At 66.0% G+C, this 112,329-nt stretch carries 116 protein-coding genes, 1 tRNA gene and 3 pseudogenes (2 of these 120 running past the window's edge); 64 read left to right on the forward strand and 56 right to left on the reverse strand.

Annotation, left to right across the window (positions count from 1 at the left end; genetic code table 11):
* From OIE68_RS26520 to OIE68_RS26535, 4 genes are all read right to left on the reverse strand, one after another.
* A protein-coding gene (locus OIE68_RS26520) for an Rv1355c family protein (protein ID WP_327093797.1) crosses the window boundary here: on the reverse strand, window positions 1–374 show its start. 1,774 nt of this gene lie to the left of the window's left edge; 374 of the gene's 2,148 nt are visible here — the first part of the coding sequence; it begins with the start codon at window positions 372–374; its stop codon lies beyond the left edge, outside the window.
* Complete coding sequence (locus OIE68_RS26525; RefSeq protein ID WP_327093798.1) at window positions 371–1,129, reverse strand: hypothetical protein; 759 nt, start codon at window positions 1,127–1,129, stop codon at window positions 371–373. Before OIE68_RS26525 ends, OIE68_RS26520 begins: the two co-directional genes overlap by 4 nt.
* Window positions 1,130–1,385: 256 nt before the next feature.
* Entirely contained in the window at window positions 1,386–1,820 is a 435-nt protein-coding gene (locus tag OIE68_RS26530) for an effector binding domain-containing protein (RefSeq protein WP_327093799.1), read from the reverse strand.
* Window positions 1,817–2,260, reverse strand: coding sequence for a GyrI-like domain-containing protein (locus OIE68_RS26535; protein WP_327093800.1), 444 nt, complete (start codon window positions 2,258–2,260; stop codon window positions 1,817–1,819). The genes OIE68_RS26530 and OIE68_RS26535 overlap by 4 nt, the downstream gene beginning before the upstream one ends.
* 241 nt (window positions 2,261–2,501) lie before the next feature.
* Here OIE68_RS26535 and OIE68_RS26540 point away from each other — a divergent pair, with 241 nt between their 5' ends.
* The 3 genes from OIE68_RS26540 to OIE68_RS26550 are packed head-to-tail and all read left to right on the forward strand — an operon-like array spanning window position 2,502 to window position 3,758.
* Window positions 2,502–2,870 carry a hypothetical protein gene (locus OIE68_RS26540; RefSeq protein ID WP_327093801.1) on the forward strand — a complete coding sequence of 123 codons (369 nt, stop codon included), beginning with the start codon at window positions 2,502–2,504 and terminating at the stop codon, window positions 2,868–2,870.
* On the forward strand, window positions 2,864–3,016 hold the full coding sequence (locus OIE68_RS26545) for a hypothetical protein (RefSeq protein ID WP_327093802.1): 153 nt from the start codon (window positions 2,864–2,866) through the stop codon (window positions 3,014–3,016). The genes OIE68_RS26540 and OIE68_RS26545 overlap by 7 nt, the downstream gene beginning before the upstream one ends.
* A gap of 19 nt (window positions 3,017–3,035) precedes the next feature.
* A complete protein-coding gene (locus OIE68_RS26550; RefSeq protein ID WP_327093803.1) occupies window positions 3,036–3,758 on the forward strand; it encodes a uracil-DNA glycosylase in 723 nt (240 codons plus the stop codon).
* Window positions 3,759–3,767: 9 nt separating this feature from the next.
* Here the strand turns inward: OIE68_RS26550 and OIE68_RS26555 are convergent, their stop codons facing one another.
* Window positions 3,768–4,475 (reverse strand): hypothetical protein, encoded by a 708-nt coding sequence (locus OIE68_RS26555; RefSeq protein WP_327093804.1) that lies wholly within the window; start codon window positions 4,473–4,475, stop codon window positions 3,768–3,770.
* Between the two features lie 453 nt (window positions 4,476–4,928).
* Here OIE68_RS26555 and OIE68_RS26560 point away from each other — a divergent pair, with 453 nt between their 5' ends.
* Window positions 4,929–6,179: a KasA/KasB family beta-ketoacyl-ACP synthase gene (locus OIE68_RS26560; protein ID WP_327093805.1), complete on the forward strand. Its 1,251-nt coding sequence runs from the start codon at window positions 4,929–4,931 to the stop codon at window positions 6,177–6,179.
* Here OIE68_RS26560 and OIE68_RS26565 read toward each other — a convergent pair.
* The gene (locus OIE68_RS26565) at window positions 6,176–7,027 is read right to left on the reverse strand and encodes a GNAT family N-acetyltransferase (protein WP_327093806.1); all 852 of its coding nucleotides are present in this window, start codon (window positions 7,025–7,027) and stop codon (window positions 6,176–6,178) included. The genes OIE68_RS26560 and OIE68_RS26565 overlap by 4 nt on opposite strands.
* A 91-nt stretch (window positions 7,028–7,118) precedes the next feature.
* A complete protein-coding gene (locus OIE68_RS26570) occupies window positions 7,119–7,553 on the reverse strand; it encodes a universal stress protein (protein WP_327093807.1) in 435 nt (144 codons plus the stop codon).
* 110 nt (window positions 7,554–7,663) lie between these two features.
* Between OIE68_RS26570 and OIE68_RS26575 the strand changes: the two genes are divergently transcribed.
* Window positions 7,664–8,554, forward strand: a complete 891-nt coding sequence (locus OIE68_RS26575) for an alpha/beta hydrolase (protein WP_327093808.1) — start codon at window positions 7,664–7,666, stop codon at window positions 8,552–8,554.
* Window positions 8,555–8,694: 140 nt separating this feature from the next.
* Window positions 8,695–9,498, forward strand: a complete 804-nt coding sequence (locus tag OIE68_RS26580; protein WP_327093809.1) for an SDR family oxidoreductase — start codon at window positions 8,695–8,697, stop codon at window positions 9,496–9,498.
* Window positions 9,499–9,732: 234 nt separating this feature from the next.
* Here the strand turns inward: OIE68_RS26580 and OIE68_RS26585 are convergent, their stop codons facing one another.
* Window positions 9,733–10,050, reverse strand: coding sequence for a hypothetical protein (locus OIE68_RS26585; protein WP_327093810.1), 318 nt, complete (start codon window positions 10,048–10,050; stop codon window positions 9,733–9,735).
* A 245-nt stretch (window positions 10,051–10,295) separates the two neighbouring features.
* On the opposite strand from OIE68_RS26585, the gene OIE68_RS26590 reads away from it, so the two are divergent.
* On the forward strand, window positions 10,296–10,919 hold the full coding sequence (locus tag OIE68_RS26590) for an antibiotic biosynthesis monooxygenase (protein ID WP_327093811.1): 624 nt from the start codon (window positions 10,296–10,298) through the stop codon (window positions 10,917–10,919).
* Window positions 10,920–11,020: 101 nt separating this feature from the next.
* On the opposite strand, the gene OIE68_RS26595 is transcribed toward OIE68_RS26590, so the two are convergent.
* Window positions 11,021–12,523: an AMP-binding protein gene (locus tag OIE68_RS26595; RefSeq protein ID WP_327093812.1), complete on the reverse strand. Its 1,503-nt coding sequence runs from the start codon at window positions 12,521–12,523 to the stop codon at window positions 11,021–11,023.
* A 202-nt stretch (window positions 12,524–12,725) separates the two neighbouring features.
* On the opposite strand from OIE68_RS26595, the gene OIE68_RS26600 reads away from it, so the two are divergent.
* From OIE68_RS26600 to OIE68_RS26610, 3 genes are all read left to right on the forward strand, one after another.
* Window positions 12,726–13,430 (forward strand): class I SAM-dependent methyltransferase, encoded by a 705-nt coding sequence (locus OIE68_RS26600; protein WP_327093813.1) that lies wholly within the window; start codon window positions 12,726–12,728, stop codon window positions 13,428–13,430.
* A 113-nt stretch (window positions 13,431–13,543) separates the two neighbouring features.
* Entirely contained in the window at window positions 13,544–13,840 is a 297-nt protein-coding gene (locus OIE68_RS26605; protein ID WP_327093814.1) for a hypothetical protein, read from the forward strand.
* A gap of 372 nt (window positions 13,841–14,212) precedes the next feature.
* A complete protein-coding gene (locus OIE68_RS26610) occupies window positions 14,213–15,232 on the forward strand; it encodes a DUF6492 family protein (RefSeq protein ID WP_327093815.1) in 1,020 nt (339 codons plus the stop codon).
* Between the two features lie 992 nt (window positions 15,233–16,224).
* On the opposite strand, the gene OIE68_RS26615 is transcribed toward OIE68_RS26610, so the two are convergent.
* Window positions 16,225–16,617: a DoxX family protein gene (locus tag OIE68_RS26615; protein ID WP_327093816.1), complete on the reverse strand. Its 393-nt coding sequence runs from the start codon at window positions 16,615–16,617 to the stop codon at window positions 16,225–16,227.
* Window positions 16,618–16,630: 13 nt separating this feature from the next.
* Window positions 16,631–17,479: an SDR family NAD(P)-dependent oxidoreductase gene (locus tag OIE68_RS26620; RefSeq protein WP_327093817.1), complete on the reverse strand. Its 849-nt coding sequence runs from the start codon at window positions 17,477–17,479 to the stop codon at window positions 16,631–16,633.
* Window positions 17,480–17,741: 262 nt separating this feature from the next.
* Between OIE68_RS26620 and OIE68_RS26625 the strand changes: the two genes are divergently transcribed.
* Entirely contained in the window at window positions 17,742–18,674 is a 933-nt protein-coding gene (locus OIE68_RS26625) for an RNA polymerase sigma-70 factor (RefSeq protein WP_327093818.1), read from the forward strand.
* A 39-nt stretch (window positions 18,675–18,713) separates the two neighbouring features.
* Here OIE68_RS26625 and OIE68_RS26630 read toward each other — a convergent pair whose 3' ends face one another.
* A complete protein-coding gene (locus tag OIE68_RS26630) occupies window positions 18,714–19,577 on the reverse strand; it encodes a sigma-70 family RNA polymerase sigma factor (RefSeq protein ID WP_327093819.1) in 864 nt (287 codons plus the stop codon).
* 75 nt (window positions 19,578–19,652) lie between these two features.
* Between OIE68_RS26630 and OIE68_RS26635 the strand changes: the two genes are divergently transcribed.
* The 6 genes from OIE68_RS26635 to OIE68_RS26660 all read left to right on the forward strand — a co-directional run bounded on the left by OIE68_RS26635 (window position 19,653) and on the right by OIE68_RS26660 (window position 25,536).
* Complete coding sequence (locus OIE68_RS26635) at window positions 19,653–20,033, forward strand: DoxX family protein (protein WP_327093820.1); 381 nt, start codon at window positions 19,653–19,655, stop codon at window positions 20,031–20,033.
* A 72-nt stretch (window positions 20,034–20,105) separates the two neighbouring features.
* Entirely contained in the window at window positions 20,106–20,852 is a 747-nt protein-coding gene (locus OIE68_RS26640; protein WP_327093821.1) for an SDR family NAD(P)-dependent oxidoreductase, read from the forward strand.
* A gap of 426 nt (window positions 20,853–21,278) precedes the next feature.
* Entirely contained in the window at window positions 21,279–22,463 is a 1,185-nt protein-coding gene (locus OIE68_RS26645; protein WP_327093822.1) for an NAD(P)/FAD-dependent oxidoreductase, read from the forward strand.
* Window positions 22,464–22,677: 214 nt separating this feature from the next.
* Window positions 22,678–23,676 (forward strand): hypothetical protein, encoded by a 999-nt coding sequence (locus OIE68_RS26650; protein WP_327093823.1) that lies wholly within the window; start codon window positions 22,678–22,680, stop codon window positions 23,674–23,676.
* A 10-nt stretch (window positions 23,677–23,686) separates the two neighbouring features.
* Complete coding sequence (locus tag OIE68_RS26655; protein WP_327093824.1) at window positions 23,687–24,637, forward strand: sigma-70 family RNA polymerase sigma factor; 951 nt, start codon at window positions 23,687–23,689, stop codon at window positions 24,635–24,637.
* 362 nt (window positions 24,638–24,999) lie between these two features.
* Window positions 25,000–25,536, forward strand: coding sequence for a hypothetical protein (locus OIE68_RS26660; RefSeq protein ID WP_327093825.1), 537 nt, complete (start codon window positions 25,000–25,002; stop codon window positions 25,534–25,536).
* A gap of 226 nt (window positions 25,537–25,762) precedes the next feature.
* Here the strand turns inward: OIE68_RS26660 and OIE68_RS26665 are convergent.
* From OIE68_RS26665 to OIE68_RS26685, 5 genes are all read right to left on the reverse strand, one after another.
* Window positions 25,763–25,835: transfer RNA gene (locus OIE68_RS26665), tRNA-Ala, on the reverse strand.
* Window positions 25,836–25,920: 85 nt separating this feature from the next.
* Window positions 25,921–27,003: a gephyrin-like molybdotransferase receptor GlpR gene (gene glpR, locus OIE68_RS26670; RefSeq protein WP_327093826.1), complete on the reverse strand. Its 1,083-nt coding sequence runs from the start codon at window positions 27,001–27,003 to the stop codon at window positions 25,921–25,923.
* 327 nt (window positions 27,004–27,330) lie between these two features.
* Window positions 27,331–27,981, reverse strand: coding sequence for a GNAT family protein (locus tag OIE68_RS26675; protein WP_327093827.1), 651 nt, complete (start codon window positions 27,979–27,981; stop codon window positions 27,331–27,333).
* Window positions 27,982–27,993: 12 nt separating this feature from the next.
* The gene (glp, locus tag OIE68_RS26680; protein WP_327093828.1) at window positions 27,994–29,253 is read right to left on the reverse strand and encodes a gephyrin-like molybdotransferase Glp; all 1,260 of its coding nucleotides are present in this window, start codon (window positions 29,251–29,253) and stop codon (window positions 27,994–27,996) included.
* A gap of 126 nt (window positions 29,254–29,379) precedes the next feature.
* On the reverse strand, window positions 29,380–30,336 hold the full coding sequence (locus OIE68_RS26685; protein ID WP_327093829.1) for a UTP--glucose-1-phosphate uridylyltransferase: 957 nt from the start codon (window positions 30,334–30,336) through the stop codon (window positions 29,380–29,382).
* Between the two features lie 86 nt (window positions 30,337–30,422).
* Between OIE68_RS26685 and OIE68_RS26690 the strand changes: the two genes are divergently transcribed.
* The 4 genes from OIE68_RS26690 (at window position 30,423) to mscL (ending at window position 32,718) form a co-directional block, all read left to right on the forward strand.
* Window positions 30,423–31,010, forward strand: a complete 588-nt coding sequence (locus tag OIE68_RS26690) for a 5-formyltetrahydrofolate cyclo-ligase (RefSeq protein WP_327101817.1) — start codon at window positions 30,423–30,425, stop codon at window positions 31,008–31,010.
* Window positions 31,011–31,079: 69 nt separating this feature from the next.
* Complete coding sequence (locus OIE68_RS26695) at window positions 31,080–31,376, forward strand: FmdB family zinc ribbon protein (RefSeq protein ID WP_327093830.1); 297 nt, start codon at window positions 31,080–31,082, stop codon at window positions 31,374–31,376.
* Window positions 31,377–31,486: 110 nt separating this feature from the next.
* Window positions 31,487–32,200: an SAF domain-containing protein gene (locus tag OIE68_RS26700; RefSeq protein ID WP_327093831.1), complete on the forward strand. Its 714-nt coding sequence runs from the start codon at window positions 31,487–31,489 to the stop codon at window positions 32,198–32,200.
* A 110-nt stretch (window positions 32,201–32,310) separates the two neighbouring features.
* A complete protein-coding gene (gene mscL / locus OIE68_RS26705; RefSeq protein WP_327093832.1) occupies window positions 32,311–32,718 on the forward strand; it encodes a large conductance mechanosensitive channel protein MscL in 408 nt (135 codons plus the stop codon).
* A gap of 134 nt (window positions 32,719–32,852) precedes the next feature.
* Here the strand turns inward: mscL and OIE68_RS26710 are convergent, their stop codons facing one another.
* From OIE68_RS26710 to OIE68_RS26750, 9 genes are all read right to left on the reverse strand, one after another.
* A complete protein-coding gene (locus OIE68_RS26710) occupies window positions 32,853–33,524 on the reverse strand; it encodes an MspA family porin (RefSeq protein ID WP_327093833.1) in 672 nt (223 codons plus the stop codon).
* Between the two features lie 75 nt (window positions 33,525–33,599).
* Window positions 33,600–34,274, reverse strand: coding sequence for an MspA family porin (locus tag OIE68_RS26715; RefSeq protein WP_327093834.1), 675 nt, complete (start codon window positions 34,272–34,274; stop codon window positions 33,600–33,602).
* Window positions 34,275–34,583: 309 nt separating this feature from the next.
* Window positions 34,584–35,252, reverse strand: a complete 669-nt coding sequence (locus OIE68_RS26720; RefSeq protein WP_327093835.1) for an MspA family porin — start codon at window positions 35,250–35,252, stop codon at window positions 34,584–34,586.
* A 62-nt stretch (window positions 35,253–35,314) separates the two neighbouring features.
* A complete protein-coding gene (locus OIE68_RS26725; protein WP_327093836.1) occupies window positions 35,315–35,989 on the reverse strand; it encodes an MspA family porin in 675 nt (224 codons plus the stop codon).
* Between the two features lie 505 nt (window positions 35,990–36,494).
* Window positions 36,495–36,680, reverse strand: coding sequence for a hypothetical protein (locus OIE68_RS26730; RefSeq protein ID WP_083898204.1), 186 nt, complete (start codon window positions 36,678–36,680; stop codon window positions 36,495–36,497).
* Window positions 36,681–37,175, reverse strand: coding sequence for a MogA/MoaB family molybdenum cofactor biosynthesis protein (locus OIE68_RS26735; protein ID WP_157187336.1), 495 nt, complete (start codon window positions 37,173–37,175; stop codon window positions 36,681–36,683).
* An 80-nt stretch (window positions 37,176–37,255) separates the two neighbouring features.
* Entirely contained in the window at window positions 37,256–38,719 is a 1,464-nt protein-coding gene (locus OIE68_RS26740) for a S1C family serine protease (protein WP_327093837.1), read from the reverse strand.
* A gap of 127 nt (window positions 38,720–38,846) precedes the next feature.
* Window positions 38,847–40,319: an ATP-binding protein gene (locus OIE68_RS26745; protein WP_419150567.1), complete on the reverse strand. Its 1,473-nt coding sequence runs from the start codon at window positions 40,317–40,319 to the stop codon at window positions 38,847–38,849.
* Window positions 40,320–40,334: 15 nt separating this feature from the next.
* Window positions 40,335–41,021: a response regulator transcription factor gene (locus OIE68_RS26750; RefSeq protein WP_327093838.1), complete on the reverse strand. Its 687-nt coding sequence runs from the start codon at window positions 41,019–41,021 to the stop codon at window positions 40,335–40,337.
* A 427-nt stretch (window positions 41,022–41,448) separates the two neighbouring features.
* Here OIE68_RS26750 and OIE68_RS26755 point away from each other — a divergent pair, with 427 nt between their 5' ends.
* From OIE68_RS26755 to OIE68_RS26775, 5 genes are all read left to right on the forward strand, one after another.
* Window positions 41,449–44,157: a sensor histidine kinase gene (locus OIE68_RS26755; protein WP_327093839.1), complete on the forward strand. Its 2,709-nt coding sequence runs from the start codon at window positions 41,449–41,451 to the stop codon at window positions 44,155–44,157.
* Entirely contained in the window at window positions 44,154–44,561 is a 408-nt protein-coding gene (locus OIE68_RS26760; protein ID WP_062986522.1) for a roadblock/LC7 domain-containing protein, read from the forward strand. Before OIE68_RS26755 ends, OIE68_RS26760 begins: the two co-directional genes overlap by 4 nt.
* 7 nt (window positions 44,562–44,568) lie before the next feature.
* Entirely contained in the window at window positions 44,569–44,943 is a 375-nt protein-coding gene (locus OIE68_RS26765) for a DUF742 domain-containing protein (RefSeq protein WP_040695427.1), read from the forward strand.
* An 88-nt stretch (window positions 44,944–45,031) separates the two neighbouring features.
* Window positions 45,032–45,589 (forward strand): GTP-binding protein, encoded by a 558-nt coding sequence (locus tag OIE68_RS26770; RefSeq protein WP_040695543.1) that lies wholly within the window; start codon window positions 45,032–45,034, stop codon window positions 45,587–45,589.
* Entirely contained in the window at window positions 45,582–46,418 is an 837-nt protein-coding gene (locus OIE68_RS26775; RefSeq protein ID WP_327093840.1) for a hypothetical protein, read from the forward strand. The genes OIE68_RS26770 and OIE68_RS26775 overlap by 8 nt, the downstream gene beginning before the upstream one ends.
* Before the next feature lie 38 nt (window positions 46,419–46,456).
* Here the strand turns inward: OIE68_RS26775 and OIE68_RS26780 are convergent, their stop codons facing one another.
* Window positions 46,457–47,287, reverse strand: coding sequence for a VOC family protein (locus OIE68_RS26780; protein ID WP_327093841.1), 831 nt, complete (start codon window positions 47,285–47,287; stop codon window positions 46,457–46,459).
* A gap of 125 nt (window positions 47,288–47,412) precedes the next feature.
* On the opposite strand from OIE68_RS26780, the gene OIE68_RS26785 reads away from it, so the two are divergent.
* Both OIE68_RS26785 and OIE68_RS26790 read left to right on the forward strand, forming a co-directional pair.
* Complete coding sequence (locus tag OIE68_RS26785; RefSeq protein ID WP_327093842.1) at window positions 47,413–48,438, forward strand: glycoside hydrolase domain-containing protein; 1,026 nt, start codon at window positions 47,413–47,415, stop codon at window positions 48,436–48,438.
* A 359-nt stretch (window positions 48,439–48,797) separates the two neighbouring features.
* Window positions 48,798–49,022 carry a hypothetical protein gene (locus OIE68_RS26790; RefSeq protein ID WP_327093843.1) on the forward strand — a complete coding sequence of 75 codons (225 nt, stop codon included), beginning with the start codon at window positions 48,798–48,800 and terminating at the stop codon, window positions 49,020–49,022.
* 69 nt (window positions 49,023–49,091) lie between these two features.
* Here OIE68_RS26790 and rpmF read toward each other — a convergent pair whose 3' ends face one another.
* The 3 genes from rpmF to mrf are packed head-to-tail and all read right to left on the reverse strand — an operon-like array spanning window position 49,092 to window position 50,879.
* Entirely contained in the window at window positions 49,092–49,265 is a 174-nt protein-coding gene (gene rpmF / locus OIE68_RS26795; protein WP_327093844.1) for a 50S ribosomal protein L32, read from the reverse strand.
* Between the two features lies 1 nt (window position 49,266).
* Window positions 49,267–49,563 carry a type B 50S ribosomal protein L31 gene (locus OIE68_RS26800; protein WP_327093845.1) on the reverse strand — a complete coding sequence of 99 codons (297 nt, stop codon included), beginning with the start codon at window positions 49,561–49,563 and terminating at the stop codon, window positions 49,267–49,269.
* Window positions 49,560–50,879 (reverse strand): ribosome hibernation factor-recruiting GTPase MRF, encoded by a 1,320-nt coding sequence (mrf, locus tag OIE68_RS26805; protein WP_327093846.1) that lies wholly within the window; start codon window positions 50,877–50,879, stop codon window positions 49,560–49,562. The genes OIE68_RS26800 and mrf overlap by 4 nt, the downstream gene beginning before the upstream one ends.
* Window positions 50,880–51,057: 178 nt before the next feature.
* Here mrf and rpmB point away from each other — a divergent pair, with 178 nt between their 5' ends.
* The 4 genes from rpmB to rpsR are packed head-to-tail and all read left to right on the forward strand — an operon-like array spanning window position 51,058 to window position 52,103.
* Window positions 51,058–51,330 (forward strand): 50S ribosomal protein L28, encoded by a 273-nt coding sequence (gene rpmB / locus OIE68_RS26810; RefSeq protein ID WP_327093847.1) that lies wholly within the window; start codon window positions 51,058–51,060, stop codon window positions 51,328–51,330.
* A gap of 10 nt (window positions 51,331–51,340) precedes the next feature.
* Window positions 51,341–51,511, forward strand: coding sequence for a 50S ribosomal protein L33 (gene rpmG / locus OIE68_RS26815; protein WP_040695436.1), 171 nt, complete (start codon window positions 51,341–51,343; stop codon window positions 51,509–51,511).
* Window positions 51,511–51,816, forward strand: coding sequence for a 30S ribosomal protein S14 (gene rpsN / locus OIE68_RS26820; RefSeq protein ID WP_327093848.1), 306 nt, complete (start codon window positions 51,511–51,513; stop codon window positions 51,814–51,816). Before rpmG ends, rpsN begins: the two co-directional genes overlap by 1 nt.
* A gap of 32 nt (window positions 51,817–51,848) precedes the next feature.
* Window positions 51,849–52,103 carry a 30S ribosomal protein S18 gene (gene rpsR, locus OIE68_RS26825; RefSeq protein ID WP_040695439.1) on the forward strand — a complete coding sequence of 85 codons (255 nt, stop codon included), beginning with the start codon at window positions 51,849–51,851 and terminating at the stop codon, window positions 52,101–52,103.
* 72 nt (window positions 52,104–52,175) lie between these two features.
* Here the strand turns inward: rpsR and OIE68_RS26830 are convergent, their stop codons facing one another.
* Window positions 52,176–52,760 carry a LysM peptidoglycan-binding domain-containing protein gene (locus OIE68_RS26830; RefSeq protein WP_327093849.1) on the reverse strand — a complete coding sequence of 195 codons (585 nt, stop codon included), beginning with the start codon at window positions 52,758–52,760 and terminating at the stop codon, window positions 52,176–52,178.
* A 255-nt stretch (window positions 52,761–53,015) separates the two neighbouring features.
* Between OIE68_RS26830 and OIE68_RS26835 the strand changes: the two genes are divergently transcribed.
* Window positions 53,016–53,465 (forward strand): hypothetical protein, encoded by a 450-nt coding sequence (locus OIE68_RS26835; RefSeq protein ID WP_327101819.1) that lies wholly within the window; start codon window positions 53,016–53,018, stop codon window positions 53,463–53,465.
* Here the strand turns inward: OIE68_RS26835 and OIE68_RS26840 are convergent.
* The 7 genes and pseudogenes from OIE68_RS26840 to OIE68_RS47180 all read right to left on the reverse strand — a co-directional run.
* A complete protein-coding gene (locus tag OIE68_RS26840; protein WP_327093850.1) occupies window positions 53,462–54,187 on the reverse strand; it encodes a hypothetical protein in 726 nt (241 codons plus the stop codon). The genes OIE68_RS26835 and OIE68_RS26840 overlap by 4 nt on opposite strands.
* A 434-nt stretch (window positions 54,188–54,621) precedes the next feature.
* The gene (purH, locus tag OIE68_RS26845; protein WP_327093851.1) at window positions 54,622–56,196 is read right to left on the reverse strand and encodes a bifunctional phosphoribosylaminoimidazolecarboxamide formyltransferase/IMP cyclohydrolase; all 1,575 of its coding nucleotides are present in this window, start codon (window positions 56,194–56,196) and stop codon (window positions 54,622–54,624) included.
* On the reverse strand, window positions 56,193–56,825 hold the full coding sequence (gene purN, locus OIE68_RS26850; protein WP_327093852.1) for a phosphoribosylglycinamide formyltransferase: 633 nt from the start codon (window positions 56,823–56,825) through the stop codon (window positions 56,193–56,195). Before purN ends, purH begins: the two co-directional genes overlap by 4 nt.
* 125 nt (window positions 56,826–56,950) lie before the next feature.
* Window positions 56,951–58,495 carry a DUF6350 family protein gene (locus OIE68_RS26855; RefSeq protein WP_327093853.1) on the reverse strand — a complete coding sequence of 515 codons (1,545 nt, stop codon included), beginning with the start codon at window positions 58,493–58,495 and terminating at the stop codon, window positions 56,951–56,953.
* Between the two features lie 80 nt (window positions 58,496–58,575).
* Window positions 58,576–59,634: a DUF5336 domain-containing protein gene (locus tag OIE68_RS26860; RefSeq protein WP_327093854.1), complete on the reverse strand. Its 1,059-nt coding sequence runs from the start codon at window positions 59,632–59,634 to the stop codon at window positions 58,576–58,578.
* A gap of 587 nt (window positions 59,635–60,221) precedes the next feature.
* Window positions 60,222–60,590 (reverse strand): tetratricopeptide repeat protein, encoded by a 369-nt coding sequence (locus OIE68_RS47175; protein WP_419150804.1) that lies wholly within the window; start codon window positions 60,588–60,590, stop codon window positions 60,222–60,224.
* A pseudogene (locus tag OIE68_RS47180) lies at window positions 60,530–60,922 on the reverse strand (AAA family ATPase); the annotation flags it as partial. The pseudogene OIE68_RS47180 and the gene OIE68_RS47175, both read right to left, overlap by 61 nt.
* A 358-nt stretch (window positions 60,923–61,280) precedes the next feature.
* Between OIE68_RS47180 and OIE68_RS26870 the strand changes: the two are divergent.
* A complete protein-coding gene (locus tag OIE68_RS26870) occupies window positions 61,281–62,222 on the forward strand; it encodes an undecaprenyl-diphosphate phosphatase (protein ID WP_327093856.1) in 942 nt (313 codons plus the stop codon).
* A gap of 57 nt (window positions 62,223–62,279) precedes the next feature.
* Here OIE68_RS26870 and sucD read toward each other — a convergent pair whose 3' ends face one another.
* Window positions 62,280–63,194, reverse strand: a complete 915-nt coding sequence (gene sucD, locus OIE68_RS26875; RefSeq protein WP_040695450.1) for a succinate--CoA ligase subunit alpha — start codon at window positions 63,192–63,194, stop codon at window positions 62,280–62,282.
* Between the two features lie 12 nt (window positions 63,195–63,206).
* Window positions 63,207–64,373, reverse strand: coding sequence for an ADP-forming succinate--CoA ligase subunit beta (gene sucC, locus OIE68_RS26880; protein ID WP_327093857.1), 1,167 nt, complete (start codon window positions 64,371–64,373; stop codon window positions 63,207–63,209).
* Between the two features lie 702 nt (window positions 64,374–65,075).
* Between sucC and OIE68_RS26885 the strand changes: the two genes are divergently transcribed.
* Window positions 65,076–66,185, forward strand: a complete 1,110-nt coding sequence (locus OIE68_RS26885) for a M23 family metallopeptidase (protein ID WP_327093858.1) — start codon at window positions 65,076–65,078, stop codon at window positions 66,183–66,185.
* A gap of 1,448 nt (window positions 66,186–67,633) precedes the next feature.
* The gene (locus tag OIE68_RS26890) at window positions 67,634–68,650 is read left to right on the forward strand and encodes a M23 family metallopeptidase (protein ID WP_419150805.1); all 1,017 of its coding nucleotides are present in this window, start codon (window positions 67,634–67,636) and stop codon (window positions 68,648–68,650) included.
* 110 nt (window positions 68,651–68,760) lie between these two features.
* Here the strand turns inward: OIE68_RS26890 and OIE68_RS26895 are convergent, their stop codons facing one another.
* Both OIE68_RS26895 and pcrA read right to left on the reverse strand, forming a co-directional pair.
* Complete coding sequence (locus OIE68_RS26895) at window positions 68,761–69,186, reverse strand: hypothetical protein (protein WP_327093859.1); 426 nt, start codon at window positions 69,184–69,186, stop codon at window positions 68,761–68,763.
* A gap of 52 nt (window positions 69,187–69,238) precedes the next feature.
* Window positions 69,239–71,866 carry a DNA helicase PcrA gene (pcrA, locus tag OIE68_RS26900; RefSeq protein WP_327093860.1) on the reverse strand — a complete coding sequence of 876 codons (2,628 nt, stop codon included), beginning with the start codon at window positions 71,864–71,866 and terminating at the stop codon, window positions 69,239–69,241.
* 414 nt (window positions 71,867–72,280) lie between these two features.
* Here pcrA and OIE68_RS26905 point away from each other — a divergent pair, with 414 nt between their 5' ends.
* A complete protein-coding gene (locus OIE68_RS26905) occupies window positions 72,281–72,574 on the forward strand; it encodes a chorismate mutase (protein ID WP_327093861.1) in 294 nt (97 codons plus the stop codon).
* A 118-nt stretch (window positions 72,575–72,692) separates the two neighbouring features.
* Here OIE68_RS26905 and OIE68_RS26910 read toward each other — a convergent pair whose 3' ends face one another.
* Window positions 72,693–74,147, reverse strand: a complete 1,455-nt coding sequence (locus OIE68_RS26910; protein ID WP_327093862.1) for an NAD-dependent succinate-semialdehyde dehydrogenase — start codon at window positions 74,145–74,147, stop codon at window positions 72,693–72,695.
* A gap of 196 nt (window positions 74,148–74,343) precedes the next feature.
* On the opposite strand from OIE68_RS26910, the gene pgi reads away from it, so the two are divergent.
* The gene (gene pgi / locus OIE68_RS26915) at window positions 74,344–75,981 is read left to right on the forward strand and encodes a glucose-6-phosphate isomerase (protein ID WP_327093863.1); all 1,638 of its coding nucleotides are present in this window, start codon (window positions 74,344–74,346) and stop codon (window positions 75,979–75,981) included.
* A gap of 3 nt (window positions 75,982–75,984) precedes the next feature.
* On the opposite strand, the gene OIE68_RS26920 is transcribed toward pgi, so the two are convergent.
* The 3 genes from OIE68_RS26920 to OIE68_RS26930 all read right to left on the reverse strand — a co-directional run bounded on the left by OIE68_RS26920 (window position 75,985) and on the right by OIE68_RS26930 (window position 78,139).
* Window positions 75,985–76,407: an SRPBCC family protein gene (locus OIE68_RS26920; RefSeq protein ID WP_327093864.1), complete on the reverse strand. Its 423-nt coding sequence runs from the start codon at window positions 76,405–76,407 to the stop codon at window positions 75,985–75,987.
* A gap of 82 nt (window positions 76,408–76,489) precedes the next feature.
* A complete protein-coding gene (locus OIE68_RS26925; RefSeq protein WP_327093865.1) occupies window positions 76,490–77,170 on the reverse strand; it encodes a nucleoside/nucleotide kinase family protein in 681 nt (226 codons plus the stop codon).
* Between the two features lie 66 nt (window positions 77,171–77,236).
* Window positions 77,237–78,139: a LysR family transcriptional regulator gene (locus OIE68_RS26930; protein ID WP_327093866.1), complete on the reverse strand. Its 903-nt coding sequence runs from the start codon at window positions 78,137–78,139 to the stop codon at window positions 77,237–77,239.
* A 71-nt stretch (window positions 78,140–78,210) separates the two neighbouring features.
* On the opposite strand from OIE68_RS26930, the gene OIE68_RS26935 reads away from it, so the two are divergent.
* Window positions 78,211–78,612 carry a nuclear transport factor 2 family protein gene (locus tag OIE68_RS26935; RefSeq protein ID WP_327093867.1) on the forward strand — a complete coding sequence of 134 codons (402 nt, stop codon included), beginning with the start codon at window positions 78,211–78,213 and terminating at the stop codon, window positions 78,610–78,612.
* On the opposite strand, the gene OIE68_RS26940 is transcribed toward OIE68_RS26935, so the two are convergent.
* Window positions 78,609–79,286, reverse strand: coding sequence for a class I SAM-dependent methyltransferase (locus OIE68_RS26940; protein WP_327093868.1), 678 nt, complete (start codon window positions 79,284–79,286; stop codon window positions 78,609–78,611). The two genes, OIE68_RS26935 and OIE68_RS26940, sit on opposite strands and share 4 nt — an antisense overlap.
* A gap of 74 nt (window positions 79,287–79,360) precedes the next feature.
* On the opposite strand from OIE68_RS26940, the gene OIE68_RS26945 reads away from it, so the two are divergent.
* Entirely contained in the window at window positions 79,361–80,227 is an 867-nt protein-coding gene (locus OIE68_RS26945; protein ID WP_327093869.1) for a helix-turn-helix transcriptional regulator, read from the forward strand.
* Window positions 80,228–80,505: 278 nt separating this feature from the next.
* Here OIE68_RS26945 and OIE68_RS26950 read toward each other — a convergent pair whose 3' ends face one another.
* Both OIE68_RS26950 and OIE68_RS26955 read right to left on the reverse strand, forming a co-directional pair.
* The gene (locus OIE68_RS26950) at window positions 80,506–82,125 is read right to left on the reverse strand and encodes an acyl-CoA dehydrogenase family protein (protein ID WP_327093870.1); all 1,620 of its coding nucleotides are present in this window, start codon (window positions 82,123–82,125) and stop codon (window positions 80,506–80,508) included.
* Window positions 82,112–82,741, reverse strand: a complete 630-nt coding sequence (locus OIE68_RS26955; protein WP_327093871.1) for a TetR/AcrR family transcriptional regulator — start codon at window positions 82,739–82,741, stop codon at window positions 82,112–82,114. The genes OIE68_RS26950 and OIE68_RS26955 overlap by 14 nt, the downstream gene beginning before the upstream one ends.
* Window positions 82,742–82,807: 66 nt before the next feature.
* On the opposite strand from OIE68_RS26955, the gene OIE68_RS26960 reads away from it, so the two are divergent.
* The 5 genes and pseudogenes from OIE68_RS26960 to OIE68_RS26980 all read left to right on the forward strand — a co-directional run bounded on the left by OIE68_RS26960 (window position 82,808) and on the right by OIE68_RS26980 (window position 88,125).
* Window positions 82,808–83,569 (forward strand): crotonase/enoyl-CoA hydratase family protein, encoded by a 762-nt coding sequence (locus OIE68_RS26960; protein ID WP_327093872.1) that lies wholly within the window; start codon window positions 82,808–82,810, stop codon window positions 83,567–83,569.
* A gap of 2 nt (window positions 83,570–83,571) precedes the next feature.
* A complete protein-coding gene (locus OIE68_RS26965; RefSeq protein WP_327093873.1) occupies window positions 83,572–85,365 on the forward strand; it encodes a hypothetical protein in 1,794 nt (597 codons plus the stop codon).
* An 83-nt stretch (window positions 85,366–85,448) separates the two neighbouring features.
* Window positions 85,449–85,766, forward strand: a pseudogene (locus tag OIE68_RS26970) (TetR/AcrR family transcriptional regulator); the annotation flags it as partial.
* A gap of 216 nt (window positions 85,767–85,982) precedes the next feature.
* Window positions 85,983–87,173 carry an NAD(P)/FAD-dependent oxidoreductase gene (locus OIE68_RS26975; RefSeq protein WP_327093874.1) on the forward strand — a complete coding sequence of 397 codons (1,191 nt, stop codon included), beginning with the start codon at window positions 85,983–85,985 and terminating at the stop codon, window positions 87,171–87,173.
* Window positions 87,174–87,183: 10 nt separating this feature from the next.
* A complete protein-coding gene (locus OIE68_RS26980; protein WP_327093875.1) occupies window positions 87,184–88,125 on the forward strand; it encodes a sigma-70 family RNA polymerase sigma factor in 942 nt (313 codons plus the stop codon).
* Between the two features lie 92 nt (window positions 88,126–88,217).
* Here the strand turns inward: OIE68_RS26980 and OIE68_RS26985 are convergent, their stop codons facing one another.
* Window positions 88,218–88,901, reverse strand: a complete 684-nt coding sequence (locus OIE68_RS26985; RefSeq protein WP_327093876.1) for a pyridoxamine 5'-phosphate oxidase family protein — start codon at window positions 88,899–88,901, stop codon at window positions 88,218–88,220.
* Between the two features lie 81 nt (window positions 88,902–88,982).
* On the opposite strand from OIE68_RS26985, the gene OIE68_RS26990 reads away from it, so the two are divergent.
* The 5 genes and pseudogenes from OIE68_RS26990 (at window position 88,983) to OIE68_RS27010 (ending at window position 94,253) form a co-directional block, all read left to right on the forward strand.
* Window positions 88,983–90,380, forward strand: a complete 1,398-nt coding sequence (locus tag OIE68_RS26990; protein ID WP_327093877.1) for a PLP-dependent aminotransferase family protein — start codon at window positions 88,983–88,985, stop codon at window positions 90,378–90,380.
* A 324-nt stretch (window positions 90,381–90,704) separates the two neighbouring features.
* Window positions 90,705–90,905: pseudogene (locus tag OIE68_RS26995) on the forward strand (DUF397 domain-containing protein); the annotation flags it as partial.
* Window positions 90,906–91,060: 155 nt separating this feature from the next.
* Window positions 91,061–91,306: a DUF2630 family protein gene (locus OIE68_RS27000; RefSeq protein WP_327093878.1), complete on the forward strand. Its 246-nt coding sequence runs from the start codon at window positions 91,061–91,063 to the stop codon at window positions 91,304–91,306.
* Window positions 91,303–92,733: an NAD(P)/FAD-dependent oxidoreductase gene (locus tag OIE68_RS27005; protein WP_327093879.1), complete on the forward strand. Its 1,431-nt coding sequence runs from the start codon at window positions 91,303–91,305 to the stop codon at window positions 92,731–92,733. The genes OIE68_RS27000 and OIE68_RS27005 overlap by 4 nt, the downstream gene beginning before the upstream one ends.
* 14 nt (window positions 92,734–92,747) lie before the next feature.
* The gene (locus OIE68_RS27010) at window positions 92,748–94,253 is read left to right on the forward strand and encodes a carboxylesterase/lipase family protein (RefSeq protein ID WP_327093880.1); all 1,506 of its coding nucleotides are present in this window, start codon (window positions 92,748–92,750) and stop codon (window positions 94,251–94,253) included.
* Between the two features lies 1 nt (window position 94,254).
* Here the strand turns inward: OIE68_RS27010 and OIE68_RS27015 are convergent, their stop codons facing one another.
* On the reverse strand, window positions 94,255–95,124 hold the full coding sequence (locus tag OIE68_RS27015; RefSeq protein WP_327093881.1) for an Fpg/Nei family DNA glycosylase: 870 nt from the start codon (window positions 95,122–95,124) through the stop codon (window positions 94,255–94,257).
* Window positions 95,125–95,434: 310 nt separating this feature from the next.
* A complete protein-coding gene (locus tag OIE68_RS27020; protein ID WP_327093882.1) occupies window positions 95,435–96,298 on the reverse strand; it encodes an NAD(P)H-binding protein in 864 nt (287 codons plus the stop codon).
* A 140-nt stretch (window positions 96,299–96,438) separates the two neighbouring features.
* Here OIE68_RS27020 and OIE68_RS27025 point away from each other — a divergent pair, with 140 nt between their 5' ends.
* The gene (locus OIE68_RS27025) at window positions 96,439–97,407 is read left to right on the forward strand and encodes an Lrp/AsnC family transcriptional regulator (RefSeq protein WP_327093883.1); all 969 of its coding nucleotides are present in this window, start codon (window positions 96,439–96,441) and stop codon (window positions 97,405–97,407) included.
* Here the strand turns inward: OIE68_RS27025 and cobF are convergent.
* The gene (gene cobF / locus OIE68_RS27030; RefSeq protein WP_327093884.1) at window positions 97,383–98,123 is read right to left on the reverse strand and encodes a precorrin-6A synthase (deacetylating); all 741 of its coding nucleotides are present in this window, start codon (window positions 98,121–98,123) and stop codon (window positions 97,383–97,385) included. The two genes, OIE68_RS27025 and cobF, sit on opposite strands and share 25 nt — an antisense overlap.
* Before the next feature lie 42 nt (window positions 98,124–98,165).
* On the opposite strand from cobF, the gene OIE68_RS27035 reads away from it, so the two are divergent.
* From OIE68_RS27035 to OIE68_RS27070, 8 genes are all read left to right on the forward strand, one after another.
* Window positions 98,166–98,972, forward strand: a complete 807-nt coding sequence (locus OIE68_RS27035) for a thymidylate synthase (RefSeq protein ID WP_327093885.1) — start codon at window positions 98,166–98,168, stop codon at window positions 98,970–98,972.
* Entirely contained in the window at window positions 98,969–99,517 is a 549-nt protein-coding gene (locus OIE68_RS27040) for a dihydrofolate reductase (protein ID WP_327093886.1), read from the forward strand. The genes OIE68_RS27035 and OIE68_RS27040 overlap by 4 nt, the downstream gene beginning before the upstream one ends.
* 199 nt (window positions 99,518–99,716) lie before the next feature.
* A complete protein-coding gene (locus OIE68_RS27045) occupies window positions 99,717–100,043 on the forward strand; it encodes a cupin domain-containing protein (RefSeq protein WP_040695490.1) in 327 nt (108 codons plus the stop codon).
* A gap of 60 nt (window positions 100,044–100,103) precedes the next feature.
* Entirely contained in the window at window positions 100,104–101,132 is a 1,029-nt protein-coding gene (locus OIE68_RS27050) for a Dyp-type peroxidase (RefSeq protein ID WP_327093887.1), read from the forward strand.
* Entirely contained in the window at window positions 101,129–101,929 is an 801-nt protein-coding gene (locus OIE68_RS27055; RefSeq protein ID WP_327093888.1) for a family 1 encapsulin nanocompartment shell protein, read from the forward strand. Before OIE68_RS27050 ends, OIE68_RS27055 begins: the two co-directional genes overlap by 4 nt.
* Before the next feature lie 76 nt (window positions 101,930–102,005).
* The gene (locus tag OIE68_RS27060) at window positions 102,006–102,536 is read left to right on the forward strand and encodes a hypothetical protein (protein ID WP_327093889.1); all 531 of its coding nucleotides are present in this window, start codon (window positions 102,006–102,008) and stop codon (window positions 102,534–102,536) included.
* Window positions 102,537–102,600: 64 nt separating this feature from the next.
* Window positions 102,601–104,151 (forward strand): TerD family protein, encoded by a 1,551-nt coding sequence (locus OIE68_RS27065; protein ID WP_327101820.1) that lies wholly within the window; start codon window positions 102,601–102,603, stop codon window positions 104,149–104,151.
* Window positions 104,152–104,180: 29 nt separating this feature from the next.
* Window positions 104,181–104,492, forward strand: coding sequence for a hypothetical protein (locus OIE68_RS27070; RefSeq protein ID WP_327093890.1), 312 nt, complete (start codon window positions 104,181–104,183; stop codon window positions 104,490–104,492).
* Between the two features lie 12 nt (window positions 104,493–104,504).
* Here the strand turns inward: OIE68_RS27070 and OIE68_RS27075 are convergent, their stop codons facing one another.
* Window positions 104,505–105,158 (reverse strand): helix-turn-helix domain-containing protein, encoded by a 654-nt coding sequence (locus tag OIE68_RS27075; RefSeq protein ID WP_327093891.1) that lies wholly within the window; start codon window positions 105,156–105,158, stop codon window positions 104,505–104,507.
* 232 nt (window positions 105,159–105,390) lie between these two features.
* On the opposite strand from OIE68_RS27075, the gene OIE68_RS27080 reads away from it, so the two are divergent.
* From OIE68_RS27080 to OIE68_RS27095, 4 genes are all read left to right on the forward strand, one after another.
* Window positions 105,391–106,926 carry an amino acid permease gene (locus tag OIE68_RS27080; protein ID WP_327093892.1) on the forward strand — a complete coding sequence of 512 codons (1,536 nt, stop codon included), beginning with the start codon at window positions 105,391–105,393 and terminating at the stop codon, window positions 106,924–106,926.
* 188 nt (window positions 106,927–107,114) lie between these two features.
* Entirely contained in the window at window positions 107,115–107,864 is a 750-nt protein-coding gene (locus OIE68_RS27085) for a DUF1989 domain-containing protein (protein ID WP_327093893.1), read from the forward strand.
* On the forward strand, window positions 107,861–108,481 hold the full coding sequence (locus OIE68_RS27090) for an urea amidolyase associated protein UAAP2 (protein WP_327093894.1): 621 nt from the start codon (window positions 107,861–107,863) through the stop codon (window positions 108,479–108,481). Before OIE68_RS27085 ends, OIE68_RS27090 begins: the two co-directional genes overlap by 4 nt.
* The gene (locus OIE68_RS27095; RefSeq protein WP_327093895.1) at window positions 108,478–110,697 is read left to right on the forward strand and encodes a 5-oxoprolinase/urea amidolyase family protein; all 2,220 of its coding nucleotides are present in this window, start codon (window positions 108,478–108,480) and stop codon (window positions 110,695–110,697) included. The genes OIE68_RS27090 and OIE68_RS27095 overlap by 4 nt, the downstream gene beginning before the upstream one ends.
* 7 nt (window positions 110,698–110,704) lie before the next feature.
* On the opposite strand, the gene OIE68_RS27100 is transcribed toward OIE68_RS27095, so the two are convergent.
* The gene (locus tag OIE68_RS27100; RefSeq protein ID WP_327093896.1) at window positions 110,705–110,857 is read right to left on the reverse strand and encodes a hypothetical protein; all 153 of its coding nucleotides are present in this window, start codon (window positions 110,855–110,857) and stop codon (window positions 110,705–110,707) included.
* Between the two features lie 86 nt (window positions 110,858–110,943).
* The gene (locus OIE68_RS27105) at window positions 110,944–112,101 is read right to left on the reverse strand and encodes an epoxide hydrolase family protein (RefSeq protein ID WP_327093897.1); all 1,158 of its coding nucleotides are present in this window, start codon (window positions 112,099–112,101) and stop codon (window positions 110,944–110,946) included.
* A gap of 63 nt (window positions 112,102–112,164) precedes the next feature.
* On the opposite strand from OIE68_RS27105, the gene OIE68_RS27110 reads away from it, so the two are divergent.
* Window positions 112,165–112,329: the 5' portion of a YafY family protein gene (locus tag OIE68_RS27110; RefSeq protein WP_327093898.1), read on the forward strand. The gene runs 786 nt beyond the window's last position; the window shows 165 of its 951 coding nt (coding positions 1–165); the start codon lies at window positions 112,165–112,167; its stop codon lies off the right edge, out of view.

The following is a 112,329-nucleotide window of genomic DNA, read 5'->3' on the forward strand; positions in this document are numbered from 1 at the left end:
AGGGCCAATGTGTAAGCGACAGCGTGCCCGACGCTCTGTCCGACCACCCCGATCGCGAGACCGGCGCAACGCTCCTGTTCGGCGCGGGTGAGCTTGTTCTGGTTGCGGTCCAATCGAATTGCCCGAAATGTCTTTTCACCGGGCAAACCGACGAGCGTGCGCCGCCACGGGTAATAGACCCAACGGTCCGTTTCCGGCCCACCGAGATCCGCCGGCGGCCGACGCACCTTGGCGAGTTCGGCGCGCAGCACATCACGCAGGTCGAGAATGCGGACCTGCGGCGATTTCCGTAATTGCACGAGGATCCGTGCGTCGTCGGTGGCATTTTCATCGAGAATCAGCGGGCGGTGGTCCGCGGTGAGCTCACCGTTCATGCCTGCGCCAATCCTCCGATCCCTGATCCAGGCGCTCGACCATGCGGCGACAGCCAGGCATCGAGTGCCGCACGCTCCAGCGCAGTCAACGAACTCTGCAATTTGGTGGCTAATGACCGATATGTCCGGTCATCCCACCACATCGGAATGGTCCGATAGCGGTCGTCAGGATAGGGCACCGCCAGTATCCGATCGGCGACATACCCACCGCTCGAGCGGTACAGACCGATATTTCGCGTGGCAGTGGTGACGAAACCGAACCTGGCATCGAGCAGCCGGGCGGCGTGCACGACACAGCGAGAGACCGCTGCGGCAAGCGCGGCACGATGCTCGGCCGCTCGGGAGACCCAGACCGCTTTCACCTCGACCACACCTTCCGGTATCCGGTCGGCAACCATCGCGCGCAACTCGGCGGCACCGGGTCGACCAGCCCAGGCGCGTAATGCGTGCACTTCGTCGGCCACGCCATAGGGCCCCTGCGCCCGCAATCCCGCGACGACCACGCCGGACGGATCCACGGCCGCGAAGAACAACGACGTCGAACGGCCGTCGACAACGCTGTCGTATTCCAAAGCGTGATCAACACCGTAATGCCGGTAAACCTGCAGCGCACCGCGCAGATATCGGCGCCACAGATCGGGATGAGCCTGCGGAGTGGCGACATGAAAGACATATCCGGAATGCATGTCGCGAAACCGCAACACCTCGGCATCGCGTGTGCCCCCCGGGCCGACTGCGATTGTTTCGACAGTCATGGTGTTCCTACTCCGTTTGCTACCGCACATCTGCACGGTCATCGAGCCGGCCTGACCGACTCGCCAGACGGCTCGCCGATCGGTTGAGTTTGCCTAGGGCAGTATCCGTCATACGACAAGAATTGACCAGATATCTGGTTAATCTTCCGAAAACTAATAGTCGGTAGCCAAATTACCGCAGGTCAGACCCCTCGAACATGCCGTCGAATAGATCGTGGAGACCAGTCGGTACTGACGCAGCTAATATGCCGCAATCTCAGACCAGGATGGAGATGAACAGTTCGACCGACTCCGGCCCACGCCAGATCTCGATTTCCTCCCGGTACGCACGGGTGATCTCAGCGGATGCCGTCGCATCGTCGACCTGGGCCCACACATCCTCGACCGGATCGTGGTAATCCCCGTTCGGCTCGAACCGGGCGTAGACCCCCTTGGGCACCTTGACCAGTACGTCACCGACCGGAACCGCACCCGGATCGGAGTACTCGAAGCACACGACGGCGTTGTAGTTCCCGGCCGGATCCGGCACGTACACCGTGTACATCGGCTGGTCCGCGCCCGCGCGGTCACGCAGCCGATCCTTGAGGAATTCGATCAGGTCGCTATTGCTGACCTTGAAGCTCGGACGTACCCGCGGCACCACCAGACCGCCATAGATGGCCTCGCGGCGCACCACGATCGCGTATGTCATCGCGCCTCGACCGCCAGGTAGAGATCGATCTTGTAGGCGTGCGGATAACACTCGAAATCGCCGGTGTAGGTGCGTCTTATCTGGCTGTGTTCCTCGGCATAGGCGATCTGCGTCCACAGGTCCGTCATCACCTGCGGGAAGTTACCGACCGAGGAGAACCTGGCATAGGTGCCGCGCGGTAGCCGCGCCACCAGGTGGCCGCGGGTGACCTCGCCGAAGGATACGCACTCATAGCCGACGATCTGCGTGTTGTAGGTGCCGAGTTCACCGGAGTAGTCGGTGTAGGCGCTGGCCAGTTGACCGCCGAGTTCCTGATGCAGTACTGCCGCCCACGCGGCCTCGAGGTCGTGGTCACGCAGTTCCCCGAGCGCACGTTTCGGGCTGCGCACCGGGAGCCCGGCAACCCACGTTTCGTCTCGCTCGACGATTTCAAACTGCATGGAAAGACTCTTTCGAGGTGAACCCGGGGGCGGTGCCCGCATCCGGTCGGTCAGAAAGGCCATGCTATCAACTCGACCGCGTGGTCCGGCTCACATGTCCGCGTCGTTATGCACACCCCACCGCCGCGCTGAACTGGTCGTGCGACCTGTACGCAAACCAGTGGCTATCGATGCATAGTGGACATGATCGTCTCGTCTATCGCTGATCATGCGGCATCCCGACACAACGAACGGAGTTCAGATGACTGCAGGCGCGATCTATGACGAATTGGACAGGCGCGCGGCACAAGTGGCCGATCAGGTCATCACGTGGCGGCACCATCTGCATCGGGATCCCGAGCTGTCAAACCGGGAGTCGAATACCGCCGCGCTCATCGCCGATCATCTGCGCTCGCTGAAGCTGGACGAGGTGCGCACCGGCATCGCCGGCGTGCTACGCGGCGGCATGGACGGCGACCGGACGATCGCGCTGCGCGCCGATATCGACGCACTGCCGGTACCCGACCTGTGCGGTGTCGATTTCGTATCGAAGGTCGTGGACAACGACTATCCGGCGGACCGTTCCCGGTCTCGCACGCCTGCGGCCACGACTGCCACACCTCGATGCTGATGGGTGCCGCCTCGGTGCTGACCGGCGTGCGCGATCGGCTGCCGGGAACGGTGCTCTATGCCGACGACGGCCCGCTGGTCACCGGTGTGCGGCTGCACGCGCACGTCGCCCATGACCACCTGACCGGCCTGCTCGCGCCGATATGACCTGCGGCACCATGTGATCGTGTGCGAGACCATCGCCGAACTCGACGCCGCGGTCGCGGATTGCTTCGCCTGCCCGCGACTGGTCGCCTGGCGGGAACGGGCGGCCAGGGAGAAGCGCGCGGCGTACCGTGACGAAACCTATTGGGGCAGGGCGGTTCCCGGTTACGGCCCGGATGACGCTCAGCTGCTGATCGTCGGGCTCGCCCCGGCCGCCCACGGCGGCAACAGAACCGGGCGAATGTTCACCGGCGACCGCAGTGGGGATTTCCTCTACGCCGCCATGTACAACGTCGGGCTGACCAATCAACCTACGGCGGTGCACCGCGATGACGGACTGCGGCTGATCGGTGCTCGGGTCACCGCACCGGTGCACTGCGCGCCGCCCGACAATAAGCCGACACCTGACGAGCGAGACCGCTGCAGTCACTGGTTGAAGACCGAATTGGGCCTGCTCACACCGACATTGCGGGCGGTGGTCGTACTCGGCGCATTCGGCTGGCAGGCACTGCTTCCGGTACTTGCCGCATCGGGCTGGACCGTGCCGCGTCCGCGTCCCAAATTCGGGCACGGCGCTCACGTTGTGCTGCCGCCGACCGTCGATGATCGTGCGCCGCTGCACCTGTTCGGCTGCTACCACGTCAGCCAGCAGAACACCTTCACCGGTCGGCTCACCCCCGAAATGCTCGAAACAGTGCTGGCCGCCGCGGCGACCGCTGCGGGTCTTCCTGGCCGCCGGAGCTGAGCGGAAGACTCAGGACGGCGCGGTGATCTTGGTAATGACGGTGATGCCCTCGTGGGGCGCGACGGTGACGAACTGTCGATAGGTGCGCACCGTCGCATCTAGTCGGAACTCGGTGATGACGACGTCGAAGCGACCGTCGGGCATCGGGGTGATCATTACGCAGTGCTGGGTGCCGGGCGGAATCGATTTGATGCCCGCATCGATCAACGCGACCGCGGACACCGCCGCATCCGCCGTGGTCAGCGCGCGGGCATCCGCGCCCGAGCGGGTCACATAGTAGGCATATTGGAAGGCCAGGATCACATCCGGCCCGGATTCGGTCGACCCGGTTCCGTTGCCGCGCACCAGCTGTTCGGTGCGCGTCGGCTCGCAGTTCGGTCCGCCGCCGAGCACCCGATCGGTGATCGTGGCCGTCGACTGCCGGGTATTGCTCGCCTCGGCCGTGTACACGAGCACCAATGCCACCGCCGCCAGCGTCCCGAAGACCGCGGCACTGCCGACCAACCAGGGCCGACGCGGCGGACGCCGCTTCCGACGGTGCGGGCGCGTCGGGGGGAGGACACGTGGCGCGGGGCCGGGCGGGAGCATGCCCGGCCACAGCGGATCGACCGAGCGACTCCCCCGCGTGCCGACGTGCCGGGGGATGGCAGCCGGCGGGGTGGGTGAACTCTGCGCGGCGGTATTGCCGCCGGACTCGGCTGTGTTCGACGACACCATGCTCTCGCCACACCCCTTCACCGGTGCCGCTGGGGCGACCCTTTCAATGCCGTTGTGCAATAACAAGATTGCATAGATGCGTCGGTAAGGCGACAGAATGGGCCGGAGAGAACCGGTCAATGGACCAGCACGCTACGCCCGAACCGCCCGCGGATGAGCGCGGTTCCTGCGACTTTGGAGGTTTCCCACAAGCGCCGGGCCGAAGGTTCGTAATGACGGGCATACCATGAGGAATCCGCGCCGGTATGCTCTTCCGGGAACGATGTCCAGCGAAAATACCAGCTCAGCAGCGCATTTCGGTGCATGCGGCGGCATAGTAGAACGCCTGCGACGATGCCGCACGACAACGATGTCCGGCCGCCGTAGTCCGTCGAACGCCTGTCCAATTCAGATAAGGCACTCGCCAGGACACCGAAAACCGCGTTATCGGAAGAGAAACCAGGAGCGACTCTCGTGCGAAACCTCTTTGCTGCCGACGGGCGATTCCCGAATGTCGTCGTGACGAGTCTCGCGGCGACCACCTCCATCGCGGGTGATGTCGACGCGACTTGGAAGGGACTCCTCAACGGCGAAAGCGGAATCGACGTGCTGGAGGATCCCTTCGTCGAGGAGTACGACCTGCCCGTCCGCATCGGCGGTCACTTGAAGGTTCGCCCCGAAACCCTGCTGACGCGGGTCGAACAGCGTCGGATGGCCTACGTCGAGCAGCTCGCGACGGTGCTCGGGCGCGAGGTGTGGCGCAATGCGGGCAGTCCGGAGGTGGATCCCGAGCGGCTCGGTGTGGCGATCGGCACCGGGCTCGGCGGCGCGGATGCGATCACCGATGCGAACACCAAGCTGAAAAACGGTGGCTACCGCAAGATTTCGCCCTTGGCCGTGCAGATGATCATGCCGAATGGTCCCTCGGCGGTCGTGGGTCTGGAATTGAAGGCGAAGGCAGGCGTGATCACGCCGGTCTCGGCGTGCTCGTCCGGGTCGGAAGCGATTGTCAACGCCTGGCGCATGATTGCGATGGGTGACGCCGATATGGTCGTCACCGGCGGCGTCGAGGGATACATCGATGTACTCCCGATCGCGGCGTTCACCATGATGCGCGCGATGAGCACCCGCAACGACGACCCGAAGGGCGCCTCGCGTCCCTTCGACAAGGATCGCGACGGTTTCGTCTTCGGCGAGGCCGGTGCACTGATGGTCATCGAGACCGAGGAGCATGCCAAGGCCCGTGGCGCGACGATCCACGCGCGCCTGCTCGGTGCCGGCATCACTTCCGACGGTTACCATTTGGTCGCTCCGGCCCCTGATGGCGATGGCGCGGCACGTGCGATGACCCGGGCCATGCAGATCGCAGGTCTCACCCCGAAGGACATCACCCACATCAACGCCCACGCGACCGCTACCCCCATCGGTGACACCGCCGAGGCGAACGCGATCAACAAAGCCGTGGGTAACCACGCTTCGGTCTATGCGCCGAAATCCGCACTGGGACATTCGATCGGCGCGGTGGGCGCACTGGAATCGATTCTGACCGTGCTCAGCATCCGCGACGGCGTCGTGCCGCCGACCCTGAACCTGGACAACCTCGATCCCGAAATCGATCTGGATGTCGTGCACGGCGAGGCGCGCAACCAGGAGATCGAGTACGCGATCAACAACTCGTTCGGCTTCGGCGGGCACAATGTCGCACTCGCCTTCGGCCGGTACTAGCGAACGAGAATGGCACGCGGGTAGAGCAGCTGGAATCCGAGCTTCTGCACGTTCTGCTGCGACTTCGAACCCGGCAGTGTCGTAACCACCGCGAGGTCACAACCGGCGGCCGCCGCGGCGGCGAGGCGCATCGACAGCAGTGCGCCCTGCACACCGCGGCGGCGGAATTCGGGAAGGGTTGCCGCACCGCATAATTGGGCTACGCCGTCGCTGAGGCGCAGGCTCGCGCCGCCGACGGGCTTACCGTCGATCATGGCGAGCGAGCCGACGAAACCGCTCGTCGCGGTGAGGTCCCGCTCGGCCTGTTCGACGGCCTCGCGCGGGAATTCCTCGTGCGAGGCGACGCCCTGGGTATCCGGGGCGGCGAAGCCGTCGACGACGACGTTCACCCAGGTCTCGAATTCGTCGTGCCCGACATCGCGGATCTCGATGTCCTCGGCCGGCTGCGCCTGCCGCCCAGGCTCGAGCCGCAAGCCCAACACGTTCTCGAATCCGAACAGCACGTAGCCGCGGCGCGTCAGGCGTTCGACAACGGCCGGATCGGCCAGCGTGGAGACCTCGACCTGGACCGGCGCCTCCCGCTCGGCGAAGGCTTGTTCGACCGCGTCCAGCTCGGCGTCATCGAAGGCAGCGCCGTTCATACCGACGCCGACTACCTTGTCGAGCGGTGAACCCGGGCCCGCCCACACCGCGAGGCCGCCGCCGATGGGGCGCACCAGCACTCGCTGCTGCGGGTCCCGGCGGGCGGCCGCGCGAGCGCCCTCCTCGATCAGCGTCCGTTCGGCGTGCTCGACCCGCGCGGCGAGGTCCTGTCCGGCGAACAAACCAGGGGCGAATTCAGTCAGCATGAGGCATTCCTACCTTGTCGGTAGCACTGGATTCACCTGGTTTTACCGCCGGGCGGTTCGGCGTGTCGCTCGTTCTGGTTCGGTCATCGATTCACTTGTGGCCGTCCTGAGCGATAAGGACCGAGCAGTCGGCGTGGCGGGCGGCCTTCTCGGCGGTCGCACCGATGAATCGACCCCAGATCGCCGAATGACCACTGCGGCCGAGGACCAGCAGATCCGCCTCGTGGTGTGCGGCGGCGACGGCGAGTTCATGCGCGGGGTGCCCGGCTCGGATTTCGGCTTCGATGGCTATGCCGCGCTCGGCAGCCGTCTCGGCAGCCGCGGCGAGCCAGCGGCGGCTGGCCACCTCCTCGACCGAGAACTCCTCCTCGATCTCCCCTATCACCGGCCCATAGTGCGGACGATGCTCCTCCACCGCGACCACGGTGAGCACGGACTTATTCGCGGCGGCCAACTCGAGTGCCATCCGCAGAGCTTCCCTGGCGCCGGGTGAGCCGTCGTATCCCACCACGATCCGCTGGAACACACCTCCAGTCTGATCCTCGCTCCGGCGACGCGCTATCCGACCACGGGTGGTGGTCCGAATCCGACTCCAGAAGGTGGTTCGGCAGACGGGCGGCGAACTATCGTGAGCGTATGCCTGTTACCGACGGTACCGAACCGCCAGTCATCTCCGGTGTGCGCCGGTCGTTCGTGACAGCCCGCGATGTCCGGTTCCACGTCACCGAATCCGGACCCGAGGACGGCCGCCCGGTCGTGCTGCTGCACGGCTGGCCACAGCACCACTACGCCTATCGGGATCTCCTCGCCGACCCGCCCGAGGGACTCCGGATCATCGCCCCTGACCTGCCCGGATACGGCTGGTCGGGTCCCGCGCCGCATCGGTGGTCGAAGGAGGAGGTCGCCTCCGATGTGTTTGCGCTGCTCGATGCGCTCGGCCTGGAGCGAGTGCTGCTCGTCGGCCACGACTGGGGCGGCTACATCGGTTATCGCATGGTGCTGCGCGAACCCGACCGCTTCGATGGCTACCTGGTGCTGAATATGGCCCATCCGTGGGTAAAGCCGACGACGGTCATGCGACAGATCTGGCGCTTCCTCACCTACCAGCCGCTGGTCGCCACGGTGGGCGTACCGCTGCAGCAGCGCACCCGCTTCCTCGAATGGCTCATCAGCGGGGCGATCACCGACCGCAGCAAGGTCAGTCCCGAAGTGATCCGCATCTTCGCCGACCGCTTCCGCGATCCGGTCTGCGCCCGCGCCGCCACCGACACCTACCGCACCTTCTGGCTGCGTGAAATCCCGGATGCCGCACGTCATCCCGAACGCCGCCGCGTCACCATCCCGATCCGCGTCCTCTTCGGCGTCGACGACCCCGCCGTCCACCGCTCCCTCGCCGCCGCCGAAACCGCCCGCGGCGCCGACGACTACACCTTCGAACCGGTAACCGGCTGTGGACATTTCGTCGCCGACGAACGCCCCGAACTCGTCCGCGCCCGCTTGATCGAACTCGCGGCAGACACGAAGTAGCCCATGCCACTCCGGCTTTCGCGCCCATGCCTGGATAATGCGACCGTTGGCCGAACTGAGGAGAGACACCCGTGAGCGAGCGAATCAACAGCACAGCGCCCCTCGGGCATGGCCGTGCCGAGCGCTAGCGAGGCGCGGTCATGAGTCGACTGGCAGTCGTGACCGGTGCGTCGTCCGGCATCGGAAAGGCAACGGCCGCGGCCCTGGTGGCGCGCGGCTTCCAAGTGATCGGGACGAGCCGGAATCCGGAGTCGATCCCGGCCGCCGACCGAGTGGCGGATGTCGACTATCGCGCGCTCGATCTGACCGATGCCGAGTCGATCCGCGAATTCGTCGACGGGCTGGATGGTGTCGATGTGTTGATCAACAATGCCGGCGAAAGCCAGGCCGGACCGCTGGCCGAACTACCGACCACGGCGGTCGAACGGCTGTTCCAGCTCAATGTGCTCGGGCCGGTCGCGCTCACCCAGGCGGTGCTTCCCGGAATGCGGAGCCGTGGATATGGGCGGGTGGTCATGGTCGGCTCGATGCTCGCCAGTTTTCCGATGCCGTACCGGTCCTCTTATGTCGCAACCAAGGCAGCCGTGCGGGGATTCGCCACGGCGGCTCGATTCGAGGAGTCGCCGTTCGGCGTGTGGATCACCGCCGTCGAACCGGGCCAGATCGATACCGGGCTGCGTGAGCGGCGCACCAAGTACATCGACGAGAACTCCCCGCACACCGCGGATTTCACCCGCTTCATGACCGCTCTCGATCAGCAGCAGGCCAAAGGCATTACGCCACAACGGGTTGCCGCCACCATCGTCGCCGCCGTCGAGGTCCGGCGGCCGCGGCCGCTGTATGCGGTCGGCAGCAATGCACCCGCCATGTTCGCGCTGCGTCGCCTGTTGCCGCGCACGGTCATCGAGAAGGTCATCGCCAGGGCCTACGGGTTGTCCCGGTGATCGCTTGCGGCTCGGATCGGTGATCATCGGCGGCATATACGGCACCGGCTGCAGCTGATAGGTCCACGGCAGATACGCCCGTTCGCCTCGAACAACTGCCGGGCGATTTCCGCCGATGCCGACAAGGTTCGCGACGCAGCGCAGCCGCGAGGCAAATGAGTCGTCTACCTGCTGCGGCGGTGAGGCCGGAACGGCAATACGCCGTCGAATACCAGCCGAGTGTCGCCGCCTTGTTCATCTGTACCGCGATATACCCGACTCTGTCCTCGGCAGCGTCGAAGTCACCGCGATAACCGCCCGACCGGCATCGCGGATTATGCGGTCGAGGTCGTCGATGATGTCGCTGATCGCATCTCGGGTCCGATCCGCCTGCGCGGATGCGGCTGGCTCCCTGTCGAATTCGATACCGATCTTGTTGAGCTGCAGTCCGGTATCGAGCAGACTTCGAACCAGGTTATCCGCAATTTCAGCGAAAGCGACTGCGTCACTGTCCCATTCGCCGCTCTCGGGCTGTCGATGCGTGGCGATATGGTCTAACTGCTTGTCCCACATAATAATTCCTCTTGCCGGACAGATTCACTGACTGCCACGGCCGCCGTTGCCTGGAATTCGTTCAGCGCCGGAAGTACCCCGCATCCAGCTACCGCAAACTCCTCGAGCCGCAGCGGTGGTCTCCGGCCACGAACATATGTTGCGCGAAGTATGCTGAGCCTATTGCCATGAGTGCCGCAGCGGAGCAGTGTGAATATGTCGGTGGCGCCACCGGGGTGCTGCCCTGAACACCGAGGGAGTCGCTCGTGTACGCACGTTCTACCACTATTCAGGCGCAACCCTCCGCTATCGATGCCGGGATTGCGCACGTACGTGACGAAGTAATGCCGGCTGTTGAAGACATACCCGGCTGTGTCGGACTATCGTTGCTGGTCGATCGCCAGTCCGGCCGGTGCATCGTTACTACCTCATGGGAAACCGAGGATGCGATGAACCGCAGCGCTGACCGGGTTCGCCCCATTCGAGATCGTGCGGCCGCGGCATTCGGCGGCGGCGGCACCCAAATCGAGCAGTGGGAAATCGCCGTCCTACATCGTGACCACCGCGTCCAGCAGGGTGCCTGCGCCCGCGCAGTCTGGATGAGGACAAACCCGGATCGACAGGACGCGGGAATCGAGACCTACAAATCCCAAGCCCTGCCCGGCATGGAATCTCTCGAGGGTTTCTGCAGCGCGAGCCTCCTGGTCGAGCGCGGATCCGGCCGTGGCGTCTCCTGCGTCACCTTCGACACCGCCGACGCGATGGAACACAATCGCGAAGAGGCAAACGCTCTGCGCGAGCGAATCACCCGTCAAGCCGGCATGGAGGTGGTCGACATGTGCGAATTCGAGTTGGCCATCGCCCACCTCCGCGTCCCCGAATTGGTGTAGATCGCACGGCTGCGACTCCCGACCGGTTGACCGGTCGGGAGTCGTCGGCGTCATTATCTTGTCGTACTGCGACATCGGAGCCACAAGCTAGCCCCTGGGAATCAAGCTCCGTAGAGCGCCCGGAGTTCGCGTTTGTACACTTTGCCCGATTCGTCCCGTGGCAAGGCCGTGACCACGCGCACGTGCGCCGGAATCTTGTAGCGAGCAATGCGGTCGGCGAGACCCGCACGAATCACACTCTCGGTGAGCGTTGCCCCGGATCGCGCAACGACATGTGCGGCGACCGCTTCCCCCAAATCGCCCGCATGTGGGACGCCGAATACGGCAACGTCCTCTACCCCATCGAGAGAAGCAATAGCGGCCTCGATTTCGGCAGGGTAGATATTGACGCCTCCCGAGATAATGATCTCGCTGGAGCGCCCCGTGAGGTAGAGATAGCCGTCGTCGTCGAGGTACCCGGTGTCACCCACGTCGAGGAAGCCGGGAACCGGACTGGCCGCCCCGGCATCGCGGTTTAGGTACCGAAATTCGGGCCAGTAGTCGGCACCACGAACGAACACATTCCCGATCTCGTTCGGCAGCAACGGTTTTCCGTCTTCGGTAGCGACAACGACATCGGAACCGTCTGTACCACGGCCGACGCTCCCCGGATGTGCGAGCCATTCCGTGGCACTGATCCACGTAACAGTGCCCGCCTCGGTACAGCCATAGAACTCGATCACCGCATCACCGAACCACTCGATCGCCGCGCGTTTGACAGCGGGCGGGCACGGCGCCGCGGAATGGATGAGGTGCGTCAGACTGGAAACGTCATAACGACAAGCGATTTCGGCAGGCAACGACAACAGCCGCGACAGCATCGTGGGCACCACCTTGGCCTGCGTAATCCGACGCTCCGCTACAAGCTGCAGAAATCGCTCCGCATCCCAACGCGGCATGATCGTAATATTGGTCCCCATCCGCAGCGCCAACACCGCCACCGCATTGGGACTGGTGTGATACAGCGGCCCAGCCACCAACATCTGCCCACCCGGAGCCAATCCCATCCGTTTCGCCGTACCACCCGCGATGGACAACAGCTGATGCGGCGTCATACGTTCGCGGAGAACACCTTTCGGCGTTCCCGTAGTGCCCGATGTGTAGATAAGCCCCATCGAATCCGCAATCGCACCATCGAGATAACCGAGCGGGTCAGGACGATCTCGGATCCACTGCTCAACAGTGCTGTGCTGACCAGTGGGCTGCGCCAACGCCACATCGAGCCCCGCCTCCTCGAGCAGTTCAGTCGGCATAGCGACCTCGATAATCATCGGCCCCACCCCGGCTGTCTCACAAGCCTTCTCGATGGTGTCGATGAACTCTGTATGCGCGAGAACGACGCGAGCGCTGCAGTCTTCGAGGACATGCGCAACCTCGGCGGCCCGCCAGCCCGTATTGATAGGAACGGGATTGGCCCCACAGGCAGCAATCGCAAGGGAGACCTCGAGAAACTCGATGTCGTTCCGCAACATCACCGCGACACGATCACCACGAGCAATCCCATTCGCGACGAACGCCGAAGCGAGACATCCAGCACGGTGATGCGCCTCGGACTGGGCGCGCATCCGTCCGCCGCAGGCGATCGTCGGAGCAGCCGAGGACGCATCGTTCATGAGCGCATTCTGTCAGGTACGAAGTTGGTGAGCGGTGCTCATGCGCTGGTATGCCGATGCACGCAGCGGCGCAGGTGCTGGACGACCTTGCTCAGAAACGTACTCAGCCATCTACGACGTTGACAGACACCAAGGTCACTGATACTCATATGCTATGACTGGGCCGGATGATTTCGAGTTCGAAGCCGTCTACCAAGGCACGGGTGGCCCGTTCGGGCCGGGCGTCAAACCGCCGTGGAGTATCGGGGAACCCCAGCCGGAACTCGCCGCACTGATCGAGCAGGGCAAATTCCATGGCGATGTCCTCGATGTCGGATGCGGGGAGGCGGCGATCTCGCTATATCTGGCCGAGCGGGGCTACACCACCGTGGGGCTGGATCTGTCGCCGACCGCGATCGAGCTGGCCCGCGCCGAGGCAACCAGGCGCGGCCTGGCCAACGCCTCCTTCGAGGTCGCCGACATCACCACCTTCACCGGCTACGACGGTCGCTTCGACACGATCGTCGACAGCACGCTGTTCCATTCGATCCCGGTCGAGTCGCGGGTGGGCTACCAGCAGTCGATCGTGCGCGCCGCGGCGCCGGGCGCGTCGTATTTCGCGCTGGTATTCGACCGGACCGCCCTGCCCGAAGTACCCGTACCGGGACCGGCGCCGGTCACCGCTGACGAGCTTCGCGAGGCAGTGGAGAAGTACTGGGTGATCGATGAGATCAGGCCGGCGCGAATCCATGGCAACCTGCCTGTCGGCGACTTCGGGCCGACTGCCGACGGCCCGAGATTCCGGTTCGAGGGCATCCGCGACGAACCCAGTGGCCGCAAGTCGGTTCCCGCCTGGCTGCTGTGCGCCCGGCTGGGCTGATCCGCCACAAAGCCAGTCCACAGGCTGCAGGGAACTTACTCGAACGGTATGAACATTTCGTCTCGCCATCGGCCGCGCTCGTCGAGCAGATTCGGGCGTGCCAAGCTGGCGAGGTGAAGTTGGAGGCGGCGGAGATACTCGACATCCTCGATCAGGTGATGGCGATCGTGCAGGCCGGGCCGCAGGACATGAGCTGGCAATCTCGGTATGCGGATGCGGCGGAGCTCGTGGGCGATCTCACCGACCATTCCGAGCTGATTCGGCGAGGTGATATGAGCCGATTGCCCGATCTGAAATTTCTGTTCGTCGCGACCGGCCCGCTGTGTGAAATCGCGGCCAGCAGTGGGTGGTTGCAGACTTACACGGTGCTGGGCAACCAGTTCGATCGGTTGTATGAGCGGTCGCGGTAGCGCGCTGCCGGCCTCAGTCCGGTGAACGGGCCATCCTTGCGACCACGTCCGACAAAGCACTCTGCTGTCGCGGCCGCGCGTTCGACCGGGCGGGTCGCAGGTACACAGCGCCCGTAACGGCTGCGCCCTGATCGCTTGCCGGGCAAGACTTCCTGCGCCTCGGCAATGCGCCGAATGGCAGATGTCCGGTCGATCAAAGGGCCGGTCGTTGAGGGCACCGGCGTTTTTCAGGGGTGTGCCGAACCAGTCGGAGAGTGCTTCGCGCAGCGCGGTCGCGAAGGTGTCGGTGACGAAATGCTGAGGGCCCAACGCTTTTCGAGGCACGAGGCTGGCTATGGTTAGCGGCGACGATCAGCCTACGGGGAGCGTGAAGTGACCGAAACTGCGCGCCTACCGCCGATCGAGGTCATGATCCCGGTGGCAGCCAAGGATCTGCCCGGCCTCGACGCCTGTATCACCGGACTGAGTGCACACTGCCGCAATCCGATCCGATCGGTGAATATCGTCGGGTCCGCGCGCCTGCACGCACAGGTACGGACCGAACATATGGTGCAGTGGATCGATGAGGAAGCGGTCTCACCGACACCGGCCTCCATCGAGGCGGCCCTGCGCACAGCGGGCGGCGATCACCACAATTCGTCCTGGTATTTCCAGCAGCTGATCAAACTGAACTGCTTCCGTATCCTGGCGAGCACGGTCCAGCACATCCTGGTGCTCGACGCGGACTACGCGCTCGTCGACGATGTCGTGTTCGTCGAAAACGATGGCAGATCTTATCTGGCACTCGGCTATCCGCTGCAATGGCGCCTCGACACCCGCCAGCACGCGATCCCCGACCGCCACTCCGCGATCACCGCAGCGACCCGGCTGCTCGCCGAGTGGCGGCCGGTCGACCCCTACAGCGGGATGCAGCATCACATGGTGTTCGACAGACAAATCCTCGCGGACCTGATGCGGCGAGTCGAAGACCAGCACCGGCGACCGTTCTGGGAGGCATTCCTGGCGACGATTGAACACGCCAAATGGACCGGCGCTTCGGAGTATGTGCTCTACCGCCACTTCGCAGCGAAGTTCTTCCCGGAACATATCCGGTCACGACACCTCGACGCCATAGACATCATCCAGCCCGCCGAAAACGCTTTGTGGACATTGACCGACGCTGTCACCAGGCTCCGCCGGGCGGGAGTCAGGGCGATCGGATGCCACAGTTTCCTCAGCTACCGCAACCGAATCGCCACGATGGACTACATACCCGACCAGTTACGCAGCCAACTGCAAACAACACCCGGGGCACTGATGCTCGACCTCAACCAAGGTGCCCTCCACATCACCCCGGCAACGCCACCCCTGGGTCGCGCCGAGCGTCTGCGTCGAACCCCAGGTCGTGGGTGAAGACTCGAACCACGACCACCGAACGCAACCGCAGGCTCCGGGGGTCCGGGCGCGAAGCCCGCCGGGTGGGTGTGGGGCTTCGCCCCCACAAAATACGCGGAACGCAAAAGGCTCATGCTCTCCAAGAGCATGAGCCTGCGATGTGTGGACCTTGGGGGAATCTACTACAACACGAAACGCCAGGTAGAAGCGTTGCAGTCGCTGGTTCGGAAGCTTCCGGATCCCAGTGCGCCCATGCCGTCGACTGCTGCCCGGTCCAAACCCAAGCGGGCACGCCAGCTCGACGCTGCTCAGATTCGGGAGTTGATCGCTGGCTATGAGGGTGGAGCGACGGTGTATGAGTTGGCTGCCCGGTTCGGTATCGAGCGGCGGACGGTCGGCGAGATCCTTCATCGGCATCACGTACCGATGCGCCGCCGTGGCCTGACGCCCGACCAAATTGATGACGCCATCCATCTCTACGGTCAGGGTTGGTCGCTCGCCCGAGTTGGTCGGCACCTGGGTGTAGACGGCATGACCGTTCTGAACAGGCTCCGCGAACGTGGGATCTCTACGAGAGATACCCAAGGACGACCGCGGGCGTAAGTCGACCGTCACAGGTACGCACCCTCGGCGGGTCACACAAAACATGGGCTACTGAAAAACGCCTGGTCATCGTGGGTGTGTATCCCATGTAAAGGAATCGCGATGGCCTGCGGGCATCGGTCAATCGGCCCCGACGCTAATAGTGCGCCAGTGCCCGCAAAATCTGCGCGGCGGGGGTGGTCAGCGGGCACGTCGCCGCGACCAGTTCACGTGCTCGCGGTAGCGGACTCCGGCCTGTCCTTGACTCACGTCTTCCGGGGCAATCGATACCCTACCGACTCAGCAGACGTCCGATAATGCCGAATTGAGTGTTTCCGGGTCAGCCAGCATAGCCGGAAACAGATTGATGACGCCCCTCGGAGAATTAGTCCAGGTCGTGTGGCGGTCGACCTGGCGATGTACCCGAATCAGCCGGTGAAGGACTCGGGGCCGAAGCGGCCCCAAGCGACGAAGGCGGCTGCGGCGAGGTAGACGAAGTTCAGCGCGACGTATTTGTACTGGCCGTAGCGGGCGTGGGTGATCATCGCGCCGATCATCAACAGGATCCAGCACACGGCGGTTACCGGCACCAGCACCGGTGCGATGTCGAGTACGACGGGCAGGACGAGACCGGCTGCGGCTGAGATCTCAACTGCCCCCAGGGTTCTGACGAAACCGGCGCTGGCGTGCTCGGTCCAGCCCCCACCGGACTTTCTGCCCAGTTCGTCCAGCTTGTCCTTGGGCATGAAGGCTTTGGTGAGACCGCCGAACAGGGCGAGGGCAGCAAGCAGCCCGGCAATGATCCAGAGTGCGAGGTTCATGAGCTCTTCTCCTTCAGGGGGCAAGCGGGGCGGAGGTGTTGGCAAGGGCGGCAACGCGGTCGGCGCTGGTTGGGTGATCTACGGAATCGTCATGGAGGTCGATGCCACCGGCCAGCCAGCCGCCATCGATGGTGAACACGCCGCCGGTGATGAACGACGCGCTGTCACTGGCCAGGAACGCGACCAGGTTGGCGACCTCCTCGCTGCGCCCCGGTCGGCGTAGTGGGAATCGGCTAGCGATGTCGAGTTCCTCGCCCATCTTCCGCATGAGATCGTTGCTGGCGATGTAGCCCGGGCAGATGGTGTTGACCCGGATCCCGACTGGACCCAGTTCCAGGGCAGCCGACTTCACCAAACCGATCACACCGTGTTTCGACGCCGAGTACGCCGCTGCCCCCCGATTACCGGTGAGCCCGGCCGCCGAGGAGGTGACCACAACCGAGCCACCACCCACCTCGCGCATCGCCCGACCCGCCGACTGCAAGCCGAGCAGCACACCGCGCAGGTTCACCGCCATCGTGCGGTCCCACTCCTGCAACGGGTAGTCCAGAACACCGGCCCAGTGCCCCGTTCCAGCGTTGAGATGGGCGATATCGACGGCGCCGTAACGGGCAACCGTCTCCCGGACCATCGCATCGTTGTCCTGCGGCGATGCCACGTCGACTCGCAGCCCGAATGCTTCGCCACCAGCAGCAGTGATCTCCTCGGCCGTCCGCTCGACACACTCGATGTTTCGTCCGGCGCAGCACACCCGCGCTCCCAGCCCAGCCAGCGTTGCCGCGGTCGCCGCGCCGATGCCGGACCCGGCCCCGGTCACAACCGCTACCTTCCCGGCCAGTGAAGCCGTTCCTTGCTCCGTCATCAATTGCATCCTTTCCCTGATCCGAGGTCGAGTCCTCGGTCCACCATGAGACGTCGGCGACTCGATCCTCTGTGACACCGCAGCTACGTGACGCGCGCCACAAGCAACTGATCGGCATCAGCCCATTTCCTGGGCGGCTGCCACGACGGCCAGACAGAACCGCGCGCAACGCCGCTCCTGCTTGTCGTTGTGGTGTCACAAAAAACGGTGGGCCGGTGTCGTATGGATGACCTAGTCGAGAGTCGAGAGACAGGAGCTGCCCATGGTCGGCACGTTGCGGACCGCGCCGGAGATCGCGGCGAGGCATGAACCACGACAGCCGCCCAGCCCCGCTACCGAGGTGTTCCTCGCCCACCGCAACCTGCTCTTCACCGTCGCCTACCAGATACTCGGCTCGGTTGCCGACGCCGAGGACGTTGTGCAGGAAACCTGGCTGCGGTGGGTGAGCGTCGATCTCGCCATGGTGCGGGATCAGCGCGCCTACCTGGTCGGGATCATCACCCGCCAGGCGCTCGACCGACTGCGTACTCTCAACCGGCGCAAGGAGTCCTACATCGGCACCTGGTTGCCCGAACCGGTGCTGACCGCGCCCGACGTGGCCGAGGACGTCGAGCTGGCCGACAGCATCTCGATGGCGATGCTGCTGGTGCTGGAGACCCTCACACCCACCGAGCGGGCGGTGTTCGTGCTGCGCGAGGTCTTCGAGACGCCCTACGACGAGATCGCCGAGGCCGTCGGAAAGTCCGCGGCCACGGTTCGCCAGATCGCTCGGCGAGCACGCGAACATGTGGCGGCTCGGCGCCCGCGGGTGCAGGTGAGTCGATCCGAGCAGCAGGCCGTGGTGGAGCGGTTCCTGCTCGCGTTGCGAACCGGGCAGTTGCGGGACCTGATGGACATCATGGCGCCGGAGGTGGTCCTGATCGCCGACGGTGGCGGGCTGGTGACCGCGAGTCAGGCCCCCATCCACGGGGTCGAACTGGTGGCGAAGTTGCTCGCGCGCCTGAACCGGGTGGTGGCCACGTTCGAGACGACGACCGTGTGGCTCAACGGTGCGCCAGCGGGCCAGATCGAGATCGACGGTGAACCGGCCGCGCTGAGCCTCGTCGTGGAGAACGGGCGGATCATCCAGATCTACGCGATAGCAAACCCGCGGAAGCTGACGCGGCTGGATCAACCGGCCGAACTCGCCCGGTAGACCCGACAGTGAGCACTCGCGGTCAGGTTCGAGCTCAGGCTATGGCACCGTGAGTTCCATTCTTGACAATCGGTCCTCGTCGGCGACTGCGTTGATCCCGGCGATGTGCTCGCCCGCGAATCGGATGGTCATCACCAGCATCAGCGTGCCGCTCGGGGCCAGTACCAGGCCTGGCTCGCCGTCGAGCATGATCGCGCGGGCAACCTGCGCCTTTCCGCAGAACGCTTCGGCGAGGACTCGGCCACCATCGAAGTCGGTCCCCGCTCCCAGCAGGCGTGCGGCCTCGTCAGTGCGATAGCTGACGTCCGGGTCGAGCATCGCCAGCAGCGCCTCGAAATCGCCGTTCTGCGCGGCCCGCAGGAACACCTCGACAGCGCGGTATTGCCGCATCCGGTCCTCGCTGCCCGCCCCGGAGTCGCCTCGAACCCGTCGACGCGCCCGGCTGGCGATCCGCTGCGTCGTCTCGGGGCTGCGGTCCACGATCGGGGCGATGTCGGCGAACGATACGGCGAACAGGTCGTGCAGGACGAAGGCGATCCGTTCGGTCGGCGAGAGCTTGTCCAAGACCACCAGCAGCGCCAAGCCGACAGAGTCCGCCAGCAAGGCCTCCTGCTCAGGGTCGGTCCCAACTCGCGTCCCGAGGCTTGCGCCGTGTTCGTCGAGGGAGTCCTCGCGACGCGATTCGCGGGATCGGAGCATGTCCAGGCAGACCCGGCCCACCACGGTCGTCAGCCATCCGGCCAGATTCTCGACGCCACCGGTGTCGGCACCGGCAGCCTTGAGCCAGGTCATTTGGACGGCGTCGTCGGCCTCGCTGAGCGACCCCAGCATCCTGTAGGCCACCGCCCGCAAGTGGCTCCGATGCTCCTCGAAGCGCGCCGCGAGCAGTTCTTTTCCGTTCATGTGTCTGGTTTCCTCGCCGTCACCCGTCAGAGAAGCAGCAAGCCATTCCGACACCAATATTGGAGGCAGTCAATCATGAACGTCGCTCTGTGGATCGTCGCCGGGGTGCTGGCAGCCGTGCTCCTTGCCAGCAGCGCCAAGATCGTGATCCCCAAAGAGAAGATTCTGGCCGCCGGCGGGTACGCCGCATGGGCCGAAGCTTTCAGCCCGACCGCCCTGAAAGCCCTTGGGGTGGTGGACCTCCTGGGCGCGGCCGGGTTGATCCTGCCCGCCGTGCTCGGCATCGCACCGATCCTGGTGCCGGTGGCAGCGACCGGCACGGCCCTGCTGTTCACCGGGGCGATCATCGTGCGGGTCCGGCGCGGCCTGTGGGCAACAGCCGTCGCCGAGGTGCTCTACCTGGCCATGGCCGTCTTCGTGGCCTGGGGCCGCTTCAGCCTCGAACCCTTCGCATGACTCAGCTTTTGACCCGAACCGGCCGCACGCCTTGGTGTGACGGCGCCGGAACCATCACAAAGGAGAAATCGAATGACCACGCCCCCGCAACCGACCTCGGCGCTGATCACCGGCGGCAACAAAGGACTCGGCCTCGAGACTGCCCGACGACTCGGCGAACGAGGCTGGACGATCTTCCTCGGCTCACGTGACCCCGGACGAGGACACGCAGCCGCCGACCAACTGACCGCACGCGGCGTCAACGTGACCATGATCCCGCTGGACGTGACCTCGGACCAGTCCGTGGCAGACGCCGTCGGCCTCGTCCGCCAGCACACCGACCGGCTGGACGTACTCGTCAACAACGCCGGTGCCGCAGGCAACATCGTCACCCCCGCAGAGGTAACGGTCGCCGAAGTTCACTCCGTCTACAACACCAACGTCTATGGCCCCATCAGGGTCACCAACGCGTTCCTGCCCCTGCTACGAGTGACCGACAACCCACGAGTTGTGATGGTGTCCAGCGCCATTGGATCCATGACGATCGCGACCGACCTCACACAGCCCCCCACCAGATTCCACGAGCTCGCCTACAGCTCCTCCAAAGCAGCCCTGAACATGATCACCATCAGATACGCCAAAGCCCTCCCGGAGATCAAATTCAACCTCCTCACCCCCGGAGAGATCGCCAACGGCAAATACACCGCCACCGACATCAACAATCACACCGGCCAACTGACCGTCACCGAAGGCACCGACCCGATCATCGAACTCGCGACTATCGACGCCGACGGACCGACCGCGACCTTCATCGACCGCCTCGGCCCCATTCCCTGGTAACCGGTCCCTCACCCGCACTGTGCGCACCCCGCATCGACGGAGTGCGCACAGCGAACCATCCACTGCCAGTGGCTATCCAAACGGTCTTTGCAGTTCGTCCGTCCGGAACCCTCGTCATTCGAGGCCCTGATCGAATGAACCGACAAGCACGGCCCTGCCGATCGCAATCGGGCTGAGACGCTCTCGTGCAACGCACGCACATGCCGCGTGTCGCGCTGACCGAACCGGCCAGTGCGCCACCTCGAAAGACCAACGGGGCCAAGTCACCTGGTGCTGGCCGAACGCGCCATCATGCCGATTGCGGTCGTTTTCGGTGCAGCACTCGAACGGTGACCATGGAGGGGTGATCCGCATCACTGGCTGGTGCTGTCAGGAATTCGGGAGCTGTCTCGTTCAAGGAGCACGCGAACCAGACAGGAGCGAATCATGAAGCACCGCATCGTCGTCCTCGGGGCCGGATACGCCGGAGCCTTCTCCGCCGCATTCCTGGCACGCCAGCTCCACGCCGACGACTTCGAGATCACCGTCGTCAACGCCGAACCCGATTTCGTCGAGCGGCTGCGCAACCATCAACTCGCCGCCGGGCAGGATCTTCGCCACCTGCCACTGACGGAGGTGTTCGCGGGCACCGGGATTCAGCTTCGGCTGGCTCGGGTCATCAATGTCGATCCCGAGCACCGGACGGTCGAGGTCGCCGACGGCGAGGGCATCGGCCAGATGGCCTACGACACGCTCGTCTACGCGCTCGGCAGCACCGTCGCCGATCACGGCGTCGCGGGCGTCGCCGAGCATGCCTTCCACGTGGCCGCCCGGCCGGATGCGCTGCGCCTGCGTGCCCGTCTGGATGAGCTGGGCGAGAACGGGAAGGTGCTGGTGATCGGCGGCCACCTGACCGCTATCGAGGCCGTCACCGAACTCGCCGAATCCCGTCCGGGACTTCGGATCAGCCTCGTCACCCGGGGTGAACTGGGCGCGTCACTGGGCCCCAAGGCCCGCCGTCACCTGCTGCGCACCTTCGAGCGGTTGGGCATCACGGTTCACGAGCACACCGCAATCGAGCGCGTCGAGCAGTCGGGCGCGGTCGCCACCGACGGCACCGTTTTCACCTCCGACGCGACGGTGTGGGCCGCCGGTTTCGCCGTCCATCCGATCGCCGCCGCCAGCGGCCTCACGGTGGAACCCAATGGCCAGATCACGGTAGACCAGCACATGCGATCGGTCTCGCACCCGGATGTCTACGTTGCCGGTGACAGCGCCTACGTCATCGGCGACAACGGCCTGCCGATGCTGATGTCGTGCGCTACCGCGGGAACGACCAGCAGGCAGGCGGCCGCCGCGATCGTCGGGCACCTGACCGGCCGCAAGATCGCAATTTCCGCGCAGGCGTATCACGGCAACCACATCAGCCTCGGCCGCAAGGACGGGCTCTTCCAGTTGGTAGATGGTGAGGCGCAACCGAAGTCGGGCGCTATGACCGGTGGGATGGCCGCGCGGGTCAAGTCGGCAATCCTCTGGGGATCCGTCTGGGGCCTGACGCACCCGAACTTCGGAAGGCCGGACCACAAATACCGCTTGGCCACCACCCGAGAGCGCGGCGTGGTTCCCGCATAGAGCCCTGCCGATCGGCACTGCCACCGTGATGCGTTTCGAGGCCAGCCGGAATCGGCTGGCCTCGCTCGCCTACCGTCTGCTCGGCTCGGCCGCCGACGCCGAGGACACCGGCCTCTTATCGTCCGCAACCCAGAGAAGCTCACGCCCATCGAATCCGGGACCCCTACTCACTGCGTTGAATACCGGTCACGGCCCCACCGTTCGAGGAGTAGACATGACCACGCTGACGCCGCTCATCACCGACGCGCTTCCCACACGATGGCCGACGGTGGCCCGAGCAGTCGTCCTGCTCACGGCGATCACCGGCGTACTACTCGTCGCCTTCGCCTGGCCGTCGGTGCGGGCGTCGGTGCACGATGTGCCGATCGCCGTCGCCGGGCCCGCTCCCGCGGTCGCGCAGATCCGCACCGCACTCGAGCAGCGTCTGCCGGGCGGGTTCGCGATCAGCGAAGTCGCCGACACCGCCGCCGCCGAAAAACTCATCCGCGACCGGCAGGTGTACGGGGCGATCGACCTCAGCACCGGCACGCCGAATGTCATTCTCGCCTCCGCCGCCAGCACCGCGGTCGCCCAGACCTTGCAGAGCATGGCCACCGGCCTCGGCCGAGCGGGCAGCACCGGCACCCCGGTCGCTGTGCGCGACCTCGCCGCCCTGCCCGCCGAGGACCCCCGCGGCGCGGGCCTGGCCGCAGGCGCACTGCCGCTGGTCATGGGCGGTCTGCTGGCCGCAGTGCTGCTGATCAGGCTCGTCCACGGCACCGGCCGCCGAATCGCCGGGGCACTCGCCTTCGCGGCCACCGGCGGCCTGACCGTGGCAGCGATCCTGCAATTCTGGTTCGGCTCGCTGAGCGGGTCCTACCCGGGCAACGTCGGCGCTGTCGCCCTGACTATCGCGGCCACCTCCCTGACCGTTCTCGGGCTCGAATCCCTGCTCGGCATCGCCGGAATCGGGATCGGCGCCGTCGCCATGATGCTCATCGGCAACCCACTCTCGGGCACCGCGACCGCACCCGAAATGCTGCCCGGCTGGTCCGGCACACTCGGCCAGCTACTACCCCCCGGCGCCGGTGGCCGACTGCTGCGCTCGACCGCCTTCTTCGACGGCCGCGGCGCCACCCAAGCCATCACCGTCCTGGTCGCCTGGATCGCGCTCGGTGCAGCGCTCTGCCTGGCTGGTGGCCTGCGCGCAAGCCGGGCCGCCAACTCTGCATAAAGTCATGCCTATGCTCATGGACACCGCCACCGTGGCGCGTTTCGAAGCCAGCCGGAATCGACTGGCCGCGATCGCCTACCGTCTACTCGGCTCAGCCGCCGACGCCGAAGACACGGTGCAGGACGCGTTCCTGCGATGGCAGGACGCCGACCGCGAGTACATCGAGGTGCCCGAAGCCTGGCTGACCAAAGTCGTCACCAATCTTGCCCTGGACCGGCTCCGGTCGGCGAAGACGCGACGCGAACGCGCAGTCGGCGCCTGGATGCCCGAACCACTGCTCGACGGCGACCCGATGCTGGGCCCGGCAGATACCGTCGAGCAGCGCGAATCGGTGACCCTGGCGGTACTGACGCTCATGGAGCGACTCTCGCCCGTCGAACGAGCCGCCTACGTACTACGCGAGGCCTTCGCCTACAGCCACGCCGAGATAGCCGCGATTCTCGGTATCACCGAGTCCGCGAGTCAGCAACACACCCACCGAGCCCGCCGTCGAATCGCCGTCGCTCGCAACAGCACTGACATCGACCCCGTCTCCGCGCGTCGAATCGTCGAGGCGTTCGTCGATGCCGCCTCCTCGGGCCGGACCGAACGACTGCTCGCGCTGCTGACCGACGACGCGACCGGCATCTCCGACGGCGCCGGCCTCGGGCTGGGACTGGCCGAGACGCTGGTCCGGTACTCCACCCCGCAGCGGCTCGCCGACGCGATGCGGGCCTTCAAACCGTCTCCGGCCAAACGCAAACTCGTCGGCGGCTCGCCTTCGATCCACGCCACCGTGGTCAACGGCTGCCCGGCCATGCTCGTCACGCTCGACGACCGGGTCGTGGGCGTCACGATCCTGGAGATCCGAGACGACAAGATCGCAGGCGTGCGCGGCATGACCGACCCGGACCGGCTCGCTCGCCTCACCGAGCAATGGCAGCGGCGCGAGCACGAGGTCCCGCTGATCGAATCGTGGTAGCGCCGTTCGGCATTCGATCTTGTGTTCGTTCGTCTGTTCCTGTCGAACGATTCGGCGAGCGCCGCGGCCAGTCGGCAATGGGTTCGAACGCACCATAGTGCCGCATATCGGTTGTTCGGCAGCCCGAAAAGTGCTGTACAGCAGCTTATCTCACGCCGCCACAGTCAAAGGGGTGCGGTATCGTTCGTTGCCGCCTTTGACGCCATCGAGAACGGTGGCTGTTCGAACATCAACGTGTCGCCTGTTGCGGCGGTCATGCCAGGCTGGTGACCGTATTCGTGGTCAGCCGCAAGGCGACCTGCACGGTACGACCCATACCGGAAGCTTGACGCGAACTTGCCTTCAAGTAGGACAGTGGACGCATGACAACTCCGATCAACACCGTTACCCGGTGGGGCGAACTTGCGGTTCGTGGCGTCCGTCATGATCCGCCTGATGCCGACAAGATCGCGAAGGTGCTCGTCGAACTGGCGCGAGAACAGATGGCCGACAAGCCACGTCGTCGTGACGACCGCACCGCGATCGGTAGCGGGAGTTCACCTTCGCCGCCCCGCCGGTCCACGCCGAGGCGGGCACGACAACTCGATCAGGACCACATCCAGATGCTGATACACGACTATGTCGCTGGCGCAACGACCTACGAACTGAGCAACCGATTCGGTGTCGACCGCCGCACCATCAGCGCCATCCTGCATCGGCACGACGTGCCGATTCGCCGACGCGGCCTGTCCCCCGACCAGACCGACGAGGCGATCCGCCTCTACCGTCTCGGTTGGTCCCTGGCACGAGTCGGGAAACACTTCACCGTCGATCCGGCCACCGTGTTGAATCGTCTGCGCGAGCGTGGCGTCCGCACCCGCGACACACACGGGCGGCTCGGTCCTGACATCAATCCATGATGACCAGGTGAGACCGCACTTGCGACGAGCATGGCTCGCGGTCGCGGTAATGAAAGAGTGCCTTCCGACTTAATCAACACCGCGCCGGAACGAAAACACACCTTGGGGGCCAACTAGAACAAGAAAACAGGCGCTGACCAGGAGATATGTGACACCCAACCGAAGCTGGTCTCAAGGCTGAAAGACAGCAAAACCCCTGATCAACAGCACTATTCATGTCAATTTGTGGAGCTAAGGGGAATCGAACCCCTGACCTTCTCGATGCGAACGAGACGCGCTACCAACTGCGCTATAGCCCCGTGCGGCTCCGGGGAACCGCGCTGTGACACTGTATCAGGCGGGGTGGGCAGACTCCGAATCGCGTGGGTGACCTGGGCGGATGGGTCAGGCGCCTGCGGCGCGGCGCATGTCGCCGGTGCCGCGGCGGAGGGCGCGGGCGGTGGCGGGGTCGAAGGTTTCCAGGTGGTCGAACATGGGGTCTTCGTCGTCCGCCTCGATGAGGGCAGAGCGGCGGCGCAGGGCGCGGGCGGTGTCACGGTCCATGACGCGCTGTTGGGCGCGCTGCTCGGCCTCGCGTTCGGCCTCGACGTGCTCGCCGCGACTGCGGGCCAGGCGAGCGAGGCGACGGCGGCGGATTTCCTCCTCCATGCGGACCTGCTTGCGTAGGTACGCCAGGTAGGTCACCAGGACGAGCGCGGAGCCACCGCACCCCCACCAGAACATGGGGCTCAGCGCCACCGAGAGTCCACCGGAGGCGAGGGCGGCCAGGACGAGGCCGAGCACCGCGCGCTGGCGGAAGGTGTAGCGGGCCGCGCGCGCGATGGCGTCGGCCTCCGGGTCGAAGCCGCCGCGGCCGCGCCGGGTCGGCACGAAATCCAAGTCGTCGGAGTCGGATTCGTCGAATCGGGCGGGCGTCGCCGTCCGGGCCGGGGGGATTCGGGCACCGGTCGATTCGGTGTGCTCTAAAGCCACCCGGTCATCATCGGCGGTCGCCCGTTGCTTCGCAGCCGTTCGGGCCGTTGCGATTTCGGCATCATCGGAATCGGCGGCGTCGAGTTCTTCGGCTTCGTTGTCGAATTCACCGTCCGCACCGTCGAATTCGTCGTCCGTGTCGTCGATTTCGGCATCGGATACCGTGGATACCGCCGACTCGGCTTCGGGCGGGTTGTCCGCGGGATTGTCGTCCTCGGTGACCTGCTCGTCGGCCGGTGGGGTCATCCGGTCCTCCGCATCATCGCTGTGGGAAAGCTTTCTCTGCACTCGGGTCGGCCGGTAATCCGGATCGCTGTCGTGTCCGGCGGCCGGGCCACTCTTGGTGCGCCGCTTGGAACCTCCGCGGTGCAATACGCGGGTCGCCAACGCCGCGTCGGTCGTCTGCCTGATCCTGGGGTGCCGGTCGGCGAGGATCGGGAACAGCACGAAGACCCAGAGCACGACCAGGCCGATCCATAGGATCGAATTCGGCATCTCGCCTCTGCACCTCCGTCCCCGCCGCATCGTCCGCTCGGCCTTTCGACCGGGTCGCACCGCGCCCCGTCGCGGTGCGTTCGCTCGCCGCAAAACGCCTCGGACGGACGGAACGTCCGGCCGCCGTGAGGTGTATTCGGCACTGCCTCACAGGCTGATTGCCGGTGGCGCGGGACGCACCTCCGACGTCCGTAGGTTAATTCCGTGGCGCACCAAGTTCGGTCAGGCGCGCCGTGCACATACGCCACACCTGTCACAGTTCCACCATTTTCGCCGCGCGCCGAAGCCATCCGGGCGCGTCGAAAACAGTACGACCGTACAGGTATTTCAGGGCAGCGTGGCCCGACCATCGCGCACCAGTCGATCGATGACGGTCCCCGCCACCTCCTCGACGGTGATGCCGACCAGCAGGTGATCGCGCCAGGCCCCGTCCACGTCGAGGTACCGCTTCAGCAGCCCCTCCTCGCGGAACCCCACATTGCGCAGAACCGCTTGACTGGCCAGGTTTTCCGGCCGCACGGTCGCTTCGACCCGATGTAATCCGACCGGCCCGAAGCAATGGTCCAGCCCGAGCGCCAATGCGGCCGTCGCCACGCCCTGACCGCCCAAATCCTTGGCGACCCAATAGCCGATCCACGCCGAACGCAGTGCGCCGCGCACGATATTGCCGACGGTCAGCTGCCCGCTGAACGCGCCGTCGACCTCGATCACGAGCGGAATCATCGCACCGCGCCTGGCCTCGGCCTTCAGACTCGACCACAGCGACGGCCAGTTCGACACGTGGTTGCGCGCCTCCCAGGCACCGCGCCCGGTCGGCTCCCACGGCTCCAGATGCGCCCTGTCGCGCAACCGGATCCGGCTCCATACCGCCGCATCGCGCAACCGCACCGGACGCAATGTCACCTCCCCGGCAGCGACGCGCACCGGTCCCAGATGCGCGGGCCAACCGGGATGCTGCGTGACCCGGAACACGTTCATCGTCTCCACGTCTCAGCCACGCTGTGCGAGAAATGCGACCCGGACCTCGTCACCGGTCCTGATCTCGGTGTCGTCCGGGTCGATCACGATCAGACTGTTCGCCTCGGCCAGCGTGGCGAGCAGATGCGACGAACCCCCCGCGCCGCCGCCCAGCGGCTGCACCAGGTAGTCGCCGGTGGCCTCATCGCGCATGAGTTGCGCGCGCAGGTAACCCTTGCGTCCGGCCATGGAGGTGATCGGGGTGATCGTTCTGGCACGGATGATCCGGCGCATGGGATGTCTGCGCCCCAACGCGATTCGAATCAACGGCCGCACCATGACCTCGAAAACCACCAGAGCGCCAACGGGATTCGACGGTAGGAGAAAAGTCGGCACCTCATCGCGCCCGAGCCGCCCGAAACCCTGCACGGAGCCGGGATGCATGGCGACCCTGGTGATTTCGAGCTCACCGAGACCTTCGAGTGCCTCGCGCACCTGCTCGGAGGCCCACCCGCCGATGGCGCCCGCGATCACCACGACCTCGGAGCGAACCAGCTGCCCCTCCACCACATCGCGCAGCCGCCGCGGATCCGAACTCACGATGCCGACCCGGTTCACATCCGCGCCCGCGTCGCGCGCGGCGGCGGCCAGCGCATAGGAATTCACGTCGTAGACCTGTCCCGGTCCCGGCGTGCGATCGATATCGATCAACTCGCCACCCACCGAGATCACCGACAGCCGTGGGCGCGGATGCACCAGCACCTTGTCCTGACCGACCGCTGCGAGCAGACCGACCTGCGGCGCACCGATGATGGTGCCGGCGCGCACCGCGACGTCGCCGGGCTGCACATCGTCACCGATGCGCCGGACATAGTCACCGGATCGCACCGGCTCGTACACCTTGATCCTGGCCCGGCCGCCATCGGTGAAATCCAAGGGCAGCACGGCATCGGCCAGCGTCGGCAGCGGCGCACCGGTATCGACCCGCACCGTCTGGCGCGGCTGCAGTCGGATCGGCTGCTTGGAACCGGCGACCACCTCGCCGACCACCGGCAGCGTCAAATCGACGAGTTCGCCGTTCTCATTGCGAATATCGGTGCCCGCGGCGGACACATCGACGCTGCGCACCGCGTAACCGTCGATCGCGGCCTGATCGAAGCCGGGCAGCGGCCGCTCGGTGACCACATCCTCGGCACACAGCAGGCCTTGCGCCTCGGAGATCGCGACCCGGACCGGCCGGGGCGCGACCGCCGCGGCCGTCACCTTGATCTGCTGATCCTCAACCGAGCGCATCCAGCCCTTCCTGATCTCTGTCGCACCGACCGATTCCGCGACCGCGCAACCGAACCCGCGCGACGAAGATGAACCATCATTCGTACCCGACGGTCCACTATCGGCGAAACCCGACGCCCGCGCCTATCAGTCGTAGGTCGTCAGCTGTGGGTCCCAGTCCGCACTGAGCCGATACTGCAGCCACTCCCGCAGGGCGGGGCCGTATTCGTCTCGTTCCAAAGCGAAATCGACCGCAGCACGAAGATAACCGCCCGGGTTGCCCAAATCGTGGCGCGACCCACGGTGGACCACCACATGGACCGGATGGCCCTCCTCGATGAGCAGTGCGATCGCGTCGGTGAGTTGCAGCTCGCCACCCGTGCCCGGTTCGATCCGGCGCAGCGCGTCGAAGATGGCGCGGTCCAACAGGTATCGGCCCGCGGCCGCATAGGTCGACGGTGCGTCCGCGAGCGCGGGCTTCTCCACCATCCCGTTGACCCGCAGCACATTCGGGTTCACCGCATCGGGCACCGGCGCGACGTCGAAGACACCGTAGGCGCTGACCTGTTCCTTGGGAACGTCGATGGCGCACAACACAGTTCCGCCGCGCTTGCGCCGGACCCGGCTCATCACATCGAGCACGCCGCACGGCAACACCAGGTCGTCGGGCAGCAGTACGGCGATGGCGTCCTCGTCGTCATCGAGGGCGCCCTCGGCTTGGGCGACGGCGTGGCCGAGGCCGAGCGGCTCGTCCTGGACCACCGAGGTGACATCCAGCAGCGCGGGCGCCTTGCGCACCTTCTCCAACAGGTGGAACTTGCCGCGCTCGGCGAGCGTGCCCTCCAGCACCAAGTCCTCGACGAAGTGTGCGACCACACCGTCTTTACCCGGCGAGGTCACGATGACCAGCCGCTCCGCACCGGAATCGGCGGCTTCCGTCGCGACCAGTTCGATGCCAGGAGTGTCCACCACCGGCAGCAACTCCTTGGGCACGGTCTTGGTCGCGGGCAGGAACCGCGTCCCGAGTCCGGCCGCGGGCACGACGGCCGTGCGGAAACACGACACGACCGCGCCATTCGCGGATTGTCCGGCCTTTGCTGTCATACGCCTACCCTATCCATCCGTCACCGGCCCGAAGCGGCCATCACGCCGACTCGGGTCCCGGTGAGCTTAAGGTGATCACCGTGGAGATGCCCGGCGAGCGTGACAAACATGCCTGGCGGGCGGAAATAGGTGCTCGACGGGCCGCGATCACCAGCGTCGACCAGGAAAACGAGGCGCGTGAGCTGGCCCACAGTGTCGCCGAGCTGGACGTCCCCGAATGGGTGTGCGCGTATGTGCCGATGCGCGGTGAACCCGGATCGACGGCGATGCTGACGGCTCTACGAGCGGCAGGCGCCCGGGTGCTGCTGCCGGTCACCGGACCGCCGGGACCGCTGCAATGGGCCGAGTTCACCGGCATCGATGACCTGCGGCGCGCCAGATTCGGACTGCTGGAACCCGTTGGCGAAGTGCTGGCCGATGCGATCGCACTGGCGGAGCTGATCCTGGTCCCCGCGCTGGCAGTGGATCGCCGCGGTGTTCGGCTCGGCCGCGGCGCCGGGTACTACGACCGGACGTTGCCCGCAGCCCGACCGACAGCGCGGCTGATCGCGGTGGTCCGCGATGACGAACTGCTCGACCGGCTCCCCGAGGAACCACACGATCTGCGCATGGGCTGGGCCCTCACACCGCGCGGCGGACTGCATCGATTGGGTGGCGATGAGCATGCGGAATGAAATGCCGATTAGCGGTGTTGGCACTGTCGGCTGTAGAGTGCCAGATTGACGAACCATGCGGAGGATCCAGTGCCAACTTATTCATATGCGTGCACCCAGTGTGACAACCGCTTCGACATCGTTCAGTCCTTCACCGATGAGGCGCTGAGCGTCTGCTCGGAGTGCTCGGGCAAGCTGCGCAAGCTCTTCAACTCGGTCGGCATCGTGTTCAAGGGCAGCGGTTTCTACCGCACCGACAGCCGCGGTGGCTCCTCGACCGCCAGCGAGCCCGCGAAGTCGGACAGCGGTGCCGGCAGCTCCGCGTCGAGTTCGGATTCCGGTTCGGCCAGCAGCTCCAGCACTACCAGCACGGCCGTCGCCAGCTGAGTTTCCCCTGATAGAAGCAGCCCTGTGGGAGTTATCCCCAGGGCTGTCGTTATCCACAGGGCACGGCTTTCTCGGGCGAGTCGCGGTGCCGATGACCATACGCTCCGAGCATGGCTCCCCTGGGCATCATTCCATCGGGCAAGGCCCGATCCTTCGCCGATCTCGGTCGCAGCGACTCGCTGTGCTCGGCGATCTGGAATAGGGCAAGTTGGAATAGACCGCCCTGGGCGAATGCGCTACTCGCCCGCCGCCTGCTCGCAGCGGCACTCACTGCACTCGCGATCGTCCTTTTCCTGCGCGGCGATCCCGGCAGTGCACGCACCGAGGTCGTGGTCGCCGGACGCGATCTACCGCCGGGCCATCTGCTCGAGGCGACCGATCTACGCTCGACACCTCGGGAATCCGGCACACTGCCCGCGGGCGCGGTCGCCGATATCGCCGTCCTGGTCGGCGCGACCCTGACCGGCGGGATGCGCACCGGCGAGGTATTCACCGATCTGCGCATCGTCGGACCGCGACTTGCGGCGGTCGCCACCGGCGCGGGCGATGCCCGCATCGTGCCCATCCGGCTGGCCGATTCCGCGGTCGCGGAGATCCTGCGGGCTGGTGACCGGGTGGATGTCATCGGGGCCGAGGAACAGAGCGGTCCCAGCACCCGGCCGGTCAGGCTGCTGGCGATCGACGCCGCGGTCGTACTGGTATCCGGCCCCGGTGACCGGCGCGGCGCGCCCGAGCGCGTGGTACTGGTCGCGATGGACGCCGAACACGCCACCACGGTTGCCGCCGCCTCGCTGCGCACCGCGCTTACCGTTGTCTTTCATTGACCGGAGTTCGCCGAGAATTTGCCATCAAGGTCAACTAGCATCGGTCGATACGGCAGCCCGAACCGCCGAGCACAACGAGTCAGCTCCCACCCGAAGAGGAGATATCGGCAATGCTCAAGGGTTTCAAGGATTTCCTACTCCGCGGAAACGTCGTCGACCTCGCAGTAGCCGTGGTGATCGGTACCGCGTTCGTCGCGGTCGTCACCGCGTTCACCAATGGCATCATCAACCCGCTTCTCGCCGTCTTCGGCGAACGGGATGACCTCGGCCTCGGTTTCCAGTTGATTGCTGATAGACCGGCAACCTTCGTGCAGGTGGGTCCGATCATCACCGCGGCCATCAACTTCGTGGTCATCGCGGCGGTGCTGTACTTCGTGCTGGTGCTGCCCGCACTGCACGCGAAGAAGCGGTTCGGCACCACCCCGGACACCAAACTCAGCGATTCCGAGGTGCTGATCCAGATCCGCGACCTGCTCTCCGACAGCCAGCGCAGCGCGGGCGGACGTCACGAATTTTGAATCGAATTCCCTGCCCGACAAAAGAAACAGGAATTCTGCTGCGCCACAATCACATACGGTAATTCCCTGCGCCACAAGGCAAACGGGCCCGTCGCATGCGCGACGGGCCCGTTCACATAATTCGAGCGAAAGACTCAGCTGAGACTGAACGGCTGGCCCCACAACGTCGTCCAGGTGATGACATTGTCCGTCTCCACCTCAACGCTGACGAAGGCACGAGCCTGCGCGTAGCCACCACAGCCGCTGAGACCGATCGTCTCGTCGGCCCAGGTGACCGAGCCACTGCCGCCCTTGAACTTATTGCGCTTCTTGTGCGCCTCATTGCCGAAGTCGTCGGCCTGCTCGAGATCGAGCACATAGAACGACTGCGCCTGGCCCGGACCGAGACTGAGATTGGCGCCGCTGGTGGCGCCAACACTCGGCTTGACGTTCTGGCTGTCGCTCCAGTCCAGACCACCGGTGACGCCGCCTTCGGCACCGCCGCCGTCGATATTCACTTGGCAGGCAACGACATAACCTGGGAAGATCGCGCCGTTCCAGCCGTCGGTCACATCGACCTGTGCACTACCGGACACCCACGCATTGCGGTGCACGGGTGTTGCGCCCATGGACGGATTGATATTGGCCGATTCGCCGACCAGCCGAATGGTGAGAACCGTTCCGTCGGAAAGCGTTTTGACGATTTGACCGCCCGGCAGTGGAATGAAGGTGTCGGCATTCGCCGCACCGGTGGACAACAGGCCGAGTGCCAGCGCGGCGGCGCCGCCGAGCCCGGCAACGCGCGCCACAAACTTACGATCGATCATGATTGGTACTACCCCTAGCGATTGAGTTCGATGAATTCGATTCGGCGAGTAGAGATTCGACAGATCCCACCGCGGTCAGCCGATGCTGAACGGCGCTCCGTACAGGGTGACCTTGGAGTAGTTGTCGCCGATGATCTCGACAACGGTGTAGGCACGCGCCTGGGCGTAGCCCGCGCAGCCCTGGATCTCGATCTCCGCATCCTGATACTCAACCGAGTAGCGACCCGGCTTCAGAATGTCCTTGTAATCGATCTGAACGAACTTGACATCGCCCGGGCCGAGATTGAGGCCGATCGAACCGCCGAGCGAACCGCCCGAGAGGTTGATGCCGCCGGAAACCCCGGCCGAGATCGCGTTATCGGCGATGCTGACCTGGCAGCCGACGATATAGCCGGTGCTCAGCTGCGAAGCGCCGTGCGTCGAGGAGTTATTGGTACCCGGCGCACCGGAGGCGCCGTTGTTCGGGCCGATGGTGCCCTCAGGAGTGACGGACACATCGGCACTGGCGTTACCCGAGACCCACACGACTCGGCCCGCGCCATTCGCGGCCAAAGATGGTGAAATCAAGGCGCGTTCACCCGTCCGGCTGACGGTCACGCCCGGGCCCAGCTTCTGGCCGTCCGGCAACGGCACAAAAACATCGGCGTTGGCAGCGCCGGTCGAAAGCAGGCCCATCCCAGCAGCGGCGGCGACAACGGCACCCGCGATGCGGACACCTCGACGCAGACCGCTGGTGCGGTTCTTGCTCATACTTCCCCTCATCGGATTCTAGCGGTCGCCCTCGGGGTACCGAGGCCGAAAACCCTTTCATGCCGACACCGCTTGCTGGAAAGACATTGGACATCAAGCGGTTTGCCGACAATCTCGTCGGTGGACGATCTTGGGTGCGCCCAATATTAGTGGTTTGCGCCGAATTCCTGTGAGATTTCGCACATGTTACCGCTCGATCCGCTACGATCTGCGAATTTGGCTGGGCGCCAGGGGGTTTCACAACGAAAACGGGCCCGCCGCGAATGCGACGAGCCCGCTTGCGTTTTCAGGGTGCGCAGCCCCTGTCGATCAGCCGAGGCTGAACGGCTGGCCCCACAGCGTGGTCCAGGTGACGACGTTGTCGGTCTCCACCTCGACGCTGATGAAGGCACGAGCCTGGGCGTAGCCACCACAGCCGCTGAGACCGATCGTCTCGTCGGCCCAGGTGACCGAGCCACTGCCGTTCTTGAACTTATTGCGCTTCTTGTGCGCCTCGTTGCCGAAGTCGTCGGCCTGCTCGAGATCGAGCACGTAGAACGACTGCGCCTGGCCGGGGCCAAGGGTGAGGTTGGCGCCGCTGGTCGCGCCGGCACCACCGGTAACGGTGTCACCGCTCCAGTCCGCGGTGCCCTCGACACCACCTTCGGCACCACCACCGGAGATGTTGACCTGGCAGCCGACGGTGTATCCCGGGAAGATCGAGCCGCCGCCGTCACCGGATACCGAGACCTGGGCGCTACCCGACACCCACGCGTTGCGGTGCAGCGGGGTGGAGCCCATGGACGGGTTGATGTTGGCGGATTCGCCGGTCAGGCTGATGGTAACGACGGTGCCGTCGGACAGCGTCTTGGTGATCGAGCCACCCGGCAGCGGCACAAAGGTATCGGCGTTCGCGGCGCCGGTGGAGAACAGGCCAAGGGCGAGAGTGGCAGCGGCGCCTACACCGGCCACCCGTGCCACGTTCTTACGGTTGATCATGCTGATAGTCCCTCGAGGGTTGAATCGCTTGAGCGAGAAGAATATTCGTGGATTGACCGACGTCAGCCGATGCTGAACGGCTGCCCGTAGAGGGTGGTCTTCGAGTAGTGGTCACCGATGATCTCGACGACGGTGTAGGAACGCGCCTGGGCGTAGCCCGCGCAGCCCTGGATCTCGATCTCGGCATCCTGGTACTCGACCGAGTAACGACCTGGCTTCAGAATGTCCTTGTAGTCGATCTGCACGAACTTGACATCGCCCGGGCCGAGGTTCAGGCCGACCGACCCGCCGAGCGAACCGCCCGAGAGGTTGATGCCGCCGGAAATACCGGCGGAGATGGCGTCGCTGGCGATGCTGACCTGGCAGCCGACGATGTAGCCGGTGCTCAGCTGGGATGCGCCGTGCGTCGAGGAGTTGTTGGTGCCGGGAGCTCCGGAGGCGCCGTTGTTGGGGCCGACCTCACCCTCCGGCGTAACGTTCACATCGGCGATGGCATTGCCCGAAACCCAGACCACACGGCCGGCACCGTTGGCCGCCAGCGACGGCGAAATCAGGGCGTGCTCACCGGTACGGGTGAGCGTGACATCGGGACCGTTCTTCTGGCCGTCCGGCAACGGCACGAAGGTATCGGCATTGGCAGCACCGGTCGAAAGCAGGCCCATGGCCACGGCCGCGGCAGCGCCGACTCCCGCGATCCGGGCACCGCGGCGCAGACCGTTGGTGCGGTTCTCGCTCATACTTCCCCTCATCAGGTTCTAACAGTCAACCTCGACCATCGAGGCTGGACGTTGGTCCTCTCAGGCCCAGCTCAGTTTGTGCCCCGATTGTTGCCGATACGTAACCGGCTGTTATTTCGGCGCAACGGTCAGTGCTGGCATCGGAACCGAGCCAGGTTCCGCCGAGTCGACAAACGTACGTGCCGCACCCGGGCCCGCGAGGTCCAGCAGCGTGGGTGGCTCGTGGCGAGATTAAACCGACCAGTAACGGTCTGGCAACGTAAGTTTTCGTTAAGATCAATGTGATCTAGATCACATAGCCTCAATTGCTCATATTGCTTGACGTGCATAAACAGGAAATAAGCGCCACCCGAAAGACCGCAATAGGCGGCTGCAGTCGCAACGATGCCGATGGTAACTACGGGACAGCACCGTACTTGAAGCTCTAGCAAACTTCAGCGTGAGGAATTCGCAATGCGTGAAGGCGCAATCGCGAACGATGGTACGTGGCTGGACCGTAGATGAGTCACGAGCCGTGATGGGGTGGCACCTGCGACCTGAGCCAGTCGTCGGATAACGATTCGGTCTCGTCGCCGCGCTCGTCGCCGGTTGTCTCCGGGAGGACCTCACCGAAAATTTTTGCCAGACGCGCCGCGTCCCTCGCCCGGCGTGTCGCCGGACGAGGGTCGTCGGAGGAGTCCGCGGCGGTAATTTATTCCGCCAATCCGGACAGCTCGCCGATCACTCGGCTGGCGAGCGGACCGAGCGTTGCCATGCCGTCGCGGACCGCGGCCCGGCTGCCCGGCAGGTTTACCACCAATGTGCTGCCGGAGATTCCGGCCAGACCGCGCGAGAGACCGGCGTCGAGCGAACCGGCTACGCGACCGGAGGAACGCAGCGCCTCGCTGATCCCCGGCAGTTCCCGGTCGAGCACCTGCGAGGTGGCCTCGGGCGTGACATCGCGCGGGGACATACCGGTGCCGCCGACGGAGATGACCAGGTCGACACCGCCGATCACCGCAGTGTTGAGCGCATTGCGGATCTCCACCTCATCGGCCTGCACCGATACCGAAGCGTCCACCAGGAAACCCGCCTCGGTGAGCAGCTCGGTGACCAGCGGCCCGAGCGAATCCACACCTCCATGCGCCGTTCGATCGTCGACGACCACCACCAGAGCACGCCCCGCCACAGGAGCATCGATTTCCATGTTGGTAACCGTAGCGTCCAGATCGACGAGGTGGGCGTCGGCTCCCGGTCGTGCCGACAATCCGCCGGGCAGGACCCGCATCATCGGCCACCGTCCGCGGCCGCACCGGAGAGCGTCACGTCGACTGTCTTGGGGTTGTTGCCTTGTTCATCGGTGTAGGTGACCTTCACCTTGTCTCCTGGCTGATGGGAACGGATGGCGGCGATGAGTGCGTCGCCCGAGTCGATGGTGCGGCTGTCCACCTTGGTGATGATGGCACCGGCCGGAATGCCCGCCTTGGCGGCCGGGCCGTCTGCGGTCGCCTCGAGCACCCGTGCGGCGGCGTCCTGCGGGCGCAGTTTGATGCCGATCTGGGCGTAGGTGGCGTGACCGGTCTTGATGAGTTCGTCGGCGACCCGGCGGGCCTGATCGACCGGGATGGCGAAGCCGAGGCCGATGGAACCGCTCTGCTGACCGGTCGCCTCGCTGCCGCCGAGGCTGGCGATGGCGGTATTGATGCCGATGAGCTTGCCGTTGGCGTCCACCAGTGCGCCACCGGAGTTGCCCGGGTTGATCGCGGCGTCGGTCTGGATCGCGTCGATGACCGGTTGCACCTGGCTCGGGGTGCCCTCACCGTTGGTGGAGACCGGACGGTTGAGTGCCGAGACGATGCCCGTGGTCACCGTGCCCGCCAGCCCGAGCGGCGAGCCGATGGCGATGACCGGCTGGCCGACCGCGAGAGCCGACGAGCTGCCCAGTTCGATCGGGGTCAGTCCGTCCTTGCCCTGCACCTTGATCACGGCCAGATCGGAAACCGGATCGGCCCCGACCAGCGTGGCCGGAGCGGTGGTGCCGTCGGCGAAGGCGACCTCCATCTTGGCGTTGGCGCCACCGCCGGAGGCGACATGGTTATTGGTGAGGATCAGACCGTCGGAGGACAGCACCACACCGGAGCCCTCACCCTGTGCGCGATTGCTGGCGACCTTGATCATCACCACGCTCGGCAGCACCTTCTGCGCGACCGCCTGGGTGGAGCCGGCCGGTGCGTTGGCGACATTACTGACATTGGGCTTGGGTGCGTCCAGGGCATTGGTCACCGTGGTGTGGCCGTTATCGGAGCGGGTGACCAGCGAGCCGACCGCGCCACCGACACCACCGCTGACGAGTGCGAGCGCGACTGCTCCGACGACGAGACCGGTGCGGACCGGGCGGCGTGCGGGTTCGGGCTGCGGCTCGGCGGCGAATACGGCGCCGGGATACGGCCCCCCGGGTGGGATCGGCGGGGTGTAGGACGGCTGGGAGTACTCCGGGCCCGCCTCGGGACCCGGGAATTGCTGAGCATATTCCGGGCCCGCCTCGGGACCGGGGAATTGCTGAGTCGGGTTGGGCGGCGTGCGTTGCTGCCAGATCGTTGGACGCGGTGTCGGTACCTGAGGCCTGTATCCGGATTGCGCGTAGGTCTGGCCCGGTGTTGCGACCGGGATCTCCTGGGTCGGATGCGGACCGGGCGCGGCGTTGGCGTTATCCGGCTGCGGCGTCAAGCCTTCCTTGGAATCCTCGGTCATTTTTCTCCTTACGTCTTCGACCAGTTTGGCGACGACGACTGAGAGCGGACTGAGACGCTGCTTTCAGTTTTCCGAGTATTGCGGACGGACCGAGTACGGCCCGCCATCACCTTAGTCTCGAACGGCGTCAATCGGTTACGGAGTCGACCACACCGTCGAGCATGCTCGCGGCACCCGGCAGCACGATCCGGATCAAGGCGCCGCCACGCTCGGAGGTCTCGATGGTGATCGTGCCGCCGTGCTTGGTCACCACCTGTTTGACGATCGCCAGGCCGAGGCCCGAGCCCGGCATGGAACGCGACGCCGTGGTCCGATAGAAACGGTCGAACACCAGCTCGCGCTCGGGGACGGGGATGCCCGGTCCGGCGTCGTCGACGTCGAGCTCGAGCAAGCCGCGACCGGTTTCCCGCATGGTGACCTTCACCTGCACGCCCGCCGGACTCCACTTCGCGGCATTGTCGAGGACATTCAGAATCGCCCGCTCCAGGCCCGCCTCATGGCCGTATACGAACCAGGGCTGCAGCTGCGCGGCGAACTCGATGGAACCGCGGCGGCGCCGAGCCCGCTCGAGCGCGCGCTCGGCCACCTCGCCGAGATCCACTCGCTCGTAAACGGTTTCGGGTGCGTCCTCCCGGGCCAGATCCACGAGATCGCCGACCAGGGTCGACAATTCCTCGATCTGAGCCATCACATCCGCGCGCAGCTCGGCCATGTCCTGTTCCGGAATCTGCGGTGCGCCAGGGCGACTGGAGGCGATCAGCAATTCCATATTGGTGCGCAGCGAAGTCAGCGGCGTGCGCAATTCATGTCCGGCGTCGGCGACCAATCGACGTTGCCTATCGCGCGATTCGGCGAGTGCGCGCAACATTGTGTTGAAGCTCTCTGTGAGCCTTGCAAGTTCATCGTCACCCGTTACCGGAATCGGCGTCAGATCATCGGTGCGGGCGACCCGTTCGGTCGCCGCGGTGAGCCTTCCGATCGGGCGCAGCCCGGTGCGACCGACCGCGGTACCCGCTGCCGCTGCCAGTACCACACCACAACCGCCCACGACGAACAGCAACCAAGCGAGCCTGTCCAGTACCTCGCGGGTCGGTTGCAGCCGCTGCGAGATGACAAGCGTCGCGCCGGAATGCGTCGGCATGGCGAGCACCCGCTGATTACTCACGGTGCGCAGTGACGAGGGCAGCTCACCGTTCGCGACCGCGAGTTCCTGGGTACCGACCGGCGGAATCGTTTGCTGCGGCGGCATATACGCCTTGTCTTTCGCGTATATCAACGCCACTCCGACATCATTGGAGTACAGGCCGGCCAACACGATCGACTGGAAACCCAAACTGTCGAAATTATTGTTGATCATGGTGTTCGCGCGCGCCTCGAGCTGTGCGTCCACATCGGCGTTAAGCGCGCGGGCCACCATGGCATAGGCGGCGATGGAGGTGACGGCCACGGCGATGGCGACCACCGATGCGGCGAGCAGGGTGACCCGCCAGCGCAGGGAGACCGACCTGGTCAGGGGCATGGGCGGGCGCATATCCGTCGGTTCCGAGGGATATGCGCCGAGGGCGGCGACCACTTGTCGCTTGGGATTGGTTCTGGCCATGGCGTGTCGACTCGCCTACGGGGGTGTTTCGCGCAGCACGTAGCCCACACCGCGCACGGTGTGGATGAGCCGGGCCTCGGCCTCGGCCTCGGTCTTGCGGCGCAGGTAGCCGATATAGACCTCGAGCGCATTGCCGGAGGTCGGGAAGTCGTAGCCCCAGACCTCCTCGAGAATGCGGCTGCGAGTCAGCACCCGGCGCGGATTGGCCATCAGCATTTCCAGCAGCGAGAACTCGGTGCGGGTCAGGCTGATCGAGCGGTCACCTCGCGTCACCTCGCGGGTCACCGGATCCAGCGACAGATCGGCGAACGTCATGGCCTCGGAAACCTCGCCGGGATCGGTGGCCCGGCGACGCAACAACGCGCGCAATCGGGCCAGCAATTCCTCCAACGCGAATGGTTTCGGCAAATAGTCATCGGCACCGGCATCGAGTCCGGCTACCCGTTCGGAAACCGAATCCCGTGCCGTCAAAACCAGAATCGGCAGATCGTCTCCGGTGCTGCGCAAGCGTCGGCAAACTTCGAGCCCATCCATCCGGGGCATCATCACATCGAGCACGAGTGCGTCCGGACGCTGAACGGTTGCTTTCTCCAGTGCGTCGACTCCGTCGACCGCGAGATCGACGGAGTAGCCGTTGAAGGTCAGCGACCGGCGCAGCGATTCCCGGACGGCACGATCGTCGTCGACTACCAGAATGCGCATGCCCCCAGTTTGACCGCATCGACTGAGAGTCGACTGAGAGGGCGCCGCCCGACACGCCGCGCCAGCATCGATCCCGCCCACTAGGGGCTGGACGAGCGACCAGCAGGTTTGTGATCACGTACAGATCTCGACGGAAACCGGCAACCGTTTTGGGCGACGAAACCCGTTCTGAGTAGCCATATTCGAGTGAATTACAGAGCGACTGCCCCAGATTGCCGTTAGTCACTTTGCGCGGTATGTTCCCTGCGGTAAAAAGAAGACCTCTAGTTGGTTCTCAGCGGGTTGAATCAAAACCGAACAGCCACGCGCCATCCGGGGGCACACGTGCAAGCTCGTGAAGCGGAGGCAACGGAAGCGGATGGAAGCTGCACCGCGGTCCTGGCAATTCAGTCTGTCCAACTGGTCGGTCACTCGCAAGGTTGGCATCGTGCTGGTCCTGCCTGTGCTGCTGGCCACCGTCTTCGCCGTGCTCCGCATCAACAACGAACTGCGCACCATGTCCCAGTTGGATGCGGCGACCGAACAGGTCATCATCATTCGCCCGATCGTCAAGTTCGGAACGGCCACCGAACAACTCGCGGTCGCGGCGACCGCCTCCTGGGGTAACACCGCGGATCCGGCGACAGACGCGGCAATGACGAAATTCGATCAGGCGCTCGCCGATCTCGAGGCCGGAATGCGCACCACCAAGGTGAGCACCCGGGTCACCTCCGAATTGGCCTCGGCCGTCGCCACCGGCACCACCATGCGCAATAGCCTGCGCAACGGATCGCCGATGATGGTCGGTGAACAGGCCGATGAGATCGCGGTTCGCATCGGCAACGCGTATGCGCTCTCGCCCTCGGTCGAGGACCTCGTCATCCAGCGCTACTTCCTGCAGATCGGCGCGATCCAGAACGCCCGGCGGGTACTCACCCAGCAGCGCATGATGATCGGCTCCCCCGATGCCGGCCGCAATCCGAGCGTGCGCGCGAAGGTGCTCACCTCCGCCGGTGCCGAGATGACCATGATCAATACCTACGGCATCATCCTTCCGGACAATGCGCCGAACATGCGGCCACTGCTGGACGCGGTCGGCATCCGCCTCGGCGCATTCAGTCAGAACGGTGGGGATCCGACATCGAATCCGGCCGTACTGGATTCACTGCAGGTCAGCTCGGACACCTACGAGAAGACGACCAATTCCCTCGCCGACACCATCGATAAGGCGCTGGCGCATCGGACCACCGAGGCGCAGACCGGTGCGCTGCGCGAGACCACGATCGTCATCGGCATGCTGCTGGCCGGTCTTGCGCTGGCCCTCGCCGTCGCGCGCACGCTGGTCGTGCCGGTGCGCAGGCTACGCCGCGACGCGCTCGAGGTCGCGCACGTCAAGCTGCCCGACGAACTCGCGGTGGTGCGCAGCGGTGGCGCCACCCCGGAGATCACCCCGGTCGGTGTGCACACCACCGACGAGGTCGGCCAGCTGGCCCGCGCCGTCGACGAAATCCACGAGCAGGCGCTGAACCTCGCCGCCGATCAGGCCCGACTGCGACTGCAGATCGGGAATATGTTCGAAACCCTTTCCCGCCGTAGCCAATCCCTGGTCGAACAGCAGCTGTCGCTGATCGAGGATCTCGAACACGACGAGGACAATGCCGAGCGGCTGCAGAGCCTGTTCCGCCTCGACCACCTCGCCACCCGCATGCGCCGCAACGGCGACAACCTGCTGGTGCTCGCCGGTACCGCGCTGCGCCGCGGTCAACTACATCCGGTGCCGCTATCGGACATGCTCTGGAGTGCGGTCTCCCAGGTGGAGGACTACCAGCGGGTCGAGATCGGCGCGGTGCCCGACGGTATCGTCGCAGGTGAGCCCGCGGTCGATATCGAACATCTGCTGGCCGAACTGATCGATAACGCGCTGCGCTACTCCCCGCCGACCACACCGGTCGCGGTGATGGTGGCGCGCGCGGTCGACGGCGGCTACCTGATCGAGATCACCGACCGCGGCCTCGGCATGTCACTCGAGGACCTGCAGCTCACCAACGACCGGCTGGCCTCCGGTGGTGAGGTGACCGTCGAAACTGCCCGCCGCATGGGCCTTTTCGTCGTCGGCCGCCTCGCCAAGCGGCATACCATCACGGTGAGCCTGCGCCGCACCTCGACCATGGCGCAGCAGCCCGGCATCACCGCGAGCGTGCACCTGCCCGGCGCGTTGGTCGCGCCGCCGCTCGATGCGACCGATCCGAACCAGCGGGCCATCGAAGCGCAGGTCATAGCCGCGTTGCCCGGCCCCTCCCAACAACAGCCGCCGCGCACGCTGGTGCCGGTGCCGAGCCTGCCACAGCGTGAACCGTCGCGGTTCGCGGTCACCAGTTCCGGTCTGCCACAACGTCGTCCGACCATGCGCGTCGCCGACGCGCCTGAGATACCGATACCCGGCGATGATCACACCGAAACCTCGGTCGACGTATTCGCGGAGAATCCGAGCAGCCGCCGCGGCGAGGACGACCGGTCCCGCATCGCGCCGTTCGGGCCGCCGACCCCGACGGATGAGCCTGCCACCGGACCGAATTCGGTCATCGACGTGGAACCGCAAGTCACCGATCTGTGGGCCGAACAGCCCGACGAACCGGTGGACACCGGATCGAACCCGATCGTCTCCCGCGAGCCCGCCGAGCCGCATCCGACCGCCGCCCTGCGGCCGCCGCTGCCGACCAGAAGGCCCGCCGCAGCAACGGAACCCGACCCGACCTCGACCCGACTACAGCCGGTCTCGGCCGACGCCGCGACCAATACCTCGACCCGACTACAGCCCGTGCAGGGCGAATCGCCCACCCCGATCTATCAGCGGATGGTCTCGGAGTGGTTGGTCGAGCCCGCGACGGCACAACCATCGTCCTCGGCATGGACCTCCCCCGCCGACGCGGGCTGGACGGCCGCCGAGCAGGCCAGCCATCCGACCGCCGACGCGCGCACCGTCGGCGGACTGCCGATCCGCAGGCCCGGAGCGCAATTGGTGCCCGGCGGCCTCGCGCCGGTGGAGGAACCCGGCGTACGCGATCCGGAGGAGATCCGGAACAACTTGACCAGGCATCTCAGTGGGGTCCGCAGCGGGCGGGCCGAAGCGCAGTACAACGACGGAGGGCTTGTATGACCAACCCGAACAGCACCACGGACGAGAACCTCAACTGGCTGGTTGCCCGCTTCACCAAGGATGTGCCCGGAGTGTCGCACGCGGTGCTGGTGACGGCGGACGGTCTGCTGCAGGCGACCAGCCCGAATCTACCCTCGGACCGCGCCGAACAGCTTTCCGCGGTCACCGCGGGTCTGGCCAGCCTCGCCACCGGCGCGGCATCGCTGTTCGACGGCGGCAAGGTGATGCAGTCGATCGTGGAGATGCAGCGCGGCTACCTGTTGGTGATGAGCGTCGGCAACGGGTCGCACCTGGCCGTGCTCGCCAACAAGTCGCACGACATCGGTCGGATCGGCTACGAAATGGCCCTGCTCGTCGACCGTGTGGGCACGGTGGTCACGGCCACCGCCCGGACAGCCGTCTGATCCAACGATGTCGAGTCCATTCGGCCACGGACCGAACCGGCCGACCACCCGCGTCAGACCGTATGCCCTGACCTCCGGGCGTACCGAACCCGCGGTCGACCTACCGCTCGAAGCGGTTATCGAAACCCTGTCGTACACTGCGCATCTCGACTGGCCGGCGGGCGATCTGCGCACCGAGATCCTGCGGCTGGGCACGCACCGGCTGTCGGTCGCCGAGATCGCCGCCCACCTGGATCGACCGCTCGGCATGGTCCGGGTCATGGTCGGTGACCTCGTCGTCGACGGCGCGCTGCGCGTGCATTCGACACTGACCGACGAGGCGAGCTTCGACGAGCGCCGTTCCCTTATGGAGAGGACTTTGCGTGGACTCCGTGCCCTATAGGCAAGGCGGAAATTACGGGCAGCCCGGCAACTCCGGATCCGGCAATACCGGACCCGCCGAGGCCGACACTCGGGTCGCCTCGACCAAGATCGTGGTCGCGGGCGGCTTCGGCGCGGGCAAGACGACCTTCGTCGGCGCGGTATCGGAGATCGTTCCCCTACGCACCGAGGCCATGGTGACCCGCTTTTCCGACGGCATCGACGATCTCGCCGATACCCCGGACAAGGAAACCACCACGGTCGCAATGGATTTCGGCCGCATCATCCTGCCCGGCAACCTGGTGCTGTACCTGTTCGGCACGCCCGGCCAGCGCCGCTTCTGGTTCATGTGGGACGACCTGATCCGCGGCGCCATCGGCGCGGTGGTGCTCATCGACACCCGACGGCTCGAGGACAGCTTCGCGGCCGTCGACTTCTTCGAGGCGCGCAAGCTGCCGTTCCTGATCGCGGTCAACCGCTTCCCGGACGCGCCCCGCTTCCCGATCGCCGAACTGCGCGAGGCGCTTTCGGTGCGTGAAGGGGTGCCCATCGTGGATATCGACGCGCGCAATGCCATGGAGGTCCGCCAGGCGCTGGCGGCCGTCACCGAATACGCGATCGCCCAACTGAAGGCGCTCGAATTGGAAGGAACCGCCCGACATGCATGACGTCCGGTTGTTCGCTGCGGCGGACAACGGCGCAATGGTGGACCAGTTCTCGATGGGGTACTGGGTCGCCGCACTCTCCTTCGGTGTTTCGGTGCTCGGCGCCGTGGTCGGGCTGGCCTGCGTACTACACGCGGCGCGATCGTCGCGGTTCCGGTTGGTGTGGGTGACCTCGGCCGCGGTGGCGCTCGGCGACGTCGGGGCCTGGCTGTCGACCTCGGTCGCGCTGCTCGGCCTCGATATTTCGGGTACCGCGGCGCGCTTCGACGGCGGCAAGATGATCGCGGCCATGGTGACCTCGTTCGTCGCGGTATTCGTCGCGCTGATCATCATCGGCCGTCGGCTGCAACTGGCCCGGCTCATCCCCGGCGGACTGGTCATGGGATTCGGCATCGGCCTCACCCTGTATCTGGGGCTCGGATCCATCCGCATCCAGGGGTCGATCGATATCTCCCCGTGGCTCGCGGCGGTGGCGATGGTGGTCGCGCTGCTCACCGGTGTCGGCACGCTGTGGTCGTTCCAGGCGCTGCACGGTCTGCTCGCGCGAGCGGCCACGGTGCTGCTGTTCGCCGTCGGTGTGGGAGGCATGTATTACGCCGGGGTCGCGGCCCTCGACCCGAACGTCGATACCGCCGCGAAGGCACCGGACGGACTCACGCTGTTCGAATTCGTCTTCCCGATGTTCGTCATCGGATCGCTCGCGCTGACGGTCCCGATCAGCGCGGTGCTCATCGCACCGGACCGCCGCGAGACGGCGGCGGCGCTCGAGGCCAAGCGCCGGTCCGAGCTGCGGTCGGACCGGCTCCGGTCCGAGCTCCAGTCGGCGCGCTGAGCCGACTGGAGCCTCGCTGCCGATCAGATCCGAGGGGCTCAGGCCTTGGGTGCAGGCATCGTCCCGACGGTCTTGCTCGGATCGATGATGCCGATCGCCTCGCCCTGCGGACCGGCGATGACAGCCGAGCGTCCGGCGGGTGAATCCGCGATCGCCTGCAGCACCCGGCCGCCCAATTCCGTTGTCTTGGCGACGCCGGCGTCCACATCGTCGTGCTGGAACCACACCCGCCAATATGACGGCATACCGTCGGCAGCCCCGCCCTCAGATACTTTCAGCCCGGACTCGTCGGCTATGCCACCGACGCCCTCGGTTCTGGTCGGCGGGGTGAACACCACGTACTCGGCGTCGCCGAAGTCGAATTCGGTGTAGCTGAAGCCGAATACGTCGCCGTAGAACTTCTTGGCCGCCTCGATATCGCGAGTGTGCAGTTCGTTCCAGCCGTAGGCGCCGTGCTCGTTGTAGACGGCCGCGCCGTTGTGTCCCGTCGCCTGCCATACCGCGAAGACCGCGCCGACCGGATCGGTCGCGACGAACATCCGGCCGAACTCCATGACATCGAAGGGCGGCACGATCAGCTCACCGCCCGCCTGCTGCACCTTCGCCGCGGCGGCATCGGCGTCGGTGACCGCGAAGTAGGTGGTCCAGACCGATGGCATACCCGGCATCGATGGCGGTTTCGGACCGATTCCGGCCACCGGCGCGCCGGCCTTCATCGCCATCAAATAGCCGCCCGAATCCGGGCCGCCGTCCTGGATCTCCCAGCCGAACAAACCCGCGTAGAACTGCGCGGCCTTACCCGGATCCTCGACCTGACAGTCGATCCAGGCCGGTGTTCCCTCGGGCCATGCGTCGTTGCGTATGGGCATCGGTCATCTCCGTTTCTAGTGAATAGGCACCTCCAGGGACCTAGTCAACCACCGGGCGCCGACGGTTTCGGTGGGTTCGGCAATGCCGCCGATTTCGGCCCACGACACCCCCTACAGTGAGAGATATGCGTTTGGGGTTGGACTACGCAGGGGGCCGTCCCGGCGGCGCGGCCATTCGAGAATCCGGTTTCGATTTCGTCGTGCGCTACCTCTCCGAGGGTGGTCCGACCCTGCCCGGCAAACAGTTGACTCCGGCCGAGGCCGACGACCTGCGGGCGAACGGCATCTCCATCGTGTCGAACTGGGAGACCACTGCGGCCAGGATGCTGGACGGCTACGGCGCCGGAATCGTCGATGCCCGTGCGGGTTTGGCGCAGGTGCTGCACTGTGGCGGTCGGTCGGATCGGCCGATCTACTTCTCCGCGGATTTCGACTCGACACCGCAGGATCAGGTGGCGATCAACGCCTATCTCGAAGGCGCGGCCACCGTGCTCGGCGCCGCGAATGTGGGTATCTACGGCGGGTTCTGGTCGATCAGCCGGGCGTTGGACGCGGGCGTCGCGGCCTGGTCGTGGCAGACCGATGCCTGGTCGGGCACCAATGTGGAGACCAGGCGCAACATCCATCAGACATTGCGGCAGGTGGTCGTCGGGGGCGTGCTCTGCGATGTAAACGAAGCCGAGACAATCGATTTCGGTCAGTGGGACTTCGTACAGGAGGAACCGGACGTGACGCCGGAACAAGAGGCAGTGCTGCGCGATATCCAGATCCAGCTGCGTGGTCCGGAGCTGTCCGGTTGGCCGCAACTCGGCACCGATGCGGAGGGCCGCTATCGCACGCTGGTGGACGGTGTAGCGGCGGCGCTGCAGCGGATCAAGGAGCTGGAGGACGAATCTGCCGATTTGCGTACGCAAGTCGGCGAATTGCGTACGGAGATCAGCGAACTCGAAGCCACCACCGCAGATCTGGTGGAAGAGGTGAAGCGGTTGGACGGGCCGCATTGGCCGTGGCCGCTCTCACTGATCGAGGGTCCGGCCGACTTCGTGGGTGAGCAACTGGCTCGGCTGGAGTCCCTGTTGCCGGACTTGCCAGGTCTGTCCAGTGGCCGGGAAGTGGGGAAATCGGCAGAGAGGCCGGAAGTTTGGCGATGAGCGGGTTCCCGGAGATCCGGTGAACCGGGGTTCCGAGAACCCGCCCTCCCGGATGAGGGTACCGGCGCGAGAGCACGAAATCATCACTGCGCCAGGACTTTTACGGACACGAAAAACCAACTCACAGTACGTAATTGATCGATGAGCTATCGCATCGCAATCGTGGAACCAGAAAATTGCCACGTGACATGATCCACTTGGATAGCTATCAGATTGCCACACTCTCGAGTGGTTCCGATCCGAGACCGGCATCGAGCCATTCCGGTCGATCGACCATCGACCCTGCGCGTTCCGTCCCATGCCAGCAGCGCGCGAGTTATCGTCAGCTCGCACATACCGGTTCGTACGAAGGAGTTCGCATGACCGTAAACGTGGTGCTCGACAAGGCTCTCGACAAGGAATTCGAGAACAAGTCGCTGAAGGACATCCTCTCCGCCCCGCCGTCGGCGCTGGCGGGCCTCACCCCGGCGCACGATAAGCAGTTGCTGGAAGCTCTGAAAATCAAGACCATCGCCGACCTCGGCAACAACAAGTTCTTCCAGCTCGCCGCCACCTTGGTGCAGCTCGCCGAAAACGAGGGTTGAGCGCCCCCTCGGCAGTACACGGCGGCCCGGCAGAACCATCTGCCGGGCCGCCATTCGTTCCAGCGCGGGTCAGATCCGTTCCGGATCGACGAGCCCGCGCCGCACCGCCTGCACCAACCGACGCGGCACCTTGTGTACGACCCCACCGACACTGACCGGCACCAGGTCCGGTGGGGTCGCCTTCCACTGCGAGCGGCGGCTGCGCGTATTGGACCGCGACATCCTGCGCTTGGGCACCGCCATGTCAGCCCTCCCCTCGTGAAGGCTGGGACGCGGCCCGCACCCGCTTGCCGTATTTGCGCTCGAACTTCTCCACCCGGCCCTGGGTATCCAGCACGCGGTGCGCGCCGGTCCAGAACGGGTGCGAATCGGAGGTGACGTCCACGACCAGCAGCGGGTAGGTATTACCGTCTTCCCACTCGACAGTGCGTGCGCTGGTGGCGGTGGACCGGGTCAGGAACCGCGTTCCGGTACTCGAATCCTCGAACACCACGGGATGGTAGTCCGGATGGCTTGTGACTCTTTTTTGGCAAGTCTTCATTTCGCTTCTCCTCTAGGGCTTTTCGCCTGACCGTCGATCGGCAGGCCGGTCGGTTCGCCCGACTCACAGGGGTCGGCATGCCATTCGCCGAAGGGGTCCTCCCACTGCCCGACCCGCTCGGGTGCGCGTTCCACCAGTCGCAGTTCGTCGTCCTCGACCAGCGCCCAGTGCAGGGCCTGCCGGATCTCGGCCGGGTCCGCGTCATGGGCCAGGATGACCAGCGAAATATCGCGGTCACCGAACTGCTCGTCCCAGCGCAGCGCGGCCATGGCCCGGCGCATGGGGTCGGCCTGTTCCAGCTCGCTCGGACTCATCGCGGCCAGCCACGGCCCCGCGCCGCCGACGCGCAATCCGCCGCCCGCCGATTCCAGCCACACCACCTCGTTCGGTTGGGTGGCCAGCCACATCCGTCCGCGTGCGGTCACGACGCCGTCGAAGAGCACGTCGAGGGCCTCGTGCAGGCGGGCCGGATGGAATGGGCGGCTCGCGGCGAATTCGACCAGGGCGATACCGTATTCGGCGCCGAGCGGCGGCTGGCCGCGCAACAGCGGCGCATGGGCATCGAAGACGCGGCCGCGCCGCGAATGGGCCGGGATGCGCGCGAGCAATGCCTCGACATCGGCCGAGTCGAGCAGATCGATATCGTCGATCCAGGCCACCGGCGCTTCGGGCACCAGCCGGGACAGCACTGCGGCGAGTCGGGCCCGATCGATTGGATCGCCGGTACTGCCATGTGCCACAACGGCATCCGCGAAGTCGACCTGACCGACCGCCACCTGGGCCACGGTCCGGTCGTCGTCGGCGGTCGCCAGTCCGCGCTCGGCGAGGGTGTCCTCGCCGGTGGCATCGGCCATCCAGGTCCGCGCGTCCACACAGGTGAGTACAGCCTCGACCCGCACGTCACGGCCGGCCGGGCCGTCGACTCGACCCACCACTCCGGTGACGACGATATTCTCGATCGCCTGGCATACCGCTTCCGCCTCGAAGGCCGGATCCAGTTCCAGCACAATGCGATCCACCGATTCACGGGCCGCGAGCGCGCACAGCAGCGGCAGCAGATCGATGCGCAGGGTGCAGGACACGCAGCCGTGCGCCAACTCGAGCACAGTCGAGGTCTCCTGCTCGCCGATGCGCACCGTGCGATGCACGATGCCCTCGCCGAGTCCGCTCAGGTCGTGGCGGATGGTGACGGTGCCCGGCGTCTCGCGCAGCGCGGCGGCCACACCCGCCGCGGCCGCTCCGGCGCATCCGGCGAGCACCACGGCGGGCGTTCTCCGGTCGGACTGCCTCCCGGGTGGGAGTAGGGCGGGTTCCACGCAGCACCCCTTTCGGTATCCAATTCGGCATGAGCGGAGGCCCTCCGTGGTTACGCAGGCTGCGTCCGCCGGGCCTGATCCACTCATATCGGAAACGATTTTCATTTGCTGTCAGGCAACGGTACATTGTCGAACAGCCGTTGTCGAAAATGATTGTCAAATACTGGAAGGAGTCCGCATGTCGGCCCACTGCCAGGTCACCGGGCGCAAACCGGGATTCGGCAAGTCCGTATCGCACTCGCACAAGCGGACGAGCCGGCGCTGGAATCCCAATATCCAGCGCAAGACCTACTACCTGCCCAGCGAGGACCGGCGCATCACGCTGAACGTCTCCGCCAAGGGCATCAAGACCATCGACCGGGACGGGATCGAGGCGGTCGTCGCCCGGATCCGCGGGAGCGAAGCGAAGCGGTCAAAAAGACACAGCCGAGCCCGCAGCGACAAGATCTGATAGGAGCACCATGGCCTCGAAATCGACCGAGATCCGGCCGATCATCAAGCTGAAATCCACTGCGGGAACGGGATATACGTACGTCACGCGGAAAAACAGGCGCAACGATCCGGACCGTATGGTGTTGCGCAAATACGATCCGGTGGTGCGCAGGCACGTCGACTTCCGCGAGGAGCGCTGATGGCCAAGAAGTCGAAGATCGCCCGCAATGAGCAGCGCAAGGAGATCGTCGCCCGCCATGCGGCGCGGCGCGCGGAGCTCAAGGAACTGATCCGGAAGCCGACCACCTCCGAGGAACACCGCGCGGAGGCACAGTCAGCGCTACAGCGACTGCCCCGCGATGCCAGTCCGGTACGATTGCGCAATCGGGACGCCGCGGACGGACGACCGCGCGGTCATCTCCGGAAGTTCGGACTCTCCCGCGTGCGTGTACGCGAGATGGCCCATCGCGGTGAGCTCCCCGGTGTGCACAAATCGAGCTGGTAGACAACCACTGATCTCGAGAAGGAACCCGTCACATGGCAGTCAAGCGAGCACCCTCGAAGAAGGTTCGCGCCGAGCAGGCCCGTCGCCCGAAGAAGAACCCGCTGATCGCGGCGGGCGTCGAGACGGTCGATTACAAAGACGTCAACCTGCTGCGCACCTTCATCTCCGACCGCGGCAAGATCCGCAGCCGCCGGGTCACCGGGCTCACGCCGCAGCAGCAGCGCCAGGTCGCCGTCGCGGTGAAGAACGCCCGCGAGATGGCACTTCTGCCGTTCACCAGCCGGTAGACACCGACGTGGAGGGGCCCCGAAGCTGAAACAGCCTCGGGGCCCTTCGTCGTTAGCACGTCACGGTGATTGTCACGGGATGGTGAGCACCTGGCCGGGGTTGATGGCATCCGGGTTGTCGATGCCGCTGGCGGTGGCGATCTCCTGGTAGCGGTTGCCGTCGCCGTAGAAGCGCTCGGCGATCGCCCACAGGGTGTCACCCGGCTCGACCGTGTAGGTCTGCGCGGCCGGCGGCGGGGGCGGAACCTCTTCGGCGGCGGGCGCGGCGGCCTGCTCGGCAACCGGCTCCGGCTCCGGCTCCGGCTCCGGGGCGGGCAGCGGGTTGTCGGTCTGGGTGTCCGACGCCCACAGCGCGCTGCCGTCCGTGCCGTACAGCACCACATTGCGGTCGGCCTGCACGGTCAGCCGGTCCGCTTCCCGGCCATCGGTTTCGGTGGCCCAGGCGGCGCCCTCACCCTTGTAGAGCACGAAGTTGCCGTCCTCCTGCAGGACGGCCCGCTCGACACCTTGATCGTGAGTCAGAGTGGACCACACGACATTTCCATCCGGTTCCGACAGCACCAGATTGCCATCGGGCTGCAGGGTCAGGGTGTACGCACCGCCGACCAGAGACTGGCCGAGCCCGAGTTCTTCACCTACGCGCAGCGTGTCGCCCACGTTCTTCCTTTCGAAGGTCTACTGTGCCAAGCATTCCGACTCGATGCGTGCTGGTTGGCGCGCATCGGCCCCCGAATGTACTGTGCGGGCGAGCGGCGCGGAGGTATTACGCGCAGGCTTAGCCGAATGTTCACTGTGTTGGTTTCATCGCTCTATCATCTTGTGGCACAAACGGATGCGGCCGTTCTCCTGATTTGCTGATACGGTTCGCCTCGACGCATCGGCATGTGGATTAGGGTGGTCGGTATGTATCGGATGTCGCGAGTTCGGCCCGCCGCAGTCGCCGTCGCATTGTTCGTCGGCCTCGCCGTCACCGCATGCGGTGGCTCCGATAACGATGGGACACAAGTGAAGACGACGACCACAAGTGCGGCGAAGAGTACGCCGACCGAGGGGACACCCGCCGACGCGGGCCGGATGTTCGTCGCCGATCCGACGATCGTTGGCGCGCATCCGATTCCGTTCACGTCCTGGTCACGGGTGGCCGATGATCGGATCGCGGTCAACTTCGAGACCGGATCACCGGAGTGCTACGGCGTGGATGCCGGCGTGACCGAGACCGATTCGACGGTCACCGTGGAACTTCGATCGGGTACGCGCGCCGATGCCGTCGGCCGAATGTGCACCATGATCGCGGTTTTCGGCACCCTCGAAGTGCCGCTGAAGGCTCCCCTCGGCAGCCGACAGGTCCTCAGCGCGGTCTAGACGGGTTCGGCGACTGCGTCCGAGAGGGCGGCGAATTCGAGGTAGGTTGCGGGTTTGGCTGGGCCCCAGGTCTTTTGCGCCATGACGCGCAAAGGCATAGTGATCGATGTGGCTATCCGGGCCGGACTTTGTGCGGTCGGATCATCGCACCATACGTATAGACCGGAGCCGAGACTGCTCGCATTCTGCTCAGGAGTCAACCGGATGCCGTCCACGAAAAGTGTTGGGTCCCAAAGGTCGTAGGCCAGTGGGGCCGGAATATTGCCGATAGCGGCCGGTCCGCCGATCACGTAGTAGGTGGGCGTGAAGGCGGCGTTCTTCACCTGATGACCGGCGGCGATGAGATCCGGTGCGGTGCGCGCGATCCCGAAGAACGGCAGGGGCAGCTGCGGGATGCCGGCGCGGCTCCAGAAGTCGATGACGATATCGCGATCGGGCGTGACGGTTCCTTCGCCGGTGTGCAGTCCGTCGTTCCAGATGCGTGGACGTTTGCCGTGGGCGCGCACGATTTCGGCACCCCAGTTGATCAGTCCGAGGTAGGCGTCGACCGGTTGGGCCTGCGGACTGTAGGTGGCGCGGGCGTATTCGCCCAGTTGCGGGTACTCGTCCATGGATACGATGCGGGTGCCCTGCAGGAGGAACTCGTCGGCGCCGAGATGCCAATAGCCGCCGGGGAATTGGGGAAGAAATTCCTCCAGTGAGGGTGTGCAAGCCGTCGACAAGATCGACCGCCGCGTCGCGCAGCCCGTCAGCTGCGTACACGACTCGCGCGTGTGCGCCGAGGGAGAAACCGGCCCCACCCGGCACCCAGCGCTTTACCGACGGGACGGTTGGCGGTGCGAAGTACTCGGCCCGAACCGGCGAGGCGCCACCAAGCGAAGCGGTCGCCGCAACCATCAAGGCGACTACCCACGAAGCCAGCGCCACGCGATCCGACATGCGGCCACTCTACGAAACCCGACACGCCACGCCCGCCACCGCGCGACCGCGCGCCGGATATCCGATCCCGGGCCCTCCGAGGCGGGTAGATGTCCATCGGTGTAGTCGTATGGCGGGTCCTCGCGCCGTCGACAGCCACCATTCGACTACCGTCGGCGGATGCTCTGCCGTGCGGACCGGCGGGAGCCGGTGGCTCCCGCCGTCCTGGCGGAGTGACTCAGTGAGCGAAGTGGCGAGATCCCGTCAGGTAGAGGGTGACTCCCGCTTCGCGGGCCAGGTCGATGGTGTCCTGGTCGCGGACCGAGCCGCCGGGCTGCACGATGGCCCGGATACCGGCCTGGATGAGCTGCTGCGGACCGTCGGAGAACGGGAAGAACGCATCCGATGCGGCGACCGAACCCTTGGCGCGGTCACCGGCACGCTGCACCGCGAGACCCACCGCATCGACCCGGTTGACCTGGCCCATGCCGACGCCGACCGAGGCGCCGTCGTGGGCGAGCAGGATCGCATTGGACTTCACAGCACGGCAGGCGCGCCAAGCGAACTCGAGATCGGCAAGGGTCTCCGCATCGGCCGCCTCACCCGCCACCAGGGTCCAGTTCTCCGGGTTGTCTCCGGGGGCGTCGAGGATATCGCGGCTCTGCAGCAGTGCACCGCCGCTGATCGGGCGCAGCTCCGCACCGGCGCGCCGCGGCGGCTCGGCGACCAGAATGCGCACATTCTTCTTGCGCTGCAACACCTCGACGGCGCCGTCGGCATACGACGGCGCGACGATCACCTCGGTGAAGATGTCGGCGACCTGTTCGGCCATCTCCACGGTGATCTCACCGTTGGCCGCGATCACACCGCCGTAGGCGCTCACCGGATCGCATGCGTGCGCCTTGCGGTGCGCCTCGGCGAGATCCGCGCCGATCGCGATGCCACAGGGGTTGGCGTGCTTGATGATCGCGACCGCCGGTGCCGAATGGTCGTAGGCGGCGCGCCAGGCGGCGTCGGCGTCGGTGTAGTTGTTGTACGACATTTCCTTGCCGTGCAACTGCTTTGCCTGCGCCAGGCCCCGGCTGCCGTCGTTCTGGGTGTACAGCGCAGCGGCCTGATGCGGGTTCTCGCCATAGCGCAGCACCGAGGCACGTTCCCAGGAGCCGCCGATCCAGCTCGGGAACCGCTGCGCGGCAGCCTCATTCGGCGCAGTCGCCGGGGCGAGCACGCTGGTCATCCAACTCGCGACCGCGACGTCATAGCTTGCGGTGTGCTGGAATGCCTTGGCCGCCAACGCGGTCCGCTCGGGCAGAGTGAAGCCGCCCGCTTGCACCGCGGCGAGCACGTCGTCGTAGTCGCCGCTGTCGACGACCACCGCGACCGACGGATGATTCTTGGCCGCCGCGCGCACCATGGACGGACCGCCGATATCGATCTGCTCGACGCATTCGTCATTGCTCGCGCCGCTGGCCACGGTCTGGGTGAACGGGTACAGGTTCACCACCACCAGCTGGAAGGCCTCGACGCCGAGTTCGACCAACTGGTCGACGTGTTCGGCCTTGCGGGTATCGGCGAGGATGCCCGCGTGCACCCGCGGGTGCAGGGTCTTGACCCGGCCGTCCAGGGTCTCCGGGAAACCGGTCAGATCCTCGACCTTGGTCACCGGGATGCCCGCGCCGGCGATCTTGCCCGCCGTCGAACCGGTCGAAACCAGTTCGATACCGGCGGCGTTCAGCCCGGTCGCGAGCTCGATGAGCCCCGTCTTGTCGTAGACGCTGATCAGCGCCCTGTGAATCCCCTTACGCTCACTCACCGAAGTACCCGCTCATCTGGAATTACTGCCTTTCGTCCGTCGGAGACAATGCCTCTGGTGGCGACGGCGGCGACAACCTCCGCCAGCAACCGTCGCTCGACAACCTTGATGCGCTCGTGCAGCGTGGCCTCGTCGTCATCGTCGTGCACCGGCACCGCCTCCTGGGCCAGGATCGGTCCGGTATCGATGCCGGAATCGACCAGGTGCACGGTCGAACCGGTGACCTTCACCCCGTAGGCGAGTGCGTCGCGGACCCCGTGCGCGCCCGGGAATGCGGGCAGCAGCGCGGGGTGGGTATTGATAATCCGGCCGCCGTAGCGGGCCAGGAAGACCGGGCCGAGGATCTTCATGAATCCGGCCGAGACCACCAAATCGGGTTCGTAGGCGGCGACCGCATCGGTCAGCGCGACATCCCACGCGGCCCGATCGGGGAAGTCCTGCACTGCCATCCGGAAGGCCGGAATCCCCGCGGCGGCCGCGTGTTCGGTGGCCTGGCAGACGCGGTCGACGCCGACGGCGACGACGGTCGCCGGATACTCCGGAGCGGCGGCGGCCTCGATAAGGGCACGCAGCAGGGAACCGGTGCCGGAGGCCAGCACGACGACGGTTGCCGGGGTCGCGGATGGCACCCACGGGGCATTCGAAGACGACTGGGGGTTGGCAGCCGGCGGAACCGGCGGGGTGGGCAAGCTCAGCGGTCCACTCCTGCATGTCGGTCGAAAGGCGGAGGCGGTGCTACACCGCCGGGTAGAGCCTAACGACCGTCCATCCGGTCACTTTCCGGCAGGTCCGCCTCGACCACTTCGGCATCGACAATGTCGGGGAAGGTATAGCCGCCCGCGGCGCCCGAGGTAGCGAGGGCGGGCTGCTCGTCGACCAGTTCGCCGTCGAGTTCCACCTCGAAGTCGGGACCGGCGTAGTCGTCGTATTCGTCGTAGTGATCGTCCTCGTAATGATCGTCGTACTGATCGTTGTCGTCGTCGTAGTAGTCGTCTTCGTAGTAGTCGTCTTCGTAATCGGCGTACTCGTCGTCGTACCCGGTCACCGGCGCGCCGATGGGAACGACGAACCAGCGCGCGAACACTAGACCCACATATCCGGCTACCGCCAACCAGCCGAAGGCCACCACCGCGAAGATCGGCAAGTCGAGCCCGAACTGTCCGAACGTTCCGAGGTCGCCGCTCGCCACCGCGCCGAGCAGCACCAACGTCACGGTCGCCACCCCGGCTGAAGTCAGCGTCGCCCACGGCGCGGCCGCGCGGTCGTGGGAGGTCCGTCCGATATCGAGCCCGCCGAGCACACCCACCGCGGCCGGAATCAACAGCAGCACCGGCCACCAGCCTTCGGCAGGTCCGGTCGGCACCGCCGCCATGAGCGGAACGGCCGGAATCGGGCCGCCGACAACGGAAAACACGCCGATCGACGCATCCCCGAACTGCGCGCCGGAGCCGACGAGCACGCCGACCGTCGCGATCACCACATTCGGCAGATACGCCAGCGAGAGCAGGATCAGCCCGAGCACACCCGCCGCATTGCCCGCGGTGTGAAAGGTGTCACCGATTCGCGACCAGTGCGCGAGGAAGGACACGATGACGACCACGATGGCGCAGGTCAGCAGGCGTACCACCGTTCGGCCGGCGCCGAATGCGCCCGCGATCGCCCAGTCCGGCAACCGCAGGAGCGTGAACAGCCGACGCCGGCACCGGCTCGCGATGCCACCGGCCGCGCCGACCAGATGCACGCCGCCGACCCAGCCGAAGGCGGCCAGCGTATTCGGCGGCTGCAATGCGACCACACCGGAGGCGTCCTCGGCGACCGCCAGACAGACGGCCGTGACCAGCAGCGGTCCGGCCAGCGACGCACCGACGATCCAGCCGAGATCCGCACGCGAACTGTCCGGCTCGACCGCGCGGGCGCAATCGCGACCGGTCGCCCAAGCGAATAGTCCGGTCGGCAGCAGCGGTAGGAGTTCGAGTGAGGTTTTGCCGATCATCAGCGGAACCTGGTGTGCCGCAAGCCAACCCGCGGCGATCGCACCCGAGGTGCCGGCCAGGCTACTACCCGAGGACAGTAGGGCGGCCAGTATGAGGACGACGACGGCGACGAGCGCGTAGGTCGTCGGCCGGGCCGCGACCAGGAGCAGCACGCGAGCGCGCTCGGGGGTCAGCGATAGAAATCCGGCCTCGTCGAAAATGTCCGCGGATGTGCGCGGCGTCGATCGGTCGCTCCGCGCCGAACGTTCCGGCGCGCCGCGGGACTCGGCGGTCCGGCGAACAAGAGGAGATCTCGAGGAGCTCATGGAAATTCAGCGTGGCAGCTCCCCCGGCGCGAGCGGGTCAGGCGCGCCGACCCGTTCTGGGCGCCGGGAGAGCCGACGAACTACTTGTTCTCGTCCGGACGGAATGCGTGGGTGGCGTCCGAGGACGGATCCGAACCGGATTCACCGCCGAACGGTTGGTTCTGCTGGCCCTGCTGCCCCTGCTGGCCCTGGCCGAAACCCGGTGTGCCGTACTGCTGTCCGGACTGCGGGGTCCCGAAGTGCTGGGTAGCACTCTCATCCGGGCGCGGCTGCGCGGCAGGCGAGGCGCCGAAGGGCGAACCCTGCTGTGCCGCACCGTATCCGGGCTGCTGACCATAGGAGGGCGGCTGCTGACCGTAGGACGGCTGCTGGCCCTGACCGTAGGTCGGCTGGCTCGGCTGACTCTGACCGTAGGGCTGCTGTGACTGGAATTGCGGGGCACCCTGGCCGTACTGACCCGGCTGGCTCTGGCCGAACTGACCCGGCTGCCCCTGACCGTACTGGCTCGGCTGACCCTGGCCGAAGGCCGAGGGCTGCCCCTGTCCGAACGCACCCTGCTGGCCGTAACCGCCGGAGCCGAAACCGCTCGGCGGGGCCTGCGGGGTCGCGGGCTTGGGTGCGGGCGGGGTCAGGATGCCGGATTCGAAGAGCACGGCGACGACCGCTACGGCCGTCTGCACGAGCGCGAGGAATAGCAGCACGTACGCGCCCCACTTCAGCTCGACGTTCAGATCGTCGGGCGTGGTGAAGGACAGGAACAGCGTGCCGAGGAAACCGGCGGCGGATGCCGCGGCCGCGGCGCCGGTCCAATTCTGCTTGGGCAGCAACGAAAGTCCGGCGAGCAGGCCGCCGAGCAGCAGGATGGCCAGCAGTCCCGCCGCGCCGAAGTACTGGAAGAGGCTGAGCGTGTCATTCCCTTCGACCGTGACACCTCTCACTTCCCGCGGCTTCTGACCGAAGAACGGCAGGAAGCCGAGCAGGAAGTTGATCACGCCGAGCGCGGCGACGCCGACCACCAGGAAGTACGGCAGGCCCTTTGCGGTGGACTCCGTGCCGGTACCAGCCGATTGGCCGGAGCTGGAAGGTGCGGGTGGCGTCGCGGGTGCGTTGTACCCGGAGCCCCCGGTCGGGTATGACATGGTCGTCGTCTCCTAGGTCGAGTCGTACGTCGTCTGAACGGCTGGATCTCTACCCGACGCTACTGCACTCGCTGGCCCGGGTCACCCTTAACGAACTGGCCGGGCGACCGAAAAACGGCGTCTACGCTGGTCCTGTGTAAATCTGCGCCGACCGATAACAATTCGGCGCTACCACCTCCGATGGGAACGCACTTCGGCCTGGAGCTGACTGCTCCGGGCCGAATCCCCTCCGATGCGCCCCGAATGACTAGCGGGGCACGACATACCAGGCGCCGTAGCTGCCGACGCAGTCGAAGTCCTGCCATTCGCCGGTCCGGATGCCCTCGTTGCCGCGGGCGAGGCATTGGTGTTCGTATTCGAAAGGGCCGAGGTTGCCCGGCTGGGCCTGGGCCGATCCGGTGCCGAACGGCCCCGCGACGGCGGGAGCGATACCGCCGACGAAGCCGGCGACGGTGAGGGCGGCGATGGCCGCGATGCGGGCGGGGCGGATGCGATTGACGGTCATTGTCCGCGCCTTTTCTCTGGTCGGTCCCTTTGGCGATGACCAGAGTCCCGTGCGGCCGTCGCAGCGCGATTTCACCCGCATTTCACGAGGTAGTGCCCGGTTTTTCGAGTCTGTTGAGGTAGCGCTGCCAGCCGAAACCACTGGCCCGGTAGGCGGACCGGGTGCGCTCGACCAACTCGCCGTCAGGGTCGCCTCGAGCGTGCCGCAGCACGACTTCGATCGCGCGGGCCGCGAGTGCCGGGACGCCGCCGGGAGCCGCCGCGTCGTGCTCCGCGAGCAGTGCCGCTGCCTCGTCGAGTTCGCCCTTGGCGATGAGAACGTCGGCGAGTTCGAGCCGGGCCAGACCGGCCTCCTCTTCGTGGGCGAGGGCGGCGCGGCAATATGCTCGGCATTGTCGAGGATCAACAAGACTTGCTGTGCGTTGTCGCCGGTGCGGGCCGAATTCGTCGATGCCGCGCGGTCACGCTGCGCACTTGCGGTTTCCGAAGTACCCAGCGCCGCAACAATTCCCGGCAAGGGATCATCGGGGTCGATCGGGATGTCTTCCGTCAGGCCATTTGTCTCGAGTACCGCGAGCACTGCGGGCAGCATGTCCTCGGCTCGGGCCAGGGGTGCCAGTTCGACAAAGGCGACCGGGCGGCCGGAGTTGGCGGCGGCGCGGGCGAGTTCGGCTGCGAGGCGGGACTTTCCGCTGCCTGCGACGCCGACCAGGGTGGTCAGGCCGGGTTCGGCGAGGCGGGCGCCGAGGGTGTCGAATTCGCGGCCGCGGCGTCCACGCCTCACAGCATGGCAGCGCCGCTTTGTCCGCGCACACCCGGTCGCCCGAGCACTGCTCGATCCCTATGTCCGACACCGGTTCGCCACTATGCGTCGGCGTGCACCATCGTCGCGCTGCAGGGCCCGCCGCATCCAGCATCAACGACATCGACCGGCTCGGTTCGAACCGACCACAGAGCGGGTCGGCATATTGCCGGCGGACAGTTTCTACGCAACCGTGTGGGCTCCGAATCCGAGCGGAGTGGGCTCTCCGCACCAACTCACCGGGGGCCGTGAGATCCGCACGGCGACAAGCATTCCAAAACGGACACAGGTCTGTTTCAGGGCGGGTTGTGGCGGGGGCGGCGTGCCAAGCTGTCAGGCGATGCTCACGTACACCCAAGCCGTTGTTATCGGCGCACTTCAAGGCATAACCGAACTGTTCCCGATTTCCAGCCTGGGTCATTCCGTTTTGGTGCCCGCGTGGCTGGGTGGGTCCTGGAGCGATCTGGTCACCCAGGGCGATTCCGATTCCGGCACACCGTATCTCGCCTTCGTCGTCGGGCTGCATGTGGCGACGGCGATCGCGCTGCTGGTGTTCTATCGGCGCGACTGGGTCGAGATCGTGGTCGGCTTCCTCACCACACTGCGCACCCGCCGGATCGAGACCTCGACACAGCGCCTGGCCTGGCTGGTGGTGCTGGCGACCGTGCCGGTCGGCGTTCTCGGGTTGCTGCTGGAACACCCGTTGCGCACCTTGTTCGCGAAACCCCTTGCGGCGGGCCTGTTTCTGACGTTGAACGGAGTCGTACTGGTCACCGGTGAGGTGATGCGCCGCCGCAGCCAGCCGACGCTGTCCGACTACGGTCGCCGCTTCGCCGAGTCCGAGGCACGGGCCAGGGCCATCGAAGACGGATATTTTGTCGCGACGGCGGAGGAGCCGACCAGCCTCGGCGATCTGTCGGCCAAGGACGCGTTGATCATCGGTGTCTCACAGGTAGGCGCATTGTTCGCGGGCATCAGCCGCTCCGGCATGACGATGGTCGGCGGCCTGCTGCGCGGTTTGGACCATGAGGACGCGGCGAAATTCGCCTTCCTGCTTGCCACTCCGGTCATTCTGGCGGCCGGCGTGCTGAAGCTGCCGACGCTGGCCGGTCCGCAGGGCGACGGCATCCTCGGTCAGGTGCTGGTCGGATCGATTGTCGCGGGCGGCGCGGCGTATCTGGCGGTCCGCTTCCTGGAGCGCTACTTCAAGTCGAATTCGCTGCTGCCGTTCGCGATATACAGCCTCGTCTTCGGAATCGCTTCGGTAGTCCATTTCTTCTGACACAACGCCGAAGGCCGCCATCCCGATCGGGATGGCGGCCTTTGTTCGATCAGCGAATCAGGCGGTGACGCTTGCCTTCTCCAGGATCTCCCGCGCCAGCGCGGCGGTCTCGGACGGCGTCTTGCCGACCTTCACACCGGCGGCCTCGAGCGCATCCTTCTTCGCCTGGGCGGTACCGGCCGAACCGGACACGATGGCGCCCGCGTGGCCCATGGTCTTGCCCTCGGGGGCGGTGAAGCCCGCGACGTAGCCGACGACCGGCTTGGTGACATTGGCCTTGATGTAGGCCGCGGCCCGCTCCTCGGCGTCGCCGCCGATCTCACCGATCATCACGATCAGCTTGGTCTCCGGGTCCTTCTCGAACGCCTCGATGGCGTCGATGTGGGTGGTGCCGATGACCGGGTCGCCGCCGATGCCGATGGCGGTGGAGAAGCCGAAGTCACGCAGCTCGTACATCATCTGGTAGGTCAGGGTGCCGGACTTCGACACCAGGCCGACCGGGCCCTTGCCGGTGATGTTGGCCGGGGTGATGCCGACCAGCGCCTCGCCGGGGGTGATGATGCCGGGGCAGTTCGGGCCGATGATCCGGGTCTTATTGCCCTTCTCCACGTTGTAGGCCCACGCGTACGCGGTGTCCTGCACCGGAATGCCCTCGGTGATGACCACGAGCAGCGGGATCTCCGCGTCGATGGCCTCGATGATGGCGTCCTTCGAGAACTTCGGCGGCACGAACGCGATGGACACGTCGGCGCCGGTCGCCTTGATGGCCTCTTCGACGGTGCCGAAGACCGGCAGCTCGACCGCGTTGCCGTCCTTGTCGGTGTGCGCGACGGTGGTGCCCGCCTTGCGCGCGTTGACGCCGCCCACGACCTGGGTGCCGGCCTTGAGCATCAGCGCGGTGTGCTTGGTGCCCTCACCGCCGGTGATGCCCTGGACGATGACCTTGGAATCCTTGTTGAGGAAGATAGACATTTCCGGTTTCCTTTACTTGGCCGCTGCCAGTTCGGCGGCCTTGTCGGCGCCTTCGTCCATTGTCTGCGCAAGTGTGATCAGCGGATGCGCGGCATCGACGAGAATCTTGCGACCCTCGTCCACCTTGTTGCCGTCGAGACGGACGACCAGCGGCTTGTTCGCCTCGGCGCCAAGGATTTCCAGCGCCTTCACGATGCCGTTGGCGACCGCGTCACAGGCGGTGATGCCACCGAAAACATTGACGAACACGCTCTTGACCTGGGCATCACCCAGGATGACATCGAGGCCGGCGGCCATGACCTCGGCCGAGGCGCCACCACCGATGTCGAGGAAGTTGGCGGGCTTGACGCCGTTGTGGTTCTCGCCCGCGTAGGCGACCACGTCGAGAGTGGACATGACCAGACCCGCACCGTTGCCGATGATGCCGACCTCGCCGTCGAGCTTGACGTAGTTGAGGTCGTTCTCCTTGGCCTTGAGCTCGAGGGGATCGGTCGCGTCCTTGTCCGCGAAGGCCTCGTGCTCCGGGTGCCGGAACTCGGCGTTCTCGTCCAGGGTGACCTTGCCGTCGAGCGCGAGGATCTCGTTGTCGGGCGTGCGGACCAGCGGGTTGACCTCCACCAGGGTGGCGTCCTCGCCGATGAACACCTCCCAGAGCTTCTGGATGGTCACGGCCGCGGCGTCGAGCACGTCGGCGGGCAGATGGCCCTGCTCGGCGATCGAGCGGGCGAACGCGAGGTCGACACCCTTGACGGCGTCGACGGGCACCTTGGCGAGGCGCTCGGGCTTGGTCGCGGCGACCTCTTCGATCTCCATACCGCCTTCGACCGAGCACATGGCCAGGTAGGTGCGGTTGGAGCGGTCCAGGAGGAAGGAGATGTAGTACTCCTCCGCGATGTCCTTGGCTTCGGCGACAAGGATCTTCTTGGTGATGTGGCCCTTGATATCCAGGCCGAGGATGTTCTGCGCGTGCGTGAACGCGTCGTCCGAGGTGGCGGCGAACTTGACGCCACCCGCCTTGCCGCGGCCACCGGCCTTCACCTGGGCCTTGATCATCACCGGCTTGCCGATTTCCGCCGCGATGGCGCGGGCGTCCTCGGCCGTGTCCGTGACGCGGCCCTCGGACGAAGGCACTCCGTGCTTAACGAAGAGCTCCTTCGCCTGATATTCGAAGAGATCCATGTACTCACCGTCTCGTCTGCGTTGTGATGACAACGTCTTTGTTGGCGGCCCGACGTCGGAAGCGGGTCGGGTCGGACTTTAACCAGTCACATGGAGGGCCAAACGGCCACGTTCATCCTAAGTGGCGCAGGTCACGGGGTGCTGCCCAGGGCGGGAAAACGCCTGGCCAAGGCTACTCGCCAGTAGGTTGCCGACGGCGCGCCAGGTAGAGCAGCCGAACCGGTCGACCGAAGGCCTTCTACTACGGCTCGTCGTCGCTTTGCCTCACCCGCGTGCCCCGATCACAGTGAGATATTCCGGTGCGTTACCGTGATCAATCTCACATGTTTGGATTGATCGCACGTAGCGCTTGCGGACCCCGCAATCGTTTCGTTACCGTCATTGCGGTCGATGTCACAACACGGTCACGACTAGGAGGACGGCAAGCTTGACGCAGCACAGCGCTCCGCAGACGGAGAGCCGTTCCTTAACGTCTCTGATCAGGCAGTTCGACACCGTGATCTCTCGCTCGATGATGTGGCACCACCGATGAACCATCGCTCGACCTTCGCAACCGAAAATCGCGCTCGCTCCGGACATCGTTACCGGTCCGATGACGAGGGATTCGGTGGACATTCCAGTGCTGCGGAAGATCCGTTCGGGACTTCGTCGCGGCGTGCCGGTGAGCATCGATATGCGACCGGCGGACACGAGGACAGCTCGTTGAGTGCGAACGATTCTTGGGCACAATCCGATTCCGCTTGGGGACAATCGCGGGCCGATTCGTGGGCACAGCCGCAGGCCGACTCGTCACCGCAAGTTGATTCGTGGGGACAGTCGCAGGCTTGGACGCAAGGCGATTCCTGGGCCGGTGGCGGTGCGTGGGCGTCCGAAGATTCTTGGACTCCCGAGGGCAACGAGACCTGGAACGCCGACTCCGAGGCGTCATGGACGCCGGAGGCGGACGGATCCTGGGATGGCGACGAATCATGGGATGGCGACGAATCATGGGATGGCAGCGACTCTTCCTGGGAGTCCGAAGATCCGGAAGGGCCGGCCCGGCCCACTGTGATCCCGGGCCGTCGGGCGAACCGCGGTAATGGTGGCGCGCATCGGATGCCCGCGCCCCCCGCCTCGCTCAAGGGCCGCGCCGCGGTCGTCGCCGTCGCCGCGGGTGCGGTGGTCGCCGCCGGACAGGCCGCCTTCGCCTCGCCCGAACAGCCTTCGCAGGCCGTCGATTACGAGGCCGCCGGACAGATTCACGAAATCGCGGCGCAGTCGGTCAGTGTGGCCGATCCGACTACTTCGCCGGATTCGCCGCAGGTGCTGAATGTTTCGGCGCCGACGAATCTCGGTCAGTTCGGCGACATGCTGCAAAAGGGGCAGAAGTTCGCCGACGATATGGCGGCGCAGGAAGCCTCGAAACTCCGCCCGCTGTTCACCAAATTCGCGGCAGGCAATTTCACCTCCGGATTCGGCGCCCGCTGGGGCGTACAGCATCTCGGCGTCGATATCGCGGGCCCGATCGGCACTCCGATCTACGCCGTCGCCGACGCCACCGTGATCGAAGCAGGTCCGGCATCCGGATTCGGTATGTGGGTGCGACTGCTGCACGATGACGGCACCGTCACCATCTACGGTCATATCGACACCGCAACGGTGTCCCAGGGTCAGCGTGTGCTGGCCGGTGATCAGATCGCCACCATCGGCAACCGCGGTTTCTCCACCGGCCCGCACTGCCATTTCGAGGTGTGGTTGAACGGTGTCGACAAGGTCGATCCGCTGCCGTGGTTGGCGACGCGCGGAATCAGCTTGGGTTCGCAGCGCGACTGAGTTGCTCTCCGGGTAAGAGACTTCCTCGGGAGTCGGTGTATCTCTGCGCGCTTGGAGCCAAATTCAAAGTGCAGCAATAAGATTCATCGGACGACTGGTTGCGGTACCGCTATCGATTCGTTACCGTCGATGGACCCGTTCCCCTTCCGTAGTTGTGACCAGAGGATGAAATTCTCGATGCGCGTTGCGAACACTCTGAGCGCCGTCCACGACACTCGAAGACCAGGAACTTTCGAACTTTCCTCACGTTCAGGACAATTCGGGCGCGCCAGTGGTGTGATGCGGTTACCGCGATGACGCGAGAATCGTTATCGGACTCCGGTGGGCGAAGGGTGCCGGTTCAGCATTATCTAGATAATTCTTGGCAACATTCGGGGGATTTCAACGGGGGTGAATCCTGGAAGCTGAGTGATCCATGGTCGCAAGCGGATTCATCGTTGAATAGTGGTATTCAGAGCTATAGCGCTGGGCAGAATTATGGCGCTGATCAGGGCTACAGCGCAGGTCAGAGTTACGGCGGCAGTCAGGATTACGGCACAAGTCAGTCCTACAGCACAGGCTCCGATCAAGGCGCGAACCGGATCTACGACGCAAACCATGATTACGGCGACAGCCTGATTTACAGCGCAGGCGATGGCAGCTGGCACCAAGTCGGCGACGGCCGCGATGAGAACGTGGACTGGAACGGCGTCGCTATCCAGGAATACAGCGCAAGCCAGAGCAACGGCACAGGGCCGAGCCACGACGCAGGCCAGAACTACGACGCAAACCACGATTACGGCGACAGCCTGATTTACAGCGCGGGCGATGGCAGCTGGCACGGGTTCCCCGACGGCCGCGATCGGGGCCTTGACTGGAACGGCGTCGCCATCCGGGATCACGCCGCAGAGCAGGACTACAACGCAGGCCTGGATTACGGCGATAGCCCGATCAACAGCACGGGGAATGCCGACTGGCACGGGTTCCCCGACGGCCGCGATCAAGGCCTGGACCGGTACGGCCGCGCCACCCAGAATCACGGCACGAGTCAGAGCCAGGGCACACGCCAGGCCTACGACTCGAGCCCGGATTACGGCCAGAGCCCGGACCAAAATGCGGGCAACGGGCATGAGTTCGGCGACGACCGGGATGAAAACCTGGAATGGAACGGCGTTGCTATCCAGGATTACGACACAGGCCAGGGCTACGGCACAGGCCAAGACCACGGCGCACGCCAGGACCACGGCGACAGTCTGGAATATGACGCGCGCCCGAACTACGGCACAAGCCAGGCCTACGACGCAAGCCCGGATTACGGAAACAGCCTGGACCACGGCAATGGCGGCTGGCGCCGGCTCCGCGGCGACCGCGACCAGAGCCTGGACTGGAACGGCCGCGTTATCCAGAACCACGGCGAAAGCCGGAACGAAGATACAAGCGGGGATCAGGACACAAGCCTGAGTGCCGGCGTGCGCCAAGAGCACGATCCACACCAGAACGATGACGTAAACCAGGATGACGGCGACAGTCTGCGCTACAGCGCGGGCAATGCCGACTGGCAAAGGTTCGATAATGGCCGTGACGAGGACGTGGACTGGGAGGGGATCGCGCTCCAGGATCGCGATGTCACTCGGCGCGACGATGCTTTGTGGAATCGCGGTGCGGCTTGGGGTAGTCGCAATTTCGATGGTGTGGGCGGTGCTCGGAATGTCGAGGCGGGGGCAGATCGGGTAGGTGATGCCGCCGATTCGGCGGGGCGGCGGAAGCGGCGGGGTGGTGCGCATCGGGTGCCTGCGCCACCGCGGGCGTTGAAGGGGCGGGCCGCGGTTATTGCGGTGGCGGCGGGGGCGATTGTGGCGGCGGGGCAGAATTTGGCGGCGGGTAGTGAAAAGTCGCCGCAGACAGCGGAATTGCAGGCCGCCGGGCAGCAGCAGGCATTGGCGCCGGTGAGCGTTGAGCTGCCGACGACACCGGAGTTGCTCGACACAGCCACACCGACGAACCTCGGGCAGTTCTCCGATGTGCTGGAGAACGGCGATAAGTTCGCGCAGGATCTGGCGGCGGAGGTGGAGGCCAAGCTGCGGCCGCTGTTCACGAAGTTCGCTTCGGGCAGCTTCACCTCCGGATACGGCGAGCGCTGGGGCGTGCTGCATCCTGGTGTCGACGTCGCCGCCCCCATCGGCACACCGATCTACGCGGTCGAGGACGGCACCGTCATCGACGCCGGTCCAGCCGCCGGTTTCGGCATGTGGGTACGGATGCGCGGCGACGACGGCACCGTCACGGTGTACGGCCACATCAACACCGCACTGGTCTCGGTAGGCCAGCACGTCCTCGCGGGCGACGAGATCGCCACCGTCGGCAACCGCGGCGAATCCACCGGCCCCCACTGCCACTTCGAGGTCTGGCTCAACGGCACCGACCGCATCGACCCCCTCCCCTGGCTCGCCACCCGCGGCATCAGCCTCGGCACCGAACGCGACTGACCCCCTGCGCTTCGATGCCGCCAAGCAGTCACCTGCGTATATCCCCAGCCCGACACCGCCCGCTTATGTGCCCGCTCCGACGCGGAACGGTCAGGCTCTGAAGCTGAGGGCTACGGCGCGGCGGCGATCGCCAGTCCGATCAAGCTCACGACCTTGACTACCTCCAACCCCACATACCAATAGTGAGCGTGCGAGCGCGGTAACTCCGCGCCCGCGAGCACGCGGTCCGAGCGGCGGGTCAGCAGTGGCCGGACCGCGAGGAGTTGGATTGCGAGGATCGCGGCAGCCACACCGAGCCAGATCCGAACCGCACCGCTGGGTGCGACAACCAGGGTCGCGACGATCAACAGGACGGCGAGAGCGGCCTCCACGACATTGAGCGCCCGGAATACCAACCGTCCGATGCCGAGGCCGAGCGGCACGGTGATGCCCGGCGCCCGGAACTTCAGCGGCGCTTCCAGGAACGAGATGGCCAGCACCATGCCGAGCCACAGCATCGGAAGCAACCACAGCAGGTATTGCGCGACGGTTTCCATGTCGCGCACGCTACCGACAGCATCGTCGATAGATCAGGGTCGAAGGCCCCTATCAGAGCTTGACCAGGGTGCGGCTGTATTGCGGGATGAGGCGGATCTTGCCTGCGGTGCCGAAGTCGATGGTGACGGTCGCCAGGGGGCCGAAGCCTTCGGCGGCTACCACGCGGCCGAGGCCGTACTTGTCATCGCTGACTCGATCGCCGACAGCCAGTACGAGATTGGCATTGTTGCGGCTGGCGCCACCGGGTGCGGGGCGGCGTGGGGCGCGGTCGCTGACGCCCGGTCGCTGCTGATTCCAGCCGTCGCGGGTCCAGTCGTGTTCCAGGCCGTCGTCGTCGCCGCGGCGGCGGATGCTGCGGGTGAGCGGCGAACCCTTCGGCTCCAACCGCTTCCAGTCGACGAGGTGGGCCGGTATCTCTTGCAGGAATCGGGATTCCGGATTCGAGACCGGCTGCCCCCAGCCGGAGCGCACCACCGCGCGGGTGACGTAGAGCCGTTGCCTCGCCCGGGTGATGCCGACGTAAGCGAGGCGGCGTTCCTCGGCCAGTTCGGTCGGATCGCCGAGTGCGCGCATATGCGGGAACTGCCCGTCCTCCCAGCCGGTCACGAAGACCACCGGGAATTCCAGGCCCTTGGCCGTGTGCAGCGTCATCATGGTGACCACGCCGGTGCCCTCCTCGGGCAGCTGATCGCTATCGGCCACCAGCGAGACGCGTTCCAGGAAGGCGGCGAGCGAGCCCGGGTCGGGTTCGCCCTCGGCCACCTCCGGCACCAGTCCCTCTTCCCGGGCGGCCTCGGCATTGTTGTATGCCTCGGAGCTGAATTCCCGCGCGACGCTCACCAATTCGTTCAGATTGTCGAGCCGAGCACCGTCCTGCGGATCGTCGGAGCCCTCCAACTCGGCTCGGTAGCCAGTGCGGTCGAGAACCGCCTCGACCATATTGCCGAGGTCGGGAAAGTCCTGATCCGCCTGTGCACCGGCCTCCCGCACCTCTTCGAGCAGGTCGAGGAATCCGGCGATCGCGCGCTGCGCCCGTGTATTGAGCAGTGCCACTTTGCCATCGGCCGCATCGCGCAGTGCCTCGGCGAAACCGATGCCGCGCTGTTCGGCATGCACCGCTACACAGGCCTCGGCCCGGTCGCCGATGCCGCGGCGCGGAGTGTTGAGGATGCGGCGCAGGCTCACCGTATCGTCCGGATTGTCGAGCACGCGCAGGTACGCGACGATATCGCGCACCTCCTTGCGCTCGTAGAAGCGCACGCCGCCGACCACCTTGTAGGGCAGTCCCATACGAATGAAGATTTCTTCCAGCGCGCGGGAGTTGTTGTTGGTGCGGTAGAAGACCGCGACATCGCTGTAGTTGGCATCACCCGCGTCCACCAGCCGGTCGATCTCGCGCGCCACGAACGAGGCCTCGTCGTGCTCGTTGTCGGCGACGTAGCCGGTGATCAGATCGCCCTCACCGGAGTCGGTCCACAGCCGCTTGTCCCGGCGCTTCTCATTGCGCGATATCACCGCGTTCGCGGCGGACAGAATGTTCTGGGTGGAGCGGTAGTTCTGTTCCAGCAGAATGGTTTCCGCATCCGGGAAGTCGCGTTCGAATTCCTCGATATTGCGGATGGTCGCGCCGCGGAAGGCGTAGATGGACTGGTCCGCGTCACCGACGACGCACAGTTCGCTCGGCGCGACCGCGTCTTCGGTCTGCTCCTCCGCGTGATGCCCGACCAGCTCGCGGACCAGGATGTACTGGGCGTGGTTGGTGTCCTGGTACTCGTCGACCAGCACATGCCGGAACCGGCGACGGTAGTACTCGGCGACCTGCGGATGGTTCTGCAGCAGTGCCACCGTTTCGCCGATCAGATCGTCGAAGTCGAGTGCGTTCGCCGAACGCAACCGGCGCTGATATTCGGTGTACACGCGGGCGACGAGCCCGGGCAGTTCGGTTTCGTCGGTTTCGGCATCGGCGGTGGCCTGCTCGGGCCCGATGAGCTCGTTCTTCAAATTCGAGATGGCGGTGGCCAGCAGCCGCGCCGAATATTTCTTGACGTCGATATCGAAGTCGCGGCTGATCATGGTGAGCAACCGCCGGGAATCGTCGGCGTCGTAGATGGAGAAATTGGAGTTCAGGCCGGGCAGCAGCGCCGCCTGCATGCGCAGGATGCGGACGCAACTGGAGTGGAAGGTCGAGACCCACATGTTGTTCGCGCGCGGACCGACCAGCCCGCTCACCCGCTCGCGCATTTCGGCGGCGGCCTTATTGGTGAAGGTGATGGCCAGGACCTGACCAGGCGTTACGCCCCGAGCGGCCAGCAAATAGGCGATGCGCCGGGTGAGCACGGCGGTCTTGCCCGACCCCGCGCCCGCGACGATCAACAGCGGCGTACCGGTGTGTACGACCGCGGCGCGCTGCTGCGGGTTGAGGCCGTCGAGCAGTCGCTCGGCCTCCTCCGCGCGACGTTGCTCACGTTCGGCGCGGCGCTTTTCTTGTTCGACACGGTGCTTGTCGTCCACGACACGCCGCGAGGCTTCATCGACGGCCGGGTGCGGGACCCCCGCCACGGTGGGCACGGCAGGGTCGCCCATCTCCCCGGTGCGAGCAGCGTCGACCAGCGGTTTCTGCGCTGAATCCTGGTGCCGAGTCCGCCCGGCCTGCGTCTGGGGAGCCACCGTGATGTCCATCGTCCATCCACGCTACCGGCGGGCACCGACAGAGATGAAGTCTCGGTCGACATCGGTGTCCATTCGGCGAACCGATCGTTTCGAGCGACCTGCAAGCAGTCGCTACGGGAAGGTGAACCGCCCCGGGTCGACAGGGACGTCGCAACGTGCAAGCCTTCTCAGGAGATTCACAAAATGAGGTGTTTTGCATTGCTTCGACCCCATGGCAGACTGGCCCATATGACCTGCGCGACCGCCGCGAAGTATCCGATTCGGCTAACGGCCGGATATCGTGATCGCGGACTTTGTACCTGAGCGCGCTGCCTGGGGGGAGGATTGCATGACCTACCAGGTTTGTTTTGCACGGTGAAAGAACCGATCGGTAACGAGCTCGGCTCACCGGCCGATCCATGTTCTGACACGAGGAGATGAATGATGAGCACCCCCGCCACGACGACCGGGTCTGATTCGGCTCTGCCCCACACCGAGGCCGAGATCGACAAGCTCCGCAAGGAGATCGACCAGCTCGACGCGGAAATTCTGGCCGCCATCAAGCGCCGCACCGAGATCTCGCGGATCATCGGCCGCACGCGTATGGCCTCCGGCGGCCCCCGCCTCGTACACAGTCGTGAGATGAAGGTGCTCGAGCGCTTCAGCGAACTCGGCCAGGAGGGCCACACCCTCGCCATGCTGCTGCTGCGCCTCGGTCGCGGCCGACTGGGCCACTGACCGTCTCCGGCCGCCACTAGCGGACCGATCGAACCACGCGACGTTCGCAAGATCGCCGCCTTCCACAAGGCCGCCCCGGGTGTATTTCACCCCGGGGCGGTCGTTTCATGTCTGCCGGTCAGGTGAGGGCGATGTACTTGGTGGACAAGTACTCCTCGATGCCCTCGATACCGCCTTCGCGGCCGAAGCCGGAGGCCTTGACGCCGCCGAAAGGTGCTGCGGGATCGGAAATTACGCCGCGGTTGATGCCGACCATGCCGGATTCGAGGCCCTCGGCGATGCGCAGAGCGCGGTCGAGATCGCGGGTGTAGACGTAGCTCACCAGGCCGAATTCGGTGTTGTTGGCCGCAGCGAGACCCTCTTCCTCGGTGTCGAAGCCGACGATGGGGGCGACGGGGCCGAAGACCTCCTCACGCAGGATCCGAGCATTCGCGGGGACCTCGCTGAGGATGGTCGCGGGATAGAACCAGCCGGGGCCGCCGGGAGCCTTGCCGCCGAGGCGGACCTGCGCACCGACTGCCACCGCGTCATCGACCAGTTCGCTGACGGTATCGAGCTGCTCCTCGTTGATCAGCGGGCCGAGCGTGGTGTTCGGATCGGTACCTGGTCCGAGGGTGACCGTATTCGACATCGCCTCGACGAGTTTGGTGGTGAACTCCTCGAGCACGCCGTTCTGCACGTGGAAGCGGTTGGCCGCGGTACACGCCTCGCCGCCATTGCGCAGTTTGGCCAGCATCGCACCCTGTACGGCGGCGTCGATATCGGCATCGTCGAAGACCACGAACGGTGCGTTGCCGCCGAGCTCCATCGAGGTGCGCAGCAGTCCGTTCGCCGACTTCTCCACCAGCTTCTTGCCGACCTCGGTGGATCCGGTGAAGGTGAGCTTGCGCAGGCGCGGATCGTCGAGCAGCGGCTGGGTGACGGCGCCGGAACGGCTGGAGGTGATCACCGAGAGCACCCCGTCCGGCAGCCCCGCCGCACTGCACAGCTTCGCCAGCGCCAACATGGTCAGCGGTGTGGCCGATGCGGGCTTGACGATCATCGTGCACCCCGCGGCCAGCGCGGGTCCGATCTTGCGGGTGCCCATGGCGAGCGGGAAGTTCCACGGTGTGATGGCCAAACACGGCCCGACCGGCTGTTTGTGCACCATGATCCGCCCGGTACCGGACGGCGCGTGCAGGTAGCGTCCGTGCGCCCGCACTGCCTCCTCGCTGAACCAGCGGAAGAATTCGGCGCCGTAGCGGACCTCGTTGCGGCTTTCCGGCAGCGCTTTGCCCATCTCCAGCGTCATCAGCAGTGCGAATTCCTCGGCGCGCGCGGTCAGCTGATCGAAGACCCGGCGCAGGATCTCGCCGCGCTCCCGCGACGGTGTCGCCGCCCATTCGGCCTGCACCGCAGCGGCCGCGTCGAGCGCGCGCACGGCATCTTCCGGCGTGGCGTCGGCGACCTCGGCCAGCACCTGCCCGTCGGCCGGATTGTGCACCGGGAAGGTGCCGCCCCCGGTGGCGTCGACGGGACCGCCGATCCACAGCTGCGTCGGCACGGATTGGAGTACTTCGCGTTCGGACACCATGCACCCCAGCCTAAGCCGCGCGCTCGCGCATCACCCTCGACTCATCGATCCGAAATTCGCCGACCTATTCGAGCGGGATGCACCCCTGTCCGAGCGACACGCGAATGATCGCCACGGGGTAGCCGTCAGGACGACATCGGCGAAAGTATCCGGTCCTTGCCTGCACGCTCGATCGAGTGCTTGTAACCTCGCGGACGTGAGCAGCGACATCACCGCATCGGCGGCCTGGCGGAAACTGCACGAGCACCACGCCGCCGTCGCCGGACGACACCTGCGTGAATTCTTCGCCGAGGATCCCGACCGCGGCCGCGAGCTGATCGTCCAGGTCGGGGACCTACACATCGACTACAGCAAGCACCGCGTCACCCGGGAAACTCTGCATCTGCTGGTCGAATTGGCACATGAGGCCGGGATTGCCGACTGGCGCGACGCGATGTACCGCGGCGACCACATCAACACCTCGGAGGACCGCGCGGTGGAACATATCGCGCTGCGCCTGCCCGAGGGCGAGTCGGTCACCGTGGACGGCGCGGATGCGGGCGTCGAGGTGCACGAGGTGCTGCGGCGGATGGGCGAATTCACCGACGCGGTGCGCTCCGGTGCATGGCGCGGCGCGACCGGCGAACGCATCAAGACCGTGGTGAATATCGGTATCGGCGGTTCGGATCTCGGCCCGGATATGGTGCACCGCGCACTGCGGCACTATGCCGATGCCGGGATCGGCGCCCGATTCGTCTCGAATGTCGACCCGGCCGACCTGCTCGCGAAACTCGACGGACTCGACCCGGCCACCACGCTGTTCATCGTTGCCTCCAAGACTTTTTCGACGCTGGAGACGCTGACCAATGCCACTGCCGCCCGGCGCTGGCTGGTCGCCGCGCTCGGCGAGGATGCCGTCGCCAAGCATTTCGTGGCCGTCTCGACGAATGCCGAGCGGGTCGCCGAATTCGGCATCGACACCGCGAATATGTTCGGCTTCTGGGATTGGGTCGGGGGTCGCTATTCGGTGGATTCGGCCATCGGCCTTTCGGTGATGGCGACCATCGGCAAGGAGCGCTTCGCCGAATTCCTGGCCGGAATGCACACCGTCGACCGGCATTTCGCGACCGAGCCGCTGGACCGCAACGGTCCGGTACTGCTCGGCCTGCTCGGCATCTGGTACTCGAACTTCTTCGGCGCGGAATCGCGTGCGGTGCTGCCCTATTCGAACGATCTATCGCGCTTTCCGGCCTATCTGCAGCAGCTGACCATGGAGTCCAACGGCAAATCGGTGCGCGCCGACGGCACCCCGGTGACCACCTCGACCGGCGAAATCTTTTGGGGCGAACCGGGAACCAACGGCCAGCACGCCTTCTACCAGCTGCTACACCAGGGCACCCGGCTGATCCCGGCCGATTTCATCGGATTCGCCCAGCCCACCGCTGATCTGCCCACCATCGACGGCACCGGCAGCATGCACGACATCCTGATGACCAACCTGTTCGCGCAGACCAAGGTGCTCGCCTTCGGCAAGACTGCCGAAGAGATCGTGGCCGAGGGCACCGATCCGAAGGTGGTGCCGCACAAGGTGATGCCGGGCAATCGGCCGAGCACCACCATCCTCGCGCCGCAGCTCACCCCCTCGGTGGTCGGCCAATTGATCGCGCTCTACGAACACCAGGTATTCGTCGAGGGCACCATTTGGGGCATCGACAGCTTCGACCAGTGGGGCGTGGAACTCGGTAAGCAGCAGGCGCTCGCGCTTGCCCCCTTGCTGACGTCTCCGGAAGAGCCGCAGCCGCAAGGGGACTCGTCCACCGACGCCCTGATCGGCTGGTACCGCGACAACCGCTGAGCCTCAGCCCAGCGCTTGCGCCGTCTTGATCAGGGCGGCGACGACATCCGGGAAGTCGGCGGTGATCGCCGGACCGATTTCGGGGCCGACGGTATCGGCGGCGTCGCCGATGACCTCGGTCCGGTAGACGACGCGGGTCCAGCCCTCGCCCGCCGGCTCCAGGCGGTGTTCGGTGACGACGGTGAAATCGCCGCCGTCCATTTCATCGGTGAACAGTTCGCCGGGTTCGATCTCCACCAGGCGCATGCGCACGGTATCGCCGCCGGGGAGCGTCATGGTGAACGAAGTGCCAACCTCGAACGGGCCGTCGATTTCGATCTCGTCGAGGCCCTCGTTCCATTCGGGCCAGGACTCCACATCCGACCAGCACCGCCACAGCGCCTCCGGTGCGACCGCAGTCTCCGCGCTGTATTCGTACTCCCACATCCCGCTTGCTCCCGGCTACCTCGACACGATTTGTCGAGCGAGATCATGTCACCTCCAGCGTGATTCGGCGACGCGGCGCACATCACCCCTCGGCGGCGTAGTAGCGGCCGCCGCGCTGACGCAGGACGAGGTCGGCACCGTGCCGGGTATCGGCGATCAGATCGGCATTGGGTAGATCACTGTCGTACACCTTGATTTTCGCGGCGTCAGGGGTGCGGCCGCCGCGAATGTGGCGGCGCAGCAGGCGTTGTTCGAGCACCTCGCGGGCCACGTCCAGGTACCAGACCTCGTCGAGGAATTCACGCGCGCCCGCCCAGGCGCCGTCGGACAGCAGCAGGTAGTTGCCCTCGGTAATGGCGATCTCCTGCCGATCGAAGACGACACCGGCCGGGGTCGGTTCCTCGACGGCGCGGTCGAAGGTCGGCCACGGCACCGGCTCGCCGAGTGGGGTATCGCGCAGGCGGCGCAGGGTTTCCACGAAGGCCGCCACGTCGAAGGTGTGCGGTTCGCCCTTGCGCTCCAGATTCGCCGTCGCGCGCAGTACGGCGTTGGGCAGGTGGAAGCCATCCATCGGCGCGATCTCGGCGATCCGGGGTCCGGCTCGGTTGTTCATATCGTCGCGAATGGCCTTGGCGAGCGTGGATTTACCCGCACCCGGCGGACCGGCTATGCCGAGCACGTACCGTCGGGCGCACCCCGCCGCCCGGATCCGCAGGTGCTCGACCAGCGAGCGCAACGGCATTTCGACGGAAGTCCGTGTCATCGAAATCACAGTACTCAGCATGAGTCGGTCCGCTGCGAATTTTGGGCGCGTGGCTATACAAGCCGGCTATCGAAGTCGCTGGCGCACTTCGGTGGCGAGGTCGGCGGCGGCGTCGCGCAGCGCCTCGATGAAGATCTGTCTCGGGGAGTCGCCTGTTCGATAGACGACGCACGTCGTGCGAACCGCTGCGGGATGGTCGATGCGGACCAGTGCGATGCCCGGTGGCAGGACCGGCACCGCGATTCCGGGTACCACGGTGCTGCCCATACCCGCCGCGACCAGCCCGAGTTTGGCGAACCAGTCGCGGGCGACGAAGGCGATCTCCGGTTCCCAGGTGGCGTCGCGCCATGCGCCGAGCAGGGTGCTGCTCACCTCGGTGCTGCCCGCGATCCAGCGTTCCCCGCGCAGCTGCGCGGGCGTGACGCTGGCGTGGCCTGCGAGCGCATGGTCCGGTGGGACCGCGATGAGCAGCGGGTCGTCCAGGAGTGGCTCGATCTCGGTATCCGCGGGCAGATTTCGCGTCTCGGTCACCACTGCCAGATCCAGCCGTCCCCGCGCGACGGCGGATACCAACCGTGGGCTGGTTCCTTCGCGTAGCGGTACTCGCGCGAGTCGCGGCGCGGTGGCGGCGATGGCCCTCGGCACCAGTGCGGCCATGGCGGTCGAGAATGCGCCGACTCGGAGTGTGGCGGGCGGGCGCGCGGTCAGCCCGTCGAGTTCTTGCCGCACGGAACCGAGTCCACCGAGCACCGTTTCGGCATGGCGCAGCACGATCCGGCCCGCCTCGGTGGTCTGTACGCCGCGCGCGTGCCGTTCGAACAATGCCCGGCCCGCCGCCTGCTCCATCAGGGCGATCTGCCGGGATACCGCCGACTGCGTGTAGCCCAGATTCTCCGCGGCGGTCGAGAACGACCCGCTCCGTGCGGCCTCCCGGACCACTCGCAATCCTACGATCGTGAACTCACCCATGCCGTTTACTCATACCAAATATGCGAGAGTCTCGCTTGTCGCATAACTCGGCGCTCCCTAGCGTCGAATGTATGAGTGCAGTAGCGAACAAGAAGCTGATCGAGGACATCTTCGAGCAGATGTCCCAGGGCAATACCCGAGCGATGGGCGAGGCCATGGCCGAGGACTTCCGCTGGATCTTTCCGGGGAACTGGTCGTGGTCGCACACCTGGGAACCGAAAACGGTTGTGCTGAACGAACTTCTGCGGCCGCTGATGACTCAGTTCACCGAGTACCGCAGCGCGGCCGACTTCGTGATCGCCGAAGACGACCGCGTCGTCGCCCAGGTCCGTGGCCACGGCATCACCACCGGTGGCGAGCCTTACGAGCAGACCTACTGTTTCATTTTCCGGATCGCGAATGGTCGGCTCACCGAGGTGATCGAGCATTGCGATACGGCGCTGGTCGAGCGGGTGCTACAGCGCGTTGGCTAGTTCGGGCGCGTGCCGCGGTAGAAGGTGACGCGGCCGAGGCGACGGTGGCGCTGGGAGGCGACCACGGTGCAGTCGAAGCCGACGGTGCGCAGGAGTTGGGGGATGCCGCCGCCGAGGTTGTCATGGGCATGGTGGTTGTGCAGCAGCAGCCGGGCCATCAGGCCGTCGTCCGGGGTCACCTCGCCGCCGATATCGAGGATGTGCAGGCTGCCGCCGGGGCGCAGGACGCGCAGCGCTTCGGTCAGTGCGGCGGTTTTGATGTCGGTCTCGAGGTGGTGCAGCATCATCGATGACAACACCCGGTCGAATTCGTTGTCCGGATAGGGCAGTTCCTGGGCGTAGGCGCGTTCGAAGCGGATTCCGGTCAGCCTGTTCGCCTTTCGTTCGGCACGGGCGAGCGCGAGCGGGTCGGGATCGGAGCCGATCACCTCCGCCGCGGGTTGGGTCCGTTTGGCTCGGATCGTCAGATTGCCTGTGCCGCAGCCGATTTCCAATACACGTTGACCGGAGGCGAGTTCGGCCTGTGCGACGAGGGTTTCGTGGAGTTTGTACATGCCGAGCAGGCGGGTGAGCAGATCGTAGCCGGGTAGGAATGCGTCGCGGCCCGCGGCGGGCAGGTAGTCGTGCCGATTGCCCATTGCTGCAACTACGGAATGTGGATGATCTTTGGTCATGTTTTTCATGGTGCCCGCAGATACAGCAGCATAATTGGGTGATAGTAGGCCGAATTTGGACTATTTTCGGTATTATGACCGAGGCTACCCGGATGGTTCGGCACCGCCGTGGTGTTCCGGTGTTCGACTATCGGAGCGATCAGGTCACGCCGCCCGTATCGCTGTTGCGATTCGATCGCCTCACCGAACGCGGCCACAGTCCGCACATTCACAACTTTCCAGCCTTGCTGTACATCCAGTCCGAAGGCGTGGTGTACGTGGTCGCGCCGGGTCAGGTGATCGCGGACGCACCACCGCATAAGTCCGAAGGCTCGGTCGCGGTGTTCTTCGATCCCGCGGCGCTCGGCGATGCCGGACGCGCGCCCTGGCCCACGTGGCGGGCGCATCCGTTGCTATTTCCTTTCCTGCACCAGCATTCGGGTGGGGTGCTGGAATTGACCGTCCCGGTGGCACGGAGACCGTTGTGGGACAATGCGATTGCCGCCCTCGAGGCCGAGCTGGCGCAGCGGCAGGAGGGGTATCGACAGGCGGCGTCGGCACATCTGACGCTACTGCTCATCGACCTCGCGCGGCTGGCCGCCGATGTGGTGGGCGATCTGCGGCGCAGCGGTGAGCCACTGCTCGCCGAGGTGTTCGATGTGATCGACCAGCAGCACACCGCACCGCTGTCGCTACGCGATGTGGCGGATGCGGTCGGCATGACACCGGGGCATCTGACCACCGTCGTGCGCCGTCGCACCGGGCGCACCGTGCAGGCATGGATCACCGAGCGGCGGATGACCGAGGCGCGCCGCCTATTGGCCGAAACGGATCTGCCGGTCGGCGAGATCGCCCGGCGGGTCGGGATTCCGGATGCGGGTTACTTCACCCGCTTGTTCCGGCGCAACAACGAGCTTTCACCACGGCAATGGCGCGCCCAGCCTGCTTCCCGCGCACGCTGACGCGAGGCATGCAGTGGGCTGACTCGAGCGCCTGGCCGTGCCGAGGCGGGCACCCGCAACGCGCCGACCCCAGCACCCGCAGCGGGCTGACGCGGGTGCCCGCCAGAAGATCCCTGGATTTCGTACCCGTCGTCGGCGCCACACTGGGTGCGGAATCCCGAGCGTTCGCAGTGGGCTGACTCGAGCGCCCGTAGCGGTGCCGACGCGCGCGCCCGCAAGGGCTACCAGGACTTCTACCCGCGGCAGGAGCCCACACGGGATGCCCGCGAGCGGACGGGTCAGGTGAGGGCGCGGGCGATGATGTCGGTGGTGTTCACTCCGGTGGGGAGGGTGCCGAAGGCGATGCCCCAGTTGTCGCCGAGGCGGGTGGCGCAGAAGGCGTCGGCGACTGCGGGGTGGCCGTGGCGGACGAGTTGCGCGCCCTGTAGGACCAGGGCCATGAGTTCGACGACGCGGCGGGCGCGGTATTCGATTTCGTCGAGGTCGGACAGTTCCTTGCCGAGGCGGGCGATGGCATCGTCGAGGCGGGGGTCGGCGCCGGCGGCGAGGGAGACTTCGTTGAAGAACGCCTCCACGGTTTCGGGCTGACGGCCCATGGCGCGCAAGGCGTCCAGCGCCGCGACATTGCCGGAGCCTTCCCAGATCGACATGAGCGGGGCCTCGCGGTACAGCCGAGGCATACCGGATTCCTCGGCATAACCATTGCCGCCGAAGCATTCCAGAGCCTCGGCCGCATGCGCGGGAGCACGCTTGCAGACCCAATACTTGGTGACCGCCAAGGCGATTCGGCGCAGCGCGGCCTCGGCGGGATCGGTGCCCGCACGGTCGGTCGCACCGGCCAGGCGCATCATGACCGTGGTGGCGGCGTCGGATTCGATCACCAGGTCGGCGAGCACATTGCGCATCGCGGGTTGGTCGATCAGCTTGGCGCCGAACGCTTCTCGGTGTCGCGCATGGTGCGCTGCGTAGACGGCACCGACGCGCATGCCGGTGGCGGAGCCGATGACGCAGTCCAGGCGGGTCATATTGACCATTTCGATGATGGTCTTGACGCCGCCCCCTTCCGCGCCGACCAGCCAGCCGGTGGCGTTCTCGTATTCGATCTCCGAGGACGCGTTCGACTTGTTGCCGAGCTTGTCCTTGAGGCGTTGGATCCGAATGGGATTGCGGGTGTCGTCCGGGAGCACGCGCGGCAGCAGGAAGCAGGACAGACCGCCGGGCGCCTGGGCCAGGGTGAGGAACATATCCGACATGGGCGCCGAGGTGAACCACTTGTGGCCGACGATGCGGTAGCTGCCATCGGGCTGCGGTGTGGCGGTGGTGGTGTTGGCGCGAACGTCGGAGCCGCCCTGCTTCTCGGTCATCGACATGCCCGCGATGAGACCGGCCTTGGTCGACGGTTCACGCAGGCCGAAATCATAAGTACGGGAACCGAGTAGCGGTTCGAACTTGGCCGCGAGTTCCGGATTGTGGCGCAACGCGGGCACGACGGCGTAGGTCATCGAGATCGGACACATATGCCCGGCGTCGGCGACACCCCAGGTGTAGAACTTGGCCGCGCGGGCGGAATGGGTGCCCGGCCGGTCGTCGAGCCAGGGCGAGCCGTGGAGTCCGTGCGCGACAGCGACTTTCATCAGCTCGTGCCAGTACGGATGGAATTCGACCTCATCGATGCGGTTGCCGTAGCGGTCGTGCGTATGCAGGACGGGCGGGTATTCGTTGGCGAGGCGGCCCCACTCCTGCGCTTCGAATCCGCCTGCGAGCCTGCCGAGTTCGCGCACTTCGGGTTCAGCCCAGCCCGCGCCTTCGCGGTGCAGTCCCTCGAGCAGGGCCGGGTTCTGCGCGACATCGAAGGGCACGATATCGGGAACCTGGTTGAAGACTTCATGCGTCGGCATCGGACACTCCTGAGTCGGATTCATCGCGCACACCCAGTGCGCGTAACGCGAAACTGATGAGTTCGGGCACAACGGATTCGCTGTGCGGGGCATCGGCCAGCGGGCCGACCAAGACCTCGCCGATCGCGCCGACGAGCGCGGCCGCGCTGGTCTTGGCATCCTGCGCGGGCAATTCACCACGCGAAACCCCCTCCGCGACAGCAGATTCGAAGGCTTCGGCGAAGGCCCGGCGGAAGCGCAGGCGCTCGGCATCGACCACGGTATCGACGGGTTCGACGAGCAGGACGTAGGCGAGTTTCGGATTCTTCAGCGCCCGGCCCGCGAAGGTTTCCACCGCCGCGGTCACCCGCTCGACGGCCGTTCCCGAGGCACTTGCAGTAACCACTGCGGCCACTTCGTGCGCGACCACCTTCCGGAATACCGCGCTCACCAGGTCGGTCTTACCGCTGAAGTTCTTGTAGACCGTTCCGGTGGCCACGCCTGCCTCGGCGGCGACGGCCGCCATGGACAGTCCGGCATAGCCCGCGCGGGAGAGCACCTTGGTTGCCGCCTGCACGATCAGGCCCGCCTGGGCGTCGAGGCGGGCCTGCACAGCAGGAGTTCTCCGGTAGGCCATACAAGAAGTGAACCACAAATTCATTTCTTCACACAAGGGTACTTCTGACGGCGTATGGTCGTGCTCGTGACTGTGCGAATCGAACGCAACGGGCCCGTGACCACCGTGATCCTGCACCGCCCCGAGGCGCGCAATGCCGTCGACGGTCCGACCGCCGCGGCCCTGGTCGACGCATTCCGCGAATTCGATGCCGATCCGGATGCGGCGGTCGCCGTGCTGTGGGGTGATGGCGGCACCTTCTGCGCTGGCGCGGACCTGAAGGCGCTCGGCACCGAGCGCTCCAATCGGGTCACCGAGGACGGTGACGGTCCGATGGGACCGACCCGAATGCGGCTGTCCAAACCGGTGATCGCCGCGGTCTCCGGATACGCGGTGGCGGGCGGGCTCGAGCTTGCCCTGTGGTGCGATATGCGAGTTGCCGAGCAGGACAGCACCTTTGGCGTGTTCTGTCGCCGCTGGGGTGTACCGCTCATCGATGGCGGCACGATTCGGTTACCGCGCATTGTCGGCACCGGGCGCGCGATGGATATGGTGCTCACCGGTCGCGCCGTCGCCGCCACGGAGGCATTGCAGATCGGGCTGATCAATCGAGTGGTGCCGAATGGCGAATCCCGCAGCGCCGCCGAACAACTCGCCGCCGAAATGGCCGCACTGCCGCAGACCTGCCTGCGCTCGGACCGCATGTCGCTACTGGAGCAGGACGGTATGGACGAGGAGACGGCGCTGCTCAATGAATACCGACACGGCCTGAAGGCCCTGGCCGACGGAGCCCTGGACGGCGCGCAACGGTTCGCCGCCGGTGCGGGCCGTCACGGTTCGCGTACCTGACAATGGCTGCCGCCCAACGGTTGAGCGTTGTCGACGAGATCTTCCTGCGCACGCATCGAGGGCTCGGCACCCCGATCGCGCTCCAGGGTTTGTGGCGCACGGCCGACCGCGTCGATCCGGAGCTACTGTGGCAGGTGCACGCGGCACTGCGGGTCGGACCGTTGGGGCGCAGAGTGATTCGGCCTTCGGTCCCCGGTGCGCGTCGCAGTTGGCGGGCGAACACTCGGGCGTATCCGCTCGAGTTCACCGACGGCACTATCGCTACCGGGGACCTGCTCGAGTGGGCCGATGAGCAGGGCGCGAACCTCGATCCCGAGTACGGTCCGGGTTGGCGATTGTCGACCGCCGCCTTGGATAACGGTGGATCGATTGTGTCGCTGACCTGTTCACATGCGCTCGCCGACGGAAGAGCGCTGGTGCTCGCGGTCGATGATGCGCTGGGCGGCCCGAGCCTGACCACGTCGTCGATGCGGGCAATGCTTTCCCCGGATACCGGGTCGGGTATGAGGTCGGCACCGTCGACGATCGGTGCGATCAGCACGCCATCAACTAAATCTACTGCGCCAGAGGCAAATTACTCGGACGACATACGAATGGTTGGAGCCGCGCCCGGCGGATCGAGCACGAGCGAGCCGATGACGACCACCGCTGCCGAGGCGACATCCGCTGCGTCAGAAACAAATCGCTCCGGCGGAAACGACCAGGTGACATCCGCTGCGCCGCAAACAAACCGCTCCACCGAGAACGACCGGTCGACCGGCAGCGCGCACCACACGTCCGGATCTGCATCAGCGATCGGCAACGCACCGCTGGATACCCATCGGCTCGCCGACGAGTTGGCTTATCCGAAGCTGCCGGGCCGATCTGATGCGGGCGGCTCAATAACGATGCCGAGATCTTCGTCGACATCCATTACGTGGGAAGCAGACCGGTCCGACATGCGATTGAATGCCTCGCTGGGCCGGGAAACCCGAGCTCCGGCATCGGAATGGTCCGATGCTCGGCGGCAGTGGTCGATCGTTGTGCGCGGCACGTTTCGCGCGCTTCGTCGCGGAATCCCCGAACGTCCCGCCCAGACGGCATCTACTCGCGAACACGGGTCGTCGACCCGTGAACGCGGGTCGGTCGCTGGACGCGTAGGGGTCGAGAACGTGCCGACCCTCAGCGTCGTACTGCAGTGTCCCGCAGCGGACTGGGAGTCGGCGGCTGCGGCGCAGGGTGGCACCGCCAACAGCTTGTTCATCTCCCTAATTGCGAAGATGTTGTGGGCCAGTGGATTTCCCGGTGAGACGATCGATGCCAGCCTTCCGGTCGACACCCGCGACGAGCCGCGCGTCGACAATGACCTCGCGATGACCGAGATCACCATCGAGCGCAGCGATACTCCGGCCACCATTCGCGAGAAGGCCCGAATCGCCTACGAGCGGCGCATGTCCAGCCCCGGCGGGATGCCGGAGGAACTGCTGCAGGTCATTCCGGATCGCTGGGCCTATGCCCTGTCCAAGGGCGCTGGTGAACGAGACATCCTGTGCTCCAACATCGGAACGCTCCCCGACTCCCTGCGCACCCTGGGCCCACACCGCTGCATCGGCGTCGCCGCCCGCGCCATCCATCCCGGCCTCACCACGGACCGTCTCCCCCGCACCCGGCTATCCGGCTATCTCTGCCGCATCGCGGACACCTACACGCTCGCGGTCGTCAGCCTCGACCCCGCCCACATCGACACCCCCGAAACCCTTCGCGCCTTGGCTCACGAAACCGCAACCGCCGTCGACCTCCCGATCACACTCTGGTGACCGCCGGCCCTCGGCTCGGCGCACACCGCCACCTGAATGCCGATGCGCCTGGGCGGGCATTCCAGGAGGCGCTGCGCGAGGTCGAGCCACGCGCCCTCCACGAGGGCGCCTTCGACTTCCATTACCGCCACCGCAAAGACATCGTGCTCATGCTCGCCGAGCTGACTACCCTCGCCGACCTGGGCCTGATCGACCTCGTATTGGCCTGGCGCGGGCGGCTGGTGAAGCTGCCGCGCGGCCCTGAACCCACACTGGAGCAGTCCACCCGGGCCGTGATCGCCTTCGGCGGCCTCCAGGACTGCACGATCCAGTTCGCCGACGTGCCAAAGGACGAGCTCCGCCGGGCGGCCGTGGACGGCGCCTGCGCGGCCCTGGGCATGGAGCCGCGCCCCGAAGCCTGACGAGGCCCCGGCGGACGGCCACCCTCACAACAGTCGCCCAACCCGGCCGCATACCCAGTTACTACCCCGCAAAAGCGGCTGGTGCGAGGTCGGCACCGGGCATGGGAAACCAGGCATGAGTCATGCCTCGAGGGTGATCCACGTCACTGGACAATGCTGTCAGGAATTCGGGGGCTGTCTCGTTCAGGAAGCACGCGAACCAGACAGGAGCGAATCATGAAGCACCGCATCGTCGTCCTCGGGGCCGGATACGCCGGAGCCTTCTCCGCCGGATACCTGGCGCGCCAACTTCACTGCGACGACTTCGAGATCACCGTCGTCAACGCCGAACCCGATTTCGTCGAGCGGCTGCGCCTGCATCAGCTCGCGGCCGGGCGGCATCTGCGCCACCGGCCGCTGGCGGAGGTGTTCGCGGGCACCGGCATCCGGTTACGACTGGCGCGGGTGACAAGCGTCGACGCCGAGCACCGGACTGTCACAGTCACCGACGGCGAGGGCATCGACCGGCTCGAATACGACACCCTGCTCTACGCGCTCGGCAGCACCGCCGCCGACCACGGCGTTCCGGGCGTCGACGAGCACGCTTTCCACGTGGCCGCGCGGCCGTCCGCGTTGCGCCTGCGCACACGCCTGGACGAGCTGGGCGAGGACGGGAAGGTGCTGGTAGTCGGCGGCAATCTGACCGCGATCGAGGCCGCCACCGAGCTCGCCGAATCCCGTCCAGGACTTCGGGTCAGCCTCGCCACCAGCGGCGAACTGGGCGGCTGGCTGGGCACGAAGGCTCGCCGTCACCTGTTGCGTGCCTTCGACCGGTTCGGTATCACGATCCATGAGCACACCACCATCGAGCGCGTCGAGGCGGCGGCGGCGGTCGCCGCCGACGGCACCGCTTTCGCCTCCGACGCGACCGTGTGGGCTGCCGGCTTCGCCGTCCACCCGATTGCCGCCGCCAGCGGCCTCGAGGTGGTAGCCAACGGCCAGATCACGGTCGACCGTCAGATGCGGTCGGTCTCGCACCCGGATGTCTACGTTGCCGGTGACAGCGCCTTCGTCATCGGCGAGAACGGTCGGCCGTTGCCGATGTCGTGTGCTTCCGCGGGATTCACCGGCATGCAGGCGACGGCCGCGATCATCGGGGACCTGACCGGGCGCAAGATCAAGGCGACCACGCTGACATATTTCGGCAACCACATCAGCCTCGGCCGCAAGGACGGGCTCTTCCAGCTGGTCGACGGTGACGCGCAATCGAAGCCCGGGGCCCTGGTGGGCCGGTCGGCGGCCCGAGTCAAGTCGGCGATCGTGGCAACCAGCGGCTGGGCCATCAGCCGCCCGACCTTCGGAAAGCCGAGTCACAAGTACCGCTTGGCCACCACCCGAGAGCACTCGCCGGAACTGGTCGCTGGATAGAGTCGCGCTCATGGACACTGCCACCGTGGCGCGTTTCGAGGCCAGCCGGAATCGGCTGGCCTCGCTCGCCTACCGTCTGCTCGGCTCGGCCGCCGACGCCGAGGACACGGTGCAGGACGCGTTCCTGCGGTGGCAGGCCGCCGACCGGGAGTACGTCGAGGTGCCCGAGGCGTGGCTGACCAAGATCGTCACCAACCTGGCGCTCGACCGGCTCCGTTCGGCGAAGGTGCGCCGCGAACGCGCGGTCGGCGCCTGGATGCCCGAACCGCTCCTCGACGGCGACCCGATGCTCGGCCCGGCCGACACCGTCGAGCAGCGCGAATCGGTGACCCTGGCGGTGCTGACCCTCATGGAGCGTCTGTCGCCGGTCGAACGGGCCGCTTACGTGCTGCGCGAGGCCTTTGCGTACAGCCACACCGAGATAGCCGAGATTCTCGACATCACCGAGTCCGGGAGTCAGCAACACATCCACCGAGCGCGGCGTCGAATCGCCGCCGCCGGCAACGGCACCGACATCGACCGTGCCTCCGCACGTCGAATCGTCGAGGCGTTCGTCGATGCCGCCTCCTCGGGCCGGACCGAACGGCTGGTGGCGCTGCTGACCGACGACGCGACCGGCATCTCCGACGGCGCCGGGCTGGGGCTGGCCGAGAAGCTGATCCGGTACGCGACCCCGGAGCGGATCGCCGGCGCCGTGCGGGCCGGCTTCAAACCGTCTCCGGCCAAGCGGAGACTCGCCGGTGGCTCGCCCTCGATCCATGCCGTCGTGGTCAACGGCTGCCCGGCCATGCTCGCCACGCTCGACGACCGGGTCCTGGGCGTCGTGATCCTGGAGATCCGTGACGACAAGATCGCAGGCGTGCGCGGCATCGCCTCCCCGGACCGACTCGGTCGCCTCACCGAGGAATGGCAGCGGCGGGAGCATGACGCCCCGCTGATCGAATCGTGGTAACCGGTTGAGCCATATGCCGAGTACGTGAGTCGGCATACCGAATCGACTGAGTTCGTGCCAACTTCACTGAGCCAGGACAGGGCAGGTTTGGGTCAACGGCCGGGGACGGAGACCATATCGGTTCGATCGAGTACCTCCTGTGGCACCTCGATGCCCGGCTCCAGATCGTCCGACGAAATCGGGGCGTCCCAGACCTGACGGAGGGGCAGGACGCCTGCCCAGACGCCGCCGGTTTCGATATCGGCGGCGTCGTCCTTGGGGCCGCCGGTTCGGACTTTCACCGATGCCTCGGTCAGGTCGAGGGCCAGGACCATGGTGGCGGCCATTTCCTTTTTGTTCGGCTGCCGCACGCGATCCCACGCACCTGGCGCGGAGTGTTCGACGATGACCCGCAGCGCGTGCATGCGTTCATCGGGGTCGATGAGTTCGACGGCGCGGCCGCGCACCACGGCCGAGCGGAAGTTGGCGGAGAAGTGCATGGCCGAGCGGGCGTAGACGATGCCGTCGACCAAGGTGACGGCGATAGAGATATCGCCGGTCAGCGCCGCCCGCAGGTTTCCGGCGCCGGTCGAACCGTGCAGGTACAGCGTGTCGCCGTCGCGGCCGTAGACGGTCGGGAGCACGACCGGACTGCCGCCGAGCAGCACGCCGAGGTGGCAGACCAGGCCCGCGTCCAGGACCGCATCCAGTTCGGCCCGGTCGGTCCGGCCGCGCTCCTTGGAACGTGTCAGGGTGGTACGTGGGGTAGTCGAAAGCGGCGGCCGAGAGTTCGTCATACCTCTAGCGTGGAGCCGAAAGTGGCATTCTGAAATAGCCAATTCATAGAAATTTGAACAGTCCAATTCGGGAGGTGCGCGATGCTGGATGAAATTCCGCTCGTCCTCGACCGCGAGGCTGAGCAGCCACTATCGGTTCAGGTCGCGGAAGGGCTGCGCGCCGCGGCGAGCAACGGACTCCTGCGCGCGGACGATCGACTGCCCTCGTCGCGAGCGCTGGCCCAGCGCCTCGGCGTCAGCCGCACGGTGGTCGCCGCGGCCTACGACCAACTGCACGCCGAGGGCTGGATCGCGGGTCGCCGCGGCTCGGGCACCTACCTGACCACCGCCCCCGCCGAACCGCCCGCACGACCGAGCACACACAGCACCGCCGAGCACGCGCCGGACCTGCTCGATCTCGGCCCCGGCGCGCCCTGCATCGAGGCCCTCGACCAGGCAGCCTGGCGACGTGCCTGGCGCGCGGCCGCCGACGAACCTCCCATCATCCGCAAGGATCGCCGCGGCGAACCGGAATACCGCGCGGCGGTCGCCGAACACCTGCTGCGCCACCGCGGTCTCGGTGCGGGCAGCAAGTCCGTGGTGCTCGCGACGGCCGGAACCAGTTCGGCCGTAGGCGAACTCGCGACCGCCCTACTGCGGCCCGGCGACGCCATTGCCATGGAAGATCCGGGCTATCAGCGTGCCGCGGGCGCATTCGTCGCGGCCGGTGTCCGGGTACTACCGGTGCCGATCGATGCCGACGGCCTGCGCGTCGACCGACTGCCCAACGGCATCAAGGCCGTGTATTGCACTCCAGCACACCAATTTCCACTGGGCACTCGCATGCAAGCAGCGCGACGCGTACATCTCGTCGAATTCGCCAGGCGCGCCGGCCTACTCATCATCGAGGACGACTACGACGGCGAATTACGTTACGACACCGCCCCTTTGCCGCTGCTGGCCGCAATGGCTCCCGACGTCGTCATCCATCTCGGCACCACGAGCAAAATCCTCTCGCCGACCTTGGGTATCGGCTGGCTCGTCGCCGCCCCGGATATCACCGAAGCCGTTGTCGCGCACCGCGAACGAACCGGTACCGGCCCGAGCCCCGCCGGCCAGCGCGTGCTCACCGCATTCGCCGACCACGGCGATCTCGCCAGACACCTGCGCCGACTGCGCCGCGAGGTGCCCCCGCGCCGAGGCCTGGTCGTGGACGAACTACGCCGCCGCGGACTCGAAGTACTCGGCGACGATGCCGGTTCACACGTGGTGGTGCCACTGGATTCGGCCGAAGCCGAACAGCGCGCCATGGCAGTGGGCCGAACGCGCGGCGTGGCGCTCGACGGACTGTCCCGCCATCACCTTGTGGCACAACAACATCCACTCGCGGCGGCAGTTGGTCCGCATACCTTCGGCATCGCACTCGGCTACACGGCACTGAGCTGGACCGAGCTGCGTACCGCGATTCCGATTGCCGGAGAATGCCTTACGCAGCCATAGCACCTTGCCTCGAGGTTGCTTACCTGGTCATCCGGTGGTCTGCGCGTCCACGGCGCGAACCACAAGCAGTCGCCGCTGGGCACATTCACCCCGAACCCGGGATCGTTGACCAACGACTCTGCTCGATATGGGCACAACGTGGGAGCCGTCGGCCGCAGGCGCCCTGCTGCTCCCGCGCACCGATTCGCGCCGCGCACCGTATCCCCCGCGAATTCGTGCGTGGCGTGCGAAAAGGTGCGCGGTGCCGAGACGATCGCCACCAGCGACGGCGCGGTGCTCTGCGCGGCGGGTGAGGATCGCACCAGCTGGACGATCGCGACCTTGCTGCGCGTGGTTTTGTCCGGTGCGCGCTGGTTCAAGAGCACTCGTAGCCCGGGAGGCAAAGAGTGCGTCGAGGTCGCATTCGTCGACGGCGGCCAGGTCGGTGTCCGCGACTCCAAGAATCCGACCGGCCCGGCGCTGGTCTTCACCCCGGGCGAATGGGACGCCTGCACCGCAGGCGTTTCCGACGGTGAGCTCGACCGCACATTGTCCCGCGAGATCAAAGCATCAAGCCCGGTCCACACCATTCAGATCGGGCCTTTTTCGTGTCTGCGGAACAAGCCGCTCCGGAGCCGATCAGGCCCGGGCCGATTCCCGAAGGACCGTGACCGCGCCAACACGGTCGTAGCATGGTCCCCATGACCGAACAGGACATCCTGGCGCGTATCAAGAATTTGGTCGATCGCGAGCATGATTTGCGGTCCAAGGCGACGGCCGGTGCGGTCGATCCGGTAACCGAGCGGCAGCAGCTCGCCGCACTCGAAGTAATGCTCGATCAGGCCTGGGATCTGCTGCGGCAGCGCCGCGCGCGCATCGACGCCGGGGCCACCCCCGAGGAGGCGCAGGAGAACCCGGCCCGTCAGGTCGAGGGTTACCTGCAGTGACCTCCGATTCCGCCGCCGAATACGACGTCATCGTGATCGGTGGTGGGCCCGCGGGCGAGAACGCCGCCGCCTACGCCATCGCGGACAGCGAGCGAACCGCCGTGATCGTGGAACGGGAACTGGTCGGCGGTGAATGTTCGTATTGGGCATGCATGCCGAGTAAGGCGCTGCTGCGACCGGCCCACGTGCTGTCCGGCGCCAACGCGATGGCCGGAATCACCGCGAGCGGGCTCGATGTCGACGCGGTCTTGAAGCGGCGCGACGCCTTCACGCATAAGCACGACGACAGCTCGCAGGTCGACTGGGCCAACGACAATCGCATCGAGGTGGTGCGCGGGACCGGACGGCTCGCAGGCGAGCGACTCGTCGAGGTGGGCGGCCGACAGCTGCGCGCGCGTCACGCGGTAGTGCTGGCCACCGGCACCAAGGCCGCGGTTCCCGATGTGCCCGGATTGCGTGATGCGCTGCCGTGGATTTCCCGGGATGTGACCAATCTGCACGAAGTTCCGCGCCGGGTGGTGATCATCGGCGGCGGTGTGGTCGCGTGTGAGGCGGCTACCTGGCTCGCCGCGCTCGGGGCGAGTGAGATCACCATGCTGGTCCGCGGCAATGCGTTGTTGGGCAATGCCGAACCGTTCGCGGGGGAACGTGTGGCCGCGGCGCTGTCCGACGCCGGTGTCCGGGTTCTATTCGGCACCCAACCCACTCGGGTGGTGCGCGCCGATGCGAAGGATTCCGGCGAGGGCTGGATTCATGGCGGTGTGGTGACCGTCGAGATCGGCGACAGCGAAGTCGAGGCCGACGAGATCGTGGTCGCCGCCGGGCGCGGACCGGCGACCGCGGAACTCGGCCTGGGCTCGGTCGGGCTGGCGGACGGCTATGTCGAGGTGGACGACCGGTTGACGGTGCGCGGCATCGACGGCGACTGGCTGTATGCGGTCGGCGATGTGAATCACCGTGCGGCGCTGACACATATGGGGAAGTACCACGCCAGGGTGTGCGGTGACGTCATTGCCGCGCGGGCCGAAGGGCGCGCGCTGGCGGATGCGCGATACGCGGCGACGGCCGACCACGGGCAGGTGCCGCAGGTGGTATTCACCGCGCCGGAAGTCGCGTCCGTCGGGCAGACCGAGGCGGCGGCGCGTAAAGCGGGCTATGCGGTGGAAACCGTGGAACTCGATATCGCGGTCGCCGGATCGGCGCTGGCCCGCGACGATTACGCGGGGCGGGCGAAGATCGTCATCGATACCGCGACCGACACGCTGCTCGGAGCCACTTTCGTCGGACCGGAGGTCGGTGAGTTGATCCACGCGGCGACCGTTGCCGTGGTCGGCAAGGTGCCGCTCGCGACGCTCTGGCACGCAGTGCCAGCCTATCCAACGGTGAGCGAGCTCTGGTTGCGTCTGTTGGAGGCCCGCCGCTCGTAGTTACCATCGGAAAGATGTCCGATATCACGACCGCCGACGGAGTTGTCCGCGGTTACCGCGGCCGTCGCGTCCTGCGCTGGCGCTCCCTGCCATATGCCGCCCCACCTGTGGGCGACCTGCGATTTCGCGCGCCGCAACCGGTGGCCCCGTGGGCCGGTGTCCGCGAGGCCACCGCATTCGGGTTCGCCGCGATGCAGCATCGCGCCGGTGCCAGGATCGGGCCGCGCCGGTATCAGCCGACCAATGAAGACGCCCTGACACTCAATGTCGTCACACCGATCGAACCTTCGTCGGCACCGCGGCCGGTCCTGGTGTTCATTCATGGCGGTGGGTATCTGACCGGTACCTCGGCGCTCGGTCTGTATTCCGGTGCGCGACTGGCGGTCGGCGGCGATGTGATCGTGGTGTCGCTGAACTACCGGCTCGGCGCGTTCGGCTATGTCGATTTCGGTGAATTCAGCACGCCTGAGCGACCTTTCGACAGCAACCTCGGACTGCGCGATCAGGTCGCGGCGCTGGAATGGGTGCAGCGCAATATCGCAGCGTTCGGCGGAGATCCTGGCAATGTCACCATTTTCGGCGAATCCGCTGGTGCCCATGCGGTGCTCTCCCTACTGGCCACGCCTGCGGCGGAGGGACTGTTCCATCGCGGCATCGCACAGAGTCCGCCCGCCGATTGGGGTATGAGTGCCGAGGATGGTCGCGCTTTCGCTCGCCGATGTGTAGACGCGCTCGGCGCCACACCCGACACCGCCGCCAAGGCACTGATCACGGCTGGCGCCAACGACATTCGGCGCGCGGTCGACAAGACCAGCAATAAGGTGCTGCGGGAACGGCCCGGACTGTTCCCGATCGCGCCGGTCGTGGACGGCGACTACCTGCCGCAGTCCCCGATAGATGCGATTACCAGCGGTGCCGCACACAAGGTTCCGCTCATCATCGGTACCAATCGCGATGAGGGCACATTGTTCGCGAAGTTCGCCGACGAACTGCCGACCACTCCGGGACGCCTGCATGCCCTGCTCACCCGTGACGGTGGTGCGGAACTCGAATCCCGCGTCGTAGCAGCCTATCCGGGCTATCCGGATGCGAAGGTCGCCGTTCGTGCCGGTGGGGATTACGTGTTCTGGCGGCCGTCCGTCACCGTGGCGGCGGGGCACAGTCGCTACGCACCGACCTATTCCTACCGTTACGACTTCGCCCCGCGCGCACTGCGTCTCGCCGGGGTCGGCGCGACCCATGCCACGGAGCTGATTCCGGTCTTCGGTGCCGCCAATTCGCCGATCGGCCGGGCCTTCACGGCGGCGGGCGGGCGGCGGGGGATGCAGTCGGTCACTCGGCAGTTCCAGGACAATTGGCTCGCATTCGCGAAAACTGGGCGGCCACTCCCCTCGTGGCCCGCCTATACCGAAGACCGGCGCACGACGCTGATCATCGACGAGATCACCCGGTTGGAGAACGATCCGGACAAGGCCAAACGTATTGCCTGGCAAGGAATCCGGGTGCCGACGTTGATCTGACCTACTTCAGTAGGCGCGACATGCGGCGGTCCGCGAGTACCTTTCCGCCGGTCTGGCAGGTCGGGCAGTACTGAAACGAGCGCTCGGCGTAGGAGACCTCGCGGACGGTGTCGCCGCAGACCGGGCAGGGCAGGCCGGTGCGGGCGTGTACTCGCATGCCGGAACGCTTTTCGCCTTTGAGGCGGGCGGCGTCCTGGCCGACCGAGCGCTGTACGGCGTCGGTGAGCACCGAGCGCATTGCTTCGTACAGCACCGAAATGGTCTCCGCCGACATGGTTTTGGTATTGGCGAAGGGTGAGATCTTGGCGGTGTGCAGAATCTCGTCGGAGTAGGCATTACCGATTCCGGCGAGCAGGGACTGATCGACGATCGCGGTCTTGATGCGTTGCGATGCGCCGTGCAGGATCTCGCCGAATTGCTCCTCGGTCACCTCGAGTGCATCCGGGCCGAGGCGCGAGATGCCGGGCACGAGTTTCGGATCGTCGACGATGTACACCGCGAGCCGTTTCTTGGTGCCCGCCTCGGTCAGGTCGAATGCAGGCGTCATGCCCTCGGGGGTGAAGAAGTGCACCCGCAGTGCGAGCGGGCTCTTGCCGCCCGGTTTGGGAGGCGTCTGGCTCGGCTCATCGATCCACCGCAACCATCCGCCGCGCGACAGATGGGTGATCAACCAGAGTCCGTCGCACTCCATCCCGAGAAATTTGCCCCACCGCCCCGCCCCGGTCACATCCCGCCCGGACAGCGCCGTAACCAGCGGATCGAACGTCTTGACCGCGCTCAAGGCCGCCACATCGACACGCCCTACCACAGCGCCGACCGCGTGCTCCCGCAGGAACTGCGCCAACGCCTCCACTTCCGGTAGCTCAGGCACGATCCTCAGGCTACCCGGCCCCACCGACATCGGCGCAGTTCACGCGAGCGGGTGTACCAAGATCAGGTGGACATGGTGGCGGGGCCATCTCGACCGATGCCGCCATAGATTCCACCTGATCTTGATCGCCCGGCGCTCGGCTGCGGGCGTTCGACGGCGGGCAGCCGGCAGCGGGCATCCAGCCCAGCGGGCAGCGGGTAGCGGGTAGCGGGCAGCGGGCAGCGGGCAGCGGGAGACGCTTAGTCGGCGCACGCGGGGGGCGGCGCGCGACTGCAGGCAGTGGGGATGCTCGCCCGTGCAAGAGCGGGCGCTAGGCAGCGGGCTCGGGCGCGAAGTGGGTGCGGTGGTGCTCGGCCCAGGTGCAGAAAGTCCGGGGTGGGGTTCCGGTGATGCGGTCGACGGTGGGGTGTACGACCGAGGTGAAGGTCTCCAGGGCGGTGGCGCGTAGGGCCATGATCGCGTCGGCCATTTCGTCGGGGACGCCGTGATCGATGATCGACTGGCGGGCGGCGGCGGGTTCCACTTCGACGTAGCGCAGTGCGCGGCCCAGTACGTCGGCGAGGATTTCGGTTTGCTCGCCGGGGGACAGCGGCTGTGGGCCGCTCAGTGTGTAGATCTCGCCCTCGTGGCCGTCGGTGGTGAGTGCCACAGCGGCGACGGCGGCGATGTCGTGCGGGTCGACGACGGCGATTCGGCCCTGACCGAAGGGCGCGTAGACCGCGTCGTGCTCGCGAATCGAACCGGCCCAGTGCAGCGCGTTGGCCATGAATCCCAAGGGGCGCACCATCGTCCACGGGACACCGCTGTCGCGGACCGCCTGTTCTCCGGCGCGGTGCCAGGTCGGGATCGGATCGGTCGCGGTGTCGTCGCCGGTGCGGCCGGATGACAACTTGACGATATGTTCGACCCCCGCGCGGGCCGCCGCCTGCGCGAGATTCGCGTCGTGAGTGGGGATTTCGGGGCCGCTGGACAACAGGAACACCCGATCGACGCCGCGGATCGCATCGGTGAGGCTGTCCGGATCGCTCAGGTCCGCGCGCACCACCTCGATGCCGTCGGGCAGTCCGGCGAGTTCGGGCCGCCGCGTCATCGCCCGCATCGGAACACTCTGCGCCAGCAACTGGCCGACCAACTCGCGGCCTACGGTCCCGGTCGCTCCGGTCACCAGAATCATCAACTTCTCCTTCGTCGATCTGCCGGGCCGAGCGGCCCGAGGCAAAGTCCACCTTCGGCAGACGTGCCGAAATGCACCATCAACCGTCGAAGATCAGCAGATAGTTTCCATATCGAGCGCGAATGTGAGAGATATTTTCCATGCTCGACGACGTAGACCGCGGCCTGATCCACGCCCTGCACATCGACGGCCGCGCACCGTTCAGCAAGATCGCGGCGGTCCTGGACGTATCGACCCAGACCGTCACCCGCCGCTACCAACGTCTGCGCGCCACCGCCGGACTACGCGTGGTCGGCCTCGCCGACCCGCGCCGCGCCGCACACACCCAGTGGCTGGTGCGCCTCACCACCACGACGGCCAGCAGCCAGAACCTCGCGAATTCGCTGGCTCGCCGCCCCGACACGTCATGGGTCAAACTCACCTCCGGCGGCACGGAGATCCTTCTGGTAGTGACTATTCCGCGCGGTGATGCATCCCGCTCGATACTGCTGCGGGACCTCCCCCGAGCCGCGGGCATTACCGCCGTCTCCGCGCACTACGTTCTGCACACCTACCTCGGCGGACCGACCGCATGGCGTGGTCACATCACCGCGCTGACCGAACAGCAACGAAAACAACTGGAGCCGAACCGATCCGGGCCCGCACCCCGGCGTGGCCTCGCAGGCACCGATGCCGCGCTACTGAACGCCCTGCAACAAGACGGCCGAGCGACCTTGTCGCAGCTCGCCACGGCGACCGGCTGGTCCCAGGCCACCGTCACCCGACGACTCACGGAACTACGAGCGGCACAGGTCATCTTCTTCGATGTCGAACTCGACGATGCCCGCTTCGGCGCCACAACCCAAGCACTGCTGTGGATGTCGGTGGCACCTTCGCAGCTCGATCGCGTCGCAACCGCACTGGCCGGGCACGAAGAATTGGCCTTTGTCGCCGCGACGACCGGCCCGACAAACCTTGTCGCCCAAGCCATGTGCTCCGACCCCGAGGCTTTACACCACTACCTCACCCAGCGCCTCGGCGCATTCGAGGCCATTCACACCTTGGAGACCACGCCCGTCCTCGCGACCGTGAAGGCCGTCTCGCATCAGGAGCCCGGACGCAGGAGGTAGACGTCCATGATCCACCCCTTTTCGGCGCGTAACCGAGTGCGCCGCTCGACGATCTCCTGCTCGACCGCACGCAGCGGGCCCTCGATCAACGTCTCGTCGGGCATCCCCAGATACGCGCCCCACCAGATGTGCACGTCGTCGCCGGGCACCTTTGTGAACGAACAGTCACCGTCCAGCATCACCACGGTCGAGCCGCTGAGTCCGTCCTCGCGCAGCCGACGCCCGCTGGTGATGTGCACCGGCTCGCCGATGCGATGCAGCACCATCCGATGCCGAGCGGCCAAGGCCTGCACGCTGGTGACGCCAGGAATCACCTGGTAATCGAAGCTCTGGGCACCGCGATCGAGCACCCGTTCGATCATGCGCAGCGTGCTGTCATAGAGCGACGGGTCACCCCAGACGAGGATGCCGCCAACACCGTCGACCTGCGCGAACTCATTCTCCAGCAGCGCCGAACGGCGATCGTGCCAATCCTCGACAACGCCCCGATAATCGGCGGGATCCCGGTCGCGCGGCGGATCGGCGATCTCCACGGTGCGGTACGGGTGATCGAGGTGCTCGGTCAGGATCGACGTGCGCACGTCGACCAGTTCCTGTTTCTCGGCCCCCTTGCCGATCACGAAGAACACCTCGACCTGCCGCATTGCCTTGATCGCCTGGACCGTCACCTGGTCCGGATCCCCGGCACCGATGCCGATCACGTAGAGCTTGCGCATGGCTCGAGCTTGCCAGGAACGACATGGGTAAGCTCGCCAGGCGTGGCCAACAATGCTGATACCCAGTACGAGGACCTGCTGCGCTTGGTCCTGGATTCCGGCACCGCGAAGGCGGATCGCACCGGCACCGGCACCCGCAGCGTCTTCGGCCATCAGCTGCGCTACGACCTCGCCGCGGGCTTTCCGCTGATCACCACCAAAAAGGTGCACCTGAAGTCGATCATCTACGAATTGCTGTGGTTCCTGCGCGGCGATTCGAATGTGGCCTGGCTGCACGAACACGGCGTCTCCATCTGGGACGAATGGGCGGATCGCCATGGCGAACTCGGCCCGGTCTACGGCGTGCAGTGGCGATCATGGCCCACCCCCAACGGCACCCATATCGACCAGATCGCCGAAGTACTGCACACCCTGCGCACCAATCCGGATTCCCGGCGCATCATCGTCTCGGCCTGGAATGTGGCCGACCTCGACAAGATGGCATTGGCGCCGTGCCACGCGTTCTTCCAGTTCTATGTTGCCGACGGCAAGCTGTCCTGCCAGCTCTACCAGCGCAGCGCGGACCTGTTCCTCGGCGTGCCGTTCAATATCGCCAGCTATGCCCTGCTCACGCACATGGTCGCGCAGCAGACCGAGCTGGAACCCGGTGATTTCATCTGGACCGGCGGCGATTGCCATATCTACGACAACCATGTCGAGCAGGTCACCGAGCAGCTGACCAGGCAGCCCTACCCGTTCCCGACATTGAACCTGCGGCCCGCGCCGACGCTGTTCGATTACGTCTACGAAGACGTGGAAGTGGTCGGCTACCAACACCATCCGGCGATCAAGGCGCCGGTTGCGGTATGAATGCAGCATCGCGTAGCGATTCGGTGAGGGGTGGCGGTCGGGCGACGGGAGGGCATGACCGCACCATAGGTCTGATCTGGGCGCAGACTCCGGACGGGGTGATCGGCTTCGAGAACACCATCCCCTGGCGTGTGCCCGAGGATATGGCGAATTTCAAGGCCGTCACCATGGGGCATCCGGTCATCATGGGCAGGCGCACCTGGGATTCCCTGCCGCCCAGATTCCGCCCGCTCGACGGTCGCCGCAATATCGTGGTGACCCGGCAGCCCGACTGGTCGGGTGCGGGTGCCGAACGCGCCGCGTCGCTGTCCGATGCACTCGCCGCGAGCGCACCGGAGGACGTCTGGATCATGGGCGGCGGCGAAATCTACCGGGCCGCCATGGATTTCGCGACCGACCTGCTCGTCACCGAGGTGGACACCACCGTCGACGGTGACGCCTACGCACCCGTCATCGGCCCCGAATGGCACGCCGACGACACCGAGCCGTGGCACGAGTCGAAGACTGGCCTGCGCTTCCGGATTCGTCGCTACACCCGCAAGTAGGCCGACCAGTTGGCAAACCTTCCGCATAACGCATTCGGGTCCGTGCAACACGGTTCGAGCACCGATTGGCAGCGAACACGCCGCACACCGCCACGGCGACCAAACCGGACACACGTCACCCGTCGGTCGGGCATACTCCTGGATATCAGCCCGTGTCACCAGCCCTGATCTGGCTGATTGCATCTGCGGAAGGTGGTCCATGGACAAGAAATCGCTGACTGCGGTCGCGCGCCAACAGCTCAAGTTGGCCAGCACCGCCACGAGCGGGCGCAGTTCGCAAACCATCTACGGCGGTCATGCCAATGCGCTGCGGCAGACTGTGGTCGGTCTGTCGGCGGGCCAGAGCCTGGCCGAACACGACAATGCAGGCGAGTCCACGCTGCTGGTGCTCAGCGGCACACTGACCTTGATCAGCGGCACCAACGAGTGGAAGGGGTCGGCCGGAGACCTGCTGGTCGTGCCCAAGGCACGGCACAGCGTCAAGGCTGTGGACGATGTCGCATTCCTGCTGACAGTCGCCAAGTAGGGGCCGACGGGGCCGCACCGCGTGGCCGGTTTGTCGGTGCCGCCCTCTAGGGTGGAGCGCATGGGTGAGCCGCAGCCGATCCTCGAACCGCTCACACCTGCCGCCATCTTCCTCGTCGCCACAATCGACGAGGGTGGCGAAGCGGCGGTGCGCGACCTGCTCGCCGATCTCCCCGGGTTGCGTCGTTCGGTCGGTTTCCGGCTGCCCGGCGCCGGGCTCACCTGCGTCGCATCGATCGGGTCGGACGCGTGGGATCGCCTCTTCGCGGGCCCGCGACCGGCCGAACTGCATGTGCTGCCTGAATTCGTCGGCGAGCACCACAGCGCACCGACCACGCCGGGTGATCTGCTCTTCCACATCAAATCCGAATTCCAGGACGCCTGCTTCGAATTGGCGATGACGATCGGTGACCGGCTCGACGGCGCGGTCACCATCGTCGATCAGACTGTCGGGTTCCGGTATTTCGAGCAGCGCGATCTGCTCGGCTTCGTGGACGGCACGGAGAATCCGGAGGGCTCTGCGGCCTTCAGCGCGGCCTTCGTCGGCGATGAGGATCCGGACTTCGCGGGCGGCAGTTACGTCATCGTGCAGAAGTATCTGCACACCATGGCGCAGTGGCGGGCACTGTCGGTCGAGGAGCAGGAACGGGTGATCGGGCGCACCAAACTCGACGATTTCGAGCTCTCGGATGCGGATAAGCCCGCGAATTCGCATGTCGCGGTGAACACCGTCACCGACGACGACGGCACCGAGCGAAAGATCCTGCGCGCCAACATGCCCTTCGGCAGCGTCAAGGACGGCGAATTCGGCACCTATTACGTCGCCTACGCGGCCACGCCGAGCATCACCGAAACCATGCTTACCCGGATGTTCATCGGAACCGAGGAGGCGGCCTATGACCGGATCCTGGACTTCTCCATCGCGGTGACCGGCACGCTGTTCTTCGCACCGCCCCTCGACTTCTTCGACGACCTCCCCGACGCACCCGAGGTCGCCGCGACAGAGCTCGAGGAATCTTTATCGCCGAATCGTGTTGGCAGTAACGGTTCTCTGGGTATCGGCACGTTGAAAAGGAGCATGCAATCATGAACAACCTCCATCGCGAACTCGCGCCGATCACCGCCGAGGCATGGACAGCCATCGAGCAAGAGGCGACGCGCACCTTCAAGCGTCATATCGCCGGTCGCCGGGTGGTCGACCTGTCCGGGCCGCACGGCACCGACTTCTCCGCGGTCGGCCTCGGCCGCACTACCGTCATCACCGCACCGGATGAGGGGGTGCAGGCCCGGCAGCGGGTGGTCGCGCCGCTGGTCGAATTGCGGGTGCCGTTCACGTTGTCGCGCGAGGAGCTCGACGATGTCGAACGCGGGGCGCAGGACACCGATCTGGATGCGGTCAAGGAAGCGGCGCGCAAGATCGCCTTCGCCGAGGACCGGGCCATTTTCGAGGGCTATCAGGCCGCGAATATCACCGGTATTCGGGCCAGTTCGTCCAATTCGCCGATCACGCTGCCCAGCGATCCGCGGCTGGTTCCGGAATCCGTCGCCCAGGCGCTGAGCGCACTGCGGTTGGCGGGCGTCGACGGGCCGTATTCGGTGCTGTTGAGCGCGGACCTGTACACGGCGGTCAGCGAGACCTCCGATCACGGTCACCCGATTCGCACCCATATCGAACGCCTCATCCCGGAGGGCGAGATCATCTGGGCCCCGGCCATCGACGGTGCGTTCGTGCTGACCACGCGCGGCGGCGACTTCGATCTGCAGCTGGGCCAGGACCTGTCCATCGGCTACCAGACCCATGACGCGCAGTCGGTGCAGCTCTACTTCCAGCAGAGTCTGCAGTTCCTCGTCTACACCGGCGAGGCGGCCGTCGCACTGGCGTCCTGATATCAGACCCGCCCGCGTCGGGAAGCCACCGGTCCACCGACCGGCTAGGTTGGGGTGCGGTATGCAGGAGGTCGAGATGACGATGGTGCGCGCGGGTGTGGTTCCGACCGGGCGGGCAATGCTGTACGGGATGCTCGGGATCGCGGTCACCGTGCTGGTCTGCGGTGCGATCGTGACCGGATTCGGGGTCAACCGGGTCTTCACCGGTCTGCTGGCCGGTGCGGTCGCCGGAATCGCACTGCTGGTCGCGCTGTTCGGGCGCGATGTCGTCGTGCTCACCGAAGGGGCGATCTACCAGCGCACGCCGTGGCGAGAATCCAGTATCGACTGGGAGCGGGTGGTGGCCGGACGGTTCGCACTCGACGAGCGGGCCCGCTGGTCGCTGGCGCTGGATCTGATCGGCGGTGACGAGCGGCACGGTGAACTCGTGCTGCTGTCCATCCCGCCGGTGCGGCGGCCCGTCGCCGGGGCGTACGACATGCGCAAACGCGAGCAAGTCAACGAGATTCGGGCCATGTTGCGGCGCAAGCGGGTACCGGTCACGGTACTGCCGGAGATCGCCGGTGCGCTGCAACAGCATTGGCAGATCGCGCCGCCCACCCGCTGATAGCCGGGGCCCGCAGTGACCGAGACAGGGCGCACTCAGGTCGTATACCTTGGCAGATGTGTCGATGATGAAGGGCGCCAACGTTGCGGTGCCGATGTCTTCAGTCCGCGTCGAGCTGGGGTGGCAGTCAGGTCCAGGGGTTCCGGATGCGGATGCCTCCGCACTGTTACTCGTCTCCGGGAAGGTGCGGTCGGATAACGACTTCGTCTTCTACAACCAGCCGAATCATCCGTCCGGCGCGGTGCGACACGAAGGTAAACGACCGGGACCGACGGTGATCGACACATTGTCGGTGAATCTGGCGCAGGTCGAATCGCAGATCGACACGATTGTGATCGCGGCATCCGCGGATGGTGGCACGTTCGGGCAGTTCCAAGGGCTTTATGTGCGGGTGCTCGATGCGGTGAGCGGGGCGGAGGCCGCGCGGTTCGACAGTACGGGGGCGAGTACCGAGACGGCGTTCGTGCTCGGGGAGTTGTATCGACGGCAAGGGGCGTGGAAGTTCCGGGCGGTTGGTCAGGGGTATGCGACCGGGTTGGCTGGGCTGGCTACCGATTTCGGGATTTCGGTTGATGATCCGGGGGCTGGGCAGACGCCTGCGGCTGCGCCGCAGGCGCAATCGGCTTACCCGCCGCCTCCGACGCAGCCGTCCACGCCTCAGCAGCAGTACACGCCGCCGCACGCGCAGCCGCATACGCCGCCGCCCACGGCGCAACAGTTCACGCCGCCGCACGCGCCTTCACCCGCGCAGCAGCAGTCCGCGACACCTCCGCAGTATCCGCCCGCGGCACCGCCCGGGTTTCCGCCGAATCCGGGGCAGCCGTATCCGGCGAACCCGACGCCGCAGCCCCACGCGCAGAACGCTTTTCCCTCGAACCAAACGCCGCAGCCCTATGCGCCCCCGAACCAACAGCCTTATGCACCGCCGACCGCGTCCAACCAATTCGCCCCGCCGGCTGCCGCTCCCGGCGCGCCGGTCAACCTCAGCAAGGTTTCGCTGACGAAGGAAGCGCCGACGGTCTCGCTGACCAAGCACGGTGCGACCTCGGGCACCATGCGGGTCAACCTGAATTGGGTCACCGCGCAGACCGGCGGCGGTGGTCTGTTCGGCCGCAAGCGCGCCAACGCCCTCGACCTCGATCTCTGCTGCTTCTTCGAACTGGCCGACGGCCGCATCGGATCCGTTCGCGCCCTGGACCGTTCGTTCGGCGCGCTGGATCGCCCGCCGTTCATCCGGCTCGACCAGGACGACCGGACCGGCAGCAGCACGACCGGTGAGAATCTCGATATCAATCTCGACTACACCGCGCAGTTCCGCCGGATTCTGGTCTTCGCCTCGATCTACGACGGTGCGAACAACTTCCAGGGCGTGCAGTCCACCGCCACGCTGTATCCGCTGAACTCGCCGCCGATCGAAATGATCATCAGCGGCTGCCAGGACAACTCGCGCGATGTGATCCTCGCGCATCTCGAGAATGTCAACGGCGAGTTGATCGTTCGTCGCGACGGCACATTCGTCCGGCCGCCCTCGGGGCATCCTGGTGGCGGAGTCCGCGAAATCGCGCGCATGTACAACTGGGGCTTCGAGTTCAAAGCCACACGCGGCAAAGGTTAGAGTCGCTCACAACGATCGCGGGGGTAACTATGTCGATGATCAAGGGCGCCAATGTTGCGGTACCGGCGGCCACCGTTCGGGTCGAACTCGGCTGGCAGGCGGGGGCATCGCCCTCAGCTCAGCAGGCACCGCCGATCAACATGAGCAAGATCTCGCTCACCAAGAACGCTCCGGCCGTCTCGCTCACCAAGACCGGTGCTACCCGGGGCATTATGCGGGTGAATCTGAACTGGTCCTCGCCTTCCGGCAAGGGCATCTTCGGTAAGCGGAAGACCGGGGATGCGCTCGACCTGGCCTACAGCTGGGGCATGGAGTGGGTGGCGGTCGACGGAAAGTCCTGACGTGCAGGCGCTTCAGGCCAAACGCTGGAGGAGTCCGGTGGCATCGGCGCGGAGGCCGTCCAGATCACCGCGCCAGCCGAGCATGCGCATGATCGCGTCGGGAATGGTGCGTTCGGCGTGGGCGGGTGCGCTGCCCTCGTCCGAGCGGATGTTGATCACCGTCTCCACGAGCCGGAACGGCAGGGACTCGGCCCCTGGCACGCCTGCCTCGGCAGCGACCGCCGCCGCCAAAGTTTCGTAGTGCCCGCGCAATTCGTCGCGGCGTAATCGAAAGGCGGCGAAGCGTTCGGTGCGCAATTCCGGAAGTAGGTAGAGCGCACCGAGATTCCGATGCGACGCGCACAGCTGGCGCACGTCGAACCAGGCCAGCGCGTACAACCGGGTGTGCGCAGGCTCCGGCACCGCACGTATGCGTTCGGCGAGATCCAAGGGGCCTGCGATGGTTTCGGCGAGCAGTGCGTCGAGGATGTCGTCCTTGGATGCGAAGTGATGGTAGAGCGAAGCCTGCCGGATACCGACCGCATCCGCGACCGCACGCGTCGAGGTATTGGCGTAGCCATTGGTGGTGAACAGTTCTCCGGCGGCGTCGAGGATCTCGGCGCGTGGCGTCCGGCCGCGCCGGGGGCGCTGGTCGAGACGGGGACGGCCGGGACCGAGATTTGCCACGACGCCATTCTGACACTGCGTCCGACATGGCCGACCGCCGCCATAGCGATCAGACCGGTCTGATGTTTCCAGTGCGATTGCCCAGGTGTGAGGTTTCTGTCACTCGATAGAAATCCAGGCAACGCAGAAGTTACCGGCGTTCCCGGAAGCGATACACGAGGGACACCGAAAGCGCGATCGCGAACGCAAAACTGTCATGCGATAGGTATTGGCCGCTCGCGAAGGAACCCCCATGGCCACCAGAGTTGATTCCCCCGCCCCCGTCCTCCCACCGCCCGCCAGCCAGGACAATGCCGACCTGGCCGGCTTCGGCTATCAGCCGGTGCTACACCGCAAGCTCGGCCGCTATGCCTCATTCGCGGCCGGATTCTCCTTCGTCTCGATCCTCACCACGATCTTCCAGTTCTTCGGTTTCGGCTATTCGTTCGGCGGGGCCGCATTCTTCTGGACCTGGCCGGTCGTGTTCGTCGGACAGTTCCTGGTCGCGCTGAACTTCGCCGAACTGGCCGCGCGCTACCCGATTTCGGGCTGTATCTACCAGTGGTCGCGACGGCTCGGCGGCGAGGTCGTCGGCTGGTTCGCCGGATGGATGATGGTCATCGCACAGATCGTCACGGCCGCCGCTGCGGCAATCGCGCTACAGGTGGTGCTGCCATCGATCTGGAGCGGATTCCAGATCGTCGGCGACGACACCGCGCTCACCTCGACCTCCGGCGCCACAAACGCGGCGCTGCTCGGCAGCGTCCTGCTGGTGTTCACCACGGTGATCAATGTGATCGGCATCGATCTGATGGCGCGGATCAATTCCATCGGCGTCACCGTGGAGATCATCGGCGTGCTGGCGATCATCGCGCTGTTCTTCACCCACACCGAGCGTGGACCGGGCGTGGTGCTGCAAACCGATCAAGCCGCACCCGGGCCGTATTGGGCGGCGTTCCTCGTCTCCGGTCTGATGGCCGCCTATGTGATGGTCGGATTCGACTCCGCCGGAGAGCTTTCCGAGGAAACCAAGAATCCGCGCCGGGTCGCGCCGCGCACGATTCTGACCGCGCTGTCGGTCTCCGCGCTCGGCGGTGGATTGCTGCTGCTCGGTGCGTTGATGGCGGCGCCGAGTCTGGATGACGGTTCGTTGGGCACCGAGGGCCTCGCCTATGTGCTCACCTCGAAGCTGGACAGCCCGGCGGGCAAGGTATTACTCGGATGCGTCGCGGTGGCGATTACGGTGTGCACCTTGGCAATTCAGACCGCAGGCTCGCGGCTGATGTTCTCGATGGCGCGAGACGGCAAGTTGCCCTTCGCCCGTCGTCTGGCCGTGGTGCATCCGCGCTTCGGCACACCGGTGCTGCCCGCGGTGATCATCGGTGTGCTCGGTATCGGTCTGCTGGTGCTCAATCTCGGCAATGCGGCGATCTTCGCCACCCTGGCCAGTGTCTGCATCGTGACGCTCTATCTGGCGTATCTGCTGGTCACGGTGCCGCTGCTGATGCGGCGGATCAGGGGTTGGGACAGTGCTGCTGTCGGGCTGTTCAGCCTGGGGCGCTTCGGAATTCCGATCAACGCACTCGCCGTCGTCTGGGGCGTCGCGATGGCGGTGAACCTGGCCTGGCCGCGTGCCGAGGTGTACACACCGAATGGCGGCGGCTGGTGGATGCTCTGGGCCGCACCGCTTTTCGTGGTGATTGTGGTCGCTGTCGGAGTTGTCGTGCATCGCATCGTCAATGCCGGTCCAAGTACCGAAAGTCTCGAACCCGCTCCCCAGCCGGCCTGACCGGGTGCGCGGTGGTGGCCTCGACGACCGCCACCGCGCAGCATCCGACCAAGTGGCACACACGGACTCGCCCGAACAGCAGCCGATCGCGCCGAACCCGGTCCCCGAAACGTATCGAGCACTCGCGGAGCACTTTTCGCGGCACAAGAGTTCGGTAGCACGAACGAACCCGCACCGAAAGGACAACGATGACCAGCACAGCCTCCACTACCGGAGCGCGCGCGCACGCGAGGTCGCAAGCGGCCGCAGCAACCATCTCGGGGCCGCAGGTGCCGGACAATGTCGCTGCATCGAAAATCACTTACGCCCAACGTATTCCGGCCGGTGGATATGCGAGTGTCGTACTCGGTCGCGGAACCAGGCTCCGCTTGCGGGACCCCGCCGGAGCCGCATGCGCGCACGTGTTGTTGTTGCGGGCCGACGCACTGTGGGAGCGGCTCAATGTCGCCGATATCGTGAAGGTGCCGTGGCAGGCGTATCTGGGCACCGGACATCCACTGCTCTCGGATCAGGGTCGGGTGCTGGCCACCGTTGTCGCCGACACCTCCGGTCGGCACGACACGCTGTGCGGCCCGACGCCCGAAGGCCGCGCGCTGCTGCGGCTCGCGGGCGCCAAGCAGGGACTCCAACCACGGGATATCGGGCCGACCGTGTCCTTCTTCCGCGGCGTCCGCGTCGAATCCGATGGTGTGCTGACCGCCACCGGTAGCGCGGGCGCGGGTTCCTCGGTCGACCTGCTCATCCATCTGCCACTGGTGCTGCTCGTGGCCGACACGGCACACCCGCTCGATGACCGGCCCGCGACGGATCTCGACATCGTTGCCTGGTCTGCGCCGGAAGAGCTTGCCGTGCAGCACAATTCCGATCCGGAGTATCTGCGGGCCGTGGAAAACACCGAACAGGCCTGGACGGCCGCGACTCTGGAGGTAGGGGCATGATCTCGGCACCGACCCGCACCATTGTGCTCGACGAAACCGTGCCGGCGTGCGCGCCATGGTCGACTGTGGTCCGCGCGGGCGATCAGCTCGAAATCATCGACCTGCACGGCAATCAGGCGGTGGACTGCCTGTTGTACTCGGCCGCCGACCACACCGATCGCTACAGCGCGCAAGCCACCATTACCGCACAGCGCAATATCTTCCTCGGCACGGGAAGTGTGCTGCGCACCGATGCGGGCACCGCGATCATGACCGTGCTCGCCGACGAGGTCGGCAACCACGACACCATCGCGGGCGCCTGCTCCCAGGAGTCGAATACGCTGCGCTACGGCCATCACACCCGCCACCAGCACGCCTGTGTGGAGAACTTCCTCACCGAGGCGCTGAAATGGGGCCTGGGCAAACGGGATCTGGTGTCGAATATCAACTGGTTCATGAATGTCCCGGTCGAGGCCGACGGCACCCTCGGCATTGTCGACGGATTGTCCGCTCCGGGAAAGAAGATCACGCTGCGCGCCGAGATCGACACGTTGGTGCTGGTGTCGAATTGCCCGCAGATCAATAACCCCTGCAACGGCTTCGATCCCACTCCGGTGCGGATGGTGGTGACCCGATGATCGCGACCGACTTGTCCGCGACCGGTGCTGCGAAGCCGGTCGGGTCGTCGGCACTGCCGATCGACGAGCATTCGATCGTCGCGGATGGCACCCCTGGGCAGTTCCGGGCGAATATCAGCGTCGACACGGCGGAAGCGTCTGAGATCACCTCCGCCGCTGCGGGATCCGCCGAGCACAACACGAACGGCAGGCTGGAATCGGCCGATTCGGTCGGCCGGAACGACCTCGAAGTTATCGGCGACACCAAGTCGCGGATCGAAGTGCTGCGGCCGGGAATGCTGACGACCGTGCAGGATTGGCCGGGCCGGATCGGATACTGGCATATCGGCGTTCCGCCGTCGGGACCGATGGACGATCTGTCGTTCCGGCTCGGCAACCGCGTACTCGGCAATCCCGAGGGCGCGGCGGGCCTCGAGTGCACACTCGGCGGTCCCGCGCTGAAGTTTTCTACGCCGACCTGGGTGTGTGTCACCGGTGCGCCGACTGATGTCACCGTGAACGGGACCCGCGTCCAGCAGTGGCGAACGGTGCTGGTCCCGGCGGATGGAACTCTCGATATCGGTGCAATAAGCGGACCGGGCATGCGCTGCTATGTGCTTGTCGCGGGTGGTATTCAACTGCCCGAATATCTGGGCAGCGCAGCCACATTCACGCTCGGAAAGTTTGGCGGCAGCACGGGTACTGCGTTGCGTGCCGGTGAAATGCTGCCGCTAGGCATGCATCAGGGCCGGGTGGCGGCGGCGGTGCCGATGGAGGAGCAGCCCGTCCTCACCCGGCGGTGGGAATTGGCCGTCACCGAAGGTCCGCACGGCGCACCGGAGTTCTTCACCCGCAATGACTTCGACACGATTATCGGCACAGACTACGAGGTGCATTTCAACTCCGATCGCACCGGAGTGCGATTGATCGGCCCGAAACCGGAATGGGCCAGGACCGATGGGGGCGAAGCCGGACTGCACCCGTCCAATATCCACGACACCCCGTATTCGGTTGGGGCGCTGGACTTCACCGGCGATACGCCGATCCTGCTCGGCCCCGACGGACCCAGCCTCGGCGGCTTCGTCTGCCCGGTGACGGTGGTCGCCGCCGACCGATGGAAACTCGGTCAGCTCGCCCCCGGCGATGCCGTGCGCTTCGTCCCGATCCGCAGCGATCGCGCCGCCTCGGTTCGCGAACTCGGTCCGGCCCGGCGCGCCGCATGGCCCACGGTGCTCTCCCCCGGCGGCGATGGTGATGACGGTGTACTGCGCCGCACCGATGTCGACGACGAGGCCGGGGTGACCTACCGCCGTCAGGGCGATGACGGCGTACTCGTCGAATACGGCGCCATGACACTGGATCTCGGGCTTCGCGCCCGCGTGCACGCCTTGCACCAGCACCTGCTCGAGGTCGGTGTGCGCGGTGTGACGGAGCTGACGCCCGGTGTCCGTTCGCTGCAGATCCGAGTCGATACGACGGTCATGCCGGTCCACGCGCTACTCGATCTGCTCACCGAGGCCGAACAGCGCATCCCCGCCTCCGACCGGCTCGTGGTGCCGAGCCGCACCGTGCACCTGCCGCTGTCCTGGGACGATCCAGCCACGAGGGAGGCGATCACCCGCTATATGCACGGTGTGCGCGCGGACGCACCCTGGTGCCCGTGGAATATCGAATTCATCCGGCGCATGAACGGATTGGCTTCGGTACAGGACGTCTACGACACCGTCTTCGGGGCCGAATACCTGGTCCTCGGGCTCGGCGACGTCTATCTCGGCGCACCGGTCGCCACCCCGACCGACCCACGCCACCGGCTTGTCACCACGAAGTACAACCCGGCCCGCACCTGGACTCCCGAGAATGCCGTCGGCATCGGCGGCGCGTACCTGTGCATCTACGGGATGGAAGGTCCCGGCGGCTACCAATTCGTCGGCCGCACAACCCAAGTCTGGAACCACCGTCACCCCGGCCATGCGAGCGACGAATCCCCCTGGTTGTTGCGCTATTTCGATCGGATCCACTGGTATCCGGTCGAGGCCGATGAACTCCTCGACCTGCGCGCCGATTTCGCGGCGGGCAATGTCCAGGTGCGGGCCGAGGACGGCGAGTTCGCGCTCGCCGACTATCGGAAGTTCCTGTCCGACAATGCCGAATCCATCGACGGATTCCGCGCGGTACAGGCCGAAGCCTTTGCCGCCGAACGCGACTCTTGGCGGCAGGCCGGTGAACTCACCGCCTGATCGCGCATTACCAGCCGAAGAGCTCCGCCGTATCGATGGCCTCGTCATCCCAGAGTTCCTCGATATGGCGTCGTTCGGCCTCCGGCAGACCCGGTGACCAGCCGCAGCGCCGCCAGAACTCTTCCCGATGTTGCTGAGTAATCCGTCTCGGCTCACTCATGGCGCTCACCTCTGCATTGCCACCGTCCTGCTGCCATTGATTGTGAGCCTGCTCCGGCCGCGACATGCCGGAACAGGCCCATGTTTTCAGCGCAGGTCGCGGAAGAATTCGCGGATATCGTCGGTCAGCAGTACCGGTTCCTCCAGGGCCGCGAAGTGTCCGCCGCGATCTACATCGGTCCAGCGGGTGATGGTGTTCTCGGTCTCGGAGTAACGGCGAATGACGATGTCGTGGGCAAAAACCAGCGCCGCGGTCGGCACACCGGAGTTCGGGTTGGTCGTGCCCCAGCCGCCGCGCTGCGCATAACCGACGTAGGCAGCCGAGCCAGCGGTGCCGTTGAGCCAGTACAGCATCACATTGGTCAGCAGCCGATCCCGATCGATGACCTTGTCCGGGTCCACATTTCGCGGATAGGTCCACTCGCGAAACTTGTCCATGATCCAGGCGAGCTGGCCGATCGGCGAATCCACCAGCCCGTACGCCAAGGTCTGCGGTCGAGTGGACTGGATGGCGATGTAGCCGAACTCCTCCTGCATGAACGCCTGTATGCGCCGGATCCGGTCGCGTTCGAGATCGGTCATGCTCGCCAACTCTTCTTCGGACAGTTGATGTGTCGGTGGGATCGGGGCGGGGCCACCATTGCAATGCACTCCGACAACATGGTCCGGCGCGGCGCGGCCCACCTGCGGGCTGACGGATGCGCCGAGATCGCCGCCCTGAGTGCCGTAGCGTTCGTAGCCCAGCCTGCGCATGAGTTCGACCCATGCCGCGCCGATCCGCTCGAAAGTCCAGCCGTCGTCACTGACAGGTCCGGAGAAGCCGAAGCCCGGCAGCGATGGAATGACCAGGTGGAAGGCGTCGGCGGGATCGCCGCCGTGGGCGCGTGGGTCGGTGAGCAGTCCGATCACGTCGAGGAATTCGACGACCGAACCGGGCCAGCCGTGCGTCATCAGCAGCGGCATGGCATCGGGCTCGGGCGAGCGGACGTGCAGGAAGTGGATGCGCTGTCCGTCGATCTCCGTGGTGAATTGCGGATAGGTGTTGAGCTGGGCCTCGGCAACGCGCCAGTCGTAGCCGGTGCGCCAGTAGTCGACCAGTTCGCGCAGCCAGGTGGTCGGCACGCCGATATCCCAGCCGTCGCCGGGCAGCGGTGCGGGCCAGCGCGCATTGTCGAGACGATTGCGCAGTTCATCGAGCTGCTGCTGGGGGATTTCGATGCGGAACGGGGTGATTTCTGTGCTCATGAGAACCACACTATGAGCCACCTAGGACAGTTTCGGCCCTAGGCTTGCGGCAGACTGTCAGCCATGTTGGAAACCTCCGCGCGCCTGCTGCGATTGCTGTCGCTATTGCAGACGCCTCGCGACTGGACCGGCACCGATCTCGCCGAACGCCTCGAGGTCGATGTGCGCACAGTGCGTCGCGATATCGATAAGTTGCGCAATCTCGGCTATCCGGTCGACGCGACCGCC

Origin of the sequence: Nocardia vinacea (assembly GCF_035920345.1) — a bacterium.
Lineage (GTDB): Bacteria > Actinomycetota > Actinomycetes > Mycobacteriales > Mycobacteriaceae > Nocardia > Nocardia vinacea_A.

Bases quoted from the DNA above. Each gene is read 5' to 3' on its own strand.
- OIE68_RS26525 (WP_327093798.1), bottom strand. From the start codon at position 1,129: ATGACTGTCGAAACAATCGCAGTCGGCCCGGGGGGCACACGCGATGCC.
- OIE68_RS26530 (WP_327093799.1), bottom strand. From the start codon at position 1,820: ATGACATACGCGATCGTGGTGCGCCGCGAGGCCATCTATGGCGGTCTG.
- OIE68_RS26535 (WP_327093800.1), bottom strand. From the start codon at position 2,260: ATGCAGTTTGAAATCGTCGAGCGAGACGAAACGTGGGTTGCCGGGCTC.
- OIE68_RS26540 (WP_327093801.1), top strand. From the start codon at position 2,502: ATGACTGCAGGCGCGATCTATGACGAATTGGACAGGCGCGCGGCACAA.
- OIE68_RS26545 (WP_327093802.1), top strand. From the start codon at position 2,864: ATGCTGATGGGTGCCGCCTCGGTGCTGACCGGCGTGCGCGATCGGCTG.
- OIE68_RS26555 (WP_327093804.1), bottom strand. From the start codon at position 4,475: ATGGTGTCGTCGAACACAGCCGAGTCCGGCGGCAATACCGCCGCGCAG.
- OIE68_RS26565 (WP_327093806.1), bottom strand. From the start codon at position 7,027: ATGCTGACTGAATTCGCCCCTGGTTTGTTCGCCGGACAGGACCTCGCC.
- OIE68_RS26575 (WP_327093808.1), top strand. From the start codon at position 7,664: ATGCCTGTTACCGACGGTACCGAACCGCCAGTCATCTCCGGTGTGCGC.
- OIE68_RS26580 (WP_327093809.1), top strand. From the start codon at position 8,695: ATGAGTCGACTGGCAGTCGTGACCGGTGCGTCGTCCGGCATCGGAAAG.
- OIE68_RS26585 (WP_327093810.1), bottom strand. From the start codon at position 10,050: ATGTGGGACAAGCAGTTAGACCATATCGCCACGCATCGACAGCCCGAG.
- OIE68_RS26595 (WP_327093812.1), bottom strand. From the start codon at position 12,523: ATGCGCGCCCAGTCCGAGGCGCATCACCGTGCTGGATGTCTCGCTTCG.
- OIE68_RS26600 (WP_327093813.1), top strand. From the start codon at position 12,726: ATGACTGGGCCGGATGATTTCGAGTTCGAAGCCGTCTACCAAGGCACG.
- OIE68_RS26615 (WP_327093816.1), bottom strand. From the start codon at position 16,617: ATGAACCTCGCACTCTGGATCATTGCCGGGCTGCTTGCTGCCCTCGCC.
- OIE68_RS26620 (WP_327093817.1), bottom strand. From the start codon at position 17,479: ATGACGGAGCAAGGAACGGCTTCACTGGCCGGGAAGGTAGCGGTTGTG.
- OIE68_RS26625 (WP_327093818.1), top strand. From the start codon at position 17,742: ATGGTCGGCACGTTGCGGACCGCGCCGGAGATCGCGGCGAGGCATGAA.
- OIE68_RS26630 (WP_327093819.1), bottom strand. From the start codon at position 19,577: ATGAACGGAAAAGAACTGCTCGCGGCGCGCTTCGAGGAGCATCGGAGC.
- OIE68_RS26635 (WP_327093820.1), top strand. From the start codon at position 19,653: ATGAACGTCGCTCTGTGGATCGTCGCCGGGGTGCTGGCAGCCGTGCTC.
- OIE68_RS26640 (WP_327093821.1), top strand. From the start codon at position 20,106: ATGACCACGCCCCCGCAACCGACCTCGGCGCTGATCACCGGCGGCAAC.
- OIE68_RS26645 (WP_327093822.1), top strand. From the start codon at position 21,279: ATGAAGCACCGCATCGTCGTCCTCGGGGCCGGATACGCCGGAGCCTTC.
- OIE68_RS26650 (WP_327093823.1), top strand. From the start codon at position 22,678: ATGACCACGCTGACGCCGCTCATCACCGACGCGCTTCCCACACGATGG.
- OIE68_RS26655 (WP_327093824.1), top strand. From the start codon at position 23,687: ATGCTCATGGACACCGCCACCGTGGCGCGTTTCGAAGCCAGCCGGAAT.
- OIE68_RS26660 (WP_327093825.1), top strand. From the start codon at position 25,000: ATGACAACTCCGATCAACACCGTTACCCGGTGGGGCGAACTTGCGGTT.
- glpR (WP_327093826.1), bottom strand. From the start codon at position 27,003: ATGCCGAATTCGATCCTATGGATCGGCCTGGTCGTGCTCTGGGTCTTC.
- OIE68_RS26675 (WP_327093827.1), bottom strand. From the start codon at position 27,981: ATGAACGTGTTCCGGGTCACGCAGCATCCCGGTTGGCCCGCGCATCTG.
- glp (WP_327093828.1), bottom strand. From the start codon at position 29,253: ATGCGCTCGGTTGAGGATCAGCAGATCAAGGTGACGGCCGCGGCGGTC.
- OIE68_RS26685 (WP_327093829.1), bottom strand. From the start codon at position 30,336: ATGACAGCAAAGGCCGGACAATCCGCGAATGGCGCGGTCGTGTCGTGT.
- OIE68_RS26690 (WP_327101817.1), top strand. From the start codon at position 30,423: ATGCCCGGCGAGCGTGACAAACATGCCTGGCGGGCGGAAATAGGTGCT.
- OIE68_RS26700 (WP_327093831.1), top strand. From the start codon at position 31,487: ATGGCTCCCCTGGGCATCATTCCATCGGGCAAGGCCCGATCCTTCGCC.
- mscL (WP_327093832.1), top strand. From the start codon at position 32,311: ATGCTCAAGGGTTTCAAGGATTTCCTACTCCGCGGAAACGTCGTCGAC.
- OIE68_RS26710 (WP_327093833.1), bottom strand. From the start codon at position 33,524: ATGATCGATCGTAAGTTTGTGGCGCGCGTTGCCGGGCTCGGCGGCGCC.
- OIE68_RS26715 (WP_327093834.1), bottom strand. From the start codon at position 34,274: ATGAGCAAGAACCGCACCAGCGGTCTGCGTCGAGGTGTCCGCATCGCG.
- OIE68_RS26720 (WP_327093835.1), bottom strand. From the start codon at position 35,252: ATGATCAACCGTAAGAACGTGGCACGGGTGGCCGGTGTAGGCGCCGCT.
- OIE68_RS26725 (WP_327093836.1), bottom strand. From the start codon at position 35,989: ATGAGCGAGAACCGCACCAACGGTCTGCGCCGCGGTGCCCGGATCGCG.
- OIE68_RS26735 (WP_157187336.1), bottom strand. From the start codon at position 37,175: ATGGAAATCGATGCTCCTGTGGCGGGGCGTGCTCTGGTGGTGGTCGTC.
- OIE68_RS26740 (WP_327093837.1), bottom strand. From the start codon at position 38,719: ATGACCGAGGATTCCAAGGAAGGCTTGACGCCGCAGCCGGATAACGCC.
- OIE68_RS26745 (WP_419150567.1), bottom strand. From the start codon at position 40,319: ATGGCCAGAACCAATCCCAAGCGACAAGTGGTCGCCGCCCTCGGCGCA.
- OIE68_RS26750 (WP_327093838.1), bottom strand. From the start codon at position 41,021: ATGCGCATTCTGGTAGTCGACGACGATCGTGCCGTCCGGGAATCGCTG.
- OIE68_RS26760 (WP_062986522.1), top strand. From the start codon at position 44,154: ATGACCAACCCGAACAGCACCACGGACGAGAACCTCAACTGGCTGGTT.
- OIE68_RS26765 (WP_040695427.1), top strand. From the start codon at position 44,569: ATGTCGAGTCCATTCGGCCACGGACCGAACCGGCCGACCACCCGCGTC.
- OIE68_RS26775 (WP_327093840.1), top strand. From the start codon at position 45,582: ATGCATGACGTCCGGTTGTTCGCTGCGGCGGACAACGGCGCAATGGTG.
- OIE68_RS26780 (WP_327093841.1), bottom strand. From the start codon at position 47,287: ATGCCCATACGCAACGACGCATGGCCCGAGGGAACACCGGCCTGGATC.
- OIE68_RS26785 (WP_327093842.1), top strand. From the start codon at position 47,413: ATGCGTTTGGGGTTGGACTACGCAGGGGGCCGTCCCGGCGGCGCGGCC.
- OIE68_RS26790 (WP_327093843.1), top strand. From the start codon at position 48,798: ATGACCGTAAACGTGGTGCTCGACAAGGCTCTCGACAAGGAATTCGAG.
- rpmF (WP_327093844.1), bottom strand. From the start codon at position 49,265: ATGGCGGTGCCCAAGCGCAGGATGTCGCGGTCCAATACGCGCAGCCGC.
- OIE68_RS26800 (WP_327093845.1), bottom strand. From the start codon at position 49,563: ATGAAGACTTGCCAAAAAAGAGTCACAAGCCATCCGGACTACCATCCC.
- rpmB (WP_327093847.1), top strand. From the start codon at position 51,058: ATGTCGGCCCACTGCCAGGTCACCGGGCGCAAACCGGGATTCGGCAAG.
- rpmG (WP_040695436.1), top strand. From the start codon at position 51,341: ATGGCCTCGAAATCGACCGAGATCCGGCCGATCATCAAGCTGAAATCC.
- rpsN (WP_327093848.1), top strand. From the start codon at position 51,511: ATGGCCAAGAAGTCGAAGATCGCCCGCAATGAGCAGCGCAAGGAGATC.
- rpsR (WP_040695439.1), top strand. From the start codon at position 51,849: ATGGCAGTCAAGCGAGCACCCTCGAAGAAGGTTCGCGCCGAGCAGGCC.
- OIE68_RS26835 (WP_327101819.1), top strand. From the start codon at position 53,016: ATGTCGCGAGTTCGGCCCGCCGCAGTCGCCGTCGCATTGTTCGTCGGC.
- OIE68_RS26855 (WP_327093853.1), bottom strand. From the start codon at position 58,495: ATGAGCTCCTCGAGATCTCCTCTTGTTCGCCGGACCGCCGAGTCCCGC.
- OIE68_RS26860 (WP_327093854.1), bottom strand. From the start codon at position 59,634: ATGTCATACCCGACCGGGGGCTCCGGGTACAACGCACCCGCGACGCCA.
- OIE68_RS26870 (WP_327093856.1), top strand. From the start codon at position 61,281: ATGCTCACGTACACCCAAGCCGTTGTTATCGGCGCACTTCAAGGCATA.
- sucD (WP_040695450.1), bottom strand. From the start codon at position 63,194: ATGTCTATCTTCCTCAACAAGGATTCCAAGGTCATCGTCCAGGGCATC.
- sucC (WP_327093857.1), bottom strand. From the start codon at position 64,373: ATGGATCTCTTCGAATATCAGGCGAAGGAGCTCTTCGTTAAGCACGGA.
- OIE68_RS26895 (WP_327093859.1), bottom strand. From the start codon at position 69,186: ATGGAAACCGTCGCGCAATACCTGCTGTGGTTGCTTCCGATGCTGTGG.
- pcrA (WP_327093860.1), bottom strand. From the start codon at position 71,866: ATGGACATCACGGTGGCTCCCCAGACGCAGGCCGGGCGGACTCGGCAC.
- OIE68_RS26905 (WP_327093861.1), top strand. From the start codon at position 72,281: ATGAGCACCCCCGCCACGACGACCGGGTCTGATTCGGCTCTGCCCCAC.
- OIE68_RS26910 (WP_327093862.1), bottom strand. From the start codon at position 74,147: ATGGTGTCCGAACGCGAAGTACTCCAATCCGTGCCGACGCAGCTGTGG.
- OIE68_RS26920 (WP_327093864.1), bottom strand. From the start codon at position 76,407: ATGTGGGAGTACGAATACAGCGCGGAGACTGCGGTCGCACCGGAGGCG.
- OIE68_RS26925 (WP_327093865.1), bottom strand. From the start codon at position 77,170: ATGACACGGACTTCCGTCGAAATGCCGTTGCGCTCGCTGGTCGAGCAC.
- OIE68_RS26930 (WP_327093866.1), bottom strand. From the start codon at position 78,139: ATGGGTGAGTTCACGATCGTAGGATTGCGAGTGGTCCGGGAGGCCGCA.
- OIE68_RS26935 (WP_327093867.1), top strand. From the start codon at position 78,211: ATGAGTGCAGTAGCGAACAAGAAGCTGATCGAGGACATCTTCGAGCAG.
- OIE68_RS26940 (WP_327093868.1), bottom strand. From the start codon at position 79,286: ATGACCAAAGATCATCCACATTCCGTAGTTGCAGCAATGGGCAATCGG.
- OIE68_RS26945 (WP_327093869.1), top strand. From the start codon at position 79,361: ATGACCGAGGCTACCCGGATGGTTCGGCACCGCCGTGGTGTTCCGGTG.
- OIE68_RS26950 (WP_327093870.1), bottom strand. From the start codon at position 82,125: ATGCCGACGCATGAAGTCTTCAACCAGGTTCCCGATATCGTGCCCTTC.
- OIE68_RS26955 (WP_327093871.1), bottom strand. From the start codon at position 82,741: ATGGCCTACCGGAGAACTCCTGCTGTGCAGGCCCGCCTCGACGCCCAG.
- OIE68_RS26965 (WP_327093873.1), top strand. From the start codon at position 83,572: ATGGCTGCCGCCCAACGGTTGAGCGTTGTCGACGAGATCTTCCTGCGC.
- OIE68_RS26975 (WP_327093874.1), top strand. From the start codon at position 85,983: ATGAAGCACCGCATCGTCGTCCTCGGGGCCGGATACGCCGGAGCCTTC.
- OIE68_RS26980 (WP_327093875.1), top strand. From the start codon at position 87,184: ATGGACACTGCCACCGTGGCGCGTTTCGAGGCCAGCCGGAATCGGCTG.
- OIE68_RS26985 (WP_327093876.1), bottom strand. From the start codon at position 88,901: ATGACGAACTCTCGGCCGCCGCTTTCGACTACCCCACGTACCACCCTG.
- OIE68_RS26990 (WP_327093877.1), top strand. From the start codon at position 88,983: ATGCTGGATGAAATTCCGCTCGTCCTCGACCGCGAGGCTGAGCAGCCA.
- OIE68_RS27000 (WP_327093878.1), top strand. From the start codon at position 91,061: ATGACCGAACAGGACATCCTGGCGCGTATCAAGAATTTGGTCGATCGC.
- OIE68_RS27010 (WP_327093880.1), top strand. From the start codon at position 92,748: ATGTCCGATATCACGACCGCCGACGGAGTTGTCCGCGGTTACCGCGGC.
- OIE68_RS27020 (WP_327093882.1), bottom strand. From the start codon at position 96,298: ATGATTCTGGTGACCGGAGCGACCGGGACCGTAGGCCGCGAGTTGGTC.
- OIE68_RS27025 (WP_327093883.1), top strand. From the start codon at position 96,439: ATGCTCGACGACGTAGACCGCGGCCTGATCCACGCCCTGCACATCGAC.
- cobF (WP_327093884.1), bottom strand. From the start codon at position 98,123: ATGCGCAAGCTCTACGTGATCGGCATCGGTGCCGGGGATCCGGACCAG.
- OIE68_RS27040 (WP_327093886.1), top strand. From the start codon at position 98,969: ATGAATGCAGCATCGCGTAGCGATTCGGTGAGGGGTGGCGGTCGGGCG.
- OIE68_RS27045 (WP_040695490.1), top strand. From the start codon at position 99,717: ATGGACAAGAAATCGCTGACTGCGGTCGCGCGCCAACAGCTCAAGTTG.
- OIE68_RS27050 (WP_327093887.1), top strand. From the start codon at position 100,104: ATGGGTGAGCCGCAGCCGATCCTCGAACCGCTCACACCTGCCGCCATC.
- OIE68_RS27055 (WP_327093888.1), top strand. From the start codon at position 101,129: ATGAACAACCTCCATCGCGAACTCGCGCCGATCACCGCCGAGGCATGG.
- OIE68_RS27060 (WP_327093889.1), top strand. From the start codon at position 102,006: ATGACGATGGTGCGCGCGGGTGTGGTTCCGACCGGGCGGGCAATGCTG.
- OIE68_RS27065 (WP_327101820.1), top strand. From the start codon at position 102,601: ATGATGAAGGGCGCCAACGTTGCGGTGCCGATGTCTTCAGTCCGCGTC.
- OIE68_RS27070 (WP_327093890.1), top strand. From the start codon at position 104,181: ATGTCGATGATCAAGGGCGCCAATGTTGCGGTACCGGCGGCCACCGTT.
- OIE68_RS27080 (WP_327093892.1), top strand. From the start codon at position 105,391: ATGGCCACCAGAGTTGATTCCCCCGCCCCCGTCCTCCCACCGCCCGCC.
- OIE68_RS27085 (WP_327093893.1), top strand. From the start codon at position 107,115: ATGACCAGCACAGCCTCCACTACCGGAGCGCGCGCGCACGCGAGGTCG.
- OIE68_RS27090 (WP_327093894.1), top strand. From the start codon at position 107,861: ATGATCTCGGCACCGACCCGCACCATTGTGCTCGACGAAACCGTGCCG.
- OIE68_RS27095 (WP_327093895.1), top strand. From the start codon at position 108,478: ATGATCGCGACCGACTTGTCCGCGACCGGTGCTGCGAAGCCGGTCGGG.
- OIE68_RS27100 (WP_327093896.1), bottom strand. From the start codon at position 110,857: ATGAGTGAGCCGAGACGGATTACTCAGCAACATCGGGAAGAGTTCTGG.
- OIE68_RS27105 (WP_327093897.1), bottom strand. From the start codon at position 112,101: ATGAGCACAGAAATCACCCCGTTCCGCATCGAAATCCCCCAGCAGCAG.